A 115,343-nucleotide genomic window follows, 5' to 3' on the forward strand; every position below is an offset into this window, starting at 1 on the left:
AGTTTCGGCCGGGGCAGTGGGAATTTGGCTAACCTGCCACACGGTTTTCAGCTGCTCGAAAGTGCGCTCGTGGTCGGGCGACTGGGCGACCCAGGTGGCGAGCTGCTCGTTCTCGTCCGACGAAGTCTGGCGGGCGAGGTAGCGGGCAATGAGCAGGTAGGTTTCTTCTTGTTGCAAGGGGCCAGCGGCCGGCGCTGAATGCCGTCGCTGCTGTTATGACGCCGCCGCCCCCTCACCTCGTGACACGCAAACCAGCTCTTAACCAAATGGTAACAGCCGTAACCTAGGCATAATCTGCCTATTGCACACCCGAGGCGTAGAGCGTGCTCTTCAAGAAACGCAGCGCCCGAAACATGTGCGTCTTCACCGAATTAATTGAAATAGCCAGCAGCCCGGCAATCTCATCATAAGTGAGGCCACCATCGCGGTGCAGCTGAAATACTTGGCGCGTGCGCTCGGGCAGCTGCCCGATGAGATGGCCCACCTGCTCGCTCAGCTCCTGGAAAGCCAGCAGCTGGTCGGGCTGCAGGTGCGCGGCGTCGGGCTCGGTCGTGGGCAGCTCGTCGGCCGCGTCGAGCGGGGCGCGGCGCTGCTCGCGCAGGCGGTCAAAGGCGCGGTGCTTCACGGCCGTGTAGAGGTAGGCGGCCAGCGAGCCCTGCACGGCCAGCTGCGTGCGGTGTGCCCACAGCGTGCAAAAGACTTCGGCCACCGCGTCTTCGGCGGCATCGGTGGGGTAGCGCAGCAGGGTCTGCGCGTAGCGCAGCAGGCCGGGGTAGTAGCGCGTGAACAGGGCCCCGAAAGCCGCCTCATTGCTCAGGGCTAAGGCAGCTAAAAACTGCTTGTCGGAAGAGCTAATTGAAAACGTCATACCAGCCGACAAAGCTATTGGGCGGGTGAGCCCACCAGATTACCGGCGCGTTACGGTATGATTAAAATTAGTTTGGATAGTCCTACGGAGCGATTTAAGTCAATGCCGATGGCGTGGGGAAGAGTCCCGCGCTGACTATACTTTTTTACACCGCTCCTTATGGCAATGGCGCGGTAGCCACTTGCTTCTGGCAATGGCATTGTGCGCCGCAAAAACTAGCGCTCTGGCAGGTCGTCCTTTTGGCTGTGAAGGACCACTTAGGACTGAAGACAGAAGGGAAAACGTAAAAGCAGCTTCTAATTCAGGTCATTCGCGCTTTTCTTGCGTACTGTTATACTGCCTGTTCCATAAAAAGGCCTCGCGGTATGGCTGCACGCGCTTTTATGTCTTCTTCTTCTCTCTCCGACGATAATTTACCCGATGAAGCTCTGGCAGCACGTCTATTCCCGGGTGGCGGTGAGATGGGTCGCCGAATCAGGGCGCTAGACTGGGCGCAGACGCAGCTGGGGCCGGTGTGCACTTGGCCGCAGAGCCTGCGCACGGCGGTGAGCATTATGCTGGGCTCCCGCTTTCCAATGATGGTGCATTGGGGACCCGAACTAGTGCAATTCTACAACGACGGCTATTCGCGTATTCTGCAGGATAAGCACCCCGGCGCCCTAGGGCAGCCCGCCGAGCCATGGTGGCGCGAAATGTGGCCTTTTCTGAGCAATATCTTCGACCCGGTGCTGCGAGGCGAATCCACCTTTTTTGAAAACGGCCTGGTGCTGCCCAACCGGCAGGGATTTGTGGAGGAAGCCTACTTCACGTTTTCGCACAGTCCTATCCACGACGAAGCAGGGAATATTAGCGGCATCTATGTGACGGCGCTGGAAACTACCACTACCGTGCTGCAACAGCGGCGGCTAGCGCTGCTCAGTCAACTCACGTCCCAAACAGCGCTGTCGGCGCGGCCAGCCGAGGCGGCCCAGCACCTCATGGCGGCCCTAGCCACCAATACTGACGACATACCTTTTGCCCTGCTATATGCCCGGCCCGCCACTGCCCCTGAGGCAGAGCTGCGGGCTTGGTTTGGGCTGCCGGCGGGAGAGCCCGCCGCTCCCGCTACGCTGCCGGCTCAGCCTGGGCAAGTAGGTTGGCCACTAGCCGAAGCTCTGGCCGCCAATGCGCCCCTGCTCATAGAAAGCTTAGCCGAGCGGTTTGCCTCTTGGCCCGCCGGCGACTGGCCCGAGCTGCCTACGAAGGCCCTTTTGCTGCCGCTGCAAGGAGGCACTACTAGCACAAGCGTTCGGCATGTGCTTATCGTGGGCCTGAGTGCGCGCCGGCCGCTGGATGCAGCATATCTCGATTTTTTTAACCTAGTAACCGACTACGCTGGCCGGGCGCTGGCCAGGGCCGCCGCCGCCCACGAGGCCCAGCGGTTCAACCAAACCCTACGCGAAACCAACGCCTCGCTCGATTCCTTCGTGCACATTGTGGCCCACGACCTGAAAGGCCCGGTTACAAACCTGCAGAGCCTGCTGGATGTGTACCACGAAGAAGCCCCTGGCCCAACCCAAGACCATGTGATGAGCTTGCTGGGCCAAGAAATAAACCGGCTATCGGGCACCATGCAGGGTATGCTACAAGTGCTGTACACACAGCACGGAGCCGCCGTTCCTGCTCCCGAGCTGGTACTCTTTGCCGAGGTGTATGCTACGGTGCAGGCCGAAGTAGCCGACCTAGTGCATCAGCAGCTAGGGCAGCTCGTCGCTAATTTTCAGGCGGCTCCCAGCGTGCGGTACCCGCGCCTCTACCTCGAAAGCATTCTGAAAAACCTGGTGCACAACGCGCTGAAATACCGCGCGGCCACACGGCCACCCGTGATTCAGGTACAAACCCGTCGGCAGGGAGCAGCCGTGGTGCTCACTGTGGCCGACAACGGGCGCGGCATTGACCTCGACCGCGACCGGAAGCGCCTGTTTCAGCCGTTTAGCCGCCTCACCGCCGATGGCGAAGGCGCCGGCCTGGGCCTGCACATGATACAAACGATAGTGCAGCACCGCGGTGGCACGCTCGATGTGAGCAGTACCCTAGGCCAGGGCACCACCTTTACGGTGATGCTGCCCGACGCGCCGCCGGCCAAGTAAGGGTGCCGCTCCATACCCCACCGCCCGTGGGCAAGCCACTTGCGTAAGGGAGAAAACCTACCAATCGGCTTCTGCCCATGCCCGCTGACCTTTCCAACCCTCTGCCCCTATCAGACCAGCTAGCCCTGCAGCGCACTCGCCTCGCCAATGAGCGTACCCTGCTAACGTATGTGCGCACGGCGCTGGCGCTGGTAGGCTTTGGGCTGACGCTCATTCAGTTTCATCCCGAGCGGGGCGGGCGCCTCGGCTACACGGCACTGGGCGGGGGCGGCATGGTGCTGCTGGTGGGCCTGCTGCGGTTTCGCGTGCATCGCCGCCAGCTGGTGGCCTGTCAGGCGGGCGGGCCTAGGCCCACCGAGCAACGTAAGCCCGACTAATTAAATCAATAGCCCCAGCGCCTTCAGCACGCGCGGCCGGTCCGAGAGGTCGCCTACCAGCCGCCGCACCAGGCCGGGACGCTTTTTGATGAGGCAGGGTAGACCCAGCAGCTCCTCTTGCAGCGTGCGCTCGGGATGCTGCTGCACATCGACCACCTCTAGCGCATAGCGCCCACTCAAGTACTGCGTACAGATGTCCCGAATGTTGCGCTCGGCCACCCGCGACTTCTCAGTGGCGCCCGCCACAAAAAGATAGAGGTCGTACTCGGGCTCGGAAAGTAGAGATGGCATACAAGCGGGGCGCTGCGTTGCACAAGCTAAGCACCGAGTTTCGTCGTGACGGAATGTAGCACCTAGGGCCAGCCACCAAGCCGGTAGCTGGCCCTAGGTGCCATGCGAACCCCAAAAATACAGTGCCCAACCAGGTGTGCTAATGGGTGGCGCCATTTAGCCCGCGGCCCCTGCCCTGAGGCCCTAGGTGTACTATGCCGCCACTTGCAGCAGCGGCTCTAGCACGGCCCACACATTGCTGGCCAGCAGGCGCTGGCCAGCGGCGTTGGGGTGCACGCGGTCGGCTAGGTTGAGCTGAGGACGGCCCAGTACTCCCGCCAGCAGCGAAGGCACAAAGGCCACGCCTTCTGCCTCAGCCAGCGAGCGAAATAGGCCCGCAAACTCCTGGGCGTAGCGCGCCAGGCCAGGCACACCCAGCGGCCCTAGGTCAAACGGAAACTCCAGGCCCGCCAGCACCAGCTGCGCCTGCGGAAACTGCCGCCGCACCTCGGTGAGGATGTAGCGCAGATTGGCCACCGTTTCGCGCACCGCAATGCCGCGCAGGCCGTCGTTGGCCCCTAGGGCCAGCACAAAAATATCGGGCGCTTGGCGAGCCAGCACGCTGGGCAGGCGCTGGCGGCCGCCAGCGCTGGTTTCGCCGCTCACGCCATAGTTGAGGGCGCGGTAGTGGAGCCCGGCCGCGTCGAGCTTCTGCTGAATTTGGGCCGGGAAGCTATCGGCCGTCGGCAAGCCGTAGCCCGCCGTGAGGCTATCACCAAAGAAAATTATATTTTTCATTTAACTGAATAAGCCTGCTGCCTGGCCATCGAAACCAAGCGCAGCGCGCAATATCGAAGAAATAACTGCCCTAAAAGACCAGCGTGTTTAGGACCTGCGTTGCCAGATGGCCCCAGCTATACTACAAAAAAACGGGCCAGATAATTTCTTATTCTAAGCTCCCAAGGAGCAATAAATAACCCCCTAAGCAAGTGCTTGCCTAGGGGGTTGAAGAGGTGTTATAAAGCGAAACACACCCAGGAAGCAGACCTAGGGATGCAGCAAGCTGAGTACGAAGAAGAAGAGCAACTGCACCAGATACACGAGCGGCACCAGCGGGTTGCGCTTAATAAAGGAGCCGCGCTGAAACAGCATCTGCATCACCAGCGACAACAGAAACCAGTCGCGAAAATTGCGCAGCGGAATCACGTTGCCGGTCCAGTGCCAGAAGTCGTAGCGGCTGGCCACGGGCTCTAGGCACAAATCGAAGCCCACCATGAGGGCCGCCCCCACCAGTATCCGAAACAGCATGGGCAGGGGTAAATAGGTCGTGAGCATGCCCGCGCAATACGTCACAATCACCCAATTGAGGCCAATCAGCCAGGGCACGTCCATGTATTTGGGACCTAGAGTGGCGCCGTAGTTGTAGCTGCCAAAAACAACCCCAGTCTTGACGCCCACAAACTCGGCGGTAAACCCCAGCAGGAACGCTTGCATCACAAATAGCCAAAAGCCCCAGTTGCGCTCGGGCTGAAACGCCCCTAGCAGCCCCGCCGTGAGCAGTAGCGTGAGCGGCGTGTACTTGAGGTAAAACGCCTTATCCTGAGCAAAAGCCAGCCCCACGAAGCCCGTGAGGTGAAACAGCAAAATCAGCCCTTGCGCCACGCGCAGCCGCGAAGTAGGCGCGGCCGAAGGCGTCGGTGAATTCGAAAACTCCATAGATAGGAGTTAAGAGTTGAGAGTTATGAGTCAAGAATTGCTGATAGGCTAACTCTTAACTCGTAACTCTCAACTCTTAACTAATTAAGTCGGCGACTATTTTAGCCGAGAGTAAACATAACGGAATGCCGCCGCCCGGGTGCACCGAGCCGCCACAAAAGTACAGTCCGTGAAGTCGGCCCGAAAAGTTGGGGTGCCGCAAAAAAGCGGCCAGCGCATTATTGCTGGAGCTCCCGTAGAGCGCGCCCCCAAACGACGAAGTATCAGCCGCGATGCCGGGCGGCGTCCACACTTTTTCGGCCGCGATAAGCGGCTCTAGGTCAACGCCTAGCGTGCGGCTGAGCTTAGCCAGCACCACGCGGCGGGTGTGGGCCGTGAGGGCGGCCCAGTCCTGGCCTTCGTCATGTGGCACGTTCACCATCACAAACCAGTTTTCGTGGCCGGCAGGCGCATCAGAAGGCGTTTTCTTAGAGGTGATGTTGACGTATACCGTGACATCGTCGGCCACAGTTTTCTCTTGGAAAATGGCGTCGAACTCGCGCTTGTAGTCGGCCGAGAAGAAGATATTATGCAAGTCCAGCTCAGCAAACTCGCGGGCGATGCCCCAGTAGAAAATGAGCGCTGACGATGAGCGCGGCTGCCCTAGTGTGCGCTCGGGCGCGGGCTGCTGGGGCAGTAGCTTACGGTAGGTGGGCACCACATCCATGTTGCTCACCACCACACCAAAGTCGTAAATATCCTGGTCGGTGCGCACGCCCGTGACGAGGTCGCCGGCCGTCAGAATCTCTCGTACTGGTTCGTTAAAGCGAAACTTCACGCCAAACTCCTCACCTAGGCGATGCAAACTTTGGGCGATGGCATAGATGCCACCTTCCGGGTAAAACGCCCCGATGCCGTGCTCCAGGTGCGGAATGAGCGAGAGGGTAGCTGGCGCCTGGTAGGGGTCGGAGCCGTTGTAAGTAGCGTAGCGGTCAAACAGCTGCACCAGCCGCGGGTCATTAGCAAATGCCTTTTCGTGGCGCGCGTGCATCGTGCCCGTAAGACCTAGGGACGGCAGCGCGGCCACGGCTTTCAGTGTTTCGGGGCTGAAATAAGTGCCCGCCTTATGTAGCGACTTGTGCAGAAAGGTGCCCGCCGTGGCGTCGTATGCCCGCCCACTTCGACCTAGGAACTGCGTAACCGCCGCCGCTGGGGTGCCTAGCTTCTGCTCGACCTCGGCGGCAAATTTGCGGCTGTCGGCCCAAGCCGTGAGGCGCGTGCCATCGGCAAAAAAGTAGTTCGTAATCGGGTCGAGCCGCTCGTAGCGGAAGTAATCGGTCGGCTCGCGGTGGGCCAGCCGAAAAACATCGTCCACCAGCTGCGGCAGCGTAAACAGCGATGGCCCCGCGTCGAAGCGGTAGCCAACCGGCAGCTCAAACTGGTGCATCTTGCCCCCAAACGAGCCGCTGGCCTCAAACACTGTGACCGGGTGCCCCGCCACCGCCAGCCGCGCCGCGGCGGCAAGCCCCGCCACCCCCGCGCCAATGACGGCAACCGGTTGGCGAGAGGGCGGGGATTTCTGCTTTTTAGTAAACACGCTTGTAGTACCGAAGAAGGGGCTGCGAAAGTTCGGTATTTACTCGACCGCCAGTACCAAGCCCTTCAAATAAGCGCCCTCGGGGTGAAACAAGCTTACCGGGTGGTCGGCGGGCTGGGTGAGGCGGTGCAGGATGCGCGCCGGCCGCCCAGCCTCGATGGCAGCGGCTAGCACCGCGCCTTCGAACAGCTCGGGGCTAACAACTTGGGAGCACGAGAAGGTGAAGAGTAGCCCGCCCGGCGCGAGATGCGCGATGCCCGAGGCATTGAGGCGCTTGTAGCCCATGAGGGCGGCGTGGCGGGCACCCATGTGCTTGGCAAAAGCAGGCGGGTCGAGCACCAGCAGGTCGTACTCGGCCGAGTGGCTTTTAAGGAAGCTGAGCACGTCTTCGGGGTAAGCGGCGTGGCGCTCGGCGTGGCTCGATAGCTCGGCGTTGCGCTCGGTGAGGGCGATGGCTTTTTTGCTGCTATCGACGGAATGCACTAGCTCGGCGCCCGCTTCCAGGGCGTACACCGAAAAGCCGCCAGTATAGCAGAAGGTATTGAGCACGCGGCGACCGGGCGCATAGCGGGCCAGCAGGGCACGGTTATCGCGCTGGTCAATGAAGAAGCCGGTTTTCTGGCCCGTTTCCCAGTCTACGGCAAACTGGTGGCCGTTCTCCGTCACAATGTGCTCGGCGCCGGTGCTTTCGCCGAAGAGGTAACCGTTTTTAGCGTCGCCCACGGCGTTGCCGGGCACGGTTTCCGAGCTCTTGTCATAGATGGCGCGTAATTTGTCGCCAAACACAACTTGCAGGGCGCTAGCAATTTCGGGGCGGGCGCGGTACATGCCCACGCTATGCGCCTGCACCACGGCCACGTCGCCATACACGTCGATGATGAGGCCGGGCAGACCGTCGCCCTCGGCGTGTACCAGCCGGAATACGTTGGTGTCAGCCGTGCCCGTGAGGGCCAGGCGCTGTCGCAGGGCGTAGGCGTTAGCAAGTTTTTTAACCCAAAAATCAGGGGTAGGTAGCTCAGCCACTTGCCCAAAATCTAGCATCCGCACCGCGATGGAGCCGCCGCCCGAGTAGTGGCCCACGCCCAGCAATTCGCCCGCTTGAGTCTCAACGCGTACAGCTTCGCCCTCCGTGGGCTCGCCCTGCACGCGGGCAATAGCACCCGAAAACACCCAGGGATGGCGGCGGCGCAGGGAGTGGTCTTTTCCGTTTTTGAGGACGATGGTGGCGGGCATGTGGTAGTGCTTAGTTATCGGTGCTTGGTATTTGAGTACAAAGGTCGCACCTTTCTGCCGCCCCATATCTAAGCACCAAGCACTAGCAGCTAAGCACCAAAAAAGCGCCGGTACACCGGCCCGCGCAGCTTGAACTGCGCCCACATGGCGGGCCGAATCAGCCAGTCGAGCCAGCGGCGGCCGGTGCTGAAATTAATATCTTCCACGATGACAGTGCCGCCGCCCGGCGCGGGCTGTAGCAGGTGGCGGTGCCGCCACTGCCGCAGCGGCGCGGGCAGCGTTTGGCCCTCATCCACAAAGTAGTGCGTGCCGTCGGGCAGCACGCTGTTGTCGGTGATGAGCGAGATCCAGCGCCAGCGCTTGGGGCCAACTTGCAGCTCGATAATCACCGTGTCGCCGGGGCGGTTGCCGTCGTAGCGGATGAGGTGAAACTGCGGAAACGGCGGGGCCAGGGCTACAAAAAGCTCCTTAGTGAAGCCGGCCATAACGGCAGCCGGCGGCTGAGCTACTGGGAAACGGAGAACGAGGTGCACGCGGTGAAATAGATAAGTAGTAAGCTAGGGCGTTGGTATACAGCCAAGCGGCTATCTAGGGTTGCTTACTGCGCACTACTTGCCCATTTCACTTCTTTATCGCTTCGAGCGAGCCTATTTTGGGCTGAATCTGGATGATAAAGCGCTTATTAAGTTCTTCTTGTGCGTCGCGGTAGCGGTTTACGCCGCCGAAGCCACTGCCCGCCGGTACGACTTCGTAACGCGGGGCCGGAAATACAATACCCGCCTCGCGCCACAGTTGGTACACCGCCAGCGCCCGCAGGTAGCTGAGCTGGCGGGTGGCCGGCCCGTCGTAGTTCTGCGGCGAATTGTAGGAGTAGGTACCGTCGGCCTGGCGGGTGGCGTAGCGGGCCGTGCGACCTTCGATAACTACCAGGTATTGAATGTTATCCTGCTCATTGAGCGAGCTCAATTGGCTAACCAAAAACCGACCGGCCTGAATCAGCTTCGGTTTGTAGGCTTCTTTTAAAACGGGGCTGCTCGGGTCGAAAATGACGTCGAAGCTCAACTCGTAGCGCTTGAAATCCTTATTGTAAATAAAGTACTTCGGGTTTTCCAGCCGCTTCAGGGCCTGCTTTATCTCGTCGATTTTCTTTTTCTCTCGGAGCTGCACTTTTAGTTGCGCGTTGGCGCGCACCAGACCCTGCTGCTTGTCCTGAAATAGCTTGTAGCTCAGCACAAACAACACCAGCATCGTCAGAAACAAGGCCGTCATCAAATCGACGTAGCTGGGCCAGAAAAAGTCTTTGCTTTGCTTCATGGCTAGCGAATGGGACGGCCTTTTTTACCCAAAACGGTGCGCTGAAACCAGTTGGGCTCGGTCAACTGCTCTAGCACCGCATTGGTGCGGTCGAGTTGGCGCAGTAGCTCGCGCTGTACCTGCTCGTCGCGCTCCAGGCGCAGCTGCAAGCCAGCCAGCGCCTCGGCGCTGCGGCGCGCCTGCGCCTCCTGCAACTGATTGAGGGCCTGCTGCTGCGCTGGTAGCTGCTGAAACGGGTTCAGGTACTCGACTATCTTCTGGTACACGTTGTCCTTGTTAAGCTGCCGGAAGTAGGCATCCCATTGCACGTGGGCCGACTGCGCCTGCGCCACAAACTCGTCGCGGCGCTTTTCGAGCACCTCGTTCATCTTGTGAGCGTCCTCGCTCAGCGCCTGCGTTACGCCCTGGCTAATCTGCGAGAGCAGCGCCTGGTGCTGCCCAAAAAACTGCGCCTGCTCCCGAATGCGGGCGTCGTGCTGTTCCAAGTAGCCAGGCACCTGCTTCAGAGCCGCCTCTAGGCTACCGAGGCGGTCGAGCAGGCTCGTGATGGTTTGGGCCGTGTCGGCGCCCTTGCTCACGGCTACGTTCAGGCTCTGCTGGTACCCTAAGAACTTCTCAAAAGAGGCCGCGCTCTCATCTACGCGGTCAAACACCTTAATGGTAGCGTTGGCCAGCTCGGTGTAGCCTATCTGTTGCAGCTTTTCGAGGAAGTTTTTCTGGATGCTGATATTCTCCGTGATGCGGCTGATGAGCGGCGTAAATTCCGCGATTTTCGAGAAAAAATCAGCCTGTATTTTCGAGAAAAAGTCCTGGTTAAATGTGTCCAGCACCGCCTTCAGATTGCTCATGCTGGCCTGCATGTCCGAGTTGAGCCGGGGTAGTAGTGCCTTTTGCAGGAAGTTGTAGTAGCCGTTTTTGTAACGGTCGCGCTGGGCGCGGGCCGATTTTAGCAGTTGGTTGCCCCCTAGGGTCAGCGCCAGACCAATAAAGCTGCCACTCATGGCGATAAGAATACCGCCCAAAAAGTGCGTCACATCGGCGTTATTAAACGATGACTCGCCCGCTGCTGCCTCGCCCCCAAATGGGTTAACCAACGCTATCAGGCCCAGAATGGCACCTAGGAACGTGCCCAGCAGCCCCAGGTAAAGCGGCGTCGAAATCTGCGCCTCAATCTCCTGGTCGAGTAGCGCGGCCTCGCGCTCCGAGATGTCGCGCAGCGTGTTGAAGTCGGCCGCCGCGCCCTTGTTGGCGCGCAGGTAGTCGTTGGTGTCCGTGATGATTTGGGCAAACTCAGGGCTGGGCCGGTTCACGGTGAGGGCGTCGTACTCCTGGGGCACGTAGCTGTCGGTGTAGCGTAGTTCGGCGTTGGCATCCACGGCCTGCACGCCGAGCTGCGCCACTTCGGGATACATAGCCTGCACCCGCGCAATGAGGCGGCGATTCGTCAGGAAAACGAATACTTGCCAGGCAATTAGCCCCAGAATCAGGACGACTTCGAGTAGTTGTAAGAGCATTTTTTACTAATCTAAGTCATGCAGAGCGTAGCGAAGCATCTCGCGTGGCGCAGTAATCCTAAACGTTAGAGATTACTGCACCACGCGAGATGCTTCGCTACGCTCTGCATGACGAATGCGGCATTCAGACGTTTTAAACGGCGCTGCTCCGTAAAAGAACAGCTTAGCTGATGTTCAGCCGCGCGCGCTGCACTACTTGCCAGCCATCGGCGTGGCGTTGAAGCTGGCCGGGGGCCGCCGCCGTTACCAGCGTAATGCGGCCACCTAGGGGCGGGTCGTAGTCGAAAAACTTTTGCAGCCGCGTCAGCCCGTCGCCGATGAGGCGGGCTTGGTCCACGTTGGGGTTAAGGGTAAACGCGGCTTGGTCGGGGGTGCGCGGGTTCACGGTCAGCATCAAGGCCAACTGGGGCAGGGGCGTATCCACGATTTTGCGCTCTTCCAAAAATGCCGATTCCTGCACCGGGCCGTAGCGCGTGGCGGCCGGCTGCGTGGCGGCCGGCGCAGCGCCAACCATTTCTTCTATCGACAGCTCTTCGGCGGCTGGCGACGCTGCGGCAGCCGGAGGCGTTGGAGCCGCGGGGGCTTGCGCTTCGGCCGCCTGTGCGGCCGCCGCCGCGGCCGCTAGCGACGTAGCAGAAATGTGCGCTGCTGCCGCTGGTGCCGGGGCAGCAGGCGTGGTGGGGGCGCCTACGAGCTGCTTCTGCAAGTCAGCCAGCTGCTGCTTAATCTGCTGAAGCTCTTTGCGAAGCTGCTGATTCTGGTTTTGGAGCTTGCGAAATTCTACAGGATTCATATCAGAAGAAGTTTCGGTTTCGACTGGCGCCAGCGGGGCCGCGTGCTGCCGGTGATGACGCCGTTTGCCCTTCGAGCGGCTGGAGGCAACGCCAAAGCCCAGCGCCGCACCTAGCAGGGCCAGTACCGCCCCCGCTAGCCCCGGCGGCATCCCGAAATAGCGCGGCTCTAGCGGCTGTGCGGTGTAGGTTGGGGTGGCGGGCAGTTGCCCTTCCGGAGCCGGGTTTTCATCTTCGGCCACCGTTTGAGAGGCACTTGCGGGCTGGGCTGCCGCTGGCGAGGTTGAGTCGGCTGCAGCTACCACCGCCGAGGTAGTACTACCCGCGGGCACGAACGGCTCCAGGTCTACTTGCAAGGATTGCAGATTGACTTTCGCCAACGCGCCAGTTTTGCTGGTCTTGCGTTGGTTGACCTCTGCTATAATGGCCTGCACCACTTGCGTGGGCGTGGCCGGCTGGCCTTTGCCAACGCGGGCGAGTACGGCCTTCCAGAGTGACCCTAGCTCGGCTTTGTCGTTTGGCTGGGTGAGCACCCATTTGCTGAAGTCAGTACCCGTGGCCCATTTCGTGGTGGGCGGCGTGGCCTTCTCATCAGCCCAGACGCGCCGGGCGGTGGCCGTCCAAATCTGGCCCTTCACACTGTCCTCGCGAGTGGGGGTCGAGGCGGTTTGCCCCAGCCCCACCCGGCTTACGCCCAGTAAGATGGTCAAGCTTAAAATGCGGTGAATGTGCATGATATGAGCTTAGTGAGCGGAACCATGCAGCACCTGCGACAGCACATAGAGCGCGTGCTTGAGGGGCAGGAAAAACAGCGTTTCGGGAATAGGCTCGCCGGCGGGCAGTGTGTTGGCGTAGCGCTGGCGACCTAGGTTGAACGAGTCGGCCAAGGCGCCCGTGAGCTCGCGCAGCACGAGGCCGGGCGGGTTTTTGATGCCTAGGTTGTGCATGGCGGCCACCAAGTCGGCGTCGGTGAGCAGCAGCGTGAGGCACTTCTCGACGTTGGCAATAACGGCGTTTTTGACTTCCTCCGTGATGTCGCTGGGGTAGAGCGGGCGGTTTTCGGTGGCGTCTTCAGTGCCGGTGCCCACGGGCTGCACGATGGGCGGCACCTCGGCGGTGCTTTCGGCATCGACGCCGGTGGCTAGCACGCCGCCGTTGGCGGTGGTTTGCTTGGGGTCGTCGGCCAGCACGATTTTGAAATTGGCCGGTGCGGGCGTGCCCATTACCTTGGTCAGGATGAGGCTCGCCACCTGCTCTAGTGGGCGCAAGTTGCTGGGGCACAGCAGGCGCAGGTACAAGCTGCCGCGGCCCGTGAAGCACAGGTAGCGCGGCGCCGTGAGGCCGCGGGCGGCCGTCACCTGCCCTAGGTGGTACACGATGGCCCCAAAGTGCAGGTAGAACAGCACCCGCAGGTGCTGCGCCATCAGCAGCCGCTCGCCAAACTGGAATTCGCGCTCGTAGTTAAAGAGCAAGCTGGCAACTTCTTCGGAGCCAAAAGCTGGGTTAGCTTCGACTACCGCCAGGCACTTCACGGCCAGCTCGGCGGCCTTGGTGTGCGGCAGCGGGTGTGCCCGAATGCTGTCGAGGCCAAAGCGCACGAGGCCGTTGTCTTTGGTGCCGCGCACGTCGGCCGCACCGTCGCCCCACAGCTCATTACCCGCAAAGCGGAACGAGGTGCTGAACGCCGGGTGGTGTTTGCGCGGGCCGCTGGGGTTGGCTTGCTGGTCAGAGTAAAACAGCACGTCGGAGGTGCCGCCGCCGATGTCGATGAAGGCCGCGTTTTCGCCGGGACCGGGCGTTACGAGGCCGCGCCGGGTCAGGAAGAAGTACGGGGCCGACGATTCGGGCAGGTAGGTAGTGCCGCGGTTGGTGTGGAAAATCTCCTTAAATAGCGTATCCCACTCGCGCTGGTACAGGTCGCGGCTGAAGGCCGAGAAGCTGAGCGGCGCAAACCACACCACCTGCGTGGCCGACACATTGCCGCCGTGCAGCGCCGCTTTATACTTGAATAGCAGCAACATCTCGCGGAAGAACATCCGCACGCGGTGGCGGGCAGCCTCGCCGGTTTCGCCCCATTTCAGGTTGGTGTGGTACGAGTCGTTGGTTTCTTCCTCGGTGTTGATGCCGAAGCCCACGTTGACATTGGCCAGCAGGCGCGGCGGCTCGATGGAGAAGCTAGCGGCCTCGCTCGTGGCCGTGCGAATCGGAAATTGGTACGGCGACCCGCCCGCACCCACAAACGAGGGCACAAACTCGCGCTGCTGATACCGCTGCCAACGCCGCAGCTGAATGCCGTGCGCCGGGTCTTCCTCAATGCCCCGGTACAGCTGTTCGTAAGCTTGGTAATCAGTCTCTTCCGAAGACTTCTTGAGTAAGGCCACCGCCGTATCCTCCGGCCCAAAGTTGAAGGGCTGCGGCGGCTGGCTGGGCCCGTCGTGGTAGGCCACGTGGGTGTTGGTCGTGCCAAAGTCGATGGCGAAGCGGAACTCCTTGGTGCCCTGGCGCACCTCGCGCCACCTAGGTACCACGAGCGCCTGCCCAGCAGCCGGTGCGGGGCTCGCCACCACCACGTAGTCGAAGGGCGTGCCCCTGATTTCGTAGTACGTGCTGCCTTCGTCGGTGCTGCTCTTGCGGGTGCGGGGGTAGGCCGTGGCGCTCTGCTCGGTGCCGGTGGGCGATAGCACCCGTCCTTGCACGCCAAATTGCAGCTCTACCGGCTTGTGTACCAAACTAGGGTCGATGTTGTTGGCATCGACTAACATCACCTTGTAGAAGTCGTTGAGCTGCGGCGCATCGGCGATTTTCACGAAGGGAAAAACCGACAAGCCCACGTTGGTCACCAGTAGGCGACCTAGGCCCTCGGTGCGCGGGTTGGGGTAGTAGGCGCGCTCATAATCAACGGTGAAGCCACCCGCCACCGGAATGCGCAGGCGCACCCGCACGCAGGCCGGGTCGAGCTCCATCGTGAGTTGGGTGGCCAGCTCGGCCGCCGTGAAATAGTCGAAGTACAGCGGCTTCACCGGCAGCAGCGGCCAGCACGTGGGCTTGTAGCCAGGCGCGGTTTTGAGCTGGCCGGTCACGAAGCGGCTGCCATCGACCTCGTAGGGCACAGTGAGCAGCGTTTCTTCGAGTAAGTCGTTGAGGGTGAGGTAAGGGTAGGCCAGGTCGGGACCAGGCAGCGTGCGGTCAGCCAGGGCGCGGGGGTCGCTGGCGGGCACCTTGTTGCCGCTATCGCCGAGCAGCGAGTTGTTATAGTAAAACTTGCCCGGTGCTTGCAGGCCAGGGCGCAGCACCAGCGGCAGCGGGTTCGGCAGCGGCCAGCCCGGCACCGGCACCCGGTCGGGCCGAATGGTGAAATCGGAGTTGCGTAGGATTCCCTCGTCGGGGCGCACCCGCACGGTCACGCCCGCCACCGCCACCGGGTTGCCGGCCTGGTCGGCCAGGTAGGGGTAGTCGGCTAGCTGGGCGTTGCCATCCAGGCCCCACTTATTTAAGATGTTAGGGTCAAGTGCATTGCGCACGGCTGGGGCCAGCCGGCCCAGCGCTGGGTCGGCTACAAACTGCTGATAGATATAGTCCTGAAACGCTTGCTCGCGCTGACCTAGGGCCACGTAGCGACCATCGAAATAGTGGCCGCCACCCTCGGGCCGCTGCACCGCCAAGGCCCGCACGGCTGGTGCCGGAAAAAACACCGTGAGCGGCGAGGTGCCACCTAGCAGCTGCGGGGCCTCCTGCGGCGTGGCGCCGGGGAAGTACAGCAGATTCAGGTCGGTGATATTCGCAAAGCGCTTGTCGTTCAGGTACAGCGCTAGTGCCTGGGCCAACGGCCGGGTCTGCGGATTGGCTTCGAGGCGAGCTAGCTCGGCGGTGCGGTTCCAAGTGCGCACGCTTAGACGCTGGCTGGCTTGCCGCCGCTGGTAGTAGTTGAATACCAGCTCCCACAAGTCCCAAAACTGGCCCACCAGCCGGTGGTGTACCGAATCAGTTTGGCCGGGGTTGCTGCCCACGTAGGCCAGCGCCGTTTCGACCAGGTGCATGCGCGCGAAGGGCGATGGAATGGCTACGGCCACGCGCTCGGCCCGGCCGCCCTCGGGGTCGAGGATGCCGCTGGGACCTTCAATTTCATTTTTGCCGATTTTGCCGGTGCGGCCCCAGCCCTCGTGGGTGCTGGAGCCCGTGCGGTGCAGGCGAAGGATTTTGGCCATGTTATTCTGAAGCTGGTAGCCGGTGGCTAGTAGCTGTTTTTTAATGATTTTCGAGGCTGTTGTTGCGCGGACTTTGTAGTCCGCGTATGAGCAATGCGAATATTAGCGCCTGCGAGAATCTTCGCATTGCTCGTACGCGGACTACAAAGTCCGCGCAACTGCCTCCTTACGAGTATTGCAACTTGTTCTCGACTACCTTCTCGGTAGCCGTATTAAAGGCCTCCACCAGCCAGCGCAATGCCCGCGCTGAGTCGGGGTTATCGAGGTTCGTCTTGCCCACCGCGTCGTTTAGCTCGGCGCGCAATACATCATCCGTCAGGCCTTTATTGAAGAAACCGGTGCTGATAATCTTGTCGGCCACCATCTTGTTGAAGTCAGTTTCGTCGGGGTGCAGGGCAGTGAAGCGGCGCTCGTTTACGCCGAGTTCGCGCAGCCAGCTTTCGTACTCGGTAAAGAAATCGGTGAGGTCGGCGAGCGGACCGGTGCTAGCGGGCAGGTGCTGGCCTAGCTTGCCGCCCTTGTAGAGCGGGGCGCTCTTTTCTTCCAGCAGGTGCTGCCGGAAGTACCGGGCGAAGTAGTGAAACTGTATCATCGGCCGGGCTACCTCGCGGCGCTGGGCCGGCGAGAGCTGCCCAAAATCCACCGTCGGCGCGTCACTTTTCAGGCCAAACTCGTGGTAGGCCGGGTTGCCGCGGTCGAGTTGGCTGGCCGGCTGACCTAGGAAGTGCTGGATGGCGAGTGCGCCCAGCACCTCCATGAGATGCGCTTGGTTGCGCTGCTCGGCGCGACCGGGGTTGTTAGGCAGCGGCTGCCCGGCCTGGTCGCCTAGGTAGTACATGGCCTCTATACCCTCCAAGTGCTCGGCGTAGTAGCTAAGCGCTGTCTTCGTCTTGGTAATGAAGGTGTTGGAGTCGATAAAATCCTGGCCGTTTTTCTTCTCTTCCGCTGAAGGCTGTTGCAGCTTGAAGTAGGGTAACAGCACCAGCGCGCCAGCCGGTACGGCGGCGCGCACCGAAGGCTGCGGCAAATCCACACCAGGGTCACGTAGGTTCTTGACCAGCAGCGGGAAGCCGGCCGCGCCCGTGCCGCCGAAGATGCTGCTGATGAAAAACACCCGGTCGTCGGAATTAAGGCTTTGAGCGAGGTAGCGCATTTCCTTGGCCTGCACCAGCGAGTTGAGCACCACGCTGCCCACGTTGGGCGAGCCCCGAAAACCTAGGTCGAGGCTGGCGTTGAGGCTGTCGGGCGTGAAAAGTAAATCGAGCAGGCCCCGCGTTTCCACACTAGCCTCGTTGTAGTGCATGAAGTCTTTGAACGACTGATTGATACCGCCAAAATCATACACGAATGAGTCACGCAGCCCCTCCACGCCGGAGGTATTGAGTTGGGCTAGCGTGGTCAGGTCCTGGCCAAAAAAGCCCTCGTTTTTGGCGTGCTGGCCATCCTGGTACAGCGCGTCGTGGATGCGCTTGTAGCGCTTGAGTAGGTCCACAGTGCGTGTCACGTCACCGTTTTGGGTGTCGGGGTCTACCAGGACAGGAATAACTTGGTCGCAGCCGGGCAGGCGCATGCCGGCGGCCAGTAGCATCGTGAGTGAGCGCAACACTCGCGCACCAGTGCCGCCCACGGCAAATATGAATAGACGAGCCATTTACAGAGGAAAGGGAATGACAGCGGTAAAAAGACGTTTGTCATGCTGACGAAGGAAGCATCTCGCTCGCTTTGTTGCTAACACTAGAGGTTAGTGCTGCACGCGAGATGCTTCCTTCGTCAGCATGACGAAATGGCTATTATTAGCCGATTAAAACGGTGTGCGACGGGCGTGATTCGAGCCCCACTTCAAAATCACTGAAAACAGAATAAACCAAAGTGGCGCTACCAACGTGTTGGTAATGATGAAGTAGCGCATATAGGGGTCGCGTACCGCGCCCGCGCCCATGCTCACTTGGTAAGCCAGCAAGGCACCTAGGCCGGCTACCAGCAGCAGTACCAGCAGCCAGTGCGTGGGCTTGTACATACCTAGGTGCGTAAGGGTCGGGATGGCATGATTGAAGATGTAGTAGAACACGACCACTAATGCCAGCGCCGTGAGCAAGGTGTAGAAGCCAGTGGTATTGAAAATCTCGGCTTTGTACAGCCCGTAAAGCGGCGATTTGCGGTCGTAGAAGAGCCCAATACCGTTCGTGTACAGGCTGTTAAAGAATTGTTGCATAGCAAAAAAAGGCGTTTTATTGGGCGAGGGCGAAGGTGGTGGTAAACACGGGCGGCAGGGCCTGCGGGAAAGCCCCGCGTACGCCGTTCATAATTTCGGTGAGGCGATAGGTGTGCGGCGCGGCGGTGGGTTGATTGTCGTTTTCGGTGCTACGCTGAGCCACCCAGGCCGGCATACTTGGTGCGGGTAGCGTCAGGCTAAGTTGGCCGCCCACCTTGGGGAAGTCGCTGAGCCGCAAGCGTAAAGTGTGAGTGTAGGCTTGCAGTTCGGGCACGCCGGTAGTGAGTTTAACAGAATTGGGCAGTAGTTGCACGCGGCCATTGGGCACTTGGGCTTGCAAGTGTTGAGCCAAGAAGGCGGGCTCACGCCAAGCGGCGGGCAGTTGGCGTAGGTCGAGAGCCACGGTGAAATCCACACCTTTCTTAACGTCGTCAACCTCCAGATTCGTACTTATACCCGCCCCGCCGTAAGAAATCGACCCATCGCCGCCCGGCGCTAGCGGGCTGCCAGCCGGCACCTGCGTGAGTACCGCCGCGTAGGGCACCCTAGGGAAGGTTAGCCCAAAGTACGCCTGCTGCGTAGCGGCCGAAGCAGCTGGCAGCACCTCATTCACATAGCGCGCTACGGCGGCGGGCGGCCCAATTACCCAGATATAATAGGGTAGGGTTTCGCCCTTCAGCGGCCGCTGCTTGAGCGGGGTTTTCACGGCCGGGTGGTAGGTGCCGTAGAACTTCGACGTCTCGCTCAGCACGGCCACGGCTAGCCCTTTTTTGGTAACGGTCGCCAGTGCGTCGGTGATGTTGACGTTCATCAAGGCGCTGGTCGCCTGATTTTTGGGGCCATAGATGAAGTCGGAGACGACCACATTTACCTTATCGGCCGCTTGGGGCAGGGTTAGGATATTTTCGAGCATTGTGGGGAGCTCGGTACCTAGGGCGGCCTCGTGGGTGTCGCCCTGCACTATTTCTCGAAAGTGCGCATAGGTGCTAGCCTGCGGCGCCTTGTTCAGCGATAACCAAAACTTAGTATCGGCCACAGCCGGGCTGCTATTGGTACGCGAGGCCAGCAAGCTCACGCGCTGCTGAAACGCCGTGGGCTCGGTAGCCGTGGTATTGGCAGGCATGAAGCCGCGCATGCCGCCCGATAATTCCAGAAAAATATTGGCTTGGATGGGAGCCGCGGCGTCGGCCTTGGTAGTAGCTGCCGCTGGCTTGGTTGGGGTGGCTGCCGTGTCAGTCGTTGTTTTCGTATCGTCAACTTCCCCGCAGCTACTGAGCAAGACGCCGCCGAGCGCGCCCATCAATAGTGCTTTCGTAAGTGCAGTGTGCATAGGTAAAACCAGCTACTTGGTAGTAACAACTACCGTTGAGGCCGCAAGTAACGACAAGCGACGGATTTGCAACATACGCGCCAAAAAAACAGGCGTTAGGAAACGGGCTATTCCGCTTCCTAACGCCCTAAAGGCCTGCCTTCTTATTTTCGCTTACCCCAGCAATTCCTCGATATCCTCCCGCGTCAGCGACTTAATCACGGCCTCATCGGTTGTTATCAAGTCGCTCACCAATTGCAGCTTGCGGCGTTGCAGGGCTAGGATTTTTTCCTCTACTGTGTTCTGGCTGATGAACTTGTAGACGAAGACGGGTCGTTGCTGCCCAATGCGGTGGGCGCGGTCAATGGCCTGGGCTTCCACCGCAGGGTTCCACCAGGGGTCGAGGATGAAGACATAGTCGGCGGCCGTGAGGTTGAGGCCTACACCGCCCGCTTTGAGGCTGATAAGGAAGATTTTAAGGTTCTTATCGTGCTGAAAGCGCTCTACTTCGGCCTGGCGGTCGCGGGTGTGGCCGTCTAGGTAGGCGTAGCTGAGCTGGCGCTCGTCGAGGCCCGCACGTACTAGAGCCAAGTGCTGTACGAATTGGCTAAATACCAGTACCTTGTGTCCCTCGGCAATAACGCTGCGGAGCATACGCAGTATCTCGCGCATCTTGCCCGATTCGCCTTCGTATTTGTCGTCGGCGAGGCGTGGGTGGTTGGCTATTTGGCGCAGGCGCGTGAGGCCTTGCAGCAGCAGCAGTTGAGTGCCGCCGGCCGGTGTAGGCGCGTGGCCCTCCAGGCTTTCGAGGATTTTATTGCGGTAAAAGCTTTTGGTTTCCTCGTAAAACTGCGCCTGCTCCTCCGTGAGGGGGCAATAGCTGAGGTGCTCGGTTTTCTCGGGCAGCTCGCTGGCTACTTGGGCTTTATGTCGGCGCAGGACGAAGGGCTTGATGAGCGCGTGTAGCTTCTTGGTGCGGCTCTCATCCTGGTTCTTCTCGATGGGCTTCACGAATTCCTTGCGGAAGAACGCCTGCGTGCCCAGCAGACCAGGATTAATAAAGGTCATTTGCGACCACAGGTCCATCGTGCTGTTCTCCACCGGCGTACCGGTGAGGATGAGCCGGTGCCGCGCTCGCAGCTGCCGCACGGCCTGTGCCGTAGTCGAAGAGGGGTTTTTAATGGCCTGCGACTCGTCCAGAATCACGTAGTCAAACTGGTAGCTCGCCAGCAGCTCGGTGTCGAGCCGCACGATACCGTAGCTGGTCAGCACGATGTCGTAGTCGGCAAACTGGGCCACGTTTTTATCGCGGTAGGTGCCGGTGTACACGAGCAGCCGCAGGCTGGGGGTGAACTTACGCGCCTCCGCCATCCAGTTATAAACCAGTGAAGTAGGTAGCACGAGCAGCGAGGCTGCACCCTGGCTGGCGCCGCTTTCCTGGCGTTCGAGTAGCATCACCAGCGTTTGCACGCTCTTGCCCAGGCCCATATCGTCGGCCAGGCAGCCACCTAGGTGGTAGTCCTGCACAAAGCGCAGCCAGTTGTAGCCCGCCTGCTGGTAGGGCCGCAGCGTGCCCCGGAAGCCCACTGGTAGCGGCCGGTCTTCTACCGCCGCAAAGTCACGTAGCTTTTCGAGGCGGCGCGTGAGCGTGACGGTAGCAAGGTTATCCTGCTCTAGGTCATTAATTAACGACAGGTGGTGCCGGCGTAGGGCTAGCGGCTGACCTTCGGTTTCTTCTGCAAACGCGAACAGCTCTAGGTAGTCAGTAAACCACTCATCAGGGATGAACGCGACTTGCCCGTTGGGCAACCGATACTCGCGGCGGCGCTGCAAAATGTAGGGCCGCAGCCGGATAAACGGCACGGCAAACTCGCCAAACCACACCGTGCCGCGCACGTCAAACCAATCACCACGCTCCTCGATGCCCACCTCAACCCGCACAGGGCCAATGAAATAATCCTGGCTAGCCGTTTCGCTGCCCTGCACCTGAAAGCCGAGCTCACCTAGTGCTGGCGCATTGTCGTGCAGCCAGCGGAAGGCCTCGGCCTTGGGCAGCGAGGCGTGGCCCTCGGCGTCGAGGGGCAGGCCGCGCTGGCGTAGTTCGTCGGCGCGGTCGTTTTCTTCCTTGGCCGAGCGCAGCAGGCGGCGGAAAATGTATGAGTCCGCATCTTCCTCTAGCTGCACGCTCATGGGGCGCGGCGGCGTAAGGGGCAGGTCGTAGGCGCCGTAGCGGAAAGTGAGGTTGAAAAACAACGGAGCTTCATCGGTGCCGGCGCCGGGCACTACCACGGGCTTAGGCAGCGGCACCCGGCCACGCCTAGGTGGGCCGGGCGGGCGCACGGGCACCACAGGCGTGCCCGCGGCGGGTGCGGGCGGCACGTCCGAAAACGTGAGCTGGGGCCGGGCTAGGTAGCGCTCGGTGCGAATATCGAAGCCGCGCGCGTGCACGTCAAACGACTCCATGAGCGGGGCCACGAACTTCTGGAAGTAATTCTTCTCTACGGCCCGCGGCACCACGATAAACTTCTTGTTCAAAAACGGCAGCAGCTTGCGCCCATCCACATCGTGGCGGAAATGGTACAGCACATTATCGACCATCAGCCACGCCGGCTGCTGGCACACTAAGACAGCGTTTTTAAATTGAAAATCAAGCTTCTGATTCTGGTACTGAATGGTAGGGAAGTAGTGCGTACCCTCCTCATTGCGCCGAAAGTGAAACAGGATAGAAGCCGGATTAGGGGCAAGCTTGAGCTCGCGCCAGGTAGGCTCGCCGTCGCGGCCCATGATAAACACTTTCTTTTCTTGCAACCCAGTCAGCAGCTTGGCCAGCCGCGTCTGGATGTAGCGGGCAATGGCTTCCTGCAAAGGCTTATCGCCTTTTTCGGGGTGGTAGGTTTTTAGAAAAAACTCGGCCGTCGTGATTTTGCGCGGCCAAAATTCTTTGATTACTGCCTCCTGCTGCAGCTCGTCGCAAAGCTTAATCAGCTCGTAGTCGTCATCTTCTAGGCCCTCGGCAAACTCGGGTGCGTTCTTGCTCGATACCATTTGGTGTTGCAGCGTGAGCTGCCCCCGGGGCCCCAGCTGCACAACGTGCGCCGAAAACAGGTGACCTAGGTATTCGTGAGCAAACAGCGAATAAACAAGTTGAAAAGGAAGAGAAGTAGAAACAGTCATAGCCGAACACGAGAACGTGCAAGTTAGGTCTCAAAGCCAAAAATGCACATCGGCTCAGCTTACTCAATAAAGCAAGGTTGTGTTCGCCCGTTTTGACTAGTAAATTGGCTTACAGGTTCTCCTTCACGTCCATGCGCCCCGCATTTAGTGCCGGGCGGATAGAAACGGCTAGGGTAATGGCAATGATAGCCAAACAGATAAAGAAAATGTCGGCGGCTTGCATTTTTACTGGGTACGAGTCCACAATACTGGTGGCCATTCCCATGCTCACGATGTGAAATGTTTGCTGCACCCAGCAAATAGTGACGCCTAGCACCAGCCCTGACACTGCGCCCACCAACGCCACAATGGCCCCTACCAGCAAAAACGATTTGCGGACTGTCTGCTCGCTCGCGCCCATGGCCAGCAGCACGGCAATGTCCTTGCGCTTGTCGATGACCAGCATCGAGAGCGAAAAAAAGATGTTGAGTGAAGCGATAAGCAGAATGAATGCAAACGTGATGAACACGAATAGCTTCTCAATCTTAATTGCTTTTAGCAAGCTAACGTGCTGCTCGTCCGAATCTTGCACTACAAATCCGCTACCTAGGCTCTCGCGCAACTCGTCTTTTACATCATCGAGCTTAAAGCTAGTGCCTACCCGCACGTAGAGCGCGGTGCGGCGATTACCATAGTTGAGTAGCCGCTGCGCAAAGCTTAAGGGCACAAAGAGGTAACTATCGTCGAGGTGCTGCTCGATGTGGAAGATGCCGCCCGCCAGGATGTTTTCTTCATTGAACGCTTGGTCGGGATTGATGGATAGCGTTTTGCGGCCCGGCACCTGGCGCGGATACAGAAGCTTGAGCGGGGCTAGGCGGTTGTCGAGCGTGATACTGAGCTCGTGCTGCACGCCTTCGCCCACGAGAGCATATTCGAGGTCGCCGCGCCGCAGGCGGTGGTCGCCGGCCTTGATGCTAGAGTCGATAGGGCTTTGGCCAAAGTAGTTCTCCGACAGGCCGCGCATCTTCACCACCATCTGGCGGTCGTGGTATTGCAGCAGGGCATTGTCTTCGATGACTTCGGTGAGCAGCGCTACGCCGGGCGTGTTCTGCACCTTAGCCAGCAGCGCGGGCGTCATCTCGAAAGACTTGCCCTGCACGGCCGTAATGGCCAGGTTGGGGTCCGACTTGCCGTAGAGCGAACGCACTAGGTCCTCTAGGCCATTAAAAACCGACAGCACCACGATGAGCGCCATAGTGCCCACTGCCACCCCCACCATCGAAATATTGGAGATGATGGTGATGATATTACGCTTTTTCTTGGAAAGAAAGTAGCGCTTGGCAATGAGCAAGGGAACGTTCACGAGACCGCAGATTTAACTGACTTAACGGATAAAACGGATATTATGCGGTTCTGCCTCCTACTAACTGTTGATTTCTAGAACCTGATTCGGAACGAGCATACACCACACTCGTTTTCTCCGTTACATCTGTGGCTCTACTTCCACGCTTTCACAATGAGGCCAGTGCCCGAGTCGTGCTTGCCTCTAGCGTCGAGCCAATTGAGCAGCAAGCAGAAAGGGAACGTAACAGCGTAGTAAAATGGAAGAAATAAGAAGAATAGTCGTGACTTGCCCAGCATCAAAATTGGGTATTTCATGCTCAGGCGCCACGAAATCTGGCCCGGCTCGCCGTAGCTGTAGCGGGCCTCGATGCGCTCGAAGCCGGCGGTGCGCAGTTTCTGCTGAATCTCGTGGATGTTATAGCCATCGCGCACGTGCTCCTCGATAAAGCTGGTTTCGGAGTCGGCGTGCACATCGGAGCCGCCCTGGTCGCTGGGGGTCGAGATGAGCAGCATGCCCCCATCCTTGAGCGAGGCGTGGATGTTGCGAAACACCTCTACGTCCTCCAGAATGTGCTCCATTACATCGACCGACAGCGCTAGGTCAAAAGAATTGGGCTCTTGGTACAGTACCAAGTCCTGTGCCGCAAACTGCACCTGCGGGCGGCCAATGGCCCGAAAAAAATTATTGGAGTCCTGTACCTGCTCTTCTTTCACATCCACGGCCAGGATGCGCCACAGGCTGCTAAGGCCACTCAGCCAGTACGTGTACTGGCCGTAGCCCGCGCCAGCATCCAGAATGTCGAGCGGCTCGCGGGTGCGGCCCTTGGCCCACTGGCGCAGCTCGCGGTGCACGTGCCAGGTGCGCAACAGCAAGAGGTCGAGTAGGTTATAAAACAAGCGCCGCAGCCACGGCGAGCGGTTGAACACATTGCCGAGGCTGCGCTTAATCGGGTCGTAGTACATAGGAGGGGCGCGTCGCACGCGCCCGTGGGTGAAGTGGCTATAAAACGAACTAGCAAACGGGCGGCTACAGGCCGCCCTTACCGGAATAAGCGCGGCCGTTCGTCGGTAGTATCCGAGTCGTCCTCGTCTTCGGGCGGGGCGGGCGGAATGTCGAGCTTGCTCAGCACTTGGTCCATGTGGGCAGCATAAGCGGCGCTGTCGTCGTGGAAGAAGGTGAGCTCGGGCACTACGCGGGCCTGGTTGCGAATGCGCTTACCTAGGGCGTGGCGAATTTCTTTGGTGTTCTCGCGAATCGTTTCGATGCGCTCGGCGGCATCATTGCCGAGAAGCAGGCTCAGGTACACGCGGGCCACGGCTAGGTCGGGCGTCACATGCACGGCGCTAATGCTGGGTACTAGCCCCCCGCCAAACAGGTGCGGCAGGTCGCGCTGCAGCACTTGGGCCAGCTCCTGCTGCAGCAAGCTGGCCATTTTTTGTTGTCGTTTGCTTTCCATACTAAAGCTGCAAAGGTACTCTTGGTTAGGGGTTGGTGCTTGGTGCTTGGCTGTTAGTGCCCAAAACCTGCCTGCGGTTGCTAGGCTACCTAGGACACAGTATCAAATTTAGATTCCCTAAAACGACCTTTGCACCTTACTTGGCTAGCCTAGGCACCAAGCGCCAGGCCCCAAGCACTAGTAACGAATGCTGCGTTTTTTTAAAAGCACCCTCCCGGCCCAATTGCTCGTGCTGCTCGTGCTGGTGCTGGCCCTGCGGCTACCGCTGCTGTGGCTGGGCCTGCCCGTGTCGGCCGCCGAGCTGCGCCTGCTGCTGCTGGGCGAGGGCGTAGGGGCGGGGGCCTGGCCCTACCGCGACCTCTACGATAGTACTGCCCCGCTGGCCGCCGCCGCCGCCGGTGCCCTCGAACTGGCCTGGAACCGCCCGGTGCTGCTGTACCGGGCCGGGGCGCTGGCCATCCTGCTCATCCAAGCCCTACGCCTCAACAATGTGCTCAACCGGGCCGACGTGCACCCCGAGCGGGGCTACCTGGCAGCGCTTACCTACCTAGTGGTGGGCAGCCTGAGCACGCAGCTCGATGAGTTGTCGCCGCTGCTCATTGGGCATACCTTTATCATCTTTGCGCTCAGTGCCTTGCTGCCTACTTCGCGCGAGGGCTACGACAACCGGCGCCTGTTTCGGGCGGGGTTTTTGATTGGGTTGGCGGCGTTGTGCTACCTGCCGCTGGGGCTGTTTGTGGCCCTAGGGCTGTTTGCGGTGCTCATTTTTGCGGCCAACTCCTTTCGGAGTGCCCTGCTGCTAGTGTGTGGGTTTTTGTCGCCCTACGCGCTGGTAGCCACGGTGTTTTTGTACGTCGGCGCGCTGCCCAGCTTTGTAGAGCTGCACCTCGAGCGCGGCTTGCGCGTGCACGTGGCCAGTGTGGATGGCCTGCCGCCGGCCGTAGCGTGGCCGCTGCTGGTGGGGCCCGCCGTGTTGCTACTATTAGCATTGGTGCGCACGGGTAGTACCGCTCTAGGGCTGGTGTTTCAGGCTAAGTTTCGGCAACTGATGCTGGTGTGGCTGCTGGTGGCGCTGGCGGTGCTGGCAGTGGGCCGCGGGCTGGCGCCCGGCTCGCTGGTGCTGCTGCTGCCGCCGCTCACGTATTTCGGGTTGTTCTTGTGGCAAAAGCTACCCGGCCGGGCCGGGTGGGCGCCCGAGCTACTCTTTCTGGTGGTGCTAGGCAGCGTGTGGGCCCTGCGCTACCGCGAGCTGGTGCCCGGCTTGCAAGGCTTGTTGCGCCTACCCGCCGAAAGCCGCTTTGCGCCTCAGTCTGCGCCGGCCTACAGCCGCCTAGGTGCCGCTGGCCCGGTGCTGGTGCTCGGCCCCGACCGCCGGCCTTACCTTTCGCACCCCGCCGCGCGGCCGTACCTCGACTGGCCACTGGCCGAGGAGGACTTTGGCCACCTCAACGAGTATGCGGCGGTGGTGCGCATTGCGGCTAGCTTCGATGGCCAGTTGCCGGCCTATGTCATTGACCAGCGCGGCCTGATGCCTTCGCTGCGCTACCTGCTGCCGGGTGTTTTTGGCCGCTACGAGGCAGTAGCCAACCAGCCAGGCGTATACCAGCGCCGATAGGGGCAGAGAGGTGCCTATGTGCCGTAGCAATAAGTTGTGTTGCGTTTGAGCAAAAGAAAAGGGACCTGCTTCATGTAGAAGCAGGTCCCTTTTTTGATGGCTAGCTAGGACCTAGGCGGCCCCAGTCCCTTGCTGGCGGGCTAACTCGGCATTTAGCTCGGCGGTGCGCTCACGGCGCACGGCGCGGGCAATGTAAATGCTAAGCTCGTAGAGCAGCAGAATCGGAATGGTAACGATAATCTGGGCCGAGATATCGGGCGGTGTAATGACGGCCGCGATGATGAGAATGACTACAATAGCGTGCTTGCGGTAGAGTATCATCAGCTCGGGCGTCACAAGGCCTGCCTTGGCCAGGAAGAACACTATCATGGGCAGCTCAAACACGAAGGCGCACGAGAGCGTCATGGTGGTGAGCGTGCTTAGGTAGCTCTGCAAGTCAATCTGGTTCTCGATGGTCGAGTCTACAGTGTACGAAGCTAGAAAGTTGATGCTCAGCGGCGCGGCGATATAGTAGCCAAAAAGTAGACCTAGGACGAACAGCACCGATACAAAAAACACGGCTCCCCGCGAGTTCTTGCGCTCGTGCGGGTACAGGCCTGGCTTCACAAACCGCCACAGCTCCCAGAATAAGTACGGAAACGTCATGCAGATGCCTGCGATAAACGATGTACTGATGTGCATGGCCAGCTGCCCACTCATCTCCCGGTTCTGGATGATGAAATTAACTTGGTTTTCGCAAGGGTCTTGCGAACCGACCAAGTTACCCAGCTTACACAGCATGCGGTAAGTCCAGAAATCGTTGCGCGACGGCCCTAGGATGAGGTCATGAAACAAAAATTCCTTCGAGAAGAAGGCAATCAGCGAAAACACCACCACCGCGATAGCCGACCTGATAATGTGCCAGCGCAGCGCTTCTAGGTGGTCGATGAAAGACATCTCCGCTTCGCCCTCGGCGATGGCGCGGTTCTGCTGAAACTTTTGAGTGGGGGAAGCCAAGAGTAGTTCGAGTAATAGGTAGGAGCGTAAGGTGAGAAGGAAGAAGGCGCGTAATGCGTTCGGCACTACGCGCCTTTCTTACTAGTCAGCTTAGGCTTGAAACAGCGGGTAGCCTTGCAGCCACTCGTTGACCTGGGTGCGCACGCCAGCCAGGCGGCTAGCGTCGGCGTGGTGCATGAGGGCCTCGTCGATGAGCTCCACAATGCGCGCCATGTCAGTTTCGACCAGGCCGCGGGTAGTTACGGCGGCCGAGCCAATCCGGATGCCGCTGGTCACGAACGGCGACTTGTCGTCGAACGGTACCATGTTCTTGTTAATGGTAATGTCGGCCTGTACTAAGGTGTTTTCGGCCAGTTTGCCCGTTAAGCCCTTCGAGCGCAGGTCGATGAGCATCAGGTGGTTGTCGGTGCCGCCCGAAATGATGTCGTAGCCGCGGTTCAGGAATTCCTTCGCCAGCGCCTGGGCATTTTTCTGCACTTGGTGGGCGTACTTGGTGTAGCCTTCACCTAGGGCCTCGCCAAAAGCAACCGCCTTAGCCGCAATAACGTGCTCGAGCGGGCCACCCTGGGTGCCGGGGAACACGGCCGAGTCGAGCAGGGCCGACATGGGGCGCGTTTCGCCTTTGGGCGTCTTCAGGCCAAACGGATTGTCGAAGTCCTGGCCCAGCATGATGAGGCCACCGCGAGGGCCACGCAGCGTTTTGTGCGTGGTGGTGGTCACGATGTGGCAGTGCTGGAAGGGATTGTTGAGCAAGCCCTTGGCGATGAGGCCGCTGGGGTGCGAAATATCGGCTAGCAGCAGGGCGCCTACCTCGTCGGCAGCGCGGCGTAGGGCCTCGTAGTTCCAGTCGCGCGAATAGGCCGAAGCTCCGCAGATGATAAGCTTGGGGCGCTCGCGGCGGGCGGTGTCTACTACTTTGTCCCAGTCGATGAGGCCGGTTTCTTTTTCTACGCCGTAGAAGCTAGGCTGGTAGAGCTTGCCCGAGAAGTTGACGGGCGAGCCGTGCGTGAGGTGTCCGCCGTGGCTGAGGTCAAAGCCCAGGATTTTGTCGCCGGGGTTGAGGCAGGCCAGCATCACGGCCGCATTGGCCTGCGCACCCGAGTGGGGCTGCACGTTGGCCCAGGCCACCCCAAATAGCTCCTTGATGCGGTCGATAGCGAGCTGCTCTACTTGGTCTACCACTTCGCAGCCACCGTAGTAGCGCTTGCCGGGTAGGCCCTCGGCATACTTATTGGTGAGCACCGAGCCCTGCGCCGCCATTACTTGGTCGGAAACGTAGTTTTCGGAGGCAATGAGCTCAAGGCCGTGGGTTTGGCGCTGGCGTTCCTGCTCGATGAGAGCGAAAACAGCCGTGTCGTGCACGGCAGCGGGGGCGAGGGTTGGGGCAGTGGCTTGCATGGCCCCAAAAGTACAACCGCCTCGCGCGGGATGCCGTAGCCCGCCCGCGAATAATAGCAGCCGTCTAGGCAGGCCTAGGCCTTAGCGCTTGACAATGGGATAGGCTTCTTCCCGGTTTTCTACCAGGTGCAGCTCCCAGCTGTCGAGGTTGAGGGCGGCGAGGTGGCGCAGCTCGGAGTTGTGACGGTACACGCCGCCCGCATCCAGACCAATGGCGCCGTTTTTGGCGACTACACTCGCTTTTATATTGGCCACAGGTGTGGGCACGTGGCCGTGTAGTAGGCGCTTGCCACCTAGGCGCGAGGGGTCGAACACAAAATGCTTGGTGTAGAGCATGCTGTGCTCATCGTGGCGCATTTCTGCTGGTGGCAAGGCAAAGTTGTAGCCCGCGTGCACCAGCACGAAATCAGGTAGTTCCAACTCTAGCGGCAAGGCTTGCATCCAGGCCACGTAGTGGACCGGAATGTCAGTAGCTTGGGCCACGCCAAAGCTGGCGAGCACCATGTTGCGCTCGGCCTCTAGCTTCCACATGTGGTTAGCATTGGGGGTGCCGTGGATGGTGTCGAGTAGTTCTTTCTCATGGTTGCCGCGTAGGCAATGCACTTGGTACCCTAAGGCTTGCAGCTGCATCAGGTAGTCGAGCACGCCGCGGCTGTCGGGGCCTTTGTTCACATAGTCGCCCAGCAGGTATAGCGTGTCGGCGGGGCGCAGGCGCAGCTCGTGCTCTACTAGGTAGCGAAAGGTATGCAAGCAGCCGTGCAGGTCGGTAGCGGCAAAGCGACGAGCCATATTTTGCTGGGTTTGGGGCCTAAGAGTAGAGAAAGGATACGAAAAAGCCCCGGCCAAGGGCACGGGGCTTCATTCCATTCAGGGCAAATTAGCTGACCTAGGCGTAGCTGCCTTTGCCGTTGTCGGGCTTGTTGTGGCCGCGGTTGGGATGGCGAACACCCGCGTCTTCGGCCTCTTCAGCAAGACGCTCTTCGGTGGCTTCGTCGAGATTACCAGCAGGCAGCGCGTCGGCTTTGTGCTGCTCGGGCATACCAGCTTGGTTTTTGTTGGTCTGCGACTCTTGGTTCTGCTCAGTGTGGTGGGTAGCCATGGGAGATGTAATTAAAGGTTAAAACAATACGCGACGCCGCTAGGGCTAGCGATTGGGGTGCGTATGTGGCGCATCCTGAGCTTCTTCGCGCAGGCGCTTTTCGGTCTGCTCGTCGCGCCCTTTATCGTTGTCTTCGCCGGTGCCGGCGGCTTGCTGAGCTACGTTGGGGCCGCCCTGGTGCGACTCGCCCTGCTTATTTGACTTATGGTCTGCCATGATGATTAATTGTTAATGGTGAATTGTCAGTGGTTAATGATTGGCTGTCACTGGTCAATTAACCATTAACAACTAACCATTAACCATTAAATCAAAAGCCTTGGTCAATGGCCGAATCTTGCGCACCGGGGTCGGTGAGCTCGGCATTGGTATCGGTGCCGGTGATGGGCTTAGGCGTTTTGGGAGCCATTTGGCCCATGCCTACGTGCGAGTCGGCATCTTCCATTTCGTCGGGGCCCTGACGCAGGTCGTCGGCTTCTAGCTCATCAGCGGGGCCGCGGCGGGGGCGGCGGCCCTCTTCGTCGCGTTCGTCGTCGGGGCTCGGTAGGTCTTGGTTGCGGCGCTGGTCGGCGCCCTCGTCGGCGCGGCGCATGTTGTCGCCGGGCTGCTGGTCGTCGGGAGCATCGGTGCGAGCGTTCATGGCCGTAGCCGTTACGCCTTCGCTGCTGTCGGTGCCGTAGCCTTCCTTGCCCTCGCGGTTGCCGAAGCCACCGCGGGCGGCCTCATTCTTAGGCGGGTCGGCATTGGGGATGCGCAGGCCAGCGGCAAATTCTTCTTCAGTCGTATCGTCGTTGATGACGCGGATGGGACGGTTGTTAGGGTCGACAGACATGATAGGGGAGGGCTTAGCAAATTGGTAATGGGGTTTACTTAGGTTCGGCCGTTTGGGTTGTTGGTTGGGTGCTTAGTGCTTGGTGCTTAGTGCATAGAGTTGAAAGCGCAGAAAATGCCTACGCACTAGGCACCAAGCACTAAGCACCAGCCGCCCTACCTTTGCTCTATGCCTGAAGCCGCTGCCCTTACCCTTGTGCCCACGCCTATTGGCAACCTCGAAGACATTACGTTGCGGGCCATCCGGGTGCTCGGCGAAGCCGACCTCATCCTCTGCGAAGACACCCGCACCAGCGGCCGGCTCCTGCAGCACCTCGAAATCAAAAAGCCGCTGCAAGCCTATCACTTGCACAACGAGCACCAGGTGGTGCCCCGCCTGCTCGAACGCCTAGCCAAGGGCGAGCGCATGGCGCTCGTAAGCGATGCGGGCACGCCTGGCATCTCCGACCCCGGCTTTTTGCTGGTGCGCGAGTGCCTGGCCCAGGGGTTGCGAGTGGAGTGCTTGCCCGGCCCCACGGCCTTTGTGCCCGCCCTGCTCAAGTCGGGCTTCGGGGCCGAGCGTTTCTCCTTCGAAGGTTTTTTGCCCGCTAAAAAGGGCCGCCAGACCCGCCTGCGTGAACTAGCCCGCGAAACGCGCACGTTGATTTTTTACGAGTCGCCGCACCGCATCGTGAAAACCCTCACGCAGCTGGCCGAAGTTTTTGGCCCTGAGCGTCCGGCTTCCGTCAGCCGCGAGCTGACCAAGCTTTTTGAAGAAACGCTTACCGCCCCGCTCGGCGAGCTGGCCGCTACCCTGGCCGCCCGCCCCGCCATCAAGGGCGAAATTGTACTGGTAATAGAAGGTGCCAAACTCGAGAAACGCAGCAAATACGATGACTCCGACGACGACGCAGCCGACGCCCCCGACCCTGACGACGCCGACTAGCGCCCTAGGTCGGCTGGGGCAGTCGCCGCCCCTGCTGGCCTTGCTGGGGGCCGCGCTGCTGTGGGCGGGCTGGCCTATTCATCCGGCGCCACTCACGCTGCTATTGTTCTTGGGTTTTGTGCCCTACCTACGCCTCGAACAGGTGCTAACCCAGCAAGGAGCCCGGCGCGGACGAGTGTTTGCCATGACGTACCTGTTCTTGGTGCTCTGGAATGTCTTCACCACCTGGTGGGTCAGCTACAGTACCCTAGGTGGCGGCATTGCGGCCGTGGTGCTCAATGCGGCGCTTATGTGCCTGCCGCTCATGGCATTTCGCCGCACCAAAGAGCGCCTAGGGTCGGCGATAGGCTACCTGTCACTGCCCATCTACTGGATAGCTTTTGAGCAATTACACTTGCATTGGGACCTCACCTGGCCTTGGCTCACGCTTGGCAACGGCTTTGCCAGCGTGCCCGGCTGGGTGCAGTGGTATGAGTACACCGGCTTTCTAGGTGGCTCGGTGTGGGTGTGGGTCGTAAATATCTTGGTGTTTTGGGCCATCTTTAATCGCAGCAAAATGCCGGTTTGGGCGAGCAGCTGGCCAGTACTTGCGGTAGGTCTACCCATTACGCTGTCGTTGACCATTGGCCATAATTACCAGGAAAAAGGCCCTGCCGCTGAAGTCCTGGTTATTCAGCCCAACATCGACCCCTATCAGGAGAAATTTCCCGAAAACCCGAAGTTCATTCCCCGCGAGGAGCAACTACGCCGCCTGCTTGAACGCACCGAGCAAAACCTGACGCCGCAAACCAAGCTGGTGCTGTGGCCCGAGACCACGCTGGAAGAGGCGCTTTTCGAATCCACTTTCGAGCAGCAGCCGCAGATACAGCGCATCCGGCGCGAACTGTTGGCGCGGCACCCTGGCTTAAGCTTACTCACGGGTGTCACCTCCATTGGGCGCTATCCCGACAAGGAGCACGCTTCCGCTACAGCCCGCTTCCGCGACGATGTGGGCTACTACGACGTGTACAATACGGCCGCCTTCTTTGCCGATGCTACTACCCCGGCGCAGTTTTACCACAAGTCACGCCTGGTGCCGGGCGTCGAAAAGATTCCGCCCGCGCTGGCGGGTTTACTGGCTAACATCGACCTAGGGGGCATTGTGGGCTCTTACGGCTCGCAAGACGAGCGCACTGTTTTTCAGGCGCCTACGACGCCGGCCATCCGGCTCGCGCCCATCATCTGCTACGAAAGCATTTACGGCGACTTCATTGGCCAGTATGCCAAAAACGGAGCTAACCTACTCGGCATCATCACCAACGATGGCTGGTGGAGCGACTCGCCCGGCCACGAGCAACACCTCGTGTACGGCGCTCTGCGTGCCATCGAAACCCGCCGCGATGTAGCCCGCTCGGCCAATACAGGCATCTCGGGCTTTGTAAACCAGCACGGCAACATCACCCAGCGCACCGGCTGGTGGGTGGGCGCCGCCAGCCGCGCCACCGTGCACCTCAACGACGAGCTAACCTTCTATGTGCGCTATGGCGAGCTCATCGGGCGCGGGGCGCAGGGGCTGGCCGTGCTCCTGCTGCTAGGTGCGCTAGTAGGGCCACTGGTGCGCAAGAATTAAAATTTTCAAAACCAAACTGGCAAACGCCTGTCATTGCGAGGAAGCACAGCATGCTGCGCATCAAGCAGAACAATTGCATTTGAAGAGCACTAAAGCGGCTCGTTTTGATGCGATGCTTTGTCGTGCCTCCTTGCAATAACAGGTTGATGCAATATCCAAAATACCCCTTATAAATGACCCCCGACCTCCTCCAACTTTCGCAGTCCGTAGCTGACCTCTGCCGCCAAGCCGGCGCTTTCATCCGTGAGCAAGTAAGCAGCTTCGACCAGTCGAAAATCGTGACCAAAGGCCTGCACGACCTCGTTTCCTACGTCGATAAAGAGTCGGAAAAAATGCTGGTAGAGGGCCTGCAAAAGCTCTTCCCCGAAGCTGGCTTCGTAACCGAGGAAGGCACCGTGGCCAACTCTGACGAAAGCACCGAGTACCGCTGGATAATCGACCCGCTCGACGGCACCACCAACTTCATCCACGGCCTGCCGTGCTTCGCCGTGAGCGTGGCCCTGGCGCGGGGCGTGGTGCCCGTCCTAGGTGTGGTGTATGAGGTGAGCCGCGACGAGTGCTTCCGTGGGGCCGAGGGCCAAGGCGCTTTCCTGAACGACAAGCCCATTCGGGTGAGCACTGCTGCCAGCACTGAAGACACGCTGATTGCCACCGGCTTGCCCTTCTACAAGTTCGACCACATGGAAGCCTACATGGCCATCCTCAAAGAGTACGCCCAGCACTCGCGCGGCATCCGTCGTTGGGGCTCGGCAGCTACCGACCTAGCCTACGTGGCCTGCGGGCGCTTTGACAGCTACTTCGAGTTCAACATCAATGCCTACGACGTGGCAGCCGGCATTTTGCTGGTGCGCGAGGCGGGCGGCCGCGTCACGCAGTGGCTCAAAGACGGCGACCCCGTTTTCAGCCGCGAAACGCTAGCCACCAACGGCCTGGTGCACGACCAAATGCAGGCCGTGATGAAGCAACACTGGCAGGAGGGCTTTCGGTCGTAGCTTAGGGCGCACTTAATCTGCGCCTTATGAAAACATTGCTGACCGTAGGGCTAGCCGCGTTGCTGGCTAGCCCTTGCTTTGCCCAAACCTGCCGGGTAGCGGGCACCATAGCTGGCCTAGGTAGTCAGAAGGCTATCTACCACTACACCCGCGAGGGGCAGCGTCGTGTCGATACCTTGCGCATCATAAACGACCAGCTTGCCCAGGCGATAAACTACGGCGACGATGGAATGGCAAACCTGGAAATTCGCACTGGTGATGATGGCAGTATTGTTATCGTAAACGTGTGGGCCGAGCCAGGAACAGTGCGCCTGCAGGGCACCAAGCAGCATCTAGACCGGATAGAGGTAACGGGCACGCCCGAGAACGACCTTCTGACTGCTTATAAGCGCGCTGTGCTGTGGCAGGAGACCCGGCCTACTAAGAGCGAGGCTGAATATCGGGTATTACAGGCTAAGCAGAGCCAGCAGACCCGACAGTTTATTCAGGCCCATGCGGCTGCTCGCACTAGCGCCTACCTGCTCTACGACCAAACAATGGCGCAACCCGCGCACCCGGTAGCCGACTACGAGAAGCTGCTGCAGGGCCTGAAGCCTGCCGTGCGCCAGAGCTGGTATGGGCAGCAAGCTGCCAAGCGCATAACAGTGCTACGCAACCAGCCAACGGTAGGCAAGCCCGTAGCTGATTTTAGCATGGCCGACACAATGGGAGTAAAGCATTCGCTGGCGACCTACCGGGGTAAGTATGTGCTGCTAGATTTCTGGGGGCACTGGTGCGGCCCGTGCATCAGGGCCATGCCCAAGGTGAATGCACTACACCAGCAGTACCCTGATAAACTGGCAATCATCGGTATAGCAATGGAAGACGCTGGCGACGCCAAGCTGTGGAAGCAGGCGATTCGCAAGCACCAAGTGCCCGGCTTGCAGCTGTCGGAACTGCAGCAAGACCAAGGCCCGGTCATTTCCGGTTACAACATCAATGCTTTTCCTACCTACATGCTGCTCGACCCCAAAGGCGCGCTCGTAATGCGCACCAGCAGTGTAGACGACATCACCAAAAAATTAGCGACCCTAGGGGCGTTGTAGTGTTAGCAACCAAGGCCAACTCGATACCAAACTTTCCCGCGGCGCCCGTAGTTCTAGCTCAGTTATGGATATTCAACTGCTTATCATCCTTGCCCTGTGTGCCGCGGCGGCGTTCTACCTAGGGCGCCGCGTGTGGCTAACCTTCGCTGCCAAGGGCCAAGCTGGCTGCGCCAAAGGCTGCGGCGGCGCCTGCGGTGCGGCGCTCGATGTCGATGCACTGCAGCGCACTATTGAGGCCCGGGCCACCCGCCACGGATAAACTTAACTTCAACCATAACCCAGTTCCGCCTCGGCTCCGTATAGCCGGGGCGGCCTGCTTTTGGCCCTCCCCCATACCACCTACGAAAACACCTACCGCCATGCAGGACAAAGAAGAAATGACCTCGATGACCACCGTCGAGAAGAAGCTGAAAAGCCAGGGCTATACCCACGATTTTAACGTGCAGGAAGGCCGCCTGACTACCATGGACAACGAGAGCGCCCGCACCTTCATCCCCGAGGAAACTACTATTGTCGATTACTTCCGCTTTGAGGGCGAAAGCAACCCCGACGATATGGCCATTCTCTACGTTATCGAAACGGCAGATGGCACCAAGGGCACTATTTCGTCGGCCTACGGCACCTACGCTAACGAGGACGTAGACCAGTTCATTTTGAAAGTAGAATCGCTGGGTAAAAACCTGGTGAAAGGCACCAAATAGCTTGCACCAACGCTGCCATAAAAAACCCTTCCTGCATTCGTTGCAGGAAGGGTTTTTTATGGCGTTCGCAGAATTGCTCTGCACGGTTTGGGTCATTACTGACCACCTAGGGCACAAGGCCGAAGCGCTGGTGCGCCACATCTACGATAATGGTATGCTGGTTGAAAGGCCGATTGCCTAGCATCCCGCCCATGCCGGAAAAGCGCATAAGCGAGCGCTGCAGCAGCGTAGTGCCCTCCATGTAAGTAACCGTCTGCAAAGGCACGGCGACGCGGCCCAGCTGTAGCGTTGCGGCCGTGGCCACGGTGTGGGCGGTAAGGGTGCGACCGAGCGAATTGACGGCAGCCACATAAGCCGGAGCTTGGGGGCTGGCCAGCTGCTGCCAGGTAGCCTCACTGGTGAGCAGGGCAAAGGAGCTACTGCCCGAGTCGAATAGCAATTGCCGGGGCTGGCCGGCTGCCGCTGCGCCGAGCACCAGCCGGCGGCCCGTAAAAGCCAGCGGCACAAATACTGTCCGCCGGGCGAGGCTATCGGGCACCTGCGCCAAGAGGCTAAAGCGCTGCCGACGATAATCGAGCACGAGAACCTGGTTTTCGAGCACATCGGCCCCGAGTGTACCTACAAGGAGCGGAGCCGCCGTATCGGCCGGTAGCTGCCGGGCGCCGTAGGCAATGACGCGCAGGCGGCGTGCCTGCACCTGCCCATTGCCCAATGCAAAGCGTAGGTTGCGCAGCGTATCGGCCTGGGGCTGCAGTGCCGGGCGGGCGCCGGGGTAGCGGGCGGCCAGTGCTGCCAGTGGGTGCGCATAAAACACCGAGCTAGGTGCGCCCGTGTCAAACTGCACGTAGCAGCGGCGCGGGCAACCAGGCAGTGCAATGGGTAGCAGCAACGCCGCCTGCGGCACCGCGGGCCGGGCCCCGTTATCGGCTTGCCACACAAAGGGACTACCGAGCGGCACGCCCGCTACCACCAGCTGGTTGGGAGCCGGCTTAAACTTGTGCTGCACGTAGAAATACCCACCTATGCCACCAATAAGCAAGAGCAAAAGCAGGCCCGCCAGGGCTTTGAGAAGGAGTTTCATGGGGTGCTGAGGAGCAGGTGAACAACAAGCCAAACCTAGGCCGAGGGCACTGCCACCCCGTGCGTCATTCTCCCGTCATTTTGCCGCCATTTTAAGCAAGGCATTAGTTAGTAATGCCTTACAAAAATGATTGCCTAAAGTCGCCACCGATATATAGCTAGGTTACCTTGCCGCAGCTGGAAGGCGTAGTAGCAAACCACGCCGACGTTGAGCGCATACGTGAGCACCAGCACCCCTAGAAATAAGCCCGGCAGCCTCACGTGGTAGGAGCGCGCTGCCAGCTGCGCCAGCACGGCCAGCAGATACAGGAAAAAGCACCCCACTTGCCACAAAACTTGAAACCCAAAAACCCGGCGGCCCAACTCCGCCACGTGCTCGGTATCGTGCCGGCGCGCGCGCCACAGCAACCACGGCCCTAGTAGGTTGAGAAACGGAAACAACAAAAACCCGAGCGCACTTAGGTTGAGCAGCTGTAGCAGGTGCTGGTCTTCCCGCAGGGTAGGGGTGGGCGCCGGCGGCGCCACTGGTGCTGGTGCGGTTTCCTCCCGCAATGCTTCTAGCGGCACACCTAGGGCGGTTGCCAAGGCCTGTAGGGTGTGGCCGCGCGGCACGGTGTCGCCCTGCTCTACTCGCTGAATGGTGCGTAGGCTCACGCCGGCTTCTTCGGCTAAAACCTCTTGCGACAATCCCTTGCTTTTGCGAATAGCTTGGATGCGAGTAGCTGAGAACATAAGGCAGCAAAGCCGGCCAGCTCAAGTGATGACTACCACGGCAAACGAAGGTAAGTATTGAAAGCCCGCCGCAAGTAGTCGTAGCTACGCAAGCTGTTCAATCAGCTCAGGACTGCAATTAGCCCCACACTTTGGTGCCTTCGGTGCAGTTGCGGCACATCTCTATCTGGTCGCGGCCCTTGAGCAAAGCCTGCCGAAAACCCTGGTATTTCTGGCCGTGCCAAAGCGCCTGGAAGCTTTCGTGTTGGTTGTCGCCGAGGCGGTATTCGGCGTCTTTGTCGAAGCAGCAGGGTACTACTTTGCCGTCCCAGGTCACTACGCACGAGTGCCACATTTTCCAGCAGCCGTTCACTAGCTTGTTTTTTAGGCTGTAGGTGCCGTTGCCATTATTCTGGTAGCGCGAGTAGTAGTCGATGGTGGGAATGAGCGGCGACCCCTGCTGGTAGTCGTAAATCTGAGCGGTTTTAAACCATACATCATCGACCCCTAGGGCGTCGGCCAACTGCCGGGCATCGGCTATCTGGTGCTCGTTGGGCCGCACCACCAAAAATTGGAAAATAATGCGCGGCGTGCTGCTCTTAAGCTCCTTGCGCCACTTCACCACGTTGCGGGTGCCCGCCAGCACTTTTTCGAGCTTGCCGCCCACGCGGTACTGCTGGTACACCTCCTGGGTAGTGCCGTCGAGCGAGATAATAAGGCGGTCGAGGCCGCTTTCTACCGTGCGCCGAGCATTAGCATCGTTCAGGAAGTGAGCGTTAGTACTAGTGGCAGTATAGAGCCCCTTCTGATGCGCATACGCTACCAAGTCCAGAAACTCGGGGTGCAGGTAGGGCTCCCCCTGAAAGTAAAAAATGAGATACCACAGCCGACTCGCCACTTCATCCATTGTGCGCTTGAACAGCTCGGCTGGTAGCATGCCGGTGGGCCGCGTAAACGAGCGCAGGCCGCTCGGGCACTCGGGGCAGCGCAGGTTGCAGCTAGTCGTGGGCTCAAACGACATAGCTACCGGCAGCCCCCAGGCGCGGGCGCGCCCCGTGAGGCGGCTCACCACGTAGCTAGCCACCACTTGTAGGCCGTTGGCCACGCGGCGCAGCGTGGCCTTGCGCATAAAGGAGCGGGCGTCGCGGAGAGAGGAGGAGCGCATAGCAAGCGTAAAGGTCGGTAAGCCGCAGCGAGCCACGAATGTTTTAGCCAAGCGGGGCCCTAGGTGCCACAAAAAAGCCGAAATGCAGGCAAGGGCATTTCGGCTTTCCTAGGTGTGCTATTCGCTTATTTGGGCCCGTTGGCCGTGCCGCTCGTTAGTTGCGTAAGGGCGGCGCTGTAGGTGCTGGCTTTGCCAAATGACTGGTTAATTTCGTCGACGGCGGCGCGGCTGCTCATACGCTTAGGCTTCGGGTTGAGGATGGTGCCGTCTTCGCCAATTAGCAAGTAGGTAGGTACTTCCTGCAGGCTGTAGGCCCGGGCCATAGCCGAGGTGTAGCCGCCCGTTGCCCGCATGTGCACGCCAGGCAGCTTCTTCACTACCACGAGCTGCTTCCAAGGCAGCTCGGCATCATCGAGTGCTACGTTTACGAACACGATATTCTTGCCTTCGAAGCGCTTGGCTAAGTCTTGAGCATAAGCCAAGTCGCGCAAGCACAGGCCGTTGGTGGTTTTCCAGAAGTTGAGATACACTAGCTTGCCCTGGAAGCTGCTGAGGCTGGTAGTGTCGCCTTTGGCCGTTACAAGCCGAAAGTCTGGAGCGGGGGCTCCAATGGCTAGCGCCCGGTGGCTGCCAAAGTCGGCCTCCAGCGTGGGCAAGAAGCGGTGCTTGGTGTCTAGGTTGCGGAAGTCGGCCAGCATGGCCTCCGACTGCCGGATGTGCCCGAAGCGGAACGACTCCTGTAAAATACGCCCTAGGGTAATAAGGCGCGGCACGCCCTGAAAGCGCTTGCTCGCTAGCGCGTAGCAGAAGGGATAAAAGTCAGGGTCGGAGCGCAGGTGCTTTTGCTGCGCGGCCGTGTGGTGAATAAAGTTGAGCAGAAACTCCTGGAACTGCTCGTTCTGGCCCGCCGTGGGGTCGTTGTAGAGGAGCGGGTTGCGCAGAAAGTCGTAGTAGTTGGGCGTCATGGTTAGGCGCCCCTCGGTATTCACTACCTGCTCGCGGAGGTCCTGAAAGGTCAGTTTGTCGTTGGCATTGGAATAAGTTACCTCTGCCTTGGCATAGTTATAAAAATCAATGGTAAAAGACTGCTTGGCGGCACGGTCTTCCAAGAAGTTTTGCTCGTGCTTTAGGCGGTACTCAATGAAGGAAAGGAAGGGCGCTTCGTAGAGCTGAATGTTATCAGGCAGGACCTGAAAGCCGTCGTTAGATACGAACTGCTCGTCAAATTCGGCGAGGTAGTTATTGGCATTAGCCATCTGCTGGCGGTGCTTCTGCTCGTCGGTCAGGTTGCCGCCGTTGCGAAGCTTTGTGCCAAAACCAGTGGGTACATCGTTGGCCTTAAACTTGACCGTGCTAGCCATATCGGCCCCTTTAAAGCGCACATCAAGGTCTGTGCCGGGGTCTAGGTACAAGTCCGCTACATCGTCGCCGTACACCAAGTCAGCTTTGGTAGAAGCAGTTACGGGTATTGTCAGCTTGAACTCCCCTTTCTCATCGACGCGGGCGTAGCTAGTGCGCTCTTTGGCGTCGAAGGGGTTATCACGGATAGATACAGCGATAGTATCATTCACCGGATTACTGATATGACCAATAATAATAGCCTTGCCTGCCGGGGCTTGGGCCTGGGCTGCCGTAGTGGCACCACAAGCGAGAACCAACCCCGTGGCCCACTTAAGAATAGAAGTAACTTTTAGGTTCATAGCGCACTAAACAGGCTGGCTCTAAAAGTGACCAACCCCCTAAAAAAATAAAGTAATTAGCAATCCGTATCCGCGGGAAAATTCAATTTCCGGTTCGAAGATAGCAGATGGCGGTTACTAAACTGCAAGCGCTACGAATAATACTAGACTGGCTCCCGCATTTTTTGCGAGAGCCAGCTCACTATTTTACCCAAACAAGCCGTTCAAAACTTCATCTAAACGGCCTACCGCCTGCACGCGCATGCTGGTGCGGTCCTGCTCGCCAAGGTTGCGGCCATTGAATTGTGACACATACATCTCCTTAAAACCCAATTTCTCGGCTTCTGCGAGGCGTTGGTCGAGGCGGGGCACCGCCCGCATCTCGCCACTGAGGCCTACCTCAGCGGCCAGGCACACATCGCCCGGAATCGGCAAATCATTTAAAGAAGAAACTACCGCCGCGCACACCGCTGCATCAAGCGCGGGGTCGTCAAGGCGCAGGCCACCCGCAATATTTAGGAACACGTCGTGCTGCCCTAGACGCAGGCCGGCGCGCTTCTCCAACACGGCCAATAGCATCTGTAGGCGCTTGCTGTCGAAGCCCGTGCTGCTGCGCTGGGGCGTGCCGTAGGTAGCGGGCGTCACCAGCGCCTGCACCTCCACTAGCAGCGGGCGGTTGCCCTCTAGGGTGGCGCCAATAGCCATGCCGCTCAGGCTCTCGGCCCGCTGCGACAGCAGAATTTCGGAGGGATTGGATACCTGCCGTAGGCCGGTGCCTTGCATCTCGTAAATGCCTAGCTCTGAAGTAGAACCAAAGCGGTTTTTAATGGTGCGCAGGATGCGGTAGCTTAAATGGCGGTCGCCCTCAAACTGCAGCACCGTATCTACCATGTGCTCTAGTATTTTGGGCCCCGCAATGCTGCCGTCTTTGGTGATGTGGCCGATGAGGAGCACCGGCGTGCTGGTTTCTTTGGCGTACTTCAGTAGCTCGGCGGTGCACTCGCGTACCTGGCTTACCGAGCCGGCCCCACTCTCCACCAAGGTCGAGTGCATGGTCTGGATGGAGTCGATGACCACTACATTGGGCTGCACTTGGTCTATCTGCCGGAAAATATTCTGGGTGCTGGTCTCGGTGAGGATGTAGCAGCCGGGGTGCTGGCCATCGGCCAGGCGCTCAGCGCGCATCTTTATCTGGGCTTCGCTTTCCTCGCCGCTCACGTACAATACTTTGAGCTTCTTGAGCGCTAACGCAATCTGCAGCATGAGGGTGCTTTTGCCAATACCTGGCTCTCCACCAATGAGCACCAGCGAGCCGGGCACCAGCCCGCCCCCCAAGACGCGGTTGAGCTCGCCATCTGGGGTAAGGATGCGCGGCTCTTCCTCATGCTGGATATCGGCGAGGGGGCGCGACTTGGCGGCCTTCTGCAAGTTGCCGCCCGGCACAGTGCTAGCGGGCTTCCAAGAACCGGCAGCGGGGGCCGTTTCTTTTTGCACAACTTCTTCTACATAGGTGTTCCACTCGCCGCACGAGGGGCACCGTCCTATCCATTTTGCCGACTGCGCGCCGCAGTTCTGACAGAAAAAAACCGTTCTTGCCTTCGCCATTTTGCTAAAATTATTCGCAAGAATAAGGCTGAAAACGGCGAAAAAGTTGCGTCCTAGGTTAGCCTAGGTTTGTCGAACCCAGACTAACCTAGGACGCAGATATTACCCTTTTTTCTTGCCGGTATAGGCCACACGGTAAATCACGCCGTTGTCGTCGTCGCCCATCAGCAGCGCGCCATCAGGAGCTTGCACTAGGCCGCAAGGGCGGCCAAACTCTGACTTATCGCTGTCGACCAAAAAGCCCGTAATAAAGTCTTCGAAGCGCTCAGGCTGGCCCTGGGCGTTGAAGTGCACCCGCACGAGCTTGTAGCCCGAGGGCTGGGCGCGGTTCCAGGAGCCGTGCATGGTCACGAAGGCATCGTTTTGGTATTCCTTCGGAAACTGCGCGGCCCGGTTGAATACTAGCCCTAGGGGCGCAGAATGTGCCTTGTACAAGAGCAGCGGGCGTTGGTTCTTGGCATCGAAAGTCTCGTAGCTCTCGCCGCTCTTGGGCTTGTTGGCAGGGTAGTGCTTGCCATCGGCGATGATGGAAGGCCAGCCGTAGCCCGCGCCGGGCTTTATCTGGTTCAACTCCTCCTGCTGGTCTTCGTCGCCGAGCCAGTCGATGCCGTGGTCCATGCCAAACAGCTCCTTGGTAACCGGGTGCCAGTCGAAGCCGATGGTATTGCGCAGGCCGCGAGCCACCACTTGGCGGCCCGAGCCATCGGTGTTGAGCTGAATAATGGTGGCATTCTCTGGGTTGTCTTCGTCGCAGGCATTGCAAGTGCTGCCCACTGAGAGGTAGAGCTTGCCATCGGGGCCGAAGCGCAGCGTGCGGTTGGCGTGCTGACCAGCGTCGGGCAGGTCGTGGTACAGCTCTTTGAGCTCGCTTAGGTTGCCATCGGGCAGCACATCGGCCACGTACACCTCCCGGATGGCGCTGATGTATAGCTTATTGCCTTGCAGGGCCACGCCGTGTAAGTGCGGCTTTTGGGCTACCTGGCGCATTACTTCGGCCTTGCCGTCGCGGTTGGCGTCGCGCACCAGCGTAATGGTGCCCTTCACACGGTTGCTCACGTAGAGGTCGCCGTTGGGCATCACAGCCAGCATGCGCGGCATATCAAGACCCTCGGCATACTTGGTAATGGTAAAACCCGCCGGCACCTTGAGGGCAGCCACGCGGGCGTCGGTGGCGGGTAGCTTATTGGGTAAGTAAATATTGCCCGTCATGTGGAAGGGCGTGGCGGGCGGCGGTACATTTTGGGCAGCGGCCGCCGTGGCAAGTAGGAGCGTGGCAGCCGGTAATAGGCGAGGCAACAAGGGCATAGTAGATGAATAGGAACAATTCACACTATTCAACTGCTAATCAGTAAGTCGGGTTGCGCACTGCAACCGAACCTACCGTCAGGCTTAGGAACCGACCTAGGTAGGAATGCAGCTGCCACTAGTTCTCAATCTTGTGAGCGTGGTCCAAATGAGTATAGGTGTCGGGCGCTACTAATTACGCTATATCCTAAAAAAATAGTGATAGGTTTATGGTTTAGCTTTATTATAAAGACCTAATTGACTTATCTATAGTTGCTCTTAAAAAAGAATGCCTCGCACTAAATGAGACTGATGAGGCTATTAATGGTTCTGACTATTCCGCATTAACTAATGGAATTATCCGATGCAATAACCGCGTGGCAATACTTCAGCTTGATAGTAATTATTATATTTAATATTATTAAAATTATAAATATAATTTGCTGCGTTTGAGCAACTGTTATCTAGATACGCGTCCTTTATTTTAATTGCATACGTTTAAGCCTACTGACTAAGGATATGCAGAAAGCTGCGGCGAGAGAAAACAAGGTATTTTCTTGTTAGATACATCTTAATCAAGCAAAAGGCGTAACCGGATTGCTTAATCGGTTTTTTATAACCTAAGGACAGTTTTTGGCGCCTTGTTAGATGTTCTAACTTATTATAGGATAATTACCTGTTTGTGATATGTGTTGGCTCTACGCTTAGCATCAGATAAGTGTTGCAATGTATGAGCAATTAAACCATAGCCATTCTGATAGTAAAACCATTTATACCAGTACTTATTAGTTATTTATAATACTTCGTCCGCCTACTGTAATTGCTTAATAGGTCTACCTGTTTCTGAACACTATGAAAAAAGTATTAATCTCTGCCTACGCTTGCGTTCCCGATAAAGGTTCGGAAGAAGGAAATGGCTGGTATTACTCGTCCCTAGTGAGCCAACAAGGGTACGAAGTATGGTGCTTAACCAGAAATTTAGGTCAGGCCGCTATCGAGCAAAAGCTGCGTGATGTGCCGCACCCCAACCTGCACTTTGTGTACGTGACCGTGCCGGCGTGGGTAGATAAGGCTTACCACCGCGGCTTGTTTGGCATGTACTTCCACTATATCTACTGGCAGTGGGCGTTGCTGCAAACAGCCCTTAAACTAGACAAGATTCATAAGTTTGACTTAGTGCACCATGTCAGCTATACTAGCTTGCAGCTGGGGAGCTTTTTATACCGCCTAAAGCGGCCATTCATCTACGGGCCAGTGGGCGGCGGGCAGGAAGCGCCCCACGCAATGCGCCAGTATTTTAAGGGGCACTGGCGGCGCGAACGTATGCGGGCCTTTGTGAGCAAGCTGATGCTGCGCTTTAACCCTGGCTGCTACCAGTCGGTGCGGAAAGCGAGCTACGTGCTGGCCTGGAATGAAGACACTCGCCTGATGATTAATTCCCTAGGTCGCACCGAGGCCGTCGATAAGGTCTTTGGTGGCGTTGGCCAGCGCTTTATTCCCGCCGAGCCTATCCAGCGCGAGCCGCATCGCACTTTAGAGTTGGTGTGGGTGGGGCGCCTGATGCCACGCAAGGCCCTGGAGCTTTCGCTACAGGGACTCGGCCAGGTAGCGGCTAGTGTGCCCGTGCACCTCACTATTGTGGGCGATGGTGAAATGGCCGAGTATATGCCGGAGTATCTCGAAAAGTACCAACTGCACAACCGGGTGACGTGGGTAGGCAAGGTCAACTACGAGCAGGTAAAAGAATACTACCGGCAGGCCGACGTGTTCTTGCTGACCAGCCTGCGCGATACCGGCCCGGCCCAGCTAATGGAAGCCATGGGCTACTCGCTGCCCGTTGTGACGCTTGACCTGCACGGGCAAGCCGAACTGGTAGACGATACCACAGGCATTCGAGTGCCCGTGACCGAGCCCACCGCTACGGCGGCGGGCTTGGCCAGAGCCATCGAATGGATGCACTACCACGAAGCCGAGCGCCTCGAAATGGGCAAAAATGCCTTCGACTTTGCCCAGCGGCAGCGCTGGGAGCACAAGGTGGGGCACCTCGTGCAGAAGTACTATCGGCCACTGCTCAAGCAGCCTGCTATGTCGCGCGAATTAGTAGCGGCCGACTAAGAACTAGGTAGTTAGCCAGCCACCACTGTACGCCGAATGCCCAGTTTTTTCATGCGGGCTTCCAACGTTTTGGGGTTGATATCGAGCAGCACCGCTGCACCCTGCTGGCCACTCACGCGCCCATCAGTGCGGCGCAGGGCTGCCAGAATATGGTCGCGCTCCTGCTCACGCAGTGTTTTAATGGGCGCATCAGCTGCCGCTTCGGGGGCTGCGGGTGAGATAAGGATGTCGGGGCTGGCCGGGCTAGGCGGCAAGACTAGCTGGCGGCCCGCTGCTGCAAAGCCACCAAACTCCAGCCACGCGCCCTGGCTCACGATGATGGCCTGCTCGAGCACGTGCTCAAGCTCCCGGATGTTGCCGGGCCAGGGGTAGGCCAGCAGGGCAGCCATATCGGCGGGCCGAATGGGCCGCGCCGGCCGCGCAAAGCGCTTGCTGAGACTACCTAGGTAGTGCTGCACCAGCGGCGCAATGTCCTGCGGGCGCTCGCGCAAGGGCAGCAAGTGAATCGGAAACACATTCAGCCGGTAATAGAGGTCGGCCCGGAAGCGGCCGGCGCGCACCTCATCTTCGAGCACGCGGTTGGTGGCGGCTAGCACGCGGGCATCGGTATGCAGCACGCGGTTGCCACCTAGGCGCTCAAATTCCCGTTCTTGCAGCACGCGCAGCAGCTTGGCTTGCAGGTCGAGGGGTAGCTCGCCCACCTCATCGAGGAAGATGGTGCCGCCGTCGGCCAGTTCAAACTTGCCGATGCGCCGCTCCACGGCCCCGGTAAAAGCCCCCTTCTCGTGTCCAAATAGCTCGCTCTCAATAAGCTGAGCCGGCAGGGCGGCGCAGTTGATTTTGACTAGCGCACGGCCCGCGCGCGGCGAGGCCTGGTGCAGGGCGCGGGCCACCACCTCTTTGCCAGTGCCGGTTTCGCCAGTTATTAGCACGGTGGCATCGGTGCCTGCCACCTGTGCAATGCGCTGGCGCACCTGCTGCAAGGCCGGGCTGGTGCCAATGAGGCCATCGGCGGCCGGCCTGTCCGTGTTGATTTCGTCTATTAGATAGGTGCGCTCTTGCTCTACTTGGGCTTTGAGCTGCTCAATCTGCTCAAAGGCAAACAGGTTTTCGAGGGCCAGGGCTACTTGCGGCACCAGTGCCTGCACCGTAGTCAGGCTGTCAGGCGTGAAGCCATTGGGCTTGGGCGAAGCCAGCAGCAGCACGGCCGCACTATCGGCCCGCTGCCAAATAGGCACAATGAGCATAGCGCGCACGTGGTGCTCGTCGTGGGCGTAGCGCATGGCGGGGTAGCGCACTGCCAGCTGCCGAAAATCATCGCCTGTGTAAAGGCCCGGGCCTTGCAGCAGGCCGCCTACCTGCCGGTACATGGCATCAACGTCCGCTTGGTGTTGGCCCTGGTGGCGATTGGGGTCGAGGGCCACCAGTTCGCCCTCGGGCTCATCGGTGGGCCGTGTAAATTCGGCAAAGCCCTCAAAGGCCTCGCGCTGCCCGGCCCGCTGCACCCGAATACCAAAATAATCGAAGGGTACCACCCGCCCTAGCTCGTCGGCAATGGCCCGGAACAGCGGCTCTCGCTGCTTGATGCTGAGTAGGGCGTTCGTAATGTTGAGCTGCAAGGTGCGCTGCTGCTCGCGCAGAGCTACCTCTTCAAAGTCAAGTGTGTTACGCACGGCCACGGCCACCAGTGAGGTTATCTTTTCGAGCAATTGCTCGTCGGCAGTTGAGTAGGACGGTGGCCGCATGGTAGCCAAAATGAGATACCCTGTGAGGTGCCCATTCAGCCACATCGGCACCATGGTCATATACTGAATACCTAGGGCTAACAGCCGCTGGAAAGCCTCAAACTTAGGATACTGATTTAACTGCTTGCGAAGCTCAATGTGCTGGATGCGTGGGTTTTCGAGCAGTAGCTCTACCGGCGAGCCAGCGATAGGCGTGAACGCAGCAATGTTGTTAGGTGGCGGCTCAGGCGGATTGATGGTCGTATAATCTTTGAAAAACAACCGCTTATTCAGCAGCTGCTCGTCAAGAATGCTGATACCCATCATCTCAAAGGGGAAAATGAGGCGCAGCTTGCGAGCGATTATTTGAAATAGCTCTTCCTTATCGCGAATGGTAGCAATGGCCTCATTGAGGTGCAGTAACAATAAGTCGTCGGTGTTAGTAGTATCCATCAGCTGATAAAGAGAGATTCCTGATATTTAAGGAAACTCTATAAATTACTTATTGTTTATTCTAACCTGGAAAAGCGTCTTAATAATATTAATTTATTGATTGTTAATGTGTTGTAAATATAAAACTCGTCGATAACCAATTGGCACAACTTTCGGTAAGTCGAGAGCAACACTACTACGCCACTTGGCTTATGTTATCACGATATAAATTGGTTGGCTTCGCGGGGCTCTCATTAGCCGGCGCACTGCTGACCCAACCGGCGCTGGCTCAGTCTCAGCCAAGCGTTCCGGCCTCTAACCAAGCCATTGGGTTGGCTAGCGACTCGCTTACGCTTGGCGGGACAGTACAGGCTGTGCTCGATGCCAACCCAGGCGTTACCAATCTTACTGAACTGGCAAATGCAGCCAGCAGCCGCCTTGCGCAAACTCAAGCTGGCTTTTTACCACAGATTACGGGTACTGCCACGTACACCCGCATCGACCCGGTATCGCAGGTTCAGTTGGCACCGGGCGGCGATGTGCTGGCTTTTGCGCCCAACAATAACTTCGACGGACACATCACGGCGCAGTACGAGCTGTATGACTTCGGTAAGCGTGCGGCCAACACCAACTTGTCGCGCTCGCAGGTGCAAACGGCGCAAGACAATGTATTGGTGGCCCGCCGCGACCTAGCCTTCAGCGCTGCGCAAACGTATTTCAATATCCTGTTTGCCCGCGAAAGTATTCGGGTGCAAGACCAGCAGATAGCCTCGCTGGTGGCTCACCGCAACGAAATGCAGAAGCGCGTAGACGCGGGTGTGAGCACCAAGTTCGATGTGACGACTACCGACGTGCGCATCACGCAGGCCCAAAACCAGAAGCTCGACCAGCAAAACCAGTTGCTCAACCAACAGGTACAGCTAGCTCGCCTGCTGCACAAGCCGCAGCAGGCCGACATTCCGGTGAAAGGCCGCCTGAGCTACGACCCGCAGCCAGTGGACCTAACCGCCGAGCTGACCAAGGCTGCCGAAAACCGCCCCGAGGCCAAGCTAGCCAAAGATGCTGAAACCACTGCTAACCTGCAAGCCAAGCTCGTTGACCGCAGCAACTTGCCCGTGCTAGGTGTGGGTGTGCAGGCAGGTGGTAAAAACGGCTACCTGATTCCTGGTGTAGCGCCCGCCGACGCACTACAGCGCATCCGTTTCAACACGGTAGGGGTGGCGCAACTGAGCGTGCCCATCTATGATGGTGGCCTGAACCGCAAGAAGAAAACCGAAGCGGCGGCTAACTACCGCGCCGCCCAATCTAAAACGGAGGATACGCAAGAGCAGATTCGGGCCGATGTGCGCCAAGCCGTCAATAACATGACGTTTAGCCAATCTCGCTACGACAACGCCATCCAGCAGGTAAATCAAGCCACCGACGCGCTCAACCGTGCTCAAGGCCGCTACCGCTACGGAGTAGGCCAAAACCTCGACGTGCTCGACGCCGAGACCCAACTGGCCCAGGCCCGCCTAGCTCGCGCCCAAGCCATGTACAACTACACCCTAGGTCAGTACCAGCTGCGTCGCGCCACTGGGGAGCAGATTTGGAAGTAAACTAATTAACAATGAGCAATAAGCAGTCTCGCTTAAGGTTCGTCCGCTAGCTGCTCCTTATTCATTGATAATTGTTCATCAGGTATGACTCTCACCACCATCCTCTGTCCACTCGACTTCTCGGCAGCCTCGGCGGCGCTGGTGGCCTATGCCGCCGCGCTGGCCGTGGGCACCGGGGCCGAGTTGCGGCTGCTCTACGTGCAGGAGCCAGCTACTCCCGCTGCGACTGGGGTAGAGGCAGAGCTAAGTGCGCACCGGGCCGCAGCTGAGGCTGCTGGCGCCAGCCGCGTGAGTACTTACACGCTGCGCGGCGAGGCGGCCCCCCAGATAGTGGCCGAAGCCCGCCGCCAGCACGCCGACCTCATCGTAATTGGGGCGCATGGCCAAACGGGCCTCAGTCGCTTTCTGATGGGCAACACGGCCGAAGTGGTAGTGCGCACAGCGCCCTGCCCCACCATGCTCGTTCGAGAATAGTTTTTTAAAATCAATTGTTGACTGCTTCGCCACCTGTGCTGGCAGCAGTTCTGTTTGCAAGTCAAGTACCAACCAGCAATACCTCGTTAAAAATGGCTACTCAATCCTCTCTCCAAGACGCTCCTCCCACCGCTGTGGCCGAGCCGCTCGAAGAACCCAAAAAGCGCAATCCGCTGGTGTTTATTATTCTGGCTGTCGTGCTGCTAGTCGGCGGCTATTTTGGCTGGACACGTTACCAGTTTGGCCAAGCCCACGAAAGCACCGACGATGCCCAGGTAGAAGGCGACGTGTACCCCGTGCTGCCCCGCGTATCGGGGCCCGTCATGAAGGTGTATGTTGACGACAACCAAGTGGTGAAAAAGGGTGACACACTCGTTACCATTGACCAAGCCGACTACATCCAGCGTGTGAACGCCGCTCAGGCAGCATTGCTCGCCGCTCAGGCCCAGGTAACAGCTGCTCGCGCCGGGGTAGGCTCGGCCCAGGCTGGGGTGGGCACCGCCCAAGCCAACGTGCGTACCGCCCAAACTACCATCGGTGTAAGTGCGGCCACTCGCGCTCGCTTGCAGCAAGACTTGGCTCGCAGCACCAAGCTCCGTAACCAGGATATCATTCCGCAGAGTGAGTACGACGCCGTGGCCGCTAACCTCAAATCTACCAGCGCTCAGCAAAGCACTGCCCAAGACCAGGTGAGCGTAGCTCGCAACCAGGTAACGGCCGCACGGCAGCAGGTAGCCCAAGCCCAGCAGCAAGTAGCTGTGGCGCAGGCCGTAGTGAAGCAGCGCCAAACCGACCTAGACAATGCCAAGCTGCAGCTGAGCTACACCACCATCGTGGCGCCTGCCAACGGTGTGGTTAGCCGCAAGAGCGTGCAGCCTGGCCAGGTAGTAAGCCCCGGCCAGCAGCTCATCGGCCTGGTAAGCAGCGCCCGCACCTGGGTAGTAGCCAACTTCAAGGAAACGCAGCTGGAGAACATGAAAGTGGGCCAGCCGGTGAAATTGGAAGTAGACGCCTACCCCAACGAAGATTTTGAAGGCCACATCGAGTCGCTGTCGGCCGCTACGGGCGCCCGCTTTGCCTTGCTGCCCCCCGACAACTCGACCGGCAACTTCGTGAAAGTGACGCAGCGCGTACCGGTTAAAATCGTGCTCAATAAAGAAGACCCCGAGCACCCCCTGCGCACTGGCATGAGCGTGAATGCCATTGTGAAGGTGAAGTAGTTGTGAGTTGACCGTTGTCAGCTGCCAGGGCCTCCCAGGTCCTCGGCAGCTGGCAGCCTCGTCGCTACCTGACAACTGACAACTAGCAACTGATAAGTAATATGGAAACCGGATTTAGAAAGTGGATTATCGTTGTGACGGTGGTGTTTTGCTGCCTGCTAGAGCTGATTGATACCAGTATCGTGAACGTGGCCCTGACCCAGATGATGGGTAACCTCTCGGCCACGCAGCAGGAAGTAAGCTGGGTAATTGCCTCCTATGCTATCGCCAACGTAATCGTAATCCCAATGACCGGCTTTTTGGCCGAGCAGTTTGGGCGCAAAAACTACTACCTGGTGTCGGTGATACTCTTCACCCTGGCCTCTATGGCCTGCGGACAGAGCACCAGCCTGTGGGAGCTAGTAGCCTTCCGATTTATACAAGGTGTTGGGGGTGGGGCGCTTATGGCTACCTCACAGGCTATTCTGGTCGATACCTTTCCGCCTAAGCAGCTGCCGCTGGGCCAGGCCCTGTTTGGCATGGGCGTGATTATTGGCCCCACCATTGGCCCTACCCTAGGTGGCTACATAGTGGAGAACTACGACTGGCCCTGGATTTTCTACGTGAACGTGCCAGTGGGCATCTTGGCCAGCATTTTCACCATGCTGTTCATCCGCGACCCTGAGCGTATCAAAAATGCCATTCCGCGGCCGTTGCGCGAGATTGACTGGGCTGGCATCGGCTTCCTCATCTTGGGCGTAGGCTCGATGCAATACGTGCTGGAGCAAGGCGAAACCAACGACTGGTTCGATGATGAAATCATTCGCCTATTCACCGGCCTGGCCGTGGTTGGAGTAGTGGGCTTCTTGTGGCGCGAGCTTACGGCCAAAGCTCCTATCGTAGACTTGCGAGTGCTGACCAAGAGCCGCAACCTGGCTGTTGGAGCGTTCTTGTCATTCGTGCTGGGCTTCGGGTTGTTCGCTTCTGTGTTTGTGTTTCCCATCTTCACCCAGCGCATCCTAGGGTTCTCGGCCGAGCAAACCGGCTACCTACTGCTGCCGGGCGCCCTGGCTTCTGGCTTCATGATGCCCATTGTAGGCCGTATGCTCATGGCGGGTGTGCCTCAAAAGGCCATGCTGCCGGTGGGTTTTGCCATCTTCTTTGGCTTCACCTTCTGGATGGGAAGCAAGATTTCACCCACCGCGGGCGAGAGCGACTTCTTCTGGCCGCTCATTACGCGGGGAGTAGGCCTAGGTCTCATTTTTATGCCCATTACGACCATGAGCCTGGCCGGCCTGCAAGGGCGCGATGCGGGCCAAGCTGCGGGCCTCACCGGCATGATTCGCCAGCTCGGTGGTTCGTTTGGGGTGGCCATCGTGGGTACCTACCTCGAGCGCAGTATCCAGAACAACCGCGTGGCGCTGCTCCCCAACATCTCGCTGTATAATCCCGAAACGGCCCAGCGGGTACAGGCTTTCACGCAGAGCTTCATCAACAAAGGCCTCTCGCTCGACCAAGCCAAGCAGGCGGCTTACGCTGCCCTCGACGGCACCCTGATGAAGCAGGTGTCGCTTATCACTTACACCCAGATTTTCTATGCCCTAGGGTATTTCTTCCTGGCCTGCGTGCCGCTCATCATTCTTGTGAAGCGCCCCAAGCCTGGCGAGGCCATCGACCTCAATGCCGCACACTAATGAGTTGCATTGATTTCTGATAGGAGCCAAATGGTATTATTATAATATCGGATAATACTAAATCCCTTCGCTCGCTAATGCTGCGGGCGAAGGGATTTTTTATGCGCTAAAGCGTACAAATAGCTTATGGGGCTATTCAGCATCGTTTTGAAATCGTTCGCCTAGTCTTGTAATAGGTTTGCTGCAAAACGCTAGCTTCTTTATTTTGCAGTAGCTAGATTTGTACTTTTAACAGCAAGGTCACTGTAATAAGATAATTATTAATGACTTTGCTGGTACTATTGGATTAAGACCAAAAGTGTATCGCCAATAAAGAGTAGTGGCTTATCATTTGATAGCGTGCGGAGTTAGCTATCAAAGTGTATTTATAAAATAAAGCCATCGCATTTACTGAATTTAGAGAGCGCAGGGCACCCTGCCAAGCACCAGCAAGCAGAAATTACTTACTAGCCTTTCGAGGTATATGCGATTAGATAGTATTGTTAAGCAGTATTTAAGCAATGACTTGCTGGCACAGTTGGCGCAAGCCTCTGCTATGCCGCAGGCTGCCACTGAGGCCTACTGCCAGTTGGCCCTGCCAGCTCTGGTGCGCCAGTTAGCCGCGCCTATCGATGCCAGCGAAGCCGATGCTCGCTGGGATATGTGCCGCCAGCTGTTTTTGAGCCGCCTGCTCACTGACAAAGACGAGCTGCTGCGTACCGATATTGGCTGGCCCGACCGGCGCCGCTACCTCACCCAAAAGATATTGGGCCCAGCTCAGGTGAGCTCTCTCACCGAGGCTACGGCGCAGCCTGCCCAGGCTGTTACGCTGCTTGGGTTCTTGACTATCATGACCTTGGCAGCACTAGGTGAGCACGCCCACGAAGCTGACCTAGACCCCACTGCGCTCAGCAAGTGGCTAAGTGAGCAGGCTACGCTCGTAGAGGCTGAGGCTAGCCAGTCGGCTTCGGCCCCTAGCCCTGCCAAGCCTAAAGCCGCAGCAGCCGCCAGCCGGCCCTTGCCAGCTGCTGCACCCGCAGCGGGTGGCGGCAAAAAGGTGAAACTAATGTCAGTAGTCGGTACCCTTGTAATGGTGGCCTTGGCCGGTGGTTACTTCCTGCTCGGCACGCCCGCCAATGCGCAGCAAGAAGCCCCAGCTACGGAAGTGGCCGCCTCTACTACCCCGGCCGCGACGCCGGCCAGCGAGCCCTCTACTGAGCCCGTAGCCGCGGCACCAGCCACCCCTGAGGTAGCAGCCCCCGTAGCTGTGGCACCCCTAGTGGCGGCACCTGCCGCAGTGGCTCGCCCAGCCGCCGCTGGTGCTGTACTGCGCGACACAGTGGGCAACGCTGCCCTGGCCCGCCAGATAGGCGGCAAGTTTAATGCGGCTATAGGGCGCTATCCCAAAGGGGAAGGCCAGCCGCTCATCGTGAAGCTCATTAACCGGGCTACCCTTACGGTGGGCATCAACTCGACCGAAAGCCTGCTCTACAAGCGGCTGTCTAAGCCCAGCCTGCCCCGGCCCAGTGATATCGTGCTCGACCGCCTAACATTTGACATGGGCCAGGCCCGCCTTGGGGCCGAAGGCGCCCAGCAACTTGGCAGCGTAGCCAGCATCCTCAAGACCTTTCCGAAGGCGCACATGGTAGTGGTGGGCCACGCCAATAACCAAGAGGCCCAAGCCATGCGCCTAGGGCTGCAGCGGGCCACTGCCGCCGTCGATGAGCTAGTGAAGCAAGGCATCAGTGCCAGCCGGTTGCAGGCGCAGGGCATGCTTTCAACCGAGCTGCCCACCGACAACGACTCGCCCGAAAAACAAGCCATGCTGCAGGGCATAAGCTTGAAGATGAGCAGGTTGTAGACAAAATAATTAGTCATTCTTCTATTAGGTAGCCGTGGGGCAGCGCTGCCGCCTGCTTGGCTGCCGCTAACTATGCTATGGGGCTTTTTTCTAATTTATCTTTTCTTAAACGCAGTCAGGCCGAGGCTCCTCAGCCTAATGCCTTGGTGGCTGAGGCGACTCCCGCGCCCGCCGAGGCAGCAACTGCCGCAGCGGCCGACGACCCTGCACTGGCAGTGCTAATAGCAGCGGCTACCCCAGCAGCTCCCGAGCCTACCAGCGGCGAAGCGCGGGCACAGGCCGAAGCCCTAGTGCGCCGCGTGGTGCAGGAGCTACCCGATTTTATGACGGTGGCCATTGTGGATGGCGCCAGCGGGCACATCTTGGCCGGGCAGTGGGCTGGCCACAGCGGTGGGGCCGTGGAGGTGGCAGCCGCCCACGCCGAAATAGTGAAGCAAACCCGCCTCGTCATCGAAGCGCTGCAGTTGGGGCCCGAAGAACTACTAGAAGACATCCTTATTACGCTGCGCCGACAGTTGCATTTGCTGCGCGTACTGCCAGCCTCCAACTGGCTGCTGTACCTAGCCGTGCGCACCCAGGATACTAACCTGGCCCTTGCCCGCGCCGTGCTGCGCAATATAGCGATAGAGGGTACCTAGGGGTTTTGTAATATTATCTTAAAAATCAGTGAGTTATGCTGATTTGTAGATTTATTTTTTAATTTTTCTTTCTTTTTTAAGTTACCCTATTTCATGGCATATTCTGCATCTACTCCCGCCGGCAAAGCCGTTCAAAACATCATAGATGACCTGCCGGGCCTGATGGCTGTGGCTATCGTGGACATCAGCTCGGGCATGAGCCTGGCTTCGCACTCTAACTCGGATATCAACCCCGAAACGGCCGCCGCTTACAACACCGAGGTGGTAAAGCAGAAGCTGAAGGCAATGAACGCCCTCAAGCTGCAAGGCGAAATCATCGACGATATCCTCATTAGCCTCACCAACCAGCTGCACCTTATCAAGCTGGTTGCTGATAGCAAGAAGTTTATCTACTTGGTAGTGAACTCGCGCGATACCAACTTAGCCATTGCCCGTGAGGTGCTGCGGGCACAAAACGACTTATTGTCGGCTTAGTTTAGTAGTGAATTATTCGCGTGATTCAATAAAAAAGGCCTCCCTATTTGGGAGGCCTTTTTGCGTATGAGGATAGCGCACTTACTGGTACTGCACATAGAGCGGCACGGGGTCCAGCTGCGTTAGCACTTCCTTAGGAGTCATCAGGTGGTAGGGCTTGCGCTTGATGTCGTACTCGTAAAAGAGCTTGAAGCCAGTGTATTGCACGGGCTCCTTCTGGATGTAGGCTTTGTAAGAGTCCTTTTTCAGGACAGGGTCGCCCCAGCCATCCATGTCCATAATTATTTGCACCCGCGGGTCGAGCTTGATGTTTTTGTAGTTGGTGAGCATGCCCTTGGTAAAGCGGTGCACCATCAAAATCTTAGGCGGCAAGTGGTTCTCGCTCACGATGCGCGCCAGGAAATTGATGGCGTAGTTGACATCCTTCGCATCGTAGGTTCCGATTTTTTTGCCGGGCCGCACCTTCTTGGTCACCATGGCAAACTCCGGGTCGATGCCTAGGTGGATGGTGGGGTCTTTGAGATACTCGGTGAGTTTAGGTAGCTCGTGTTCTAGGTCGCTCAGCCCCACTTGCACGTCCAGAAATAAGATGGCGTTCTTCTCCTTAGCCCAGGCGCGGGTTTCAGCAATGGTGGCCGCCGAGTTCATCAGGCGGTACTTGCCGTCGGCACCGGCCGCGCCCTGCGCCGTGATAGTGACGCTGTGTAGCGCGGGCATCACCGGCAAGCTAGGGTCGGCATCTTGCCATTCTTTCAGCACTTTGTCAAATTTAGCCATCATCTGCGCCTTCGGCTCGCGGCCCAGGATGCCCATGCCCTTCGACCGGATGTTGCCGTAGAAAGCTACTATGCGGTGGCCCGGGAGCAAGGCGCCCGGCAACTGGCCATTTTTGCGGGCAATGCTGTCGGCCTTGAGCGAGTCGCGCTGCAAAGCCAGGCGCTTGAGCTTGATGGTATCGGCAGGGGCCGTTGAGATAGTGGAGGAGTCGGTTGGCTGTCCAGTGGCAGTTTCGCCTTGGCCAGCGCGGTTTTGACAGGCAGCCAGTGTGGCTAAGATAGCTAACGCAGCCAGCGTAGCGCCCGGCTTAAAAGTAAAAGACACTAGATAAAAAAGCTATTGAAAGGGAATAAGAAACAGGCAAATATAGGGCGAGCTATAACCGGCGCGCGCACTTACTGGCCTTCTCTTTTCAGCTAATTTAGCTTGGCGCGCTGCCTAGGCCGAGCCTTAACACAAGCACGCGGTCCTGCTAAGCAGAACCGCGTGCCGAAGGTGCTGGCTTACGACTTGTTGGTTAGCTGCTCAGCAGCTGAAGGCCTAGCGCAAAGCAGCTTCCTAGGTGCCGCTAAAACTTTAGCTGGCGCTTATACAGCTGCACAGTGTTTTCGAGCCCTAGGTATAGGGCATCGGCTACGAGGGCGTGCCCGATGCTAACTTCCTGCAGGCCGGGCAGCTCCTGAGCTAGGTAGGCCAGGTTTTCGAGGTCCAGGTCGTGGCCGGCGTTAAGGCCTAGGCCAGCGGCTACGGCAGCCTTCGCGGTTTCGCGGTAGGGGAGCACGGCGGCAGCGCGGTCCTGGGCGTAGTGCCGGGCGTAGGCTTCGGTGTAGAGCTCGATGCGGTCGGTGCCGGTGCTGGCGGCAGCCTCAATCAGCGCCGGGTCGGGGTCGAGGAAGATGCTGACGCGGGCGCCGAGGCTTTTAAGTTCGGCCACCACATCGCGCAGGTAGCCTTGATGCTGCACCACATTCCAGCCGGCATTGGATGTAATGGCATCGGGGGCGTCGGGCACTAGGGTCACTTGCTCGGGCCGTACTTCGCGGCACAGGGCCAGGAAATCGGGGGTAGGGTTGCCCTCCACGTTCAGCTCGGTAGTGACGATGCTTTTGAGGTTGCGCACGTCGTCGTAGCGAATGTGGCGCTCGTCGGGGCGGGGGTGTACCGTAATGCCTTCGGCCCCGAAGCGCTCGATGTCGCGGGCGGCTTGCAGCAGGTCGGGGCGGGCATGCAGCCCGCGGGCATTGCGCAAGGTGGCAATTTTGTTGATGTTAACGCTTAGCTTGACCACAGATTCAAACGGATTTGTCGGATTTAACGGATGCGCCCGCTGCGCAGGCTGGCTAGGGAACGGGATGATGGGTGAGCCCGCTGCGTGGGCGGGCGGTGCAAGGTACATTTGCCGGGTGGCAGCAGGGCAGCAGCCTAGGGCTGCTAGTGGCGTACTACGCAACTGGTCCGTGCCCTGCTGGTTTAAGCCTTTCGCTGCGCACAAGTCAGTTCTATCTCATTCTCCCCCTCTTTCAATGGCTCTTAAAGAAACCATCGACGCCGGCATCAAGCAAGCTATGCTGGCTAAGGATAAAGTGCGCCTCACGGCGCTGCGCTCTATCAAATCGCAGATTTTGCTGGCCGAAACGGCCGAAGGTGCCAGCGCTACGGGCCTCAGTACCGACCAAGAGCTAAAGCTGCTTAACAAAGCTGCCAAGCAGCGTCGCGAGTCGGCCGCTACCTACAAAGAGCAGTTTCGCTCTGACCTTGAAGAAACTGAGCTTGCCGAGCTGGCCATCATCGAAGAGTTTTTGCCGCAGCAGCTTTCCGAGGGCGAGCTGGTCGAAACGTTGGTCGGCATTATTCAGCGCGTAGGGGCCAAAGGTCCTTCCGACCTAGGCAAGGTAATGGGCGTAGCCGCCCGCGAGCTTAGCGGCAAAGCCGATGGCAAGCGCATCTCGGACGTAGTGAACATGCTGCTGAATAACACTGATTTCTAAGTAAGGATTAATGGTTAATTGTTGATGTAAAGCTATTTAAGCAGCTCATTAGCAATTAACCATTAACAACTAACCAATAAAGAATTGACGCCGCTCGACCTGTTGCTGTTGCTGCCCCTAGCCGTGGGTACCGTGAAGGGCTACCGGCGCGGGCTGGTGTTGGAGGCCGTGTCGCTGCTGGCCTTTGTGCTAGGCGTGGTGGGCGGGCTTAGCTTGCTGAGCGCGGCTGTGCCAGTGGTGCGGTCTTACCTAGGTGAGGTATTTGGGCTGCTGCCACTGGTGTCATTTTTGTTGGTGCTGGTGGGCATCATGTGGGGTGTGCACCTGTTGGGCGGGCTAGTGAAGACCGCCGTGCACCTCACGCCGCTCGGCGTGCTTGACCATCTGCTGGGGGGCGCAGCCGGTGCCCTCAAGTGGCTGCTTGGTCTGAGCTTGCTACTGCATGGCACTTCACTAGCGGGCGTGCACCTGCTGGCGCCCAGCCTCACGGCGGGCTCGGTGGTGCTGCCGTGGGTACAAAAGGCGACTCCGCTGGCGTTGCAGCTCACGGGCTATGCCCTGCCCTTTGCCCATAACCTGCTGGCGCGGCTCAAGGCGGCTATGTAACCCAGCCCTAGGTGCCCGCCGCGAACAACTGCCGGGGGTATGGCTGTTTACTCTCTTCATGGCCCTTCTGCTGCTTGACAACTTCGATTCCTTTACCTACACCCTGGCCGACTACCTGCATCAGTTGGGAGCCGAGGTACTGGTGCGGCGCAATGATGTGCCCCTGGCCCAGCTGCGCGAGTTAGCTATTGAAGGCATCGTGTTGTCGCCCGGGCCCGGCGAGCCCGCCGCGGCAGGGCAGCTGTGGGCCGTCATTGCTGAGTATCACCAGCGCCTGCCTATGCTGGGCGTATGCTTGGGGCAGCAGGCCCTAGGTGAGTTTTTTGGGGCCCGGCTGCGGCGCGCGGCGCGGCCCATGCACGGCAAGGTATCCGAGATAGAGCTACTGGGCAGAGACCCCTGGCTGGCTGATTTGCCGCGTCGGCAGCCGGTCACGCGCTACCATTCGCTGGCGTTAGAAGCCAGTACCTTACCGCCTAGCCTGCATCCGCTGGCCGTTACGGCCGATGCCGACCGCGAGCTTATGGCGCTGCGCCACGCCACGCTGCCGCTCTACGGCGTGCAGTTTCACCCCGAGGCGCTGCTCACCACGCACGGCCTGGCGTGGCTGCGCAATTGGATGCGCTGTTGTAACATTGCGCCCAGCGCTCCCTTTGCCGAGGCGAGCCAGCATCTATCACCCAGTAGTCAGTAAGCACGTGGAGCTACGCCGCCAGCATCAGCACGGGTTCGAGTACGTCGACGAAGGCCAAGGGCCGGTGTTGCTACTGCTGCATGGGCTATTCGGTGCGCTCAGCAACTGGCAGCAGGTGGTAGAAGAATTTTCGCCCCGCTACCGAGTCGTTATTCCGGTGCTGCCCGTCTACGACATGCCGCTGCTGCAAGCTACGGTGCCCGGCCTACAGGCATATGTGGAAAACTTTGTGGAAAAGCTAGCGCTGCCGCCCACTTTCACGCTGCTCGGCAATTCCCTAGGTGGCCACATCGCGCTGGTGTATACGCTGCACAACCCCGGCCGCATAAGCCAGCTCATTCTCACAGGCAGTAGTGGCTTGTTTGAGGATGGCATGGGCGGCTCATTTCCGAAGCGCGGCGACTACAACTTTGTGCGCGAGCGGGTGGGATACACCTTCTACGACCCCACGATAGCCACTGCCGAGCTGGTCGACGAAGTGTTTGCCGTCACTAACTCCAACGCCAAGTGTCTGCGCATGATTAGCATTGCGCGCTCGGCGCAACGCCACAACCTAGCCCGCGAACTGCACCGCATAGCGGTGCCCGTGCTGCTGGTGTGGGGGCTGAACGACACGATTACGCCGCCGTCCGTCGCGCACGACTTTGCCCGACTGCTGCCCCAGGCCACGCTGGGTTTTCTCGACCACTGTGGCCACGCCCCCATGATGGAGCGCCCACTGGCATTTAACCGATACTTGAAGCAGTTCCTCGAACGTTCAGTATCAGCGCCTTCAGATTGGGCGGCCGCCACGGCGGTTTCGGCCTGACAAAGCGCCACCTCGCCGAGGGCCGGCTTGGTTTTTGCCCTTCCTCGGCAACCTTTCACTGGGTATTCTAGTCCTACTCTCAGAGGGGGCTTTCCTTTCCGCCTTTTAGTCTGCGCCGTCATGTCTGCTCTGCTTGCCGAAGACTTACTCAATCAAATGATTCCGCCGCTCAAAAGCACTGACACCACGGCCAAGGCCGCCCGGTGGCTGGAGGAATTTCACGTAAACCAACTACCTGTACTGGTGGGCCGAAACTACCGTGGCCTCATTACGGGCAATGACTTAGCCGACTACGAAAATCCTGATACCCAGCTGGCCGAGCTGCCCTTGCGCTACGCCGATGCCCACGTGCAGCACGACCAGCACTTTTACCGGGTGATGGAGCTGGCGATTCAAAACCGCATTCAGCTGGTGCCCGTGCTCGACGAACAGCAGGAGTACGCTGGTGTTGTAACGGTGAGCGACGCGCTGGCCGCCTTCGGCCCCGTGCCCGGCCCGGCCGGCCAGGGTAGCATCTTGGTGCTTACGATGGAGGAGCGCGACTATTCGCTATCGCAGATAAGCCGCTATGTGGAGGAGAACAATGCCAAAATCTTGTCGGCCCACGTCGTGACCGATGAGCATGACCCCTTCCGTATTCGCCTGACCCTACGCTTGAACACCGACAATATGGCCCGTATCACGGCCACGCTCGAGCGCTTTGGCTACTTGGTGTCGGCACAATTTAGCGGCACGGCTGCCGTAAGCGAAGACGAGCAGGACCGCTTCGACGCCCTACTGCGCTACCTCAGCGTCTAACTTTGCGAGGTGAACCCTCAGGCCCGGCCGCATTTTAGTTTTTGCTGGTTACTACTGGCTGCGCTGGCTGGGCTTTTAAGTGCCATTCATCCGGCCCTAGGTCAGGTTGTGGGCTTGCCCGCGGCGCCCGACAGCTTGCGCCGGCTTGCAGACGACAAGCCCGCCCCTGTACTGCCACCCGTGGTGGTACCCACCGATACCCTGGTGCAGATAGGAACCTGCCCCAACGCAGGACCTAGGGCCCGCGTTTTCGCCATCCTGTTTGTAGGCAACAGCAAAACCAAGGAGCGTATTCTGCGGGCCGAGCTTAACATCCGCGAAGGTGATACGCTGACGCTGGTCGATTTGCCCGCCCGCCTGGAGGCCAATCGTCGGCGCCTCTACAACCTCCAGATTTTTCATTCGGTGCTAGTGCAGGCTACCTGCGGTGGCTCGGGGCAACTCACGCTGCTATTCAGCGTGCAGGAGCGTTGGTATGTGATTCCGACGCCCATCTTCTCCCTCGCTGACCCCAATTTTAAGCGCTGGCTCGACCGCTCGGGGCGCGAGCGCTGGCAGCGTCTCGACTACGGGATACATCTCACGCACACCAACTTCCGGGGGCGGGCTGAGCAGCTAGTGGCCAACCTGCAGCTCGGCTTCAACCGCAAGTACGAGCTGTTCTACGAAGTGCCAGGCTTTGGGCGCCGTCGCCGTGTGGGCATGGGCTTTGGCATCTCATATTACCAAAGCCGCAACCTTGACTACATCACTGACTACGACCGGCCCAAGCCTTTGCCCCAGCCCGAGGAAGACGCGTTTCCCATTCAGCGCTTCTACGTATCGGGGGGGCTGCGGCTGCGCCACACGGTGCAGTTCATCACGGCGCTCGATGTGGCCTACCACCGCGAAAGCATCAGCGATTCCATCTACCGCCTCAACCCCGACTATTTCCTAGGTCGTACCCAGCGCGAATACTTAGAGTTTGGTCTGCTAACCACCAACAACCAGCGTAACACGTTTGCCTATCCGCTTACGGGGCGGTTTATGCAGGCGGCGGTTAGCTTCCGGCAGTTTGTGGGCGGGGTTAGCGGGCCAGCCGTGGCGCCGGCTTTTGCCACGGTGCGGCTGCGCTACGCGCAATATTTTAGCCTAGGGCACCAGTTTTATTACGCGCTCGGCTTATGGGGACAAACGCGCCTACTCGCCTCGCGCTACGCCTACGCCGACTCGCGGGCCCTTGGCTACGATGCGCTGGTACGCGGCTACGACGCCTACATCATTGATGGGCGCTCTTACGGGCTAGTGCAGCAAGGACTTAGCTTTCGCGCCTGGGCCCCGCCGCCCCTGCGTCTGCCCTTCGTAGCCAACCCCAAAGTCAATACCCTGCCGCTCGCCGTCTATCTCAATATCTTCGCCGATGCGGGCCTGGCCAGCGGCAGCGTGGGGCGGCCCGAGCCGGCTACAAACCAGCTGCCAGGGCACTTACTTGCCTCCCTAGGGCTGGGTCTGCACGTAGTGACGTACTACGACCGCGTGTTTTGCTTTGAGCTGGCGCGCACCGCGCACCACCAGACGGGTTTCTTCATCCGGTCTGCTTTCCCTATCTAGTGCCGGCACTTCCGGGCCGATTGTTACCTTTTTGTTATGAAATTTGCAATCCTTGGCAAGCCCTTCGATGAGGCCGCGGCACCGTTCATTCAGGCCCTATTTGATGAGCTGGCCGCCCGCCAGGCGCAGGTGCTGCTGGTAGAGTCGTTTCGCACTTTCCTGGAGCAGCGGGGTACCCGACTGCCCGAAGGCTGCACCACCTTTAGGCGCGGCGATTCGCTACGCGGCGTGCAATATGTTATTAGCATCGGGGGTGATGGCACGCTGCTCGACACCGTCACGTATGTCGGGGCACTGCAGTTGCCCATCCTAGGTATCAATACCGGGCGCCTAGGCTTCTTAGCGCCCACGCCGCCTAGCTACATCCCGCAGGCCATCGATGCCCTATACCGGGGCCATTTCACGCTGGAAGAGCGCAGCCTGCTGCGGGTAGAGACTGACCCCGACGTATTTGGGAATCTGAACTTTGGCTTAAACGAGTTCAGCATTCTCAAGCGCGATACCTCGTCGATGATTGCCGTCCACACGTACATTGACGGCGAGTACCTGAATTCTTATTGGGCCGATGGCCTCATCGTTTCCACGCCTACGGGCTCAACTGGCTATTCGCTCAGCTGCGGGGGACCTGTAATGCTGCCTCAAACCAACAATTTTATTATTGCTCCCGTATGCCCCCACAATTTGAATGTGAGGCCCCTCGTAGTATCTGACCAAAGCGTGATATCATTTGAAATAGAAGGCCGTGGAACCAGCTATTTGCTCGCGCTCGATTCGCGCTCGGTGCCTATCGAGGCAACTGTGCAGATGGCCGTACGCCGCGAAACCTTCAATGCCCGCTTAGTGAAGCTTAACCACGTCAATTTTCTCAGCACCTTACGCAATAAGCTCAGCTGGGGCTTAGACCGTCGTAATCCCGGTTCGGCTCTGACTACCAAATAGGAGCGAGGTCGCAAAAAACGCACTATAAATTTTTTTAGTTCCTGTCATTGCGTACTTTTGTCTTCATTGTAACCCCCGTCCAACAGCTATCGAAACTGATTTTTCTCGAATTGTTTAGTTCTACCTGCGCCTTATGACCAAGTTTTTCACCTACTCAACAGCCCTATTAGCGGGGCTTGCCCTGCTCGGCTCGACGCAGCAGGCAGATGCACAACAGTTTAGTAAGCGCAAGCAGTACACTTCTATTGGAGTGAATCTGAATGCAATGAACTACTTCGGGGACTTGAACCCGAACACCAACTTTGCATCGTTCAAGTTCGCTGATACTCGGCCCAACCTAGGTATTTCTATCACCCACCGCTTCTTCCCGCGGGTGTCAGGCCGCTTCGGGTTGGCCTACGGCCGTATCACAGCTGAAGATGGTGATAACGCTAACCGCGACGATAACAATGCCCGGTATCGTTATACTAGAAATATGAATTTTCGTAACGACATCGCAGAAGCCTCGGCTGTGATGATTGTCGACCTCATCGAAAACCGTAATAATTACCTCAAGCGCCCTGACTTCGTACCCTACCTGTTTGCTGGGGTAGCTGGCTTCTACCACAACCCTAAGGGCAAAGACCAGAACGGCAATTACGTAGCGCTGCAGCCGCTCCAGACCGAGGGTAAGGACTACAGCAAGGTGAGCTTTGCGATTCCGTTTGGGGCAGGCGTGCGCTACCGCATCAACCGTAACCTAGACGCTTCGTTTGAGATTGGCCTGCGCAAAACATTCACCGGCTACCTAGACGACGTGAGCACTAACTACGCTGACCTGTCGAGCAAAAGCGCTGAAGCGCAATATTTTGGCGGCTATGCTGGTGGTGCCGGTGGTAAAGGCATTACTAACACGAGCACGGGTGTAGCAGGTGGTTTTGTACCTGGTGCCAAGCGTGGCGAAGGCCACAACGACTGGTACACTGTGTCTGGCTTCTCGCTGAACTACATCCTGACGCCCCGCATCAAAAACCCCAAGTTCCGCTAGGCAGCCACTGCCAGCCGAGCTCTTATCTTTGCTGAATGCCCAAGACCTGGTTTTCATCCGTACTCCTCGCTGGCCTGGTGCTAGCGGGGAGTTCGTTTTTAGGGGCCGCCTCGGCGTGGGCCCAGAGCACAAGTGAGCTGGGCATCGGCCTAGGCGGCACCAATTACAAAGGCGAGGTATCGCCGCAGTACCAGTTCCAAAACAACAGGCCGGCCCTCACAGTCTTCTACCGCCGCGATATCTCAGCGCCTATTACCCTGCGGGGCGGCCTTACGGTAGGTGGGTTGCGGGCCCGCGACAGCAATGTAGAGGGTGTGAATGGCGGTGTACCGCCGCTGCAGAGCTACCGCCAGGCCAGCATGCGTGGCACGGTAGTGGAGCTTTCGGGGGTAGTGGAGTATAATTTTCTGGACTACCACGACCGGGACGACCACAGCCGGATTCATCTGAGTCCCTACCTGTTTATAGGGCTGGCACCTTACTTCGCTCATACCACTACCGAAAGCGAAAACCAGGCCTTGCAGCCTGACTTCAACCGCAAGGGGGGGCAATTCAGCGTGGCTATTCCAGCTGGCGCTGGTATAAAAGTAGCTCTATCGCCCCGCTGGAACCTAGGGGTCGAAATAGGGGCGCGTAAAACTTTTAGCGACCAGCTCGACCACCTAGGCGACCAAGACCCCCTGCTAGTGAACCCGCACGATAAAGACTGGTACTACTACAACGGTATCAGCGTATCGTACACGTTCTATAAAATCAACTGCCCACCGCCTTACAAGCGTAATAAGGGCCTACTCAAGTAGTATGGGCGAGCTGCTTCGGCGGCTCGCCTTTTGTTTTGCCCGCGCATCTGCAACCATTTGCGTAACTTGCGGCCTCTTATACGCAAACCGCAACGATGGCCGAACGGTCCGAAATTGACCTCTCCAATATTCCTACCCACATCGCCGTTATCATGGATGGTAACGGGCGCTGGGCCAAGCAGCGGGGTGGGCTGCGCGTCTTCGGGCACCAAAGCGCCATTACGGCGGTGCGCGATACGGTGGAAGAAGCCGCCGAGCTGGGGGTCAAGTACCTCACGCTCTACGCTTTTTCAACCGAGAACTGGAACCGCCCCGCGCTGGAAGTAACCGCGCTGATGCAACTGCTGGTGCACACCATCCGGCAGGAAACACCAACGCTGCTCAAAAACAGCGTGCGCCTGCAAGCTATCGGCGACCTGGCCACGCTGCCCAAAAACTGCCAGCGCGAGCTAGCCGAGTCGATAGAGCTCACCAAAAGCGGCACCCGCATGACGCTGGTGCTGGCCCTGAGCTACAGCGGCCGCTGGGACCTTACCCAGGCTACGCGGCGCTTGGCGGCCGATGTGGCAGCCGGCCGCCTGCAGCCCGACGCCGTGACGGAAGCCACAGTGACGAGTTACCTGGCCACGGCTGGCATGCCCGACCCCGAACTGCTTATCCGCACCAGCGGCGAGCAGCGCATTAGTAACTTTCTGCTCTGGCAGTTAGCTTACACCGAGCTCTACATAACCCCCGAGCTGTGGCCTGATTTCCGGCGCAGCCACCTGCGTGCCGCCTTGGTAGCCTACCAGCGTCGCGAGCGCCGGTTTGGCAAAACCAGCGAGCAGCTTTCCGTATCTTGATTTAGTTATCTTATTAATGCGCACTTACTTACGTAGCTCCTGCTTTGGATTGCTACTGCTGGCTACTGGCTTGGTAGCCGCTCCGGCTCATGCTCAGCAAGTCGCGGCTACCGTCGATGAGCCCCGCAAGTACACGCTTGGGGGTATCACGGTAAGCGGGGCGCGCTCCCTAGACCCTAATACGCTGATTGGGCTATCGGGTTTACGAATAGGCGACCAAATCAATATTCCGGGCGAAGAAATCGGGAAAGCCATTCGCCGCATTTGGACGCAGGGTCTCGTGGCCGACGTGTCGGTGAGCATTGCGCGTACCGAAGGCGATAAAATATTCCTGGATTTCAATCTGCGTGAGCGGCCCCGTTTGTCGAAGTTCAACTTCACGGGCATCAGCAAGGGCCAAGCGGAGGACCTAGAGAAGAAAATTAAGCTTATCCGCGGTAAGGTAGTGACCGATGCGTTGCTGTCGAACACCCGCACGCAAGTGCGTAAGTTCTACACCAACAAGGGCTTCCTAGATACCAAAGTAGTTATTCGCCAAGTGGCTGATTCGGCGCTGTCGAATAGCGTGGCGCTCAAAATTGACGTGGACAAGGGCAGCAAAGTCCGCATTCACGACATTGCGTTTGAAGGTAATAAGGCCTTCAAAGACAGCAAACTGAAGAAGCAGTTTAAGAAGACCAAAGAGCGCAAGCCGTATAAATTCCTGACGCCGGGCAAATACCAGGCTTCAGAATTTGAGGAAGACAAGAAGAAGCTCGTTGATTTCTATAATAACGAAGGCTACCGCGATGCCAGCATTGTGTCAGACACCCTGATACGCGACGACAAGGGCCTGGCGCTGCGCATCAAGGTGGATGCTGGCCCCAAGTACTACTTCCGTAACATCAGCTGGACGGGTAACTACCTCTACGACAGCAAGACGCTGTCGTCGGTCCTAGGTATCAAGTCGGGCACGCCCTACAGCAAAGAGACGCTGGACAAGCGCCTGAGCTACAACCCTACCGGCCAAGACGTAACGTCGCTCTACATGAACGACGGCTACCTGTTCTTCCAGATTGACCCGGTCGAGACCAAGGTACAGGGCGACTCCATCGACATCGAGATGCGCATCTCGGAAGGCGTGCAGGCGCGGGTGAAAGAAATCAACATCGCCGGCAATACCAAGACCTCGGACCACGTGCTGCGCCGCACGCTACGCACGCTACCCGGCGACAAGTTCAACCGCGAACTGCTTATCCGCTCGCAGCGCGAAATAGCGACCCTAGGGTACTTCGACCCGGAAAAAATTGGTATCGACCCGCGTCCAAATCAAAACGACGGTACGGTAGATATCAACTACACGGTGGTAGAAAAGCCCTCTGACCAAATTACGCTTTCGGGCGGCTGGGGCGGCTACGCAGGCTTTATCGGTACGGTTGGCCTGGTATTTAATAACTTCTCGCTCCGCAAGGCTGGCGACTGGCACAATTGGACGCCCGTGCCGGGTGGCGATGGCCAGCGCTTGGCCCTCAACGTGCAAGCCAACGGCTTGCAGTACCAGGCTTACTCACTCAGCTTCACCGAGCCCTGGCTGGGTGGGCGCAAGCCTAACTCGCTCAGCGTGAGCTTAAACCGGAGCGTTTCGCGTATTTACAATGGCAATGCATTCGATTTGAGCACGGCTGGCTCGCTCCGGGTAAACACGGTAACGATAGGCCTAGGCCGCCAGCTGCGAGTGCCGGATGACTATTTCACGCTCAGCAACTCGCTATCCTTCAGCCAGTACAGCACTAAGGACTACCCTTATCTGTCGGTTATTGCCGCGAACGGTGTATTCAACAACTTCACACTGAACACTACGCTGGCGCGCAATAGCATCGATAACCCGACCTATACGCGGCGCGGTTCGTCGCTGTCGCTTTCGGTATCGGCTACGCCGCCGTATTCGGCATTCCCCGGCGCACACCCCAGCGAAAACGAGTGGATAGAGCTGCACAAATGGATGTTTGATGCCTCTTTCTTCACTCCGATTGTGGGTAAGTTGGTGCTGAACACCCGGGCACACTTCGGCTTTATTGGCTCGTATGGCGGGCGCAATGTGGGGCCGTTTGAGCGCTTTAAGATGGGCGGCGCCGGCCTAGGCTACGGTGGCGGTGGCTCGTTCTTGGTAGGTACCGAATACATCGGTTTGCGCGGCTACGACGACCCCAACGCGGCTTACGCTATCCCGACGGCCCAACAAAACCAAAGCGGTGGTCTGGCTTACAACAAATACGTAATGGAATTGCGTTACCCTGTCAGCCTCAACCCGGCTGCTACGGTGTACGTGCTGAGCTTTGCGGAAGCTGGTAACGCGGTTAACTCGTATCAGGAATACAACCCCTATAAGCTGTACCGCTCGGCCGGCTTTGGTGCCCGTATTTTCATGTCGGCATTTGGTTTGCTAGGATTTGACTACGGCCGTGCCTTCGATTCTGTAGTTCCGGCGCCAGGTACTAGCAGCAAACAAGATTTCAACCACTTCCACTTTATCATCGGACAGCAGATTCGCTAAGCCAGGACCCAGGCCAGGCGGGAACGTTTGGCACGCTTCTGGTAGTTTAGCGAGTATGGTCGGCTTGGTGAAGGCGCGCTGCAATAGTGTGGCGGGCTGTGCGTTAAGAGCACCTTGCCACAGACCTAGCTGCTGGTAGCGCTACTACGGTATGAAACGATTTTTCTGTGTATTTGCTTTCTTGGGGCTGCTGACTGCCGGACCAGCGCAGGCACAGCGCCTAGGGTACATCGACACCGAGTTCATCATGAGCAAGATGCCGGAGTATGCCCAGGCCCAGACCGAGCTTAATAAGCTTTCAGATACCTGGCAAAAGGAAATCGAGGCGCAGCAGAAGGACATTGACAAGATGTACCGCACCTACCAAGCCGAGGAAGTGGTGCTAACCGAGCCCATGAAGAAAAAGCGCCAAGATGAAATGCTCAAAAAAGAGCAGGAACTCAAGGCGTACCGCACCAAGCAGTTTGGCTATGAAGGGCAAATCTTTAAGAAGCGCCAGGAGCTAAACAAGCCGGTCCAGGACAAGATATTTGAAGCGGTGGAGAAAGTGGTCAAGAATAAGAAGCTGGATATCGTGCTCGATAAAGCCAGCGACCTAACCATGATTTACACCAACCCGACTTTCGACTACACCGAGTATGTGTTGGAAGAGCTGGGCCTGGCCTCACCCGACCGCAACCAGCCCGGACCCAAAGGCCCGGTGAAAACCGTAGCACCACCTAAAACCCCGGCCGCCAACGCGGCTACTCCTTCTACTACCGACTCACGTTTTGAATCGGATTCGGGGGCGCCCGAGGCGCCTGCCAGCACCAAAACGAGAACTGGCAAGAAGCCATAATTCTCTTAACTTTGCTTTTAACTTTTTTCAGAACCTTGATTTCCTTCGTTAACCGCGTGAAAACCGTTCACCTGACCTTCGCCGCCGCTCTGCTCGTTGTCGGCTCTTTCTTTGCCCCCGCCGCGCACGCCCAGGCTCCGCTCAAAATCGGCTACACCAGCGTGGAGTACGTGCTGAGCCAGATGCCCGAGCGCAAGCAGATTGAATCAGACCTGAAAACCTACAGCAGCCAGCTAGAGGCACAGATGAAGAGCAAGCAAACCGCTTTTCAGACTAAGCTAGAGGCTTACCAGAAGGGTGGCCCTACAATGACGGCAGTAGTAAAAGCTGATACTGAAAAAGAGCTGCAAAGCATGCAGCAAGGCCTACAAGAGTTCTCTTCGACGGCCCAGCAGTCGTTGCAGCAGAAGCAGCAACAGTTGCTGAGCCCTGCGCTAGATAAAATTCAGAAAAACATTGACCTAGTAGCTAATGAAAACGGCTACGCCTACGTGCTGAACTCGGATGCTGGCTCGAGCCCCATTCTGCTACACGGCCCGAAAGATGGCGACATCTCGGACTTGATTTTGAAGAAGATGGGCATCACGCCGACGGCTCCTGCCCCTACGCCCGACGCGAAGCCGGCCACGCAGTCGTCTGCTACCAAGGCGCCCACTGCCCCTGCCGCCGTGCCTACCAAAGCAAAAGGCAAGAAGTAAGCGATTACAGATTACTGACCTGCAAAAAAAGCCGAGGCCCTTAGGCCTCGGCTTTTTTATTGATTACTAGTTGGTTAGCTCGCATATAATATTGTCCGAAATCGTTATTGTTGAGCCAGTGGATAGCGATAACCCCTTTCTTCGAGGAAATTGCGTATTGGATGGCCGTTGCCGCTCTGCGCGCGGGTTTTAAATAACGCATGACACAAGAACAAGTACGCTTGGCCGAGGCCGATGCGCAAACAGTTAACTGGAAGAAGTTTGGCCCCTACCTGACGGAGCGGCAGTGGGGCACGGTCCGCGAAGACTATAGCCACGACGGTAACGCCTGGAACCATATCACCCACGACATTGCCCGCTCGTATGCCTACCGCTGGGGGGAGGAGGGCCTAGGGGGTTTCAGCGACGACCAGCAGTTGCTGTGCCTGAATGTAGGCCTCTGGAACGGCAAAGACAACCAGTTGAAGGAACGTCTGTTTGGCCTGACCAACGGGCAGGGCAACCACGGCGAGGACGTAAAGGAGCTGTACTACTACCTCGACTGCACACCCACGCACTCGTACCAGAAAATGCTGTATAAGTATCCGCAGCATAAATTTCCGTATGGCAAGCTGCTCAAGCACAACGCCCGTCGCACGCGCCTGGAGCCCGAGTACGAGCTGCTTGACACCGATATTTTTGCCAAGAATCGCTATTTCGACGTAGTAATTGAGTATGCAAAAGCGGGGCCCGATGACCTGCTAATGCAAGTGACGGTGCACAACCGCTCCACGCACAAGCGCACCGTGCAGGTACTGCCTCAGCTATGGTTTCGCAACACCTGGGGCTGGGGCTACGACGACTACCGGCCCACACTGGTGCAGGTAGCGCCCGGAGCCGTGCAGGCCGAGCACCGCGACCTAGGGCGCTATCACTTCTATTGCGACGGCGAGCCCAACCTGCTGTTTTGTGAAAATGACAGCAACGGGCCCCTTCTCTACGGCCTGCCCGGCGAAGGCCTCTATTTTAAGGACGGTATCAACGACTACGTGGTCGGGGACCGCAGGCACGCCGTTAACCCCAAGCAGCAGGGCACTAAGGTGGGTGCGCAGTACGAGCTGACCGTGCCGGGTGGGCAGTCGCAAACGGTGCGGGTGCGCCTGAGCCAAGCCGAGCTGGCAGCTCCGTTTGCCGACTTTGAGCACCTAGTAGCCGCGCGTCAGCAAGAGTCAGATGACTTTTACAACTGCATCCAAGAGCGCCTCACCGACCCCGATGCGCGCAATGTGCAGCGCCAGGCGTTTGCGGGTATGCTCTGGAGCAAGCAGTTTTACTACTACGACGTGTCGCAGTGGCTCGATGGCGACCCGGCCATGCCGCCGCCCTCGCCCCAGCGCCGCGCTAGCCGCAACGCCAACTGGCGCCACCTGCACAACCAGGACCTGGTATCGATGCCCGACAAGTGGGAATATCCCTGGTACGCGGCCTGGGACCTAGCTTTCCACTGCATTCCGCTGGCAATGGTCGACTCAGGCTTTGCCAAAAATCAGCTGCGCCTGCTAATCAAGGACCGCTACCTGCACCCGAGCGGCCAGCTGCCCGCCTACGAGTGGAATTTTAGCGATGTAAACCCCCCGGTGCACGCCTGGGCCACCTGGCGCGTGTACCAGATGGATAAGAAGCGCAACAATGGCCAAGGCGACCGCGACTTCTTGGAGCGCCTTTTCCACAAGCTGGTACTCAACTTTACGTGGTGGGTAAACCGCAAGGACCGCGACGAGCGCAACATCTTCGAGGGCGGCTTCCTGGGTCTCGATAATATTGGGGTGTTTGACCGCTCGGCGCCGCTACCCACTGGTGGCAAGATTGAGCAGAGCGACGGCACCAGCTGGATGGCTATGTATGCGCTTAACCTCATGCGCATGGCGCTGGAACTGGCCAAGGAAAACCCGGTGTACCAAGAAATGGCCGGTAAGTTTTTTGAGCACTTCCTCTACATCGCCGATGCCATGACCCGCGGGGGCGATGGCAAGTTCAACCTTTGGGACGACGAAGACCAGTTTTACTACGACGTGCTGCATACGCCTGATAATGCGCGCACCAAGCTCAAGGTGCGCTCCATTGTGGGTTTGATTCCGCTGTTTGCAGTGGAGATAGTAGACGAGGAGTTGCTGAATTCTATGCCGCTGTTTGCGCGCCGGGCGTGGTGGCTGGTTACCAACCGGCCGCACCTGGCGCAGCTCGTATCGCGCTGGCAAGAGCCGGGCAAAGGTGCGCGCCACTTGCTAAGCCTAATGCGGCGCAGCCGCCTCAAGGCTTTACTGCGCCGCATGCTCGACGAAACGGAATTCTTGTCGGAATATGGTATTCGGGCCCTTTCGCGCTACCACCACGAGCATCCCTATGTGTATCGTGCTGGCAAAACTGACTTTGTGGTGCAGTACCTGCCCGGCGAGTCCGATTCGGGGATGTTTGGCGGCAATAGTAACTGGCGCGGGCCAGTGTGGTTTCCCATTAACTTCTTGATAGTAGAGTCGTTGCAACGCTTTCACAGCTACTACGGCGATTCCTTCAAGGTAGAGTACCCGACCCGCTCGGGCAATTTGCTTACGCTAAATGAAGTAGCCGATGCCTTGGCAGGCCGCCTCAACAAGCTGCTGCTCAAGGATGCCGAAGGGCGCCGGCCAGCATTCGGTGATAACGAGCTGCTGCAAACCGACCCGCACTTCCGCGATTATTTGCTGTTTCACGAGTATTTCCACGGCGATGATGGCCACGGCCTCGGCGCCACGCACCAAACGGGCTGGACCGGGCTTATCGCCAAGCTCTTGCAGCCGCGGCAAGACTAATTAGTCACCTAGGGCGGCCGGCGCTAGGCATAGCGCCAGGGCCGCCCTAGGTAGCGCGGCGCGTGCCTGGCGTATTTTTGCGCTCTCATCTGCTTAGCCCCGCCATGTTACCCCCGTCTGCCGAAGCTCAGGACCCCCACGAAGACGAAGCTGGCGAGGGCGATGAGCTCTACGAGCACCACCGCATTGTAGTAGATAAGGGGCAGGAGCTACTGCGCGTCGATAAGTTTTTGCTTAATCGCCTGGCTAATGCCTCGCGCACCAAGATTCAGGCGGCTATCGAGGCCGAAACCGTGCAGGTAAACGGCCGTCCTACCAAGGCAAGCTACCGTATTCGGCCGGCCGATATTATTACCATTACGCTGCCCGAGCCGCCGCGCACGGGCAAGGTCGAGCCTGAGCAGATGGACCTCGACATTCGCTACGAGGATGCCGACCTGCTCATTGTGAACAAGCCCGCCGGCCTTGTGGTACACCCCGCCTACGGCAACTGGGAGGGCACGCTCGTCAACGGCCTAGCTTACCACCTTGCCAATCTGCCCACGGGCCGCAATGGCGAAATACGGCCGGGGCTGGTGCACCGTATCGATAAGGATACGTCAGGCCTGCTCGTTATCGGCAAAACGGAGGCGGCCATGACGCATCTTTCGCAGCAGTTCTTCTACCACACCATCCAGCGGAGCTATCTGGCCCTGGCATGGGGCAAGTTTGAGGAAGACCAGGGTACCGTGCGCGGCCACATTGGCCGCAGCCTGCGCGACCGCAAGGTGCAGGCCGTGTACCCCGGCGGCGAGCAGGGCAAGCCTGCCGTCACTCATTACCGTGTGCTGCAGCGCTATGGCCCCGTCACACTGCTCGAGTGCCGCCTCGAAACCGGCCGCACGCACCAGATTCGAGCGCACATGCAGTTTATCGGCCACCCGCTGTTTTCAGATGCCACTTATGGTGGCGACCGTATTCGCTCGGGCCAAGCAACGGGCGCGTATAAGGCTTTCGTCGAAAACGTGTTTGCAGTGCTACCTAGGCAGGCGCTACACGCTCGCTCGCTAGGTTTTGTGCACCCCCGCACCGGTGAAAATATGTTTTTTGAGGCAGAGCTGCCCGAAGATTTCAGCGCCGCTTTAGCTAAGTGGCAGGCCTGGAGCGAAAGCCAATAATCATAAAAAAGCCCCGCTACAAACCTTGTAGCGGGGCTTTTAAAGCCAGCTGGCATGGCCAGCTTATTTCTTCTTCGGAGCCACTTTAGCAGCCGGCTTGCGGGCCGGGGCCGACGCACCGCTGATAATCTTCAGGGACTTAATGGCGAAGTCATCGGCGGGGTCAAGCGCTATTGCCTTCTCGAAATTTGCTTTCGCGGCGGCTTTGTCGTTTCTATGCGCGTTATAGGCACCTAGGTAGTCATAGGCCTCTACCATACCAGCTTTGTACTTAGCCGGGTCGGCGCTGCCAAGCTCAATATACTTCTCGTAGTAAGGCTTAGCCAAGCCTTTGTCGGCATCGGGGTCAAGGGCAACATTCACCTTAGCACGGGCTATGTAAGCTGGGGCGTAGTCAGCCTTAGCCGTGTTAATGATGTTAAACACGCTGTCGGCTTTCGTGTACTGCTTAGCTGAGCCATAGGCGGCAGCCAAGCGATATTGGTCGGCAAGGTCACCAGTTTTGGCTTTCTCTACAAGCGCACCAAGGGCACCGGAGTAGTCCTTATTCATTAGCTGAATCTTAGTCTTCTCAGCCTCAAAGTCAGCCTTTTTGCTGGCCGGAGCTAGCTCGATAGCCTTGTTAATGGCAGCCAGCGACTCTTGGGCCTTGTTGTTCTTGCCCAAAATCCGGCTCTGGTACGCATAGTCATCGGCAATGATTTTCTCGGCCGGGGCAGTGCGCAGGTAGTTTTCCATGGCCGTAGCGGCACCAGCGTAGTCGCCGGTTTCGTACAGCGTATAAGCCTTCAGTCGATTCATGGTCACGTTGTTAGGCTCTTTAGCCAAAACATTGTTGACCTCCACCAGGGCTTCCGGGAATTTCTTAGTCAGGTACAGGAACGAAGCGTACTCCACGTCTGTGCTAGTCGAGCGCTCGGCCACCTGGCGGTACTGCTCAAAAGTGCTCAGCGCCTTTGGGTACTGCTGTGCGTAGTAGTACATCTCGGCCAGCTCCTTGTAGGCCGGAGCATACTTGGGCTCCAACTGAATGGCCTTTTCTAGGTTCGTGATGGCTTCTTTTGCGTTGCGGCTGCGCACGTTCAACTCACCTTTCTTATAGTAAGCCTGGGCGTAGTTCGGGTTAGCCATCGTAGCACGGTCGAAGCTGGTCATCGCTTCGCCCCCGCCTGTATCGCTGTGCAGGTAGATTTCGCCCCGCGCTACCATTAGCGACGGCTCATCCTTGCCTTTGTTTGCGGTTTGGGCCGCGTTCACATAGGTCAGGGCCTTGTCAATATTCTTGATGTCAGACTCGCCATAAGCCTGCGCAATCATGGTCAGGACTTTGGCATCCTTGTTCTTGGTGGCTTTGGCAGCAGCGTCAAACGAAGTGGCAGCGGCATCCGTCTGGCCTTTTACCAGCGCGGCACGGCCAGCAGCTACCTGCCCAAAGGGAGTAGTGCCAGCAGCCTTGTTGAAATAGAGGGCGGCCGAGTCGTTGAGGTCGCGCATCTGATAGATGCGGCCCATCTCGTAATTGGCTTCGGGTGAGCTGGCATTACGCAGCAAGCCGCGCGCTTCATTATAGCGCTCTAGCTCGATAGCCTTTTGGGCGGCGGCAATGTCTTGGGCGGTGGCGGCCGTAGCGCCGGCCCCCAAGGTAACGGCAGTCAGCAACAGCGGTTTCCAGGGCTTGAAACTCATAAGCGAAAGAAAAAAAGAAGAGTCGGGTGAGGGTGAAAATCTGGTTAAACTACGCTGTAAATGTCGTAGTAGTTCAATCGGCCTTCGAGGTAGTAACGATGCGCACCTGCATTTTAGCCGGTAGCAGGCCTGATTTATAGAAAATAAGCTGGCCCTTTTGGCCGGCTACAAAGGATGCAAAACCTGAGCCAAGTCCGGTGCGCGCCTCGCGGCTGATGACATAGATATTGCGCTGCAACGGGTAGCGCTGTAAGTTTTGGTCGGCCTTCAACTGCTCGGGCGTGTAGGGCGCCAGATATCGTTGAAAAGGTTTGATGTAATCGTCCTTACTCGGGTTGGGCCGGGCCGTAATGGCAGCCACTCGCACCGAGCGCAAAAAGCTTTGCACACTAGGGTCGTCGTGGTCCGATACCAAGTTGACCCCAACCACCCCAATGGCGGCCGGGTGGGCAGCTACGTAAGCAAGCGCCTCTGCATTAGACTTGGCTGCGAAGACCCGTTTGGTCAGCGGCTGCCCGCGTAGCAGCGAGTCGCGCACAAAACGCAAGGTGCTGCTGCGGTTAGCATCAAATACAACGTTGATATCTCCGAGCTTCGTCTGGCCGCCTACTTGCTTCCAGCCAGTGGTCTGGCCGCTGAAAATGCTGCGCAGCTGCGTCACAGTCAGAAGCGAATCGGGGTTAGAAGGGTGCAGAATAATAGCAAGGCCATCTATACCGACGTGCGTAGCCACCGGCGTCATGGTTTGCTTGGCCAGTTCGGCCTTTTCGGCCGCATTCAGGTCACGCGATACTACGGCCAGCTTCACTTTATCATTGAGGAAGTCCAGCATCACACTGTCCTCGGGCTGATACGAGGCCTTGACGTGGGCATCTGGGTAAAGCTTCTGAAACGTATCTACCTGCGATTCTAGTATAGGCGCAAACGTTTCGTCGACGCTAATCGATACTTTGCCGCTGGTAGGGGTGTCAGTGGGCCCTTCGGTGCCGTCGCCGCTTTGGCTGCTGCAGGCAGGAAGCAGGCTTGCGGCTAGCAATAGCGCTCCTAAAAAAGTACGACCCCTAGGGTCCAAAAAATCAGCGAATGTCATCGCGCCGGGATTTACGAGATTGAAAAGGCAGCGCCCGCACTAGGCGCACCACACCATAGAGTATTAGGATGCCTCCCAGTACCAGGCGGGTCGTATGGCTCAGCGGCAGCAGCGCCCCCGCCGCCATGGGGCGGTCGGCAGTATACGCCAACCAACCACCAAGTGCCAGATAGCCAAGGGCCCGCAGCAGGTCAAAGAAGCGAACCGGCTGCTGCGAGGGGCCTAGCCGCTCTTCGGTGGACGTATCAAGCATAAAAATAAAATAAGTTATTCCTAATAAAGGAATCCGACAACAAAATTGTTCGGAGCGGCCATTGTTAAGAAGTAACGTAACTGCAAAAGAGGGGAAAAAAGCCGGCTTTTCATAATGAGCCAGCTTTTAATCCTATTACGCAGCAACGTTCCTACTGTATATGAAACGTAATGGGCAGTGTAAAGCGCACGGGCACAGCGTGGTGAGATTGCTGGCCGGGCGTCCAGGCGGGCATCTGGCGCACCACGCGCTGTGCTTCCTCATCGAGGCCATACCCTAGGCCCTTAGGCACGCTAATGTCGGCGATGGTGCCATCGGCTTGTACTACAAAGCTCACATATACGCGGCCCTCGGCCTGCGCCCGCAGCGCTTCGCTGGGGTAGCCTAGGTGGTTGCGCAGATAGCGCATTAGGGCTTCGGTGCCCCCCGCAAACTCAGGCATCTTCTCGACTACTATGTAAGGGCCCGTCACGGCTGGGGCGGTGGCCGAACTGGTCTCGGTAGCGGGCCCAGTTTCGGCAAGGTCAGTGCCACCTGGCACACCCACACTAGTAGCTTCAGTAGTGCTTAGTTCCGAAGCTAAGTCAGTAGGTATGGCCGCTAGCTCTGTTTCCACGGGCTTGGCAGGCACTAGTTCGTCTTTGGTAACCTGGGTAGGGAAGCTGGCAGTAGTATGTGGCGTAGCAGTAGCCATGTGAGGCTGGCTAGGCGCCGCTGGCGGGGCAACAGGCTTAGGTTGCTCCGTTATATAAGTAGGAGGCTCGATGGGGGTGAGCGGGGTAGTTGTTGTCTCCACTTTAGTAGTGGCCGTGGGGTGTAGTTGCTGCCACGCGGTACCAGCCACCAGCAGTAGTGTGCTCAAGCCAAGTACGGTGGCCAGGGCCTTGCGCACGTGGTTATTGTAGGACTGACGTAGCTGGTAAGCACCATACGCCTGATTGCGGCCCTCAAAGACAATTGTATCGAGTGAAGGCGAGAAAAAACTAGTGAGCAAAGACATGAGCAGTAGGTGAATAGAGTGAGGAAAGAGCTAGCGGCCACTAAGCCTTTACCTGATGCTCACATGGCTGTTTTTCCATACGCTCTGCTACATTTTATCTACGGTAATCCTGTAGGCCCTCGTGCCAGCATGTTGCACGATATCTGACTGACGCTATTAATTCTGGGAAAGCATAGGTAGCCCTTCTGATTGAAACTGCTCATAAGGACTACCTAGGGGACTAGCAAAGACCTAAAACGAAACAAGCCCTCTGCGCTTAGCGCAGAGGGCTTGTAAGTGTACTGCTTACGCAGACTATTGAATCTTGAGCGAAATCGGCACGGTGAACGATACTTTCACAGCCCGGCCGTTTTGCTTGCCCGGGATAAACTTGGGCAGCGTTTTGATGGCGCGGATAGTTTCAGCATCAATCGTACCGCTGAGGCCTTTCACCACCGATACATCGGTGAGGCCACCGTTTTCGTCAACCGTAAACTTGGCGAATACCCGGCCTTCTACCTGGTTGCGCAAGTCAACTGCGGGGTAACGGAACGCCTTCTGGATGGCGTTTACGATGGCTTGCTGGCCACCACCACCTGGCAGCTCGGGCATTTGCTCTACGTAGGTGTAGACTTTGTCTTCCACTACTTCTGCCACAGGGGCAGCAGCTTTGCCTTCGCCGCTCAGGCCGCTCAGGTCCGGAGCTTCATCGAGGCCACCTTTTACGGTTTTCGTACCAATGTTCTGGTCTTTAATTTCCTTTACATCAGGTACTTCCTCTTCCTGGCGTACTTCCTTGTCCTTGGCTACCACGGGCGGGGTAAACTTGATAGCGTTTACCTTGGGCGGGTCGGGCGGCGGGGGAGGAGGAGGCGTGCTCGCCGGCGGGGGCGGTGGGGGCGGCGGCTGGGTGTTATCCAGCGGCGGGGCCTCCATTAGTTCGTTCGTTTTGAGGTTAAGCTCTTCCTTCGGCTTGCGCTCTTCTAGGAACTTCGCGATAGCGGGAATTACCACCAGCAAGCCCAAAAAGAAAGCCCCGATGACAAGTGCCCGCGTCACGTGCCGGCCGTAGATGCGCCGCAGGTGATAAGCCCCGTAAGCCTTATTGCGCCCCTCAAATACGATGTCGTTTAAGCTGGCATTAGCCAGCTGAGCGTTATCCATCATAGGAGTTTCTGCGTTTTGATGAGGTCTATATCTTCTTTACCAAGTTCCACCAGCGCATAGCGCTTTTGGTCGGTGATGTTCATCTCATCCAGGATGTCCACCAAGTCTTTATACTTGGCGTGCTGGTCACCGTCTACGTAGCTTTTGATGAGGATGGTAAGCTTAGGCACTTGCTGCTTGCGAACAAGTAGCACCTTACGAATGCCGTTGGCCGAGAAGTCAGTTACCTGGATTTTAGGTACTGCTACCGAGGGGTCCTTGGGCGAGTTTAGGCCGAAGAAGTAGAAAACCTTGTCGTCGGGGGCCAGAATAATAGTCATGGCTTCCGACTCTTTAATTTTCGATTTCTCCGTGTCGTCTTTCACTTTTGCCGGCATCTGCAATTGCAGCACGTTGGGCTTGGCAAAAGTGGTGGTGAGCATAAAGAAGGTCAGCAATAGGAAGGCAAGGTCCACCATGGGCGTCATGTCGATTTTAGTCGACATTTTCTTCGCCCGTTTCTTGCCTCCCTTACCGGAGTCGCCGCCTTTTTGTTGGATTTCTGCCATGGGGTCAGCGGGTTATTGTGCAGCTTCAGTGGTTGGGTTACCCTCTAAGCTGGTCACCAGGTTAAAACGGTTGATTTTAGCCTTCTGCAACTCACTAATAATCTTTTGTACCGTCTGCACGTCGGCTGCGCCGTCGCCCTTGATAGATACAAAGCTTTGCTTACTAAAGAGGTTGAGGTTGGCTTGGCGAGCGCCCTGCACCCAGTCAATCAGCTGGTTGTTGAGCGAGTCGTAGGGGATACCGGGGAGGCGTGGGTTTAGCTCTTTGCGCTCTTCGGTGCTCATGCTCAGGTACGAGCCCAACTGCTTAATCGGTACCCCGATGCTGTTGATGTTGCGAAACTGGGCCAGTTGTTGCTTAGTGAAGCTTACGTTGTACTTGATGCCCATCGACTTCAGCGCTTCTTCCTTTACGGACGCTTTGTCAAAGCCAAAAAATACACGCTTCTTATCATCAATGGTCAGCGTCAGCACATCGCTGTCAGGGTTGCGGAGGTCCGAGGTCGAGGACGGGGGGTCCACAATCACGGCATCCTCGGGGCGAAACTGCGTGGTCAACATAAAGAATGTAACCAGCAGGAAGGCCAGGTCTACCATCGGCGTCATGTCGAGCGATGGCGAGGTGCGGTGCGGTTTTACTTTAGGCATTGCCAGAAGATGTTAAAGGTGGCGGGCCAGACATAGAGAAAAGGGGGCTGCGGGGGTGAAACCATCAGCGGGCCGCCGGGGGCGGGAGCCGCTCAGTGGTACTGATGCCGCTGCTCCACAAATTCCACACGCTTGGCTGAAAAAAAGTTGGGGTAGCGGCAGCCGAACGCCGCTACCCCGCTTTTTGTGCCTTTGACCTACGACTCCTGCCCTTTAGAGCCGTGCTGAGCGGCAAAGGTTTGGATGATGCTGAAGCCAGCTTCATCGATGCTGTAAGTCAGCTCGTCGATCTTGCTCGTGAAGTAGTTGTAGCCAATGATGGCCAGGGCCGAGGTACCGATACCTAGGGCCGTGTTGATAAGAGCTTCCGAGATACCCGAAGCCAGGGCAGTAGCATCAGGGTTACCAGCCTGCGCCAGAGCGGCGAAGGCCTTAATCATGCCGAATACCGTGCCGAGCAGACCGGTTAGGGTAGCTACCGAAGCAATGGTCGAAATGATAACCAGGTTCTTTTCGAGCATCGGCAGTTCCAGCGCGGTGCTTTCTTCGATTTCTTTCTGGATGGCCAGCACGCGCTGGTCGGTGTTCATGGTGTGTTCAGCACCCATTTCTTTGTATTTCGACAGGCCAGCGCGAACTACGTTGGCAACCGAGCCTTTCTGCTGGTCGCAGAGAGCAATGGCACCGTTGATGTCGTTAGCATTCAGCTTCTGGCGTACCGAGCGTACAAACGATTCGATGCTCTTGCTGCCTTTGGCTTTCGAAATGGTTAGCGCCCGCTCAACAGAGAAGATGATAACGCACAAGAACATGGTAATCAGGAAGGGTACGATAACCCCGCCTTTGTACATAGTAGCCAGGTAGTCGCCGGGCAGGGGGTCATTGGTGTTTACGCCACCTTTGAAGCGGCTGCCAGCGCCCATTACGAAGTGAAAAATCAGTTCGGCAAGTACGAAGGCAACGATGATAGCGATAACCGAGAACAGCGAAGCACCGCCGCTGCTAGGAGCGGGGGCAGCAGCCTTGGCAGCGGTGGCCGAAGTGGCAGGCCGAGCGCTCGGGTTTACAGCATTTTTCTGTTCCATGTGTCCGGGAGGTGTAGGAGGTGGGGGTTGGTTTGAGGGGGATAAAAATGAGGCGAAGAAATAACTTGACTACCAGGCCGGATTAAGTTAGTGCCGGGCAGGCCAAAGCAACTTTCGGGGCCGAATCTACGCCTAAGCCACGAAAATCATAGCTTAGTCAACTTTTTTTTTGAGGGCCACATGCCAGAGTAGCGGGCAGTAAGGCAGAAATAAGGCTTGGTTTTAGGGCCTTAGGGCCGCTATATTTTTGATGAAGACGCCAACGGGAAGCGGCAGCATAAAGTTTGCCTAGGATAGTGAGGACACACTTTTCTTGGCTTCTTCCCAATACTCATCCATTTGGGCCAGTGTCAAAGAAGCCAAGGGCTTGCCTGCACGAGCGGCCGCAGCTTCAAGATACTGAAAGCGGCCAATAAACTTTCGGTTGGTGCGCTCTAATGCTTCTTCAGGATTGATACCAGCGAAGCGGGCAAAATTGACAAGCGAAAATAGCAGGTCGCCAAACTCTTGCGCGGCGCGGGCAGCCTGGGCTTCATCAGCCGGGGGCTGGCCGTGGCCATACTCGGCGCCAAACTCAGCTAGCTCTTCCTGCACTTTCAGCCACACCTGAGACGGGTCTTCCCAATCGAAGCCCGCGCCGCGAGCTTTCTCCTGAATACGCATGGCCTTGACCAAGGCCGGCAGGGAGGTGGGCACCCCACCTAGGACGCCGCCCGTGTTGCCTTTTTCTTTTAGCTTGAGCTGCTCCCAGTTACGCTTTACGGCGTCTTCGTCGTCGGCCTGCACGTCGCCGTAAATGTGCGGGTGGCGGTAAATGAGCTTGTCGCACTGCGCATTAAGAGCATCGGCGATGTCAAAAGCACCTTGCTCGGCCGCGATGCGGGCGTAGAAAACGAGGTGCAGCATTACATCGCCAAGCTCCTTTTTGAGGTCGGGCAGGTCTTGGCGCAGGATGGCGTCGCTTAGCTCGTAGGTTTCCTCAATGGTAAGGTGGCGCAGGCTTTCTAGGGTCTGTTTTTTGTCCCAAGGGCATTCGAGGCGTAGGCGGTCGAGCACATCGAGCAGGCGGCCAAAGGCGGCCAGCTGCTCGGGCCGACGGCCGGGGGAGAGGAGAGGATTTTCGGTCATAAGCTAATATAAAAATAACCTGCTGGCTACGGGCTGGCGCTGGCTAGGCCAAGCAAAGCTGCCCGGCGCTCGGCACTATAAAAACGGGGACAGAGTTACTTTTGCAGGCTAAAGAAACAAACCGTGACGCTCATAAAATCAATTTCCGGTATCCGGGGTACTATAGGCGGGCCGGCCGGGCAAGGCCTGACGCCGCTCGACGTAGTGAAGTATGCTGCGGCCTACGGCACTTGGGTAGCTAAGCAAGATACTGGCAGCAAGCTAATTGTGATTGGGCGTGATGCTCGATTGTCGGGCGAAATGGTGAGCCGGCTCGTAGCTGCTACGCTGCAAGGCTTGGGACTAGACGTGCTCGACCTAGGGCTTTCGACCACGCCTACGGTGGAGCTGGTAGTGCCCGCACGCCAAGCGGCGGGTGGCATCATCCTCACGGCCTCGCACAATCCCAAGCAGTGGAATGCGCTCAAGCTACTGAACGCGAAGGGCGAGTTTATCTCGGACAGCGACGGGCAGCAGGTGCTAGCGTTGGCCGACAGCGAGGGCTTCGACTTTGCACCGGTAACGAAGCTAGGCAGCTACACCACCGACGACACGACGCTGACGGCCCACATCGACGCCATCCTGGCGCTACCGCTGGTAGATGTGGATGCCATTCGGGCCAAGAATTTCCGAGTGGTGGTTGATGCCGTGAACTCGACGGGTGGCCTAGCGGTGCCGCAACTGCTGGCGGCCCTAGGGGTCGAAACGGTAGAGAAGCTGCACTGCGAGCCTACCGGCGACTTTGCCCACAACCCCGAGCCGCTGCCCGAAAACCTTCGTGATATTGCCAAGGTGCTCGAAAAAGGTGGCTTTGACCTCGGCATCGTGGTTGACCCCGACGTGGACCGCCTAGCGCTAGTGAGCGAAAACGGCGAGATGTTTGGTGAGGAGTACACGCTGGTGGCCGTGGCCGACTACGTGCTGAAGGAAAACGGCGGTGGCAACACCGTGAGCAACCTCAGCAGCACCCGCGCTCTGCGCGACGTGACCGAAAAGCACGGCGGCACCTACACCGCCGCCGCCGTGGGCGAGGTGAATGTGGTAACCAAGATGAAGGAAACCAACGCCATCATCGGTGGTGAAGGCAACGGTGGCATCATCTTGCCCGAGCTGCACTACGGCCGCGACGCGCTGGTCGGCATTGCGCTGTTTTTGACGCACCTAGCCAAGACTGGTCTCGCCATGAGCCGCTTGCGCAACTCGTACCCGAGCTACTTTATCTCTAAAAATAAAATTGAGCTCACGCCTGACATCGACACCGACCAAGTGCTGGTGCAGATGCAGCAGCGCTACGCCAAACAGCCGGTAAACACGATTGATGGCGTGAAAATTGAGTTTGGTAAAGAATGGGTGCACCTGCGCAAGTCAAACACCGAGCCCATTATCCGCATCTACGCCGAGTCGGATTCGAACGCGACGGCTGACCATTTGGCTCAGAAAATTATCGCTGATATCAAAGAAATTATTTCGTCTAAATAGTGCTTAGTGCGTGGGGCTCAGTGCCTAGCTGCTCGGTGTCAAGCCAGTAGCTAGGTGCTGGGCCCCACGCACTAAGCCTCAACAACCATGTACGCTTACTTCGACAACGCCGCCACTACTCCCCTCGACCCCGCCGTGCTGGAAGCCATGCTACCCTACCTAGGGCAGCACTATGGCAACCCCAGCTCGCTGCACGGGCCGGGGCGACAGGTGCGGTCGGCTATCGAGCAAGCGCGCAAAACGGTGGCCCAACTTATCAACGCCGCCCCGAGCGAAATTACCTTCACCTCGGGCGGCACGGAGGCTGATAACTACGCCATATTTGGCAGTGTGCGCACCCTTGGGCTGCGCCACGCCATCACCTCGCCCCTAGAGCACCACGCGGTGCTGCACCCCTTGCAGGCGCTGGCCAAGAGCGGCGAAACAGAGCTGAGCTACCTGCGCCACGACGAGCACGGCCGCCTCGACCTAGGGCACTTGGAGGAACTGCTGGCCACCAAGCCGCGCAGCTTTGTGAGCCTTATGCACGGCAACAATGAAATTGGTAACTTAAATGATATCAAGGTCATCGGTGAAATTTGTGCGCGGTACGATGCCATCTTCCATACCGATACGGTGCAGACGATGGGGCACTACCCGCACGATGTGCAGCAACTTCAAAACCACTTTCTAGTAGGCTCGGCGCACAAGTTTCACGGCCCCAAGGGTGTCGGGTTTCTGTACCGGCGCGGCGGGGTGGAGGTGGCGTCGCTCATCCACGGTGGCTCGCAGGAGCGAAATATTCGGTCGGGCACCGAGAATGTGTACGGCATTGTAGGTCTAGCCACGGCTCTGGAAATAGCCTGCCGCGATATGGCTGCCCACCGGCAGCATGTGCAGGGCTTGAAAAACCGCTTTATCGAGCAATTACAAGTCGGCATCGATGGGGTGCAATTCAATGGCCTTTCAGCCGAAGCCGACCAGAGCCTATACACAGTGCTGAGCGTGAGCTTGCCGCCGTCGGCTATCAGCGAAATGCTGTTGTTTAGTCTCGATATCAGCAAAGTAGCAGCCTCGGGCGGCTCGGCCTGCACCAGTGGGGCCCAGCTTGGCTCGCACGTGCTAGAGGCCCTGGGGGCAGACCCAAACCGGCCCACCGTGCGCCTATCGATGAGCAAGCTAAACACCGAAGCCGAAGTAGACTACGCCGTGGCGCAACTCGTGAAGCTCTACCAGCCGGTGCTGAAATAAGGTGAGGCCCTAGGTGAGCCGGGGAGCCGGAAACCGCATTGCGCGCTAGTATTGCGGTACCTAACCCTTAGTTCGTGCCCGCCATGCCCGATTCTGACAACCTCGGCCACAAAATCCTGAGCTTTTTCATCAAAGAAGAAAGCCTGTCGGGCAAGCCGGCTCCGGCCAGCCCGGCGCCCGCGGGCAGCAGTATGGCCCCGGCCAGCGCGGCCCCAGCGCCCACCGGCACCGTCGATGCCAAGTTCGCGGAGCACTTCGCGGGCGTGCTGGCCAAAAACAACCTGCCGGGCCCCGACTACTTCGAGTTCAGAGAAACGCTGCGTAGCCTAGCCAGCCTCGGGCTGAGCGAAGACCAACAGTATCAGGCTGCCTGGGCCAGCTTTAAGGCCCTAGGTGGTGCGCCCGACGTAGCCCGCCTCACAAGCACGGCCAACCAGTATCTCGCTATCTTGGGCAAAGACCGGGAAGCCTTTGGCCAGAGCGTGGAGACGGCTATTGCCGAGCGCGTGGGCGGCTTGCAGCGTGAGCAACAGCAGCTACAGGCCGATTCGGAAGCCTTGAACCGGCAATTGGCCGAGATACAGCAGAAGCTGGCGGCCAACGCGACGCGGCTAGCAGCCATTGGGGGCGAAGTGGCCGAGCAAAGCGGCCGCCTCAACCAGAACCGCCAGAACTACGAAGCGACCTACGGCCACTTCACCAGCCAGATTCGCGCTGACCTTGCCAAGATTGCCCAGTATTTGAAATAGGCAGTATAGCTTTATCGCGGCAAGTGTAATGCCTCCTGTAGGGGTAGCGATGTAGTAGCTAGCTGTCCTTGCGAGCGCAGCGAAGCAGGATAAGTTTACCTAGGTGCCGCTTGAGTGAAACTGCGTCGCTATGCGCGCATGGACCGCCGGCTTTACGATTTCAGCGAGATATTCTAATCGCCTTCCTAACTCCTTCCTCATGGCTACTCCTGATTTTTCGCAACTGGGCGGCACTGCCGACGCTGAAAAACGCTCGTTTTGGTCGCGGCCCGAAGGCATCTTGGGGCTGGTGGTGCTGGCTGGCCTAGCCGGCACCGGGCTCTTCTACTTCAATGAGATTGTCAAATTTCTGATTGAAGTAGCCAGCAATACTCTGCACCTAGCCTTTTTGCTGGGGGCGCTAGGCGTACTGGTGTTCTTGGTCACGAGCCGCGACATTCGCACGGGGCTCTTCTTTTTGTTCAAAACCCTGATGCGCAAGCTCACGGGCATTGTCATTCAACTCGACCCGATTGCAATTCTTAAAATCTACATCAGCGACCTTAAAAATAAGCGCCAGAAAATGCAGGGCCAGATAGACACCTTGGCCGGCCAACTAGTGAAGCTGAATAAGAAAATAGCCGATAATAACGTCGAAATTAAGCAAAAATTTGCCGAAGCTAATAAGGCAAGCACCATGCTCGACCGGCCGGGTATGAAAGAAACCGCCTCGCTAGCCACTATTGAAGGGGCAGGCTTGCAAGAGATGAACGAGAAGCTGCTGCCGCTGCAGCGCAACATCAAGACGGTGCTGGCCTTCATGGAAAAGGTCAACCAGAGTGCCGACTACATCATCAAAGAAACCGAGATAAAAGTGCGCTTGAAAGAAGCCGAATATAAGATTGTAAAGGAAAGCTCCAGCGCCCTGCGCACGGCAGTGAGCATCTTCAAGGGCGACCCCGACAAGAAGTTTTATTTCGACGAGTCGATGGAGTACATCCAAGACGACATGAGCCAGAAGCTGGGCGAAATGAAACGCGCCATGGACTTGTCGATGGACTTCATCAACTCGGTAGACGTGCAAAACGGCATCTTGTCCGACAAGGGCGAAGCCATGCTGGCAGCCTACAACAAGGGCGAGTTTAAGCTGGTGCAGCTCGAAGGGCGCCCCGACAGCCTAGCGCCCGCCCCGCGCCCCGGCGGCTACGACCCCGCGCCGGCCAAAGACGCCGGCTACCGTAGCCTACTAGAATAGCAGCGCTACTACACACCTTACTACTACCTGATACCTTCTACCTACCCTAGACTCATGCAAAACCTCACCGTCGCTGGCCGCCTCCTGATTACGGCCATCGTGCTGCTTGGTATTTACTTCGGCATCCGCTACTTCGTGGGCGACCGAGTGCCGGCGCCCGCTACGGCTACCACCACCGCCGCCCCATCTGGCACGAGCAGCGCCGCCAGTGGTGAAGCCACGGCGCCTGCCAGCAGCACGTCTGCTGCGGTCAACACTAGCGAGCGAGTGCCTTTCACCTACACGGCGCCCGAGCCCACGAATGGGCGGCTGCGCGGTGTAGTAGAGCTGGGGGCCAGCGGCTTCAATTCCTTCGTGGTGCGCACCGATGCCCAGCACAACTGGAAGCTCGAAAAAGCAGAGTTTGGCAATAGCTTGGTGCTGGAAAACATGGCCACCGACGATGACGTGCGCGCGGGCCTGAAATCGTACATCGGCAAAATGCTCGACAACGGAGTGGCCGGCCGCGACATTCACTTCGTGGTAAGCTCGGGCGCGCTGAAAGCGCCGGGCACGCAGAAGATTATCAAGCAATTGGCTAGGCTTAAGTACGTGGTGAACACCGTGACGCCCGAGAAAGAAGGCGTCCTAGGTCTGCGTTCAGTGTTGCCCCCGTCCTATGCCAACAAAGCCTTCGTAGTGGACATCGGCTCGGGCAACACCAAAATTTCGTGGCTGGCCGATGGCGCTCCCAAATCAGTAGAAACCTACGGCGCCAAGTACTTCGGGCAGAACATCGACGATGCCACCGTGGCGGCCGATGTAAAGGCTAAGGCCGACCAAGTGCCCGCCGGCCTGCGCCAAACGTGCTTCATCATTGGCGGCGTGCCGTTTGAGATGGCCAAGAAAGTGCGCCAGGGCAAGGAGCGCTACACCGTGCTCGACGCCGCCAGCGCCTACCAGCTCGACAATGCCAAGGGCAAAGCGGGCCTGAATATCTACCGCTCGGTGGCCGAAGCTACTGGCTGCAAGCAGTTTGTATTCGATTGGGACGCCAACTTTACCATTGGCTACCTGCTCACGCTGCCGCAATAATTGCACCTTAGCAAAGACCTAGGAAAATAGCAGTAGGCAGTGCCTAACGGGAGGCTTATATTTCCCCGTTTTTTGGCTTCGTCTTGCTAAAGCGAGCCATTTCTGCTTGCTGCTATGCCCGCTACACCCCCGCCAACCGCTCCGCGTCCGCCTTCCAGGCCGGCCGTTATTGCGCGCTGGCTACGACGGCATTTTGGCTTTTCGCGGGTCGAAACGCGGGGCTTCGTAGTGCTGCTACTGCTGATGTTAGCGGTCGCAGTTTTGCCCGTGTTGCTACGCCCCGCTGACCCAGTTTACCTGCCCGCCGCCGACCAGCAGCAGCTAGATAATTGGGCGGCCGACTTATCGAAGCGCCTAGCTGTCTCCGATTCGGTGGAGCGGCAGCGCTACGCTGGGCGGCGCAGCTACAGCGCCGATGGGGCCAGCCGCTATCCGGCCGTGGCGCAAGCCAAGCTGGCGCCCTTTGACCCTAATGCCCTCACGGCCTTAGACTGGGAGGCGCGGGGCGTGCCGCACTTCGTGGCCGGGCGCATCGTTAACTACGGCCAAAAAGCGGGCGGCTTTCGCGCCAAAGTGCAGGTGCAGCGCATCTACGGACTGCCCGACTCGGTGTACCAGCGGCTGGCGCCGTTTATGCAATTGCCCGATGAGCTGCCCGGCCGGTCCGACTACGCGGCTCGTGGTGGCAACGCGCCTTTCGCCAGTGCAGCGCCCAGCCGCTTCCCGCGCAAGCCTGCGCACTTGCAGCCCTTCGACCTCAACTTAGCCGATACGACGCAGCTCCAGCAAATCAAAGGCATCGGCCGCGGGCGGGCCAAGTGGATAGTAATCCGCCGCAATGAGCTGGGCGGCTACGTAAATGAAGCGCAGCTAGCCGACGTGTTTGTGCTGCGCGACGCGCCTGACCTTGTGGACAGCCTGCGCAAGTACACCTTCGTAGCGCCCGGCTTCGTGCCTCAGACGGTAAATATCAACTCTAGTACCTTCGATGAGCTGTGGCCGCACCCCTACGTGGGCAAGCCGCTGGCCCGCCTCATCGTGGCCTTCCGCAAGCAGCACGGGCCCTACAAAACGCCCGAAGACCTGCGGCAAATTAAGATTTTAAAAGAGGAAAACTTTGCCAAGCTGCGGCCTTACGTGCGCTGCGAGTAAGGCCTAGGGGGCAAAATCGAGGTGCTTATTAAAGAAAGGCAGCACGTGCTGATACACCCGCCCGGTGCGGCCCATGATGCGGCTGCCGTGCGTGCCCTCATACTCCTCGGCTGTGTGTGGGATGCTGAAGGCGCTGAGCCACTGGTCAAAGGTGCGGCAAGTGGGCGGAATGTGTAGTACCTCGTCTTGCGCTCCCCAGTCGAAAGCTAGGCCGCGCAGCTGCCGCAGGCTGGCCAAGTGTGTGGGCAGCAAGTAGGTGGGCGTGGCCGCTACCCAGCGGGCCAGCGCGGCGTCGCGCCGAGTCAGGCTATCGGCCGTTAGCGAGCCGGGCAGGTCGGCGCCGAAGGGCTGGGCCTTGGGGTTAGGGGAATAGGCGCGGGATACGGCCACTGTTGAGAGCGCCCGGCGGTCTATCTGCGCTAGGCTGGTGGCTCGAAGCGCGCTGGGCAGGCCGGGGCCGGGCAGGTAGCTGGGGTGCGGCCCCACCAAGGCCGGGCTTAAGGCGTAGGCAGCGGCCCAGGTGCCGGGGTAGTTTAAGGCCAGCCGCAGGGTGCCGCCCCCGCCCATAGAGTGGCCGGCTAGGCCGCGACTGCCGGGCCGTGCCAGGGTACGGTAGTTCTTGTCGATGAACTGCACCAGCTCGCGGGCGGTGAAGTCGGCCCATGGACCATTGGTGGCCGAATTAGCGTACCAACTGCCGCCGTAGCGCGTTTGCTCGTTGGGAACTACCATGATGAAGGGCCGAATTTGCCCGTCGGCAATGGCTTGGTCGAGCAGCACCTTCATACCATCTTGGTTGAAAATCAGGCTGTCGTTCCAGGTAAAGCCGTGCAGAAAATACACCACCGGGTAGCGTTGCCGTGGGTTAGCGTCGTAGCCCGCGGGCAAGTACACGCTCAAGCGGCGGCGAGGGTTTTCGCCGCCTAGGTTGCCGCGCAGTAGCTTCGAGTTGAGGTACGTAACGGCGACACGCCCGGCGGGTGGGGCAGGGGTCTGGGCCGCTAGCCGAAAGGCTGTTAGGAAGAACAGGAGAACGGCAAGGCCTCTCATGAGAATGGCTATTGACTGTAAACTATCTATTTAATAACAGATGACTATCATGCTGAGCCTGCCGAAGCATTTCTGCCGCTTCCTCCAACGGTGCGGCAGAGATGCTTCGGCAGGCTCAGCATGACAATCGTTTTTTGCTTTAGCTCGCCAAGAAGGAGGCCTACTTCTTGATTTCCGCCTTGAGTGCGTTGATAACGTCCGGGTTCGGTACGCAGCTTTTGAACTTCATATTCTCCAAAATGGGACCTAGGTCGGCCGCGCGCTTTACATCGACCAGGTAGGGCGGCTTGATGTGCAGCAGGGCCGCGATGGGCTTGTCGCTGAAGCGCTTGTAGGTCCAGTGGCACCAGCCGATGCCCACACTTGCTAGGTTGCGGGCGGCTTCGCCCATCCACTGCGGAGTGTTTTCGCCGGTTTCGCCTATCCACACTGGCACGTCTTGGGCGGTGCGGAAGGCCAGCAGGTTGCCGATGGTACCCAGCTGGTTGGCATCGGGGTTGGTGGCACCTAGGTCGTTGCTGAGCGGGTATTTTTCTAAATTGTAGCGATGGGCGTTGTACACAAGGTTTTCGGGGTGCGAGAAGGTCTTGCGCTCCAGCTGGTTGTAGTTGTTGCCGAAGCCATTGCCCTCTAGCAGCAGCAGGTGCTGGTCGCCCTGGGCGCGCACGGTGTTAATGAGCCGCTCTAGCATGGTGTGGATGGCCGCGTTGCCGCCGGGTACGTTGTTGGGCTCGTTCACAAGGTCGTACATCGCGATGCGGCCGTCGTTTTTGTAGCGCTTGGCTAGTGTGGCCCACAGGCCGTTCGTGATATCCTGGTAGATGGGCTCTTGCCAAAAATCGTTGGGCTGCAAGGCATCAGCAATGTTGGTGTCGGTGCCCTGGGCGCCGGGCGCGGCGTGCAGGTCGAGCACCACGTAGAGCTTGTTGGCCGCGCACCAGCCTAGGGTCTTGTCGATGAGCCGGATGGCTTCGAGCTGCTGCGGCGCTTGGAATAGCTCGCCTTTCTGCTGCCACTCTTTCAGCTTGGTCACGTAGTCGGCGTAGGGCACAGTGCCCCGAATGACGCCGTTGCGCACAGCCCGCTGCGCGGGCGTCAAAAACAAGTCGTAGTGCAAGGGCAGGCGAATGCAGTTGAAGCCCTGCTGCGCGATGAAGTCAATGTCCGCTTTGGTGATAAAATTGTCGCGCCACTGCTGGTAAAACTTCTCTACGGCCGCGTCGCTCAGGCCGGCTTGATATAGCACTTTCTTCACCGAGCCCTGGGTGCCGCCATAGCCGGGCTTCATCATGTAGCCTTCTTGCAGTAGCCAGCCGCCTAGGTTCATGCCTTGCAGCAGTACTTCGCGGTGTTGGGCGTCTACTATTTTTGGGCCTTCGGCCCGCAGCAACGGCGCGCTCTGCGATTGGGCATGGGCGGTGATAGACCCTAGGGCAAGAGTGGTAAGGAGCAGTGAAAAGCGGGGCATAGGAGGTAAAAGGTTGTCATGCAGAGCGCAGCGAAGTATCTCGCGTGCGGACGTTCGCTAGTATTAGGGATTACTGCACCACGCGAGATGCTTCGCTACGATATGCATGACGATAATGTGTGAATTACTTGCGCTTGAGCGCCTGGGCTACGCCCTGCTGCAATAGCGGCCCCATGATGCGGTAGCCGGCCAGGGTAGGGTGCACGCCATCGGTGGCGAGAGCGGCAGATAGGCCCTGGCGCTCGTCGGCCATAGCGGCGTGGTAGTCCACGTAGGTGAGATGGTGCTGGGCCGCGTAGGCCTTTAACTTCTGGTTGAGGGCGATGACCTTAGGCGCGGGCTCGCGGCCGGGCCGCCACGGAAAGTTGTAGGCCGGCAGTACTGAGCATATAATTACCCGTACGCCGTGGGCCTGCGCTAGCTCGGCCATCGAGGTGATGTTGTGAAACGTGGCCTCGGGGTTATAAGGGCCGGCGTTTTCGGCGATGTCGTTGATGCCGCTCAAGATGGCCACGACTTTGGGCTGCAAGGCCAACACATCGGGCCACAGGCGCAGCAGCATCTGCCCCGACACCTGCCCGCTGATGCCCCGGCCGACGTACTCGTAGGTTTTGCTGGCAAAAAATGCTGTGTCGATGCGGGGCCAGGCGTCGGTGATGGAGTTGCCCATCAGTACGACGCGCGGACGCTTGGCGGTGGCCGGGGGCAGCTGTTGGTTGGCCGGTGCATAGCGCCCTAGGTTGGCCCAGTCGGTGGTTTGGGCCCAGCTGCCCAGGGGTAGTAGCAGCGCGGCAGCTACCGCAAGCGCATTGAGAGTGTTTGAGAAGGACATAGTGGTGGAAGTAAGCGGCGAGCAATAGCACTCACCAAGCAGCGGCAAGCTACCCAACGTCCAATAAATTAGCCTGTCAGGCTGACGAAGGAAGCATCTCGCGTGGCGCAGTAGCTCCTAGCCGTAGTAATGAAGCGAGCAAGATGCTTCCTTCGTCAGCCTGACAGCCTACTTCGCGACAGCTAACTCAAAAGGCAATTAATCAATTACATAAGTAGCAATAGAGTGCGCGGGGCTGGTGGTGGCCGCGGCCTGGCCCTTCACCCACAGCTGAAACTCCTGGGGCTTGTCGCCGCTGTTCATTACTACCACGGCCACTTTGCCGTCGGGATTTACGAAGGAGGTGGCTTGCAACCAGTCGCGGTTGGTGGTGGCGGCCACGCGCTTGGCGCCGGGCCGGATGAACTTCGAGAAGTGCCCGATGTAGTAGTAAGCGTTAGTGTAAATGAGCTTGCCAGTGCGGGTGTCGGCGATGATGGGCGCGAAGCAGAAGTTGCCCACGTGGTTGGGACCGCCTTTCTCGTCGAGCAGCACGTTCCAGTCCGTCCAGCCCACGGTGCCGGCGTTGAAGTCGTTTATCATCGAGTTGCCGTAGCGCTCGCCCAGCTTCCAGTCGTTTACCTGGTCAAACTTGAAGTTCTCGACGCAGCCCTCCGTGAAGATGAGGTTGGTATTGGGGTAAGTTTCGTGCACGCGGCGCTCGTTGTCAAAGAGCGGGCCGCTGGTGGTCCAGGTCTCATACCAGTGGTAGCCAATGCCCCACACGTACTTGGCGGCTTCGGGGTCGTCGAGCACGGTGCTGGCGCGCTGGTACAGCAAATCGCGGTTGTGGTCCCAGGCAATGAGTTTTTTATCACCTAGGCCACCTTTTTGCAGCGTTGGCCCTAGGTATTCCTTGATGAAGTCACGCTCCTCCTCGGCCGTGTACAAGCACGATTCCCACTTCTGGGTCGCCATTTCCTCGTTTTGCACCGAAAGGCCCCAAATCGGAATTCCCTGTTTTTGGTAGGCGTCAATAAATTTAACATAGTGGTCGGCCCACGGCTGCCGAAACTCGGGCAGCAGCTTGCCGCCGTGCAGCAAGTCGTGGTTGGTTTTCATGAACGCCGGCGGCGTCCAGGGGCTCACGAACATCGTGAGCTTGCCGCCCGCCGCGGCTATGGCCTGCTTAATGAACGGGATGCGGTACTTCTCATCAGGCTTCACACTAAAGCTTTTGAGGCTCTTGTCGCCTTCCTTAATATAGGTATAGCTCGCGCTCGAAAAGTCGCAGCTGCCAATGTGCGTGCGCGCCAGCGTATAGCCAATGCCCGCCGTCGGGCTATAGTAGGCTTGCAAAAACTCCTGCTGTTGCGCCTTGGGCAGCTTGGCAAAGGTTTCGGCCGAAGCATCGGTGAGCGCCCCACCTATGCCGAGCAGCGTTTGGTACGAATGAGCGGGGTCTACGAATACGCAGACTTGCGTTTCAAGCGGTTGCGAAGCGGGCTGAAAGCTGAGCGCTGCGCCCGCCGCTAGGCGCTGGTTGGTAGCCTGCGCAGTAGTGAATACCTGGGCTTTTTTGCCCGCTGCCGAGTAGGTAGTTTGGGCAACGGCAGGACCTAGGCTTAGCGCTGATGCTAGCCCTAGGGTAAGAAATTTGTGGGTCATAATAAAGAGGAGCGGGAGGGTAGTAGTGCAAGCGGCTCGTCAGGCGTAGGACCCCACCCCCGGCCCCTCCCCTCCGGGAGAGGGGAGCCTGATGACTGAATGGCGGTTGCTTACGGTCGGCTCCCCTCTCCCGGAGGGGAGGGGCTGGGGGTGGGGTCACACGCCTAGGGGCGTGCTACCACACGTAGGTGGCCACGGCGCCGCCGTAAAGCGAGGCACTGGCCAGCTTACCCTTGTATTGGATATTGAAATTGCGGAGCGTCGAGCCGGTGTTCACTACCATAAGTACGCGCTTGCCAGCGGGCGTTTTGTAGGCCACGTTGGGCAGGCCGTCGGGGGTATTGGTGGCTACGCGTACCGAGCCGGGCCGCACAAACTTGGCGGCGTGGCCGATGGTGTAGTAGGCCGAGTTGCGGGTTACGGTGTTGCCGCTGATGGTGAGGGCACCTAGGCACTCGGTGCAGCCGCCCGGTGTGTGGGGGCCGTAGGTGGCGTCATTGGCGAGGTTCCACTCCAGCACGTTGCGGCTCCAGTTGCGGGGTGCGGCCACTACCAGGTTGTTGGCGTGCCAGGTGAGGTCGCTGGCGAAGTTGCCGGGGGCCTGCGTCCACTGCTCCGTAAAGTACACGTTTTTAGTGGGGTAAGCGTCGTGCACTTGGCTCAGTGCGCTCATCTGCCCGGCGTAGAGGTGAAAGGCCGAGCCATCGAGGAAGGCGCTGGCGCCCGCATCGCTGAGCACGGTGCGCACAAAGGCTAGCCCATCGGCATCGGGGTTGTGGTCGTAGGCAATAATCTTGGTGCTGAGGCCCGCCGCTTTAAACGCCGGCCCCACGTTGTTCTTAATGAATGACGCCTGCTCGGCGCCCGTCATCACCATGCTCGGGTTATTGTAGGGGTTCAGCGGCTCGTTTTGCAGCGTCACGGCATCAAGCGTGATACCTAGGGCTTGCATACCCTGGAGGTACTTCACGAAATAGCGGGCGTAAGCATCGTAGTACTCAGGCCGCAGCGAGCCGCTCACAAAAGGGTTGCTCGGGTTGGCGTTCTGCTTCATCCACACGGGCGCCGTCCAGGGCGACCCTAGGACTTTGATGCTTGGGTTGATGGCCACAATTTCCTTCAGCACCGGAATGAGGTACGCCTGGTCGGGCGCCAGGCTAAAGCTAGCCAGCGTGGGGTCTGGGCTGGCCGAGTCGTCGTAGGTGTAGGGCGAGGCGTTGAGGTCTGAGGCCCCAATGCTCACTCGCAAATAGCTCACCCCGATATTATTCTCGTCGGTTGCAAACAGCTCCTTGAGCAGCGCGGCCCGGTTGGCGGCCGTCATCTGGCTCAGCACGTAGGCGCTGCCCCCGGTGAGGGTGTAGCCAAAGCCGTCCATGGTCTGAAAAGTCTGCGTGGTATCGACCGCGATAGTCGGGTTTGAGTTGGCCGCGGCCCCGAAACTCAAGCCCGTGGGCTGGTTATAAAACAGCGCTGCTTTGTCGGGCGTGGTGAGCCACACAGCCACCTGCGACGGAGCAACTGGCGTGGGCGTCGGCGGGGTAGGGGTAGGCGTGGGAGTAACAGGGCCCTCGTCTTTAGAGCAGCTGCCGAGCAGCAAAGAGGCCGCCAGTAGCCAGCTTGCCGAATAGGAAAAACGGGTGGGGAAAGTCATGGAGCGTGTCAGTAAAGGATGGAAGGCCGCGCTGCTACCACACGTAAGTGGCTACCGCGCCGGCCGGCAGCGTGGCCTGGGCTGCTTGCCCTAGGTAGCGCAGGCTAAAGGTTTGGGCCGTAGTCTGGTCGTTCACGACCAGCAGCACGTGGCCGCCGCTGGGCGTGCGGTAGGCCACGTTGGGCAGCCCCGCCTCAGTGGTTGAGCCCACGCGCACCGAGCCGGGGCGCACAAACTTGCTGGCGTGGGCTACAGTGTAGTAGGCCACGTTGCGAGTCACGGCGTCGCCGGGGGCCAGCGTAATGGCGCCTAGGCACTCGGTGCAGCCGCCCGGCGTGTGCGGGTTCTGCTGCGGGTCGGCGGCCAGGTTCCACTCCAGCACGGTGCGGGCCCAGTTGCGCGGTGCGCCTATTTCGAGGTTTTTTACGTGCCACCCTAGGTTGCTTTCAAAGGTGGTTTTCGACCCCGTCCACTGCTCGGTGAAGTACACGTTCTTGGTCGGGTACGCGTCGTGTATCTTGCTCAGGGCCTCGATGGGACCGGCGTAGAGGTGAAACGCCGAGCCGTCGACGTAGGGGTTGGCTTTGGCATTACCGAGCACCGTGAGGGGGTAGTCGGGCCGGTCGGCGTTGTGGTCGTAGCAAACGATTTTGGTCTTGAGACCCGCCGCCTTAAAAGCCGGACCTAGGTGCTGGCCAATAAAGTCAGCTTGCGGCTCGGCAGTCATCAACAGGCTGGGGTTGTTGCCGGGGTGCAGCGGCTCGTTCTGCACCGTGATGGCGTCGAGGCGAATGCCGTGCTTCTGCATGCCTTGCAGGTACTTCACAAAGTACTGCGCATAGGCTCCGTAAAACTCCGGCTTCAGTGAGCCACCCTTGCTTTCGCCGTTGGTTTTCATCCAGGTCGGCGGGCTCCAGGGCGAGCCCATCAGCTTGATGGCGGGGTTGATAGCCAGAATCTCCTTGAGTACCGGAATAAGGTGCGCCTCGTCGGGCGCCAGGCTGAAGTGCGCCAGCGTGGGGTCGGTTTCGCCAGCCGGCCGGTCGTCGTAGCTAAATACCTGGGCATCGAGGTCCGAGGCCCCGATGCTCAGGCGCAGGTAGCTCACGCCGATGCCGCTGGCATCGGTGCCGAATAGCTCGCGCAGTAGCTTGGTACGGGCCGGGGCGCTCATGGCGTGCAGCAACTCGGCACTGCCCCCGGTGAGGCAGTAGCCAAAGCCATCCATGGTCTGAAAACGCTGGCTATCGTCGATTTCAATCACCGTACCCGTGGGGGCGGCTTTGCTGAAGGTCAGGCGCGAAGCCTGCGGTTGCAGGCGCTGGGTTTGGTCGGGAGTAGTAATCCAAGAAGCCACGCCCGCTTTGGCGTTGGTCTTGGCGCGCTGGCCATAGCCTGGCACCAGTGTGAGCGCCAGTACGGCACCTAGGCCCAAGCGGCAAACAGAAACAGATAGCATAAAAGGGGGAATAAAAAACGCTTGTCACGGCGCGGAGCAACGAAGGAGTAATCGCACCCGAACAGCTCGCCTAGGTGCGATTGCTTCGTCGTTTGTCCTCGCAATGACAAGCGTGATAGTTTGGTGCGTAGCTAGCAGCAATTGCTACTAGCATGCCGCTCCGGGGCCAGGTAGTTCTTTATCCACTTTTTCCCAGCCCAGGGCCCCGAAACGACAGCTTTTTTAAGTAGTGCTTAGTTATTAGTGCATGGTGCTTAGTTGTTAGTGCTATTAATTATTGACCAAGCACTGACAACTAAGCACCATGCACTATACACTAGTACCCTGGGTTTTGGGTAACCAGGGGGTTGGTGTTGATTTCGCCTTGTGGCAGCGGGAACAGCAGGTAGTTCACATCGCGGTTGCCTTGGCGCTGCTGGGCAATGATGTCGAGCGCCGTGATGGCGTGGGCACCAGCCTCTACCGCGTTGTGGCGAGCGTAGCGCAGCAAGTCAAACCAGCGCTCGCCTTCGAAGGCCAGCTCCAGGCGGCGCTGGCGGTCGATTTCGTTGCGCATGGCCTGCTTGGTGAGGGCCTGGGTCGAGGCTAGGTTGAGGGCCGTCAGGCCAGCGCGCTGGCGCACCAGATTTAGCTTAGCCAGCACATCGGCGCTGGGGCCGGTTTGCTCATTCACAGCTTCGGCGTAGGCCAGCAGCACCTCAGCATAGCGCAGTACGTAGGTGTTGTCGGCCGAGCTGAAATTGTTGCCGATGCCGCGCCACTTGTACACAAAAGGACCCACGTCGTTGCTATTGCCACCGTTGCCGGGCTTGCCGTCGATATAGCTAGCGTGGTTACGGCCAATGACCTTGCCGGCCGCCGAGTTTACGATGCCCGCAAAGGCCCAACGGGTATCATTCACGGTGTCGGCGTAGGCCAGCAGCTCGGCCGTCGGAATGTTAAACTTGGGGAAGGAATACGTGGCCAGCGGCGAGGGCAGCAGCAAGTCGGGCAAGATGTTGCCCCCATCGGCACTGCCAGCGTACTGAATTTCGAAGAGCGACTCGGCGCTCTTGTTCTCGGCTGGGTACAGGGCGTTGAACGACCCTAGGGTGATGTTGCTGGCCAGCACCTTGGCAGCCGCAGCCTGGGCGGCGGCCCAGTTGCGACGCGTCAGCTGCACGCGGGCCAACAGGGCGTTTGCCGAGTTTTTGGTAGCGCGGTTGGTGTTGCTGGCGGGCATCTGGATGGCGGCGCGCTGCAAGTCGGCCACTACCTGGTCATACACCTGGTCGGCGGTGGCGCGGGCCAGGTTCACGTCGGCGGGGGCGCCGCTTTCGGTGGGCGTCAGGCGCAGGGGCACGCCGCCGTACACGCGCGCCAGGTTGAAGTAGCTGAGCGCCCGAATGAAGCGCGCCTCGCCCAAAATCTGACTGCGGCGGGCCGTGTCCATCGTCACGGTGGGCACGTACTTGAGCACGATGTTGGCCCGGTTCACGCCCTGGTAGCACTGGTTGTACACGTTGCCAACCTGGCTGGTCGTGGGCGTCCAGATGATTTTATCCATCGCGTTCACGTCGCCGTTGGTGCTGCTGCAGTTGTCGCTGGGCATTTCGCCCATCACGTTCAGGTCCTGGCCGTAGGCACCGGTGCCCTGCATGGCGTCGTAGGTGGCCGTGAGGCTGGCCTCGGCGTCATCCGAGGTTTGGAAGAAGTTTTCGGGGGTAATGCTGCCTAGGGGCTCTTTCTTAAGAAAGTCGCAGCTGGCTAGTAGGCTGAGGGCGCCGAGCGCCGGGATAAGTAGCTTTTTCATGGGAATTCTGAGCTAGCGGCAGCTTAAAAATTAGCGTTGAGACCGACCGTGAACGTGCGCGACTGGGGATACACGCCGTAGTCGCGGCCAAAACCGGTTTGGTTGTAGGGGTCGGCGTTCACCTCGGGGTCATAGCCTAGGTAGTCAGTCCAGGTGATGAGGTTCTGGGCCGTCACGTAGAGGCGCAGGTTCTGAATAGAAGCGCGCTTGCTCAGAGAGGTGGGGAAGTTGTAGGCCACCGTCACGTTCTTGAGGCGCACATAGGAGCCATCTTCCAGCCAGCGCGTCGAGAAGCGGTTGTTGCCCTGCGGGTCGTTGCGCACCGGGCGCGGAATGTCGGTATTCGTGTTGGTGGGCGTCCAGTGGTTCAGCACGCGGGTGCTCTGGTTCAGCGGGTCCGACTGCGACTCCAGAATCTGGCGCGTCTGGTTATAAATCTGGTTGCCAAACTGTCCCTGGAAGAACACGCTTAGCTCGATGCCCTTATACGAGAAGTTGTTGGTCACACCCGCAAACGCCTTGGGGTTGGGGTTGCCAATGATGGTGCGGTCCTGGTCGTTAATGACGCCGTCGCCGTTGAGGTCCGCAAAGCGCACATCGCCCGCCACCGGCCGGTTGCCGTTTTGGGTGGGTAGGTTCTGGCCTTCAGCATTCGACTGTACTAGGCCCTGCATCACGTAGCCGTAGAATGCGCCCAGCGGTTGGCCCGTCTGCGAAATGCTCGACCCATAAATGATGTTGCGTGCTGATGTCTCGCCTGCCCCCGTCACCTGCGTGCCTAGGTCCAGAATCTTGTTGCGGTTGCCGCTCACGTTAAAGTTTGTGGTCCAGCCAAAGCCGTTGTTCTGGGCTTGCACGTTAGTCGTCACCAACCCGATTTCGAGGCCGCGGTTCTGAATCTTACCGATGTTCTGCGTCACGCTCAGGTTGCCAACACCCGTGCTCACCGGAATTGGTACGGCGAGCAGCAGGTCCCTGGTTTGCTTGTTGTAGAGGTCTACGGTCAGCGTTAGGCGGTTATCAAACATGCTGAAATCCAGGCCCGCGTTGTACTGGTAGGTGGTTTCCCAGCGTAGGTCATTGTTGCCGATGTCGCTTTGGGTTACGCCGCCCACAATGGCCGAGCCGCCACCCTGGTAGTTCACCCCCGAGGTGGTGTAGCGCGAAAAGCGCTGGTAGGTATAGATTTCCTGGTTGCCGTTGGCGCCGAAGCTAGCCCGCAGTTTCAGGTCCGACACGGGGCCGCTCTGCGGGAAGAAGCTCTCTTTCGAAATGCGCCAAGCAGCACTCACAGCTGGGAAGTACCCAAACTTATATTTATCGATAAAGCGGCTGGTGCCGTCGGCACGCAAGCTGGCCGAAAACAAGTACTTACCATCGTAGTCGTAGTTGGCGCGGCCAAATACGCTCAGCAGCGCCCACTCATCGGCGTAGCTGCCCGGAATGCCTACAACCGTGGCCCCCGAACTGAGGTAAGGCACGGCGTTAGATACGAAGCCACGCGTTTCGGCCCCCGAGGTAAAGCGGTTCGAGGCCTGCATCGACTCGCCGGCCAGCAGCGTCAGGTGGTGCTTGTCGCCAAGGTTGGGGGTATAGGTTACCGTATTCTCGTTCAACCAGATAACCTGTTGGTTACTTGCCGTGCGGGCCGAGCCGCGCGTCGAGGCGTCAGCGTTAGTAGTGCCGGGGTAGTTGCGGCTGATAAACTGGTTTTCGTTCTGGGTGCGGAAGTCGATACCAAGCGACGAGCGCACGCGCAGGTTTTTCAAGATGTCGAACTCGCCGTAGATGTTACCAATGGCTTGGTAAACGGTAGCTTGGTTACTGGTTTCGAGTAGGTTACCTATCGGGTTGTCCGACTGGTTGAGCGGGTTCACGCCGTAGGTACCGTCGGCGTTGCGCACCGGAATGTTCGGAATCTGCGATAGTGCGCCCAGCACCGTGCCCGAGTTACCTAGGGCCAGCTCCGAGCGCACGCTACCGTTGGTGTGGGTGCGGCTCAGGTTGAGGTTGGTACCAATGCGGAAGCGCTGGCTTACCGTCTGCTCCAGGTTAATCTTGAAATTGTAGCGGTCAAAGCCCGAGTTTTGGCTGATACCCTGCTGGTTGAAGTAACCGCCGGCTACGTAGTAGCGGGTTTTGTCGGTGCCGCCGCTCACGTTGAGCTGGTAGTTCTGGAGGCTGGCCGTGCGGTACACTTCATCCTGCCAGTCGGTGTTGCTTTGCAGGCGTGTGTCGGTGGCGCTCACCGGAGCCAGGCCGGCATTGGTTTGTATCTCGTTGTATTCTTGGATGAACTGCTGCGAATTCAGCACGTCGAGCTTCTTGCGCAGTTTCTGCACGCCGTAGTACACGCTCAGGCCTACTTGTGCTTGGCCCACTTTGCCACGCTTGGTCGTAATTACTACTACGCCGTTGGCCGCCCGCACGCCGTAGATGGCCGCCGCGGCGCCATCCTTCAGCACGTCGATGCTCTCAATGTCATTGGGGTTAAGCGAGTTCAGCGGGTTGAGGCGCTGGTTGCCTACCGATATTTCCTGCTGGTAGTCAGGTAGTACCGGCACGCCATCTATCACGTACAGCGGCGAGCCGTTCAGGTTCAGCGACGCATTGCCGCGCACCCGCACCGAAATGCCGGCACCCGGTGCCCCTGAGGGCGCGGCTACCTGCACGCCGGGTGCTTGGCCCTGCAAGGCCTGGTCGAAGCCAGCTACCGGCTGGCGGGCCAGCGCCTGGCTGCCCACCGAGGCCACCGAGGTAGATAGGTCCTGGCGGGTTTGGGTGCCGTAGCCCACTACCACCACCTCGTTCAGCGCCTGCTGGTCGTCGCTGAGGCGAATGGCGATGGTGCTGGTAGCCCCCGTGATGGGCAGCTCCTGGGTCTTAAAACCCACCGAGCTGAATACCAACGTGCTATTTTCAGGCACGCTCAGCGAGAAGCTGCCATCGGGACCCGTCGAGGTGCCAGTGGTGGTGCCTTTTACGAGCACCGTAACGCCGGGTAGGGGCTCGCCCTTGGGGTCGGTCACACGGCCCGATACGGGCACGTTTTGCGGCGCCATAGTAGCTGCCGCGGTAGCGCTAGGTGCCTTTTCGGGCTGGCTGGTCACCACAAAGTAATTGTCGCGCAGCTCCTTAAACTGCAGCGATACCTGGGGCAGCACAGCGGCCAGCTTCTCGGCCAGCGAGCCGGCGGGGGCCTGGTCTACTACGCGCTTGTTATCCACCACATTGCTTTCGTAGAAGATGGTGGCGTGGTACTCGCTCTCCCACTGCTTGAGCAGCGACTTGAGAGGTACCGACTTGGCGTCGGCGGGCGCCTCTGTATGCTCGCTCTGGTGCACCGAGTTCACGGCCAGAAACTGGGCGTGCGCGGGGGTATTTAGTAGCTGAAGCACCGCTACGCTGGCAGCCAAGCACGCCGGGCGTGCCACTGGCCACCCGAGGTAGGTAAGGGGTTTATTCATAAGGGGAAGGGTGGGGGAAAAGGTCTTATTACTTCACTTTTTCGGTCAAGGTCAGGCGGTTGCCTTGCCGGGTAGCTTGGAGGTGAAAAATCTCTTCTAAGGATTGCAGCAGCACGGTGAGGTCGCGCACGGGCACGGTACCCGTCACGCGGCGCTGGTTGAGCTCGGGCGTGGCCACTACTACTTCGAGGCCATAAGTGTCTTGCAGGCGAGTAGCTAGCTCCGCAATGGATGTTTCGTCGAGCACCAGCTGCGCATCTTTCCAGCTGGCATAAGGGGCGGTGCGCACGGTGCGGTAGGTCGTCACCACGGGCTGGGCCGGCTGCACCTCACGGGTTTCGACCAGCTCGCCGGGCTTCAGTATCACGTCGGGCTGCTGGCGGTTGTCAAAGTGCACGCGCACCTTGCCCGACAGCAGTACCACCCGGCCCTGGTCGCGGCGCCGCGATACGGTGAATTTGGTGCCTAGGACCTCCACATTGAAGCCCGCTTTGGTGTGCACCAAAAAGCGTTGGTTGTCAGCCTGGTGCTGCACCGAAAAATAAGCTTCGCCATCGAGCCATACCTCGCGGGGCTTGCCCGCAGCCCAGGTCTCGGGGTAGCGCAGCGTCGAGTGCCCGTTGAGCACCACGCTCGAGCCGTCGGGCAGCTGCACAGTGCGAGTTTGGCCATAGGCCGTGGCAATTTGTTGGGCAGGAGCCGCTACCGGGCGTTGGTTGTAGAGCCACCAGCTACCGCCCCCGAGCACAGTGCCGGCCACAGCGGCCGCAGCCGCCCAGCGCCGCCAGGCCGGGGCCGCCACGGGTAGGCGGCGCGACTGGCCCAGGCTCAGCCGCCCGTGCACCTGGCCGAGCAGGGCCTCAAAGTCGGGCGCGTCGGCTGGCGCCGCAGGCTGGGCGGCTAGCTCTTCCCAGTGCTGGCCCATCCAGTACTGCGCCAGCAGCTGGTTGGCAGGCTGGGTCAGCCAAGCGCGCACGGTGGCCGCATCGGCTGCCGAGGCGGTGCCTTGCACGTAGGCAGTAAATAGCTCTTGCGTAATAGCTGGGCTCATAGGCGGTTTGGCGGGGCAGCAGGCAGGTAAAAGGGAGCGCCGCGCGGTGCGGGCATTCTTTTTAGCTACCTAGGGCTATGCGCTGGCGCCCCAATCGTTTGCAGTACTACACTGCCGCCCGGCTTCCCCCCTTAGTCTGAACCCATAAAAAAATTAGTTTTTTATTAATAATATGATTTTCAGCATGATAAAATGCGCGTCTGACCTGCGTCTTGTTGCGCTTTTTAGCGTACAGTCGCTTTAGCCGGAGTCGTGCGCCGGGTGTTAGGGCGGCGCGCCGGGCTTGCGGCTGGGCTAGGCACGCGCACCAGTACATTGGTGCTTTGGGCCAGGTTAGCAAGCTGCGCGGGCGCAGCGGCCCGGCCATTGAGAGGAGCGTACAGCTCTAGGCTCGACTTCAGCAGTGAGTCGGCGGCTAGGGCGCGCACCTCTGCCTCGTTCATGCCCGAGCGGTAGAAGAGCCAGTTGCGGTACTGCGCGCCAGCTGGAGCCTGGCTACCACCTAGGGCGAGCTGGCGCGTGCGCAGCTGCTCGGGCATGTGGCCCACCAGTTTGCCATCGAGGTACAGTAAGGTTTCGCCACGGGCGAAATAGTGCGTTAGTGCCACTTGGTGCCACTTATCATCGGCCACGTGCGCGTTGCTGGTAAGCCGGCCAGCCTTGGCCGAGGTGTAAGTAAGTTGCCCCTGAGCGCCTAGGCTGAGGCGGCCCGTATTGGTGCTGTCTTGCAGCGTAAGCAGGGTGCCGGGCGCTTTAGCACGAAAGCTAACGACCTGCGTGAACGGGTGCACCAATGCCTCGGGCACGAAGCGCAGCGCCGCCCCCGGCAGCGCCAGGCCCGCCGTGGCATGGCGCCTAGGTAGGGGCTTGCCAGCCCGCAGGGCATCGAAGAGCGAGGGCACCCAGGCATGGAAAAGCTCGGCATGGCCTATGTCGTTGGGGTGCAGGCCATCGTCGAAGTAGCCGGCGGCCCAGCGGCCGTGGCCGTCGTCCACGGCCCCGAGTAGGTTCACAGTGGGCACAGCCCAGCTGTGCAGCAGCAGGTTCATTTGCTGAATGAAAGCGTAGTCCTCGGCCGTGTAGTCGTTGCGGGTGTAGCTGTTGGTCACGACTGGCACCATGCCCTGCGCCCGCGCTTTCGCTAGGAGTACCTGCATATTGGCCTTAAACTGGTCGAACTTGGGCTGCCCTCCTTCATGGATGCCTTCGTTGCCAAGGGCCAGGGCGTACACCACGTAGCGCCCCTGCTGCGGTAGTAAGTCGCGCTCCCAGCGGGCCAACACTTTGGGCGTGTTGTCGCCCGGAATGCTGATGTTGGCCGTGGCCCAGGGCGCGCCTAGGCCCGCTTTGGCCCGCTGGGTTAGCAGGGTGCTGTAGCGGCTGGGGTAGCCATACTTGCCGGTAGCACCCTGCCCAAACGGCACCGACGAGCCGAAATACACTATCTTCAAGTCGCTAGGAGACAACGTGGAGTTGGATGGGCTTTGGGCTTGGGCGTGACCCATTTGAGCACCTAGGGCGAGCAGGAACAGCGGCAGGAATTTGGGCATAGGGAAAGGCATCTGAGAAGGCAAGGTAGCCACATAGCAGCCCTGGCGCTGTGAGCCCGAAGGCAAGCGCCTAGGGTGCACCTAGGTACATTGACGAAAGCTATAGCAAGGTGGCTGCTTACTGCATGCGCGCTTGGGCCCGCGTTGAGGCTACCGGCTGCCCACCGCCAGCGTCAGCAGCAGGCCCAAAATGCCGCCGCCGTGCAGCCGGAAGTACGAGCGCATAGTTTTGAGGGCCTGCATCATGTGGGCTTCTACTGTCTTCACCGATACGCCTTGGCGCTCGGCTATCTCGGGGTAGGAGAGCCCCTGCTGCCGGCTCAGCAAAAAGGCCTCGCGCTGCTTAGGCGGCAGGCGCTCAAGGGCCGCTTGGTAAAGCGCTTCCATCTCCTGGTACTCCACCTCGTTGGCTACGCTGGCCGGGCCCGCGGCGGCCGCTACCTGGCCGTGCAGGCGCAAGTGGTGCTGGTCGCGGCGCAGCTCATTGAGCACTGCGTGGTGGGCCGTGGTGAAGAGGTAGCCCTTCAGCGGCAGGTCGTCGCGGAGCTGAGCGCGCTTTTCCCAGATTTTGATAAAGCACTCCTGTACAATCTCTTCAGCAGCCGGCCGCGATTTGAGGTAGCTGTAGGCAAAGCGGTAAACTAGGGCGCTGTAGTGCCGAAAAAGCGCGTCAAACGCCCGCTCGTCGTCTTGCTTGAGACGGCGCAGATAGTCTGACTCAGCAAAATCGCGCGCTAGTTCCACTGGGCAGGTTTGGAAATACCAGAAAGACGTATTTTCTTAACCAAAAAGTATCCGAAAGGTACTGACCAGGACCTTAAAAACCTGCTGGCCGGGCCGCTGCCCGGGCTAAATTGCCGCCTCAGCCAGTAGCTTGCGTATACTAGCCAGCCGGGCCTGGGCGGCGGCCGCTGGCTACCCTCGTTTGTGAACTGAGCACGTGGCTGTTCCGCTTATTACTCCTATCTCATGGCTAACCGCCGGGCATCTATCACCGACTTAGCGGCTGCGCTGCAGTTGTCGCCGTCTACTATTTCGCGGGCTTTATCTAATCACAAAGACGTAAGTGAGGCCACCAAAGAGCGTGTGCGCGCCCTAGCGGCCGAGCTGCACTACCAGCCTAACCAGCTGGCCGCCGCCCTGCGCCGGGGCCGCAGCCGCATGCTGGGCGTGGTGGTGCCGCACATTCAGGGTCATTTTTTTCCGGAGGTGGTGCACGGCATTACGGTGGCGGCCAGCAAGGCCGGGTATCAGGTGCTCATCTGCCAGTCGAACGAAGACGTGGGCCAGGAGCGCCAGCACCTCGACTTGTTTATGAACGCGCAGGTCGAAGGTATTTTGGTGTCGTTGGCCAAGACGACCCAGGATTTCAGCCACTTCGAGCAAGTGCGGGCGCAGCAAGTGCCGTTAGTGTTTTTCGACCGGGCAGTGGAGGGCTTTGAAGGCGAGCAGGTGCGGGCCGTAGTGCTCGACGACTACCAGGGCGCCTACCAGGCCGTGACGCACCTCGTGGAGCAAGGCTGCCGCCGCATTGCACACCTAGGTGGCGAGCAGCACCTAGGTATTCACAAAAACCGCCACCAGGGCTACCTCGACGCCCTGCAGGCCCACGGCTTAGTGCCCGATGAGGCCCTCACCATCATCTGCGAGATGAACCAGCGCGGCGGCATGCAGGCCACGCGCCAGCTGCTCAAAGACGGCGTGCCCTTCGACGCTATCTTCTCCTCTAATGACCTGGCTGTGGTGGGCGCCCTGCAAGTGCTGAAAAAGCACAAGCGCCGCGTGCCCCAAGACGTAGCCCTGGTAGGCTTCAGCAACGAGGCCTTTACCGAACTTACCGAGCCGCAAATCAGCTCCGTTGACCAATGCTGCGGCCAAATGGGCCAAACCGCCGTGCGCCTGCTGCTGCAAATGATTCAGCGCGAATCTAGGCGCGCCGCCCCTGCTGCCAGCGTAGTGCTAAAGCCCAAGCTGCTAGTGCGCGAGTCTTCTAAGAAAACGAGCAAGTGACAGTGAGCAACGAGCAGTCTGCACTATAAGGCTGCTCGTTGCTCACTGTCACTTGCTCGTTGAAAAGCTACTTCTTTCCCGCGCCCATCTCCAGCTTGCGCAGCTGGTCGGCTTTCCAACTCGTGATGGCCACGACCAGCATGGTCATGAGGCCGCCGAAGACGACGCTCGGCACTGTGCCGATGAGCTTGGCCGCCGTGCCGCTCTCGAAGGCCCCGATTTCGTTGCTCGAACCAATGAAGATGCTGTTCACGGCCGACACGCGGCCTTTCATGTACTCGGGCGTGTAGGTATGCACCAGCGTTTGGCGCACGATAACTGACACGGAATCGAACACCCCGGTCAAGAAGAGCAGGAACATCGAGAAGTAGAAGTTGGTAGACAGCGCGAAGGCCACCGTGGCGGCCCCAAAGCCTGCCACGGCCCACAGCATCTTGCGGCCCGCCCCTTTTTTGAGGGGCGAGAAGGTCAGGAAAATGGCCATTAGTACTGAACCTACCGCTGGGGCAGCACGCAAGTAGCCAAAGGCGTCGGGTCCGCCGTGCAGAATGTTCTCGGCAAAGAAGGGCAGTAACGCCACTGCCCCACCAAACAATACGGCAAACATGTCGAGCGACAAGGCAGCGAGTACCAGTTGGTTGTTGAAAATGAACTTGATACCGCTAGTGATGCTTTCGCCCATGCTTAGCTTTTCGCCCTCGATGGGGGGCAGCTCGCGGCTGGCAATGCTGATAAAGAATAGCAGCGCTAGGCCCTCCATGACCATATCGACACCGTAGGCAAACTCGACGCTGCGGTGCAGCAGTAGCCCCCCAATGGCCGGCCCCAGCACTGCCGACGCCTGCCAGGTGGTCGAGCTCCAGGTTACGGCATTGGCCAGCACATCGCGGCTGGGCAGCAGCTGCGGCATAAAGGAAAACAGCGCCGGCCCCATGAAGCCTCGCGCAATGCCGCTCACAAAAATGACTAGATACAGTGGCCACACCACCGTGGCGTGCAGCGCCTCGACGTGCAGGCGCCCGCCCGCCAGCACGCCCGCCAGCGCCGGGTGCGCCAGCCACCACAGCGTGACGGCGCACAAAAAGAGCACCAGTACGGCGGGCACCACAATGCGCTTGCGCCGCACCGAATCGGCCACGTGCCCGGCGTAGAGCGAAACGGTAATGCTCGGAATGGCCTCGGCCAACCCAATGAGACCTAGGGCCAGTGGGTCGTTGGTGAGCTTAAAAATCTGCCAACTCACGACGACACCCTGAATTTGGGTAGCCACCGAAAACAGGGCGCGGGCGGTGATGTAGCGGCGAAAATCAGGGATGCGCAGTGCCGCGTAGGGGTCGTGTGGGGTCGGGTCCGGCGTAGTCGGGCTCATGGGTAGCAAAGCAGAAGGCAAAAAAGGTAAACCGCCTTCCTAAGCAAAAGTATGCACCTGCCAAGCCCGCCGGCCACTTATCTTGCGCAGTAGCCGCCACGCGGCGCATTACTGTTCCGCCTATGTTAGCTCCTGGCCTCACCCTCGTGTATCGCCCCGACCTAGGGCTAGTGATTGCGCGCTGGCAGCGCGAGGTCACGCCCGCCGAGCTGCAGAGTGGCTACCTCGCCATCAGGGCGGCGGCCGACGAGGCGCACTGCAGCCAGTGGCTGCTCGACCTGCGCCGCCGCGAAGACGTGATTGAGCCCGTAGTTAATGCCTGGTTTAGCCGCGAGTTTGCGCCCTCGCTGCGCGGGCGCTATGCGGCCCCAGTGCGGCTGGCCTTTTTGGTGTCGCCGCTGCGGGCGCAGCAGCCCGTCACGGCGATGGTATCGGCCGCCGAGGCCGACTGCCAGCGGGCCACGTTCATGGACGAAGCTGCCGCCTATGCGTGGCTGGCGAGTTAGCGCACCACCTAGGGCCTAGGACTCGCACTAATACTGCTACAGTGCTACCACGCGCGTTACCTGCGAAAAACCAGGGCCTAGCAGCTGCACATAGTACAAGCCCGGCGCGAGCCCGTTGCGCTGCCACTCCAGCCGGTGCCAGCCGGCGGGCATCAGGCCTTGATGCAATTGAGCTACCTCCTGCCCCAGCATATTCAGCACCCGCAGCTGCACCTGGGTAGGGCTGGGCAGTGAGTATTCCAGCCTCGTAAAACCTAGAAACGGATTAGGGCTAGCGGTATAAAGCTGGGGACTGGTACTGATGGTGCGGTGCAGCACGTAGGTCTCGACCAATACTTGCTTGCGGGTAAAGAACTGCATGGCCAGGCTGTCGGGCGTGGCCGTGAGAAGCATGGCGCCATAGTCGCTATTGAATACCCGCTGGCTCTCAGGCAGCGGCTTCGGGCTTCTCTGGTGGATGCTCCGGCCTCCCAAGCCGTTGATGATGTAGGGAAACCCATCTACCAGCAGGCGCTCATAGATATGGTCGTGGCCCGTTAGCACTACCGAAGCGCCCCAGGCACGGAAGGGCCACTGCAGCGCCACGGTGTTGCCGTGCTGCCCCGACGAGTAGGGCGCGTGGTGAAAGTACACCACCTTCCAGTGCGCAGTAGAAGCAGCCAACTCGGCTTGCAGCCATTGGGCCTGCACCGAAGTAGCACTAATGCCATCTGGCTCGGCGGGGTCACTATCTAGGGCGAAAAAGTGCACGTCGCCCCGCACAAAGTCGTAGTAACGCCCATTGCCAGGCAGCGTGAAGTAGTCGCGGTAGGCCTCGCCATTGCGGGTGTAGTAGTCGTGGTTGCCGAGCGACGGAAAAAAGCGGTTGGTGGATGCGCTCGGCCCGTAGCGGCCGCGGTACTTATAGATGTAAGCGTGGTAGTACTGACCAATGTTTTGGTCGATGGTGGTCGAGTCGCCAAAGTCATAGTTATTGTCGCCCAGCGTGATAATAAAGTCCGGGTTCCAACTCTTCACAAGGTTGGCCACGTCGCGCTCAGCCGGACCTGCAAAGCCGTAATCGCCAATAGCAGCAAAGCGCTGTCCATAGCTCACGGTAGCTAGTAAGCTCAGACCAAGCGCGACTATAAATACCCGAAAAATAGGATAGAAGTTATAATGCATTATGATTTGCGAATGAAATTAGGTAATTAAGTAAGTATTAGCAAAATAAATTAGTAGAGCTCGCAATTAAGGACGAATTTTGAAGCCGAATTACACTTTATAACACTTCGTGAATAGCTTATTTATTTCGATTATTAATTAATAAGCTAGGCGCATTCTACATATTCTTTTACTTAATAGGTTTCAAAATAAGCATGCAGCATTCCTTTACTTTCAAATGTACTATAGCTTCCTTTCTTTTGCTGCTAGGCCCAGCTTTTGGTAGTGTAGCTAAAACGATTAAGAATCGCACTGACCAGCCTATAGTGGTAGCACCCAGCTTTTACTACGTAGACGAGCAGCACCACCTCATTGTAATAAATAAGCCAATTGAGGAGGTTTTGGTTGCTGGCACTGAAAATAGCAGCGAACTCGTTCTGGATAAAGAATATAGCTTGGTAGGGAGTGGACAGTTGGCAAGCACAGCGAATACCTATATGGTAGAGCACGCTAACACAACCTACACGGTGTATTTTACGAAGCTGCCTATCGCTACAATCACTACTAAATATGCCATTGTCGATAGCCCCAGCGTGTACGCAACTTTCACGCTGGCAGAAGCTGATGGCACCATCACCAACTCTAGCCTAGGCATAGAGGTGCGGGGCGGCAACTCACAGAGCTACCCTAAGAAATCGTATGAGCTTAGCTTTTGGGCCGATACGCTAGGTGCTACTAATCGGGATGTGCAGCTTTTAGGAATGCGCACCGATAATAAATGGAATCTGCAAGCGCTGTTCAATGAGCCCATGCGAGCCAATAGCAAGGTAGCAAATGAACTGTGGCAAGATATGAGCCACCTCTACTACCAAGACAAAGAGCCGGCCGCTAAGAATGGTATAGCTATGCGCTATGTCGAATTATTTATAAATAATGAGTATAAAGGCATTTATACGTTAGGTGAGCGAATTGATAAAAAACAACTAAAGCTAAAAAAATACACAAATACAATTAAGGGTGAATTGTATAAAGGTGCCTATTGGGATGGCGCTGTCCTTTTTACTTCGCTGCCAAATTATGATAATAAGAGCCCCTATTGGGGTGGATTTGAATACAAACATCCCGAAGAATATACAGATTGGAAGAATCTATATGATTTTGTGCGCTTTGTTGAAACTAGCTCCGATGCTGAGTTTGTAAAGCAATATCAAAGTAAGTTCGATTTGCAGAATGCAGTTGATTATTACATCTTTATGAATGTGCTGCGGGCTGGTGATAATTATGGTAAGAATTTGTACATTGCCAAGTACAACGCTGGTGAGCCTTATTTCTATGTGCCGTGGGACCTGGATGCAGTATTTGGCAACAACTGGATGGGCCTGAATGACAACACAACCAATGACATCTTGACTAATGGCTTTTACAAGCGCTTGAATCAAGACTGCTCGCCCCTAGGCTTTCGCAGCGTGCTGGCCCGTCGGTGGACCGAGCTGCGGGCTACCATCCTGACGACTGATTACATCATGGCCAAGTTTGAGGCCAACAACACCTACCTGCGCACTAATGGGGTGTATGAGCGCGAGCATGCCGTATGGTCAGGCTATAGCTACAATGCCAAGCAGCTGGACTACACTGCGAGCTGGCTGGCTCGGCGCCTGGCGTACCTAGACGGGGTCTTCAGCCAGCAGTGCTCGCTGCTGAGCGCTACTACCAGCAAGCCGGCTAGCCCCACGGTGCAGTGCTACCCCAACCCCGCTACTGACTACCTGACGGTAGAAGCTACTGCCGCTACCTACGAGGTTAGCATTCAAGACGTAAGTGGCCGGGTAGCGTTGCAGGCTACTGCCCGCACCCCGGTGAGCCGACTGGATATCAGCCGGCTACCTAAGGGCTTGTACCTGGTGCTGGTGAAAGGCGAAAACTTTGTAGCCACCGAGAAACTGGTGCGTAACTAAGCGAGCGCCTAGGTTACCTCGGTGCGCGTCAGGGCTTCGTTGAGGCAAATGGCAGCTTTGCTGCCACTGGCGGCGGCCAGCAGCGCTTGCTGCTGGCCGGGCACCATGTCGCCGGCGGCGTAGAGGCCGGGCACGGTCGTTTGGGCATTCTTGTCAACCCACACCGCGCCTTTGCCGGTGAGGCGGGCCCCTAGGTCGGCGGCTAGGGCGCTGCGCTGCTCTTGCGGCGGATGTAGAAAAAGGGCGCTGCGCTCGATGTAGCTGCCATCAGTAAACTCGACGCAGCGTAGGCCACCGCGGACCGTGCCCACCAGCCGCGCAATGGGTTCTGTGCGCACGCTAATGCCTTGGCGGCGCAGTCGCTGCCGGGCATAGTCGGTGAGGTGGCCAGGCCCGTTGGTGACGACTACCACATCGGCGCTCCAGCGACTGATGAGCAAGGCCAGGCCCACTACGGCCTTGCCCTGGCCGTACACGGCCAGCGGCTGGTCGCGCACCTCATAGCCGTGGCAGTAAGGGCAGTGCAACACGCTGCTGCCCCACAACTCGCGGAAGCCCGGCAGCGGTGGCAGCATGTCTTCGACACCGGTGGCCAGCAGCACCCGCCGCGCTGTGGCCGTGGTGGGGCGGCCCTGGCCGTTGTGGCCGGTGGCCCGAAAGCCCTGGGCCAGTTTGGTGAGTGTGGTAATGTTAAACTCGCGCACCTCCACGGTGGGGTAGGGAGCCAACTGCTCGCGCCCAATGTGCAGCAGCGTGGCCGGCCGCACGCCATCACGCGAGAAGAAGCTGTGCACGGCGCCCGAGGGAGCATTGCGAGTGGGGCCGCCGTCGGCCACCAGCACCCGGCGGCGGCAGCGCCCTAGGGTAAGCGCCGCGCTTAGCCCGGCACTACCCGCGCCAATGACCAGTACGTCGTAGTCGCTACTCATATAAGTGCGGTATAATTATTTAGAGCTAAGCATAGAATTGCCCCGTTAAACTGGTAAACGCCGGCTAGGGGTTACGAAACGCGCTAAAAAACTCACTGGCTGCCTGGCACTAGCTTATGGCACAGCCTAGGGTGCCAGCGCGACTAAGGCCGAGCGCTGGGCACGCACTGGTACTTATTGGAGGAGGGATAGGGCGCGAGCAACTTATTGGGCACGTGGCCAGTTCAAGCCTAACGCTCCCACTCTAAATCCTACAAAATATGAGCAGTATACTGTACCGCCGTTTGCTGGCGGGCTTGCTGGTGAGTGCCGCGGCGGGGGGCATGCCCGCCCTGGCGCAGACCGGCCGGGCGGCTGTGCCCGCCCCCAATGCCCAGGCCAGCGCCGAGCGCTTTGCCGAGCTGTGCCAGGCCAAGCTTAAGCTCGCCCCCGAGCAGTCATCGTCGCTACGCACCTACCTCGACCAAGAGGTAAATTACCTGAAGGTGCTGGCAGCGAATGGTATTGCGACCGAAACACCAAACCTGACCGCTACTGAAGCCCAGCAGCTCGACCAGGTAATGGGCAAG

General features: G+C 58.7%; 99 protein-coding genes (2 of these 99 cut by a window edge). 42 read left to right on the forward strand and 57 right to left on the reverse strand.

The annotated features are described in order from the left end of the window. Positions 1 to 177, reverse strand: the 5' portion of a protein-coding gene (locus tag JAO77_RS06920; RefSeq protein ID WP_198989612.1) for a FecR family protein. 846 nt of this gene lie to the left of the window's left edge; only the first 177 of its 1,023 coding nucleotides appear in the window; the start codon lies at positions 175 to 177; its stop codon lies beyond the left edge, outside the window. A 121-nt stretch (positions 178 to 298) separates the two neighbouring features. After that, positions 299 to 868 carry an RNA polymerase sigma factor gene (locus JAO77_RS06925; protein WP_198989613.1) on the reverse strand — a complete coding sequence of 190 codons (570 nt, stop codon included), beginning with the start codon at positions 866 to 868 and terminating at the stop codon, positions 299 to 301. Positions 869 to 1,251: 383 nt separating this feature from the next. Here JAO77_RS06925 and JAO77_RS06930 point away from each other — a divergent pair, with 383 nt between their 5' ends. Next, the gene (locus tag JAO77_RS06930) at positions 1,252 to 2,997 is read left to right on the forward strand and encodes a sensor histidine kinase (protein WP_198989614.1); all 1,746 of its coding nucleotides are present in this window, start codon (positions 1,252 to 1,254) and stop codon (positions 2,995 to 2,997) included. Positions 2,998 to 3,074: 77 nt separating this feature from the next. After that, complete coding sequence (locus tag JAO77_RS06935; protein ID WP_198989615.1) at positions 3,075 to 3,374, forward strand: YidH family protein; 300 nt, start codon at positions 3,075 to 3,077, stop codon at positions 3,372 to 3,374. On the opposite strand, the gene JAO77_RS06940 is transcribed toward JAO77_RS06935, so the two are convergent. The 17 genes from JAO77_RS06940 to JAO77_RS07020 all read right to left on the reverse strand — a co-directional run bounded on the left by JAO77_RS06940 (position 3,375) and on the right by JAO77_RS07020 (position 25,444). Then, positions 3,375 to 3,665 (reverse strand): circadian clock KaiB family protein, encoded by a 291-nt coding sequence (locus JAO77_RS06940; protein ID WP_198989616.1) that lies wholly within the window; start codon positions 3,663 to 3,665, stop codon positions 3,375 to 3,377. It lies immediately after the preceding gene. A gap of 192 nt (positions 3,666 to 3,857) precedes the next feature. Beyond that, positions 3,858 to 4,442: an arylesterase gene (locus JAO77_RS06945; RefSeq protein WP_198989617.1), complete on the reverse strand. Its 585-nt coding sequence runs from the start codon at positions 4,440 to 4,442 to the stop codon at positions 3,858 to 3,860. Between the two features lie 249 nt (positions 4,443 to 4,691). After that, on the reverse strand, positions 4,692 to 5,360 hold the full coding sequence (locus tag JAO77_RS06950; RefSeq protein WP_198989618.1) for a carotenoid biosynthesis protein: 669 nt from the start codon (positions 5,358 to 5,360) through the stop codon (positions 4,692 to 4,694). 76 nt (positions 5,361 to 5,436) lie between these two features. Next, entirely contained in the window at positions 5,437 to 6,936 is a 1,500-nt protein-coding gene (gene crtD / locus JAO77_RS06955) for a 1-hydroxycarotenoid 3,4-desaturase CrtD (RefSeq protein WP_198989619.1), read from the reverse strand. Positions 6,937 to 6,975: 39 nt separating this feature from the next. Continuing rightward, complete coding sequence (locus JAO77_RS06960; protein ID WP_198989620.1) at positions 6,976 to 8,169, reverse strand: class I SAM-dependent rRNA methyltransferase; 1,194 nt, start codon at positions 8,167 to 8,169, stop codon at positions 6,976 to 6,978. 89 nt (positions 8,170 to 8,258) lie between these two features. After that, a complete protein-coding gene (locus JAO77_RS06965; protein WP_370549831.1) occupies positions 8,259 to 8,702 on the reverse strand; it encodes an SRPBCC family protein in 444 nt (147 codons plus the stop codon). Positions 8,703 to 8,790: 88 nt separating this feature from the next. Continuing rightward, positions 8,791 to 9,483, reverse strand: coding sequence for an OmpA family protein (locus JAO77_RS06970; protein ID WP_198989621.1), 693 nt, complete (start codon positions 9,481 to 9,483; stop codon positions 8,791 to 8,793). A gap of 2 nt (positions 9,484 to 9,485) precedes the next feature. After that, positions 9,486 to 10,997 (reverse strand): hypothetical protein, encoded by a 1,512-nt coding sequence (locus tag JAO77_RS06975; protein WP_198989622.1) that lies wholly within the window; start codon positions 10,995 to 10,997, stop codon positions 9,486 to 9,488. A 163-nt stretch (positions 10,998 to 11,160) separates the two neighbouring features. Beyond that, positions 11,161 to 12,522 (reverse strand): hypothetical protein, encoded by a 1,362-nt coding sequence (locus JAO77_RS06980; protein WP_198989623.1) that lies wholly within the window; start codon positions 12,520 to 12,522, stop codon positions 11,161 to 11,163. Between the two features lie 9 nt (positions 12,523 to 12,531). Then, positions 12,532 to 15,993 carry a hypothetical protein gene (locus JAO77_RS06985; protein WP_198989624.1) on the reverse strand — a complete coding sequence of 1,154 codons (3,462 nt, stop codon included), beginning with the start codon at positions 15,991 to 15,993 and terminating at the stop codon, positions 12,532 to 12,534. 166 nt (positions 15,994 to 16,159) lie between these two features. Further along, the gene (locus JAO77_RS06990) at positions 16,160 to 17,644 is read right to left on the reverse strand and encodes a hypothetical protein (RefSeq protein WP_198989625.1); all 1,485 of its coding nucleotides are present in this window, start codon (positions 17,642 to 17,644) and stop codon (positions 16,160 to 16,162) included. Between the two features lie 150 nt (positions 17,645 to 17,794). Next, the gene (locus JAO77_RS06995; protein ID WP_198989626.1) at positions 17,795 to 18,205 is read right to left on the reverse strand and encodes a hypothetical protein; all 411 of its coding nucleotides are present in this window, start codon (positions 18,203 to 18,205) and stop codon (positions 17,795 to 17,797) included. A gap of 16 nt (positions 18,206 to 18,221) precedes the next feature. Beyond that, positions 18,222 to 19,535 carry a hypothetical protein gene (locus JAO77_RS07000; protein ID WP_198989627.1) on the reverse strand — a complete coding sequence of 438 codons (1,314 nt, stop codon included), beginning with the start codon at positions 19,533 to 19,535 and terminating at the stop codon, positions 18,222 to 18,224. Positions 19,536 to 19,688: 153 nt separating this feature from the next. Next, on the reverse strand, positions 19,689 to 22,688 hold the full coding sequence (locus JAO77_RS07005) for a DEAD/DEAH box helicase (RefSeq protein ID WP_198989628.1): 3,000 nt from the start codon (positions 22,686 to 22,688) through the stop codon (positions 19,689 to 19,691). Positions 22,689 to 22,797: 109 nt separating this feature from the next. Further along, complete coding sequence (locus JAO77_RS07010) at positions 22,798 to 24,030, reverse strand: ABC transporter permease (protein WP_198989629.1); 1,233 nt, start codon at positions 24,028 to 24,030, stop codon at positions 22,798 to 22,800. 134 nt (positions 24,031 to 24,164) lie between these two features. Further along, positions 24,165 to 24,974 carry a class I SAM-dependent methyltransferase gene (locus tag JAO77_RS07015; RefSeq protein ID WP_198989630.1) on the reverse strand — a complete coding sequence of 270 codons (810 nt, stop codon included), beginning with the start codon at positions 24,972 to 24,974 and terminating at the stop codon, positions 24,165 to 24,167. Between the two features lie 77 nt (positions 24,975 to 25,051). Next, complete coding sequence (locus JAO77_RS07020) at positions 25,052 to 25,444, reverse strand: ribosome-binding factor A (protein WP_370549837.1); 393 nt, start codon at positions 25,442 to 25,444, stop codon at positions 25,052 to 25,054. Positions 25,445 to 25,655: 211 nt separating this feature from the next. Between JAO77_RS07020 and JAO77_RS07025 the strand changes: the two genes are divergently transcribed. Next, positions 25,656 to 27,083 carry a hypothetical protein gene (locus tag JAO77_RS07025; RefSeq protein ID WP_198989631.1) on the forward strand — a complete coding sequence of 476 codons (1,428 nt, stop codon included), beginning with the start codon at positions 25,656 to 25,658 and terminating at the stop codon, positions 27,081 to 27,083. Between the two features lie 111 nt (positions 27,084 to 27,194). Here JAO77_RS07025 and tatC read toward each other — a convergent pair whose 3' ends face one another. The 6 genes from tatC to JAO77_RS07055 all read right to left on the reverse strand — a co-directional run bounded on the left by tatC (position 27,195) and on the right by JAO77_RS07055 (position 31,405). Beyond that, positions 27,195 to 28,079 carry a twin-arginine translocase subunit TatC gene (tatC, locus tag JAO77_RS07030; RefSeq protein ID WP_370549839.1) on the reverse strand — a complete coding sequence of 295 codons (885 nt, stop codon included), beginning with the start codon at positions 28,077 to 28,079 and terminating at the stop codon, positions 27,195 to 27,197. 90 nt (positions 28,080 to 28,169) lie between these two features. Continuing rightward, the gene (glyA, locus tag JAO77_RS07035) at positions 28,170 to 29,477 is read right to left on the reverse strand and encodes a serine hydroxymethyltransferase (protein ID WP_198989632.1); all 1,308 of its coding nucleotides are present in this window, start codon (positions 29,475 to 29,477) and stop codon (positions 28,170 to 28,172) included. An 81-nt stretch (positions 29,478 to 29,558) separates the two neighbouring features. Continuing rightward, positions 29,559 to 30,266 (reverse strand): metallophosphoesterase family protein, encoded by a 708-nt coding sequence (locus JAO77_RS07040; protein ID WP_198989633.1) that lies wholly within the window; start codon positions 30,264 to 30,266, stop codon positions 29,559 to 29,561. Between the two features lie 97 nt (positions 30,267 to 30,363). After that, positions 30,364 to 30,576, reverse strand: a complete 213-nt coding sequence (locus JAO77_RS07045; protein ID WP_198989634.1) for a hypothetical protein — start codon at positions 30,574 to 30,576, stop codon at positions 30,364 to 30,366. A gap of 45 nt (positions 30,577 to 30,621) precedes the next feature. Then, a complete protein-coding gene (locus tag JAO77_RS07050; RefSeq protein WP_198989635.1) occupies positions 30,622 to 30,792 on the reverse strand; it encodes a hypothetical protein in 171 nt (56 codons plus the stop codon). 91 nt (positions 30,793 to 30,883) lie between these two features. Beyond that, a complete protein-coding gene (locus JAO77_RS07055) occupies positions 30,884 to 31,405 on the reverse strand; it encodes a hypothetical protein (RefSeq protein ID WP_198989636.1) in 522 nt (173 codons plus the stop codon). Positions 31,406 to 31,573: 168 nt separating this feature from the next. On the opposite strand from JAO77_RS07055, the gene rsmI reads away from it, so the two are divergent. The 6 genes from rsmI (at position 31,574) to JAO77_RS07085 (ending at position 36,716) form a co-directional block, all read left to right on the forward strand. Then, a complete protein-coding gene (rsmI, locus tag JAO77_RS07060) occupies positions 31,574 to 32,329 on the forward strand; it encodes a 16S rRNA (cytidine(1402)-2'-O)-methyltransferase (protein ID WP_198989637.1) in 756 nt (251 codons plus the stop codon). Continuing rightward, entirely contained in the window at positions 32,277 to 33,938 is a 1,662-nt protein-coding gene (lnt, locus tag JAO77_RS07065; RefSeq protein ID WP_198989638.1) for an apolipoprotein N-acyltransferase, read from the forward strand. The genes rsmI and lnt overlap by 53 nt, the downstream gene beginning before the upstream one ends. 173 nt (positions 33,939 to 34,111) lie before the next feature. Then, complete coding sequence (locus tag JAO77_RS07070; RefSeq protein WP_198989639.1) at positions 34,112 to 34,930, forward strand: inositol monophosphatase family protein; 819 nt, start codon at positions 34,112 to 34,114, stop codon at positions 34,928 to 34,930. Positions 34,931 to 34,956: 26 nt separating this feature from the next. After that, a complete protein-coding gene (locus JAO77_RS07075; protein WP_198989640.1) occupies positions 34,957 to 36,015 on the forward strand; it encodes a TlpA disulfide reductase family protein in 1,059 nt (352 codons plus the stop codon). Between the two features lie 64 nt (positions 36,016 to 36,079). Continuing rightward, positions 36,080 to 36,274: a FeoB-associated Cys-rich membrane protein gene (locus JAO77_RS07080; protein ID WP_198989641.1), complete on the forward strand. Its 195-nt coding sequence runs from the start codon at positions 36,080 to 36,082 to the stop codon at positions 36,272 to 36,274. Positions 36,275 to 36,374: 100 nt separating this feature from the next. After that, positions 36,375 to 36,716, forward strand: coding sequence for a hypothetical protein (locus JAO77_RS07085; protein ID WP_198989642.1), 342 nt, complete (start codon positions 36,375 to 36,377; stop codon positions 36,714 to 36,716). 106 nt (positions 36,717 to 36,822) lie between these two features. Here JAO77_RS07085 and JAO77_RS07090 read toward each other — a convergent pair whose 3' ends face one another. The 6 genes from JAO77_RS07090 to JAO77_RS07115 form a co-directional block, all read right to left on the reverse strand. Beyond that, complete coding sequence (locus tag JAO77_RS07090) at positions 36,823 to 37,797, reverse strand: hypothetical protein (protein ID WP_198989643.1); 975 nt, start codon at positions 37,795 to 37,797, stop codon at positions 36,823 to 36,825. A 134-nt stretch (positions 37,798 to 37,931) separates the two neighbouring features. Beyond that, positions 37,932 to 38,528: a helix-turn-helix domain-containing protein gene (locus JAO77_RS07095; protein ID WP_198989644.1), complete on the reverse strand. Its 597-nt coding sequence runs from the start codon at positions 38,526 to 38,528 to the stop codon at positions 37,932 to 37,934. Positions 38,529 to 38,646: 118 nt separating this feature from the next. Then, positions 38,647 to 39,672, reverse strand: a complete 1,026-nt coding sequence (locus tag JAO77_RS07100) for an SPASM domain-containing protein (RefSeq protein WP_198989645.1) — start codon at positions 39,670 to 39,672, stop codon at positions 38,647 to 38,649. Positions 39,673 to 39,797: 125 nt separating this feature from the next. After that, positions 39,798 to 41,372: a TlpA family protein disulfide reductase gene (locus tag JAO77_RS07105; protein WP_198989646.1), complete on the reverse strand. Its 1,575-nt coding sequence runs from the start codon at positions 41,370 to 41,372 to the stop codon at positions 39,798 to 39,800. A gap of 186 nt (positions 41,373 to 41,558) precedes the next feature. Then, complete coding sequence (radA, locus tag JAO77_RS07110) at positions 41,559 to 42,956, reverse strand: DNA repair protein RadA (RefSeq protein WP_198989647.1); 1,398 nt, start codon at positions 42,954 to 42,956, stop codon at positions 41,559 to 41,561. A gap of 102 nt (positions 42,957 to 43,058) precedes the next feature. Then, positions 43,059 to 44,261: a PQQ-dependent sugar dehydrogenase gene (locus tag JAO77_RS07115; RefSeq protein ID WP_198989648.1), complete on the reverse strand. Its 1,203-nt coding sequence runs from the start codon at positions 44,259 to 44,261 to the stop codon at positions 43,059 to 43,061. Between the two features lie 831 nt (positions 44,262 to 45,092). Between JAO77_RS07115 and JAO77_RS07120 the strand changes: the two genes are divergently transcribed. Continuing rightward, a complete protein-coding gene (locus tag JAO77_RS07120; protein ID WP_198989649.1) occupies positions 45,093 to 46,355 on the forward strand; it encodes a glycosyltransferase family 4 protein in 1,263 nt (420 codons plus the stop codon). Between the two features lie 11 nt (positions 46,356 to 46,366). On the opposite strand, the gene JAO77_RS07125 is transcribed toward JAO77_RS07120, so the two are convergent. Then, positions 46,367 to 48,532, reverse strand: a complete 2,166-nt coding sequence (locus JAO77_RS07125; RefSeq protein WP_198989650.1) for a sigma 54-interacting transcriptional regulator — start codon at positions 48,530 to 48,532, stop codon at positions 46,367 to 46,369. Positions 48,533 to 48,723: 191 nt separating this feature from the next. Between JAO77_RS07125 and JAO77_RS07130 the strand changes: the two genes are divergently transcribed. The 7 genes from JAO77_RS07130 (at position 48,724) to JAO77_RS07160 (ending at position 56,428) form a co-directional block, all read left to right on the forward strand. Beyond that, positions 48,724 to 50,109, forward strand: a complete 1,386-nt coding sequence (locus JAO77_RS07130) for a TolC family protein (RefSeq protein ID WP_198989651.1) — start codon at positions 48,724 to 48,726, stop codon at positions 50,107 to 50,109. Positions 50,110 to 50,193: 84 nt separating this feature from the next. Further along, entirely contained in the window at positions 50,194 to 50,583 is a 390-nt protein-coding gene (locus JAO77_RS07135) for a universal stress protein (RefSeq protein WP_198989652.1), read from the forward strand. Positions 50,584 to 50,675: 92 nt separating this feature from the next. Further along, the gene (locus tag JAO77_RS07140) at positions 50,676 to 51,803 is read left to right on the forward strand and encodes an HlyD family secretion protein (protein WP_198989653.1); all 1,128 of its coding nucleotides are present in this window, start codon (positions 50,676 to 50,678) and stop codon (positions 51,801 to 51,803) included. Between the two features lie 101 nt (positions 51,804 to 51,904). Then, positions 51,905 to 53,476: a DHA2 family efflux MFS transporter permease subunit gene (locus JAO77_RS07145; RefSeq protein ID WP_198989654.1), complete on the forward strand. Its 1,572-nt coding sequence runs from the start codon at positions 51,905 to 51,907 to the stop codon at positions 53,474 to 53,476. A gap of 463 nt (positions 53,477 to 53,939) precedes the next feature. Beyond that, on the forward strand, positions 53,940 to 55,316 hold the full coding sequence (locus JAO77_RS07150) for an OmpA family protein (RefSeq protein ID WP_198989655.1): 1,377 nt from the start codon (positions 53,940 to 53,942) through the stop codon (positions 55,314 to 55,316). A gap of 77 nt (positions 55,317 to 55,393) precedes the next feature. Beyond that, positions 55,394 to 55,954, forward strand: coding sequence for a hypothetical protein (locus tag JAO77_RS07155; protein WP_198989656.1), 561 nt, complete (start codon positions 55,394 to 55,396; stop codon positions 55,952 to 55,954). Between the two features lie 93 nt (positions 55,955 to 56,047). Beyond that, on the forward strand, positions 56,048 to 56,428 hold the full coding sequence (locus JAO77_RS07160) for a hypothetical protein (RefSeq protein ID WP_198989657.1): 381 nt from the start codon (positions 56,048 to 56,050) through the stop codon (positions 56,426 to 56,428). A gap of 81 nt (positions 56,429 to 56,509) precedes the next feature. On the opposite strand, the gene JAO77_RS07165 is transcribed toward JAO77_RS07160, so the two are convergent. After that, positions 56,510 to 57,529: a hypothetical protein gene (locus tag JAO77_RS07165; protein ID WP_198989658.1), complete on the reverse strand. Its 1,020-nt coding sequence runs from the start codon at positions 57,527 to 57,529 to the stop codon at positions 56,510 to 56,512. Between the two features lie 244 nt (positions 57,530 to 57,773). After that, positions 57,774 to 58,493 carry a pyridoxine 5'-phosphate synthase gene (locus JAO77_RS07170; RefSeq protein ID WP_198990363.1) on the reverse strand — a complete coding sequence of 240 codons (720 nt, stop codon included), beginning with the start codon at positions 58,491 to 58,493 and terminating at the stop codon, positions 57,774 to 57,776. Between the two features lie 235 nt (positions 58,494 to 58,728). On the opposite strand from JAO77_RS07170, the gene JAO77_RS07175 reads away from it, so the two are divergent. The 15 genes from JAO77_RS07175 to JAO77_RS07245 all read left to right on the forward strand — a co-directional run bounded on the left by JAO77_RS07175 (position 58,729) and on the right by JAO77_RS07245 (position 75,351). Beyond that, complete coding sequence (locus JAO77_RS07175) at positions 58,729 to 59,193, forward strand: GatB/YqeY domain-containing protein (RefSeq protein WP_198989659.1); 465 nt, start codon at positions 58,729 to 58,731, stop codon at positions 59,191 to 59,193. Between the two features lie 84 nt (positions 59,194 to 59,277). Next, complete coding sequence (locus JAO77_RS07180; protein WP_198989660.1) at positions 59,278 to 59,799, forward strand: CvpA family protein; 522 nt, start codon at positions 59,278 to 59,280, stop codon at positions 59,797 to 59,799. Between the two features lie 58 nt (positions 59,800 to 59,857). Next, positions 59,858 to 60,493, forward strand: a complete 636-nt coding sequence (locus tag JAO77_RS07185) for an anthranilate synthase component II (protein WP_198989661.1) — start codon at positions 59,858 to 59,860, stop codon at positions 60,491 to 60,493. Positions 60,494 to 60,497: 4 nt separating this feature from the next. Then, entirely contained in the window at positions 60,498 to 61,301 is an 804-nt protein-coding gene (locus tag JAO77_RS07190; protein WP_198989662.1) for an alpha/beta fold hydrolase, read from the forward strand. A 120-nt stretch (positions 61,302 to 61,421) separates the two neighbouring features. Continuing rightward, the gene (locus JAO77_RS07195) at positions 61,422 to 62,099 is read left to right on the forward strand and encodes a CBS domain-containing protein (RefSeq protein ID WP_144848141.1); all 678 of its coding nucleotides are present in this window, start codon (positions 61,422 to 61,424) and stop codon (positions 62,097 to 62,099) included. A 9-nt stretch (positions 62,100 to 62,108) separates the two neighbouring features. Continuing rightward, positions 62,109 to 63,689: a POTRA domain-containing protein gene (locus JAO77_RS07200; protein ID WP_198989663.1), complete on the forward strand. Its 1,581-nt coding sequence runs from the start codon at positions 62,109 to 62,111 to the stop codon at positions 63,687 to 63,689. A 36-nt stretch (positions 63,690 to 63,725) separates the two neighbouring features. Further along, positions 63,726 to 64,628: an NAD kinase gene (locus tag JAO77_RS07205; protein WP_198989664.1), complete on the forward strand. Its 903-nt coding sequence runs from the start codon at positions 63,726 to 63,728 to the stop codon at positions 64,626 to 64,628. Between the two features lie 133 nt (positions 64,629 to 64,761). Beyond that, entirely contained in the window at positions 64,762 to 65,655 is an 894-nt protein-coding gene (locus JAO77_RS07210) for a DUF6089 family protein (RefSeq protein ID WP_198989665.1), read from the forward strand. Positions 65,656 to 65,690: 35 nt separating this feature from the next. After that, positions 65,691 to 66,455, forward strand: a complete 765-nt coding sequence (gene porG / locus JAO77_RS07215) for a type IX secretion system protein PorG (RefSeq protein WP_198989666.1) — start codon at positions 65,691 to 65,693, stop codon at positions 66,453 to 66,455. A gap of 95 nt (positions 66,456 to 66,550) precedes the next feature. After that, a complete protein-coding gene (gene uppS / locus JAO77_RS07220; protein ID WP_198989667.1) occupies positions 66,551 to 67,297 on the forward strand; it encodes an undecaprenyl pyrophosphate synthase in 747 nt (248 codons plus the stop codon). Positions 67,298 to 67,313: 16 nt separating this feature from the next. Beyond that, positions 67,314 to 69,830, forward strand: coding sequence for an outer membrane protein assembly factor BamA (gene bamA, locus JAO77_RS07225; protein ID WP_198989668.1), 2,517 nt, complete (start codon positions 67,314 to 67,316; stop codon positions 69,828 to 69,830). Between the two features lie 151 nt (positions 69,831 to 69,981). Then, entirely contained in the window at positions 69,982 to 70,668 is a 687-nt protein-coding gene (locus JAO77_RS07230) for an OmpH/Skp family outer membrane protein (protein ID WP_198989669.1), read from the forward strand. Between the two features lie 35 nt (positions 70,669 to 70,703). Next, positions 70,704 to 71,366 carry an OmpH/Skp family outer membrane protein gene (locus JAO77_RS07235; RefSeq protein WP_235998282.1) on the forward strand — a complete coding sequence of 221 codons (663 nt, stop codon included), beginning with the start codon at positions 70,704 to 70,706 and terminating at the stop codon, positions 71,364 to 71,366. A gap of 200 nt (positions 71,367 to 71,566) precedes the next feature. Next, a complete protein-coding gene (locus tag JAO77_RS07240) occupies positions 71,567 to 74,194 on the forward strand; it encodes an MGH1-like glycoside hydrolase domain-containing protein (protein WP_198989670.1) in 2,628 nt (875 codons plus the stop codon). Positions 74,195 to 74,298: 104 nt separating this feature from the next. Next, a complete protein-coding gene (locus JAO77_RS07245) occupies positions 74,299 to 75,351 on the forward strand; it encodes an RluA family pseudouridine synthase (protein WP_198989671.1) in 1,053 nt (350 codons plus the stop codon). 63 nt (positions 75,352 to 75,414) lie between these two features. Here the strand turns inward: JAO77_RS07245 and JAO77_RS07250 are convergent, their stop codons facing one another. The 9 genes from JAO77_RS07250 to mazG all read right to left on the reverse strand — a co-directional run bounded on the left by JAO77_RS07250 (position 75,415) and on the right by mazG (position 83,935). Further along, entirely contained in the window at positions 75,415 to 77,037 is a 1,623-nt protein-coding gene (locus JAO77_RS07250; RefSeq protein ID WP_198989672.1) for a tetratricopeptide repeat protein, read from the reverse strand. 73 nt (positions 77,038 to 77,110) lie between these two features. After that, the gene (locus tag JAO77_RS07255) at positions 77,111 to 78,073 is read right to left on the reverse strand and encodes a PstS family phosphate ABC transporter substrate-binding protein (protein ID WP_235998283.1); all 963 of its coding nucleotides are present in this window, start codon (positions 78,071 to 78,073) and stop codon (positions 77,111 to 77,113) included. Positions 78,074 to 78,113: 40 nt separating this feature from the next. Further along, positions 78,114 to 78,380, reverse strand: coding sequence for a hypothetical protein (locus JAO77_RS07260; RefSeq protein ID WP_198989674.1), 267 nt, complete (start codon positions 78,378 to 78,380; stop codon positions 78,114 to 78,116). Between the two features lie 151 nt (positions 78,381 to 78,531). After that, on the reverse strand, positions 78,532 to 79,380 hold the full coding sequence (locus JAO77_RS07265) for an energy transducer TonB (RefSeq protein ID WP_198989675.1): 849 nt from the start codon (positions 79,378 to 79,380) through the stop codon (positions 78,532 to 78,534). Positions 79,381 to 79,674: 294 nt separating this feature from the next. Continuing rightward, the gene (locus tag JAO77_RS07270; protein WP_235998284.1) at positions 79,675 to 80,526 is read right to left on the reverse strand and encodes an energy transducer TonB; all 852 of its coding nucleotides are present in this window, start codon (positions 80,524 to 80,526) and stop codon (positions 79,675 to 79,677) included. Next, positions 80,523 to 81,074, reverse strand: a complete 552-nt coding sequence (locus JAO77_RS07275) for an ExbD/TolR family protein (RefSeq protein WP_198989676.1) — start codon at positions 81,072 to 81,074, stop codon at positions 80,523 to 80,525. The genes JAO77_RS07270 and JAO77_RS07275 overlap by 4 nt, the downstream gene beginning before the upstream one ends. 12 nt (positions 81,075 to 81,086) lie before the next feature. Further along, entirely contained in the window at positions 81,087 to 81,722 is a 636-nt protein-coding gene (locus tag JAO77_RS07280) for an ExbD/TolR family protein (protein ID WP_198989677.1), read from the reverse strand. A gap of 197 nt (positions 81,723 to 81,919) precedes the next feature. Further along, complete coding sequence (locus tag JAO77_RS07285) at positions 81,920 to 82,807, reverse strand: MotA/TolQ/ExbB proton channel family protein (protein WP_198989678.1); 888 nt, start codon at positions 82,805 to 82,807, stop codon at positions 81,920 to 81,922. A 288-nt stretch (positions 82,808 to 83,095) separates the two neighbouring features. Next, positions 83,096 to 83,935: a nucleoside triphosphate pyrophosphohydrolase gene (mazG, locus tag JAO77_RS07290; protein WP_198989679.1), complete on the reverse strand. Its 840-nt coding sequence runs from the start codon at positions 83,933 to 83,935 to the stop codon at positions 83,096 to 83,098. Positions 83,936 to 84,058: 123 nt separating this feature from the next. On the opposite strand from mazG, the gene glmM reads away from it, so the two are divergent. The 6 genes from glmM to JAO77_RS07320 all read left to right on the forward strand — a co-directional run bounded on the left by glmM (position 84,059) and on the right by JAO77_RS07320 (position 90,892). Continuing rightward, a complete protein-coding gene (gene glmM / locus JAO77_RS07295) occupies positions 84,059 to 85,453 on the forward strand; it encodes a phosphoglucosamine mutase (RefSeq protein ID WP_198989680.1) in 1,395 nt (464 codons plus the stop codon). A gap of 87 nt (positions 85,454 to 85,540) precedes the next feature. Continuing rightward, the gene (locus JAO77_RS07300) at positions 85,541 to 86,683 is read left to right on the forward strand and encodes a cysteine desulfurase family protein (protein ID WP_198989681.1); all 1,143 of its coding nucleotides are present in this window, start codon (positions 85,541 to 85,543) and stop codon (positions 86,681 to 86,683) included. Positions 86,684 to 86,766: 83 nt separating this feature from the next. Beyond that, complete coding sequence (locus JAO77_RS07305) at positions 86,767 to 87,432, forward strand: hypothetical protein (protein WP_198989682.1); 666 nt, start codon at positions 86,767 to 86,769, stop codon at positions 87,430 to 87,432. 199 nt (positions 87,433 to 87,631) lie between these two features. Next, on the forward strand, positions 87,632 to 88,666 hold the full coding sequence (locus tag JAO77_RS07310; RefSeq protein WP_198989683.1) for a hypothetical protein: 1,035 nt from the start codon (positions 87,632 to 87,634) through the stop codon (positions 88,664 to 88,666). Between the two features lie 54 nt (positions 88,667 to 88,720). Next, the gene (locus tag JAO77_RS07315; protein ID WP_198989684.1) at positions 88,721 to 89,740 is read left to right on the forward strand and encodes a hypothetical protein; all 1,020 of its coding nucleotides are present in this window, start codon (positions 88,721 to 88,723) and stop codon (positions 89,738 to 89,740) included. Positions 89,741 to 89,854: 114 nt separating this feature from the next. Continuing rightward, a complete protein-coding gene (locus tag JAO77_RS07320; protein ID WP_198989685.1) occupies positions 89,855 to 90,892 on the forward strand; it encodes a ComEA family DNA-binding protein in 1,038 nt (345 codons plus the stop codon). A 3-nt stretch (positions 90,893 to 90,895) separates the two neighbouring features. Here the strand turns inward: JAO77_RS07320 and JAO77_RS07325 are convergent, their stop codons facing one another. From JAO77_RS07325 to JAO77_RS07375, 11 genes are all read right to left on the reverse strand, one after another. Next, positions 90,896 to 91,942, reverse strand: a complete 1,047-nt coding sequence (locus JAO77_RS07325) for an alpha/beta hydrolase (RefSeq protein ID WP_198989686.1) — start codon at positions 91,940 to 91,942, stop codon at positions 90,896 to 90,898. Positions 91,943 to 92,102: 160 nt separating this feature from the next. Next, positions 92,103 to 93,410, reverse strand: coding sequence for a glycoside hydrolase family 5 protein (locus tag JAO77_RS07330; protein WP_198989687.1), 1,308 nt, complete (start codon positions 93,408 to 93,410; stop codon positions 92,103 to 92,105). A 124-nt stretch (positions 93,411 to 93,534) separates the two neighbouring features. Beyond that, on the reverse strand, positions 93,535 to 94,242 hold the full coding sequence (locus JAO77_RS07335; RefSeq protein ID WP_198989688.1) for a GDSL-type esterase/lipase family protein: 708 nt from the start codon (positions 94,240 to 94,242) through the stop codon (positions 93,535 to 93,537). A gap of 198 nt (positions 94,243 to 94,440) precedes the next feature. Further along, entirely contained in the window at positions 94,441 to 95,889 is a 1,449-nt protein-coding gene (locus JAO77_RS07340; protein ID WP_198989689.1) for a glycoside hydrolase family 30 protein, read from the reverse strand. A gap of 175 nt (positions 95,890 to 96,064) precedes the next feature. After that, positions 96,065 to 97,543 (reverse strand): glycoside hydrolase family 30 protein, encoded by a 1,479-nt coding sequence (locus tag JAO77_RS07345; protein WP_198989690.1) that lies wholly within the window; start codon positions 97,541 to 97,543, stop codon positions 96,065 to 96,067. A gap of 34 nt (positions 97,544 to 97,577) precedes the next feature. Further along, positions 97,578 to 99,002, reverse strand: coding sequence for a glycoside hydrolase family 30 protein (locus JAO77_RS07350; RefSeq protein WP_198989691.1), 1,425 nt, complete (start codon positions 99,000 to 99,002; stop codon positions 97,578 to 97,580). Between the two features lie 316 nt (positions 99,003 to 99,318). Further along, positions 99,319 to 100,794, reverse strand: a complete 1,476-nt coding sequence (locus tag JAO77_RS07355) for a RagB/SusD family nutrient uptake outer membrane protein (RefSeq protein ID WP_198989692.1) — start codon at positions 100,792 to 100,794, stop codon at positions 99,319 to 99,321. Positions 100,795 to 100,817: 23 nt separating this feature from the next. After that, positions 100,818 to 104,261: a SusC/RagA family TonB-linked outer membrane protein gene (locus tag JAO77_RS07360; RefSeq protein WP_198989693.1), complete on the reverse strand. Its 3,444-nt coding sequence runs from the start codon at positions 104,259 to 104,261 to the stop codon at positions 100,818 to 100,820. Positions 104,262 to 104,289: 28 nt separating this feature from the next. Next, positions 104,290 to 105,312 (reverse strand): FecR family protein, encoded by a 1,023-nt coding sequence (locus tag JAO77_RS07365; RefSeq protein WP_198989694.1) that lies wholly within the window; start codon positions 105,310 to 105,312, stop codon positions 104,290 to 104,292. A 224-nt stretch (positions 105,313 to 105,536) separates the two neighbouring features. Beyond that, positions 105,537 to 106,862 (reverse strand): SGNH/GDSL hydrolase family protein, encoded by a 1,326-nt coding sequence (locus tag JAO77_RS07370; protein ID WP_198989695.1) that lies wholly within the window; start codon positions 106,860 to 106,862, stop codon positions 105,537 to 105,539. Positions 106,863 to 107,012: 150 nt separating this feature from the next. Continuing rightward, positions 107,013 to 107,606, reverse strand: coding sequence for an RNA polymerase sigma-70 factor (locus JAO77_RS07375; protein WP_144848213.1), 594 nt, complete (start codon positions 107,604 to 107,606; stop codon positions 107,013 to 107,015). 225 nt (positions 107,607 to 107,831) lie between these two features. Between JAO77_RS07375 and JAO77_RS07380 the strand changes: the two genes are divergently transcribed. Beyond that, on the forward strand, positions 107,832 to 108,872 hold the full coding sequence (locus JAO77_RS07380; protein WP_198989696.1) for a LacI family DNA-binding transcriptional regulator: 1,041 nt from the start codon (positions 107,832 to 107,834) through the stop codon (positions 108,870 to 108,872). Between the two features lie 67 nt (positions 108,873 to 108,939). Here JAO77_RS07380 and JAO77_RS07385 read toward each other — a convergent pair whose 3' ends face one another. Further along, positions 108,940 to 110,241 (reverse strand): MFS transporter, encoded by a 1,302-nt coding sequence (locus tag JAO77_RS07385; RefSeq protein WP_198989697.1) that lies wholly within the window; start codon positions 110,239 to 110,241, stop codon positions 108,940 to 108,942. A 122-nt stretch (positions 110,242 to 110,363) separates the two neighbouring features. Between JAO77_RS07385 and JAO77_RS07390 the strand changes: the two genes are divergently transcribed. After that, a complete protein-coding gene (locus JAO77_RS07390) occupies positions 110,364 to 110,747 on the forward strand; it encodes a hypothetical protein (RefSeq protein ID WP_198989698.1) in 384 nt (127 codons plus the stop codon). A gap of 36 nt (positions 110,748 to 110,783) precedes the next feature. On the opposite strand, the gene JAO77_RS07395 is transcribed toward JAO77_RS07390, so the two are convergent. Continuing rightward, positions 110,784 to 111,842 carry a metallophosphoesterase gene (locus JAO77_RS07395; protein ID WP_198989699.1) on the reverse strand — a complete coding sequence of 353 codons (1,059 nt, stop codon included), beginning with the start codon at positions 111,840 to 111,842 and terminating at the stop codon, positions 110,784 to 110,786. A 545-nt stretch (positions 111,843 to 112,387) separates the two neighbouring features. Between JAO77_RS07395 and JAO77_RS07400 the strand changes: the two genes are divergently transcribed. Beyond that, entirely contained in the window at positions 112,388 to 113,845 is a 1,458-nt protein-coding gene (locus JAO77_RS07400; protein ID WP_198989700.1) for a CotH family protein, read from the forward strand. Between the two features lie 8 nt (positions 113,846 to 113,853). On the opposite strand, the gene JAO77_RS07405 is transcribed toward JAO77_RS07400, so the two are convergent. Further along, positions 113,854 to 114,774 carry an NAD(P)/FAD-dependent oxidoreductase gene (locus tag JAO77_RS07405; RefSeq protein WP_198989701.1) on the reverse strand — a complete coding sequence of 307 codons (921 nt, stop codon included), beginning with the start codon at positions 114,772 to 114,774 and terminating at the stop codon, positions 113,854 to 113,856. A 260-nt stretch (positions 114,775 to 115,034) separates the two neighbouring features. Here JAO77_RS07405 and JAO77_RS07410 point away from each other — a divergent pair, with 260 nt between their 5' ends. Next, positions 115,035 to 115,343 carry the 5' portion of a hypothetical protein gene (locus tag JAO77_RS07410; protein WP_198989702.1) on the forward strand. It continues 177 nt past the right edge of the window, so 309 of the gene's 486 nt are visible here — the first part of the coding sequence; its start codon is at positions 115,035 to 115,037; the stop codon falls past the right edge of the window.

Source organism: Hymenobacter sp. BT559, from assembly GCF_016427535.1.
Taxonomy (GTDB): Bacteria; Bacteroidota; Bacteroidia; order Cytophagales; family Hymenobacteraceae; genus Hymenobacter.

Coding starts and splice junctions, on each gene's coding strand:
- JAO77_RS06925 (WP_198989613.1), bottom strand. CDS start 868: ATGACGTTTTCAATTAGCTCTTCCGACAAGCAGTTTTTAGCTGCCTTA.
- JAO77_RS06930 (WP_198989614.1), top strand. CDS start 1,252: ATGTCTTCTTCTTCTCTCTCCGACGATAATTTACCCGATGAAGCTCTG.
- JAO77_RS06935 (WP_198989615.1), top strand. CDS start 3,075: ATGCCCGCTGACCTTTCCAACCCTCTGCCCCTATCAGACCAGCTAGCC.
- JAO77_RS06940 (WP_198989616.1), bottom strand. CDS start 3,665: ATGCCATCTCTACTTTCCGAGCCCGAGTACGACCTCTATCTTTTTGTG.
- JAO77_RS06945 (WP_198989617.1), bottom strand. CDS start 4,442: ATGAAAAATATAATTTTCTTTGGTGATAGCCTCACGGCGGGCTACGGC.
- JAO77_RS06950 (WP_198989618.1), bottom strand. CDS start 5,360: ATGGAGTTTTCGAATTCACCGACGCCTTCGGCCGCGCCTACTTCGCGG.
- JAO77_RS06960 (WP_198989620.1), bottom strand. CDS start 8,169: ATGCCCGCCACCATCGTCCTCAAAAACGGAAAAGACCACTCCCTGCGC.
- JAO77_RS06970 (WP_198989621.1), bottom strand. CDS start 9,483: ATGAAGCAAAGCAAAGACTTTTTCTGGCCCAGCTACGTCGATTTGATG.
- JAO77_RS06975 (WP_198989622.1), bottom strand. CDS start 10,997: ATGCTCTTACAACTACTCGAAGTCGTCCTGATTCTGGGGCTAATTGCC.
- JAO77_RS06980 (WP_198989623.1), bottom strand. CDS start 12,522: ATGCACATTCACCGCATTTTAAGCTTGACCATCTTACTGGGCGTAAGC.
- JAO77_RS06985 (WP_198989624.1), bottom strand. CDS start 15,993: ATGGCCAAAATCCTTCGCCTGCACCGCACGGGCTCCAGCACCCACGAG.
- JAO77_RS06990 (WP_198989625.1), bottom strand. CDS start 17,644: ATGGCTCGTCTATTCATATTTGCCGTGGGCGGCACTGGTGCGCGAGTG.
- JAO77_RS06995 (WP_198989626.1), bottom strand. CDS start 18,205: ATGCAACAATTCTTTAACAGCCTGTACACGAACGGTATTGGGCTCTTC.
- JAO77_RS07000 (WP_198989627.1), bottom strand. CDS start 19,535: ATGCACACTGCACTTACGAAAGCACTATTGATGGGCGCGCTCGGCGGC.
- JAO77_RS07005 (WP_198989628.1), bottom strand. CDS start 22,688: ATGACTGTTTCTACTTCTCTTCCTTTTCAACTTGTTTATTCGCTGTTT.
- JAO77_RS07015 (WP_198989630.1), bottom strand. CDS start 24,974: ATGTACTACGACCCGATTAAGCGCAGCCTCGGCAATGTGTTCAACCGC.
- JAO77_RS07020 (WP_370549837.1), bottom strand. CDS start 25,444: ATGGCCAGCTTGCTGCAGCAGGAGCTGGCCCAAGTGCTGCAGCGCGAC.
- JAO77_RS07025 (WP_198989631.1), top strand. CDS start 25,656: ATGCTGCGTTTTTTTAAAAGCACCCTCCCGGCCCAATTGCTCGTGCTG.
- glyA (WP_198989632.1), bottom strand. CDS start 29,477: ATGCAAGCCACTGCCCCAACCCTCGCCCCCGCTGCCGTGCACGACACG.
- JAO77_RS07040 (WP_198989633.1), bottom strand. CDS start 30,266: ATGGCTCGTCGCTTTGCCGCTACCGACCTGCACGGCTGCTTGCATACC.
- JAO77_RS07045 (WP_198989634.1), bottom strand. CDS start 30,576: ATGGCTACCCACCACACTGAGCAGAACCAAGAGTCGCAGACCAACAAA.
- JAO77_RS07050 (WP_198989635.1), bottom strand. CDS start 30,792: ATGGCAGACCATAAGTCAAATAAGCAGGGCGAGTCGCACCAGGGCGGC.
- JAO77_RS07055 (WP_198989636.1), bottom strand. CDS start 31,405: ATGTCTGTCGACCCTAACAACCGTCCCATCCGCGTCATCAACGACGAT.
- rsmI (WP_198989637.1), top strand. CDS start 31,574: ATGCCTGAAGCCGCTGCCCTTACCCTTGTGCCCACGCCTATTGGCAAC.
- lnt (WP_198989638.1), top strand. CDS start 32,277: ATGACTCCGACGACGACGCAGCCGACGCCCCCGACCCTGACGACGCCG.
- JAO77_RS07070 (WP_198989639.1), top strand. CDS start 34,112: ATGACCCCCGACCTCCTCCAACTTTCGCAGTCCGTAGCTGACCTCTGC.
- JAO77_RS07075 (WP_198989640.1), top strand. CDS start 34,957: ATGAAAACATTGCTGACCGTAGGGCTAGCCGCGTTGCTGGCTAGCCCT.
- JAO77_RS07080 (WP_198989641.1), top strand. CDS start 36,080: ATGGATATTCAACTGCTTATCATCCTTGCCCTGTGTGCCGCGGCGGCG.
- JAO77_RS07085 (WP_198989642.1), top strand. CDS start 36,375: ATGCAGGACAAAGAAGAAATGACCTCGATGACCACCGTCGAGAAGAAG.
- JAO77_RS07090 (WP_198989643.1), bottom strand. CDS start 37,797: ATGAAACTCCTTCTCAAAGCCCTGGCGGGCCTGCTTTTGCTCTTGCTT.
- JAO77_RS07095 (WP_198989644.1), bottom strand. CDS start 38,528: ATGTTCTCAGCTACTCGCATCCAAGCTATTCGCAAAAGCAAGGGATTG.
- JAO77_RS07100 (WP_198989645.1), bottom strand. CDS start 39,672: ATGCGCTCCTCCTCTCTCCGCGACGCCCGCTCCTTTATGCGCAAGGCC.
- JAO77_RS07105 (WP_198989646.1), bottom strand. CDS start 41,372: ATGAACCTAAAAGTTACTTCTATTCTTAAGTGGGCCACGGGGTTGGTT.
- radA (WP_198989647.1), bottom strand. CDS start 42,956: ATGGCGAAGGCAAGAACGGTTTTTTTCTGTCAGAACTGCGGCGCGCAG.
- JAO77_RS07115 (WP_198989648.1), bottom strand. CDS start 44,261: ATGCCCTTGTTGCCTCGCCTATTACCGGCTGCCACGCTCCTACTTGCC.
- JAO77_RS07120 (WP_198989649.1), top strand. CDS start 45,093: ATGAAAAAAGTATTAATCTCTGCCTACGCTTGCGTTCCCGATAAAGGT.
- JAO77_RS07125 (WP_198989650.1), bottom strand. CDS start 48,532: ATGGATACTACTAACACCGACGACTTATTGTTACTGCACCTCAATGAG.
- JAO77_RS07130 (WP_198989651.1), top strand. CDS start 48,724: ATGTTATCACGATATAAATTGGTTGGCTTCGCGGGGCTCTCATTAGCC.
- JAO77_RS07135 (WP_198989652.1), top strand. CDS start 50,194: ATGACTCTCACCACCATCCTCTGTCCACTCGACTTCTCGGCAGCCTCG.
- JAO77_RS07140 (WP_198989653.1), top strand. CDS start 50,676: ATGGCTACTCAATCCTCTCTCCAAGACGCTCCTCCCACCGCTGTGGCC.
- JAO77_RS07145 (WP_198989654.1), top strand. CDS start 51,905: ATGGAAACCGGATTTAGAAAGTGGATTATCGTTGTGACGGTGGTGTTT.
- JAO77_RS07150 (WP_198989655.1), top strand. CDS start 53,940: ATGCGATTAGATAGTATTGTTAAGCAGTATTTAAGCAATGACTTGCTG.
- JAO77_RS07155 (WP_198989656.1), top strand. CDS start 55,394: ATGGGGCTTTTTTCTAATTTATCTTTTCTTAAACGCAGTCAGGCCGAG.
- JAO77_RS07160 (WP_198989657.1), top strand. CDS start 56,048: ATGGCATATTCTGCATCTACTCCCGCCGGCAAAGCCGTTCAAAACATC.
- JAO77_RS07175 (WP_198989659.1), top strand. CDS start 58,729: ATGGCTCTTAAAGAAACCATCGACGCCGGCATCAAGCAAGCTATGCTG.
- JAO77_RS07185 (WP_198989661.1), top strand. CDS start 59,858: ATGGCCCTTCTGCTGCTTGACAACTTCGATTCCTTTACCTACACCCTG.
- JAO77_RS07195 (WP_144848141.1), top strand. CDS start 61,422: ATGTCTGCTCTGCTTGCCGAAGACTTACTCAATCAAATGATTCCGCCG.
- JAO77_RS07205 (WP_198989664.1), top strand. CDS start 63,726: ATGAAATTTGCAATCCTTGGCAAGCCCTTCGATGAGGCCGCGGCACCG.
- JAO77_RS07210 (WP_198989665.1), top strand. CDS start 64,762: ATGACCAAGTTTTTCACCTACTCAACAGCCCTATTAGCGGGGCTTGCC.
- porG (WP_198989666.1), top strand. CDS start 65,691: ATGCCCAAGACCTGGTTTTCATCCGTACTCCTCGCTGGCCTGGTGCTA.
- uppS (WP_198989667.1), top strand. CDS start 66,551: ATGGCCGAACGGTCCGAAATTGACCTCTCCAATATTCCTACCCACATC.
- bamA (WP_198989668.1), top strand. CDS start 67,314: ATGCGCACTTACTTACGTAGCTCCTGCTTTGGATTGCTACTGCTGGCT.
- JAO77_RS07230 (WP_198989669.1), top strand. CDS start 69,982: ATGAAACGATTTTTCTGTGTATTTGCTTTCTTGGGGCTGCTGACTGCC.
- JAO77_RS07240 (WP_198989670.1), top strand. CDS start 71,567: ATGACACAAGAACAAGTACGCTTGGCCGAGGCCGATGCGCAAACAGTT.
- JAO77_RS07245 (WP_198989671.1), top strand. CDS start 74,299: ATGTTACCCCCGTCTGCCGAAGCTCAGGACCCCCACGAAGACGAAGCT.
- JAO77_RS07250 (WP_198989672.1), bottom strand. CDS start 77,037: ATGAGTTTCAAGCCCTGGAAACCGCTGTTGCTGACTGCCGTTACCTTG.
- JAO77_RS07260 (WP_198989674.1), bottom strand. CDS start 78,380: ATGCTTGATACGTCCACCGAAGAGCGGCTAGGCCCCTCGCAGCAGCCG.
- JAO77_RS07265 (WP_198989675.1), bottom strand. CDS start 79,380: ATGTCTTTGCTCACTAGTTTTTTCTCGCCTTCACTCGATACAATTGTC.
- JAO77_RS07270 (WP_235998284.1), bottom strand. CDS start 80,526: ATGATGGATAACGCTCAGCTGGCTAATGCCAGCTTAAACGACATCGTA.
- JAO77_RS07275 (WP_198989676.1), bottom strand. CDS start 81,074: ATGGCAGAAATCCAACAAAAAGGCGGCGACTCCGGTAAGGGAGGCAAG.
- JAO77_RS07280 (WP_198989677.1), bottom strand. CDS start 81,722: ATGCCTAAAGTAAAACCGCACCGCACCTCGCCATCGCTCGACATGACG.
- JAO77_RS07285 (WP_198989678.1), bottom strand. CDS start 82,807: ATGGAACAGAAAAATGCTGTAAACCCGAGCGCTCGGCCTGCCACTTCG.
- mazG (WP_198989679.1), bottom strand. CDS start 83,935: ATGACCGAAAATCCTCTCCTCTCCCCCGGCCGTCGGCCCGAGCAGCTG.
- JAO77_RS07300 (WP_198989681.1), top strand. CDS start 85,541: ATGTACGCTTACTTCGACAACGCCGCCACTACTCCCCTCGACCCCGCC.
- JAO77_RS07305 (WP_198989682.1), top strand. CDS start 86,767: ATGCCCGATTCTGACAACCTCGGCCACAAAATCCTGAGCTTTTTCATC.
- JAO77_RS07310 (WP_198989683.1), top strand. CDS start 87,632: ATGGCTACTCCTGATTTTTCGCAACTGGGCGGCACTGCCGACGCTGAA.
- JAO77_RS07315 (WP_198989684.1), top strand. CDS start 88,721: ATGCAAAACCTCACCGTCGCTGGCCGCCTCCTGATTACGGCCATCGTG.
- JAO77_RS07320 (WP_198989685.1), top strand. CDS start 89,855: ATGCCCGCTACACCCCCGCCAACCGCTCCGCGTCCGCCTTCCAGGCCG.
- JAO77_RS07325 (WP_198989686.1), bottom strand. CDS start 91,942: ATGAGAGGCCTTGCCGTTCTCCTGTTCTTCCTAACAGCCTTTCGGCTA.
- JAO77_RS07330 (WP_198989687.1), bottom strand. CDS start 93,410: ATGCCCCGCTTTTCACTGCTCCTTACCACTCTTGCCCTAGGGTCTATC.
- JAO77_RS07335 (WP_198989688.1), bottom strand. CDS start 94,242: ATGTCCTTCTCAAACACTCTCAATGCGCTTGCGGTAGCTGCCGCGCTG.
- JAO77_RS07340 (WP_198989689.1), bottom strand. CDS start 95,889: ATGACCCACAAATTTCTTACCCTAGGGCTAGCATCAGCGCTAAGCCTA.
- JAO77_RS07345 (WP_198989690.1), bottom strand. CDS start 97,543: ATGACTTTCCCCACCCGTTTTTCCTATTCGGCAAGCTGGCTACTGGCG.
- JAO77_RS07350 (WP_198989691.1), bottom strand. CDS start 99,002: ATGCTATCTGTTTCTGTTTGCCGCTTGGGCCTAGGTGCCGTACTGGCG.
- JAO77_RS07355 (WP_198989692.1), bottom strand. CDS start 100,794: ATGAAAAAGCTACTTATCCCGGCGCTCGGCGCCCTCAGCCTACTAGCC.
- JAO77_RS07360 (WP_198989693.1), bottom strand. CDS start 104,261: ATGAATAAACCCCTTACCTACCTCGGGTGGCCAGTGGCACGCCCGGCG.
- JAO77_RS07365 (WP_198989694.1), bottom strand. CDS start 105,312: ATGAGCCCAGCTATTACGCAAGAGCTATTTACTGCCTACGTGCAAGGC.
- JAO77_RS07370 (WP_198989695.1), bottom strand. CDS start 106,862: ATGCCCAAATTCCTGCCGCTGTTCCTGCTCGCCCTAGGTGCTCAAATG.
- JAO77_RS07380 (WP_198989696.1), top strand. CDS start 107,832: ATGGCTAACCGCCGGGCATCTATCACCGACTTAGCGGCTGCGCTGCAG.
- JAO77_RS07385 (WP_198989697.1), bottom strand. CDS start 110,241: ATGAGCCCGACTACGCCGGACCCGACCCCACACGACCCCTACGCGGCA.
- JAO77_RS07390 (WP_198989698.1), top strand. CDS start 110,364: ATGTTAGCTCCTGGCCTCACCCTCGTGTATCGCCCCGACCTAGGGCTA.
- JAO77_RS07400 (WP_198989700.1), top strand. CDS start 112,388: ATGGTAGAGCACGCTAACACAACCTACACGGTGTATTTTACGAAGCTG.
- JAO77_RS07405 (WP_198989701.1), bottom strand. CDS start 114,774: ATGAGTAGCGACTACGACGTACTGGTCATTGGCGCGGGTAGTGCCGGG.